Annotated in this window: 89 protein-coding genes, 1 tRNA gene and 2 riboswitches (1 of these 92 running past the window's edge); of the genes, 54 read left to right on the top strand and 36 right to left on the bottom strand. The window is 72.0% G+C overall.

Going from position 1 to position 115,055, the window contains the following annotated elements; translation table 11 throughout:
- A protein-coding gene (locus tag BLV24_RS15880; RefSeq protein ID WP_092683722.1) for a cobyric acid synthase crosses the window boundary here: on the top strand, positions 1 to 955 show its 3' portion. The gene continues 485 nt to the left of window position 1, outside the view; only the last 955 of its 1,440 coding nucleotides appear in the window; its start codon lies off the left edge, out of view; the stop codon is at positions 953 to 955.
- Between the two features lie 85 nt (positions 956 to 1,040).
- Here BLV24_RS15880 and cobD read toward each other — a convergent pair whose 3' ends face one another.
- The 4 genes from cobD to cobT all read right to left on the bottom strand — a co-directional run bounded on the left by cobD (position 1,041) and on the right by cobT (position 5,110).
- The gene (cobD, locus tag BLV24_RS15875) at positions 1,041 to 2,033 is read right to left on the bottom strand and encodes a threonine-phosphate decarboxylase CobD (RefSeq protein WP_092683557.1); all 993 of its coding nucleotides are present in this window, start codon (positions 2,031 to 2,033) and stop codon (positions 1,041 to 1,043) included.
- A gap of 11 nt (positions 2,034 to 2,044) precedes the next feature.
- Positions 2,045 to 2,986, bottom strand: a complete 942-nt coding sequence (gene cbiB / locus BLV24_RS15870) for an adenosylcobinamide-phosphate synthase CbiB (RefSeq protein ID WP_092683555.1) — start codon at positions 2,984 to 2,986, stop codon at positions 2,045 to 2,047.
- On the bottom strand, positions 2,983 to 3,975 hold the full coding sequence (locus tag BLV24_RS15865) for a propanediol utilization protein (protein WP_245710599.1): 993 nt from the start codon (positions 3,973 to 3,975) through the stop codon (positions 2,983 to 2,985). Before BLV24_RS15865 ends, cbiB begins: the two co-directional genes overlap by 4 nt.
- Positions 3,976 to 4,063: 88 nt before the next feature.
- A complete protein-coding gene (gene cobT / locus BLV24_RS15860; RefSeq protein WP_218133446.1) occupies positions 4,064 to 5,110 on the bottom strand; it encodes a nicotinate-nucleotide--dimethylbenzimidazole phosphoribosyltransferase in 1,047 nt (348 codons plus the stop codon).
- 497 nt (positions 5,111 to 5,607) lie between these two features.
- Here cobT and cobU point away from each other — a divergent pair, with 497 nt between their 5' ends.
- Positions 5,608 to 6,195 (top strand): bifunctional adenosylcobinamide kinase/adenosylcobinamide-phosphate guanylyltransferase, encoded by a 588-nt coding sequence (cobU, locus tag BLV24_RS15855; protein ID WP_092683553.1) that lies wholly within the window; start codon positions 5,608 to 5,610, stop codon positions 6,193 to 6,195.
- Here the strand turns inward: cobU and BLV24_RS15850 are convergent.
- The 4 genes from BLV24_RS15850 to BLV24_RS15835 form a co-directional block, all read right to left on the bottom strand.
- Positions 6,183 to 6,911, bottom strand: coding sequence for a class II aldolase/adducin family protein (locus BLV24_RS15850; RefSeq protein WP_092683551.1), 729 nt, complete (start codon positions 6,909 to 6,911; stop codon positions 6,183 to 6,185). The genes cobU and BLV24_RS15850 overlap by 13 nt on opposite strands.
- Positions 6,912 to 7,343: 432 nt before the next feature.
- Positions 7,344 to 8,873, bottom strand: coding sequence for a glycerol-3-phosphate dehydrogenase (glpD, locus tag BLV24_RS15845; protein WP_092683549.1), 1,530 nt, complete (start codon positions 8,871 to 8,873; stop codon positions 7,344 to 7,346).
- Positions 8,874 to 8,992: 119 nt separating this feature from the next.
- Positions 8,993 to 9,523 carry a histidine phosphatase family protein gene (locus BLV24_RS15840; protein WP_143040334.1) on the bottom strand — a complete coding sequence of 177 codons (531 nt, stop codon included), beginning with the start codon at positions 9,521 to 9,523 and terminating at the stop codon, positions 8,993 to 8,995.
- Positions 9,520 to 10,338, bottom strand: coding sequence for an adenosylcobinamide-GDP ribazoletransferase (locus BLV24_RS15835; protein WP_092683545.1), 819 nt, complete (start codon positions 10,336 to 10,338; stop codon positions 9,520 to 9,522). The genes BLV24_RS15840 and BLV24_RS15835 overlap by 4 nt, the downstream gene beginning before the upstream one ends.
- Before the next feature lie 166 nt (positions 10,339 to 10,504).
- Here BLV24_RS15835 and BLV24_RS15830 point away from each other — a divergent pair, with 166 nt between their 5' ends.
- The 4 genes from BLV24_RS15830 (at position 10,505) to BLV24_RS15815 (ending at position 14,348) form a co-directional block, all read left to right on the top strand.
- A complete protein-coding gene (locus tag BLV24_RS15830; RefSeq protein WP_092683543.1) occupies positions 10,505 to 11,413 on the top strand; it encodes a metal ABC transporter substrate-binding protein in 909 nt (302 codons plus the stop codon).
- A gap of 93 nt (positions 11,414 to 11,506) precedes the next feature.
- Positions 11,507 to 12,562: a manganese/iron ABC transporter ATP-binding protein gene (locus BLV24_RS15825; protein ID WP_092683541.1), complete on the top strand. Its 1,056-nt coding sequence runs from the start codon at positions 11,507 to 11,509 to the stop codon at positions 12,560 to 12,562.
- Positions 12,559 to 13,503: a metal ABC transporter permease gene (locus tag BLV24_RS15820; protein ID WP_092683539.1), complete on the top strand. Its 945-nt coding sequence runs from the start codon at positions 12,559 to 12,561 to the stop codon at positions 13,501 to 13,503. The genes BLV24_RS15825 and BLV24_RS15820 overlap by 4 nt, the downstream gene beginning before the upstream one ends.
- Entirely contained in the window at positions 13,500 to 14,348 is an 849-nt protein-coding gene (locus tag BLV24_RS15815; protein WP_092683536.1) for a metal ABC transporter permease, read from the top strand. Before BLV24_RS15820 ends, BLV24_RS15815 begins: the two co-directional genes overlap by 4 nt.
- 528 nt (positions 14,349 to 14,876) lie before the next feature.
- Here BLV24_RS15815 and BLV24_RS15810 read toward each other — a convergent pair.
- The 5 genes from BLV24_RS15810 to BLV24_RS15790 are packed head-to-tail and all read right to left on the bottom strand — an operon-like array spanning position 14,877 to position 20,236.
- Complete coding sequence (locus BLV24_RS15810) at positions 14,877 to 15,551, bottom strand: adenosylcobinamide amidohydrolase (RefSeq protein WP_092683718.1); 675 nt, start codon at positions 15,549 to 15,551, stop codon at positions 14,877 to 14,879.
- Positions 15,552 to 15,559: 8 nt separating this feature from the next.
- Complete coding sequence (locus BLV24_RS15805; RefSeq protein WP_092683534.1) at positions 15,560 to 16,321, bottom strand: ABC transporter ATP-binding protein; 762 nt, start codon at positions 16,319 to 16,321, stop codon at positions 15,560 to 15,562.
- Complete coding sequence (locus BLV24_RS15800) at positions 16,318 to 17,319, bottom strand: FecCD family ABC transporter permease (RefSeq protein WP_425426102.1); 1,002 nt, start codon at positions 17,317 to 17,319, stop codon at positions 16,318 to 16,320. The genes BLV24_RS15805 and BLV24_RS15800 overlap by 4 nt, the downstream gene beginning before the upstream one ends.
- A complete protein-coding gene (locus BLV24_RS15795; RefSeq protein WP_245710598.1) occupies positions 17,316 to 18,248 on the bottom strand; it encodes an ABC transporter substrate-binding protein in 933 nt (310 codons plus the stop codon). The genes BLV24_RS15800 and BLV24_RS15795 overlap by 4 nt, the downstream gene beginning before the upstream one ends.
- Positions 18,249 to 18,280: 32 nt before the next feature.
- Positions 18,281 to 20,236, bottom strand: coding sequence for a TonB-dependent receptor plug domain-containing protein (locus BLV24_RS15790; RefSeq protein WP_092683530.1), 1,956 nt, complete (start codon positions 20,234 to 20,236; stop codon positions 18,281 to 18,283).
- Between the two features lie 164 nt (positions 20,237 to 20,400).
- A riboswitch (cobalamin riboswitch) is annotated at positions 20,401 to 20,643 on the bottom strand.
- A 320-nt stretch (positions 20,644 to 20,963) separates the two neighbouring features.
- Here BLV24_RS15790 and dusA point away from each other — a divergent pair.
- The gene (dusA, locus tag BLV24_RS15785) at positions 20,964 to 21,968 is read left to right on the top strand and encodes a tRNA dihydrouridine(20/20a) synthase DusA (protein ID WP_092683528.1); all 1,005 of its coding nucleotides are present in this window, start codon (positions 20,964 to 20,966) and stop codon (positions 21,966 to 21,968) included.
- A 232-nt stretch (positions 21,969 to 22,200) separates the two neighbouring features.
- Here dusA and BLV24_RS15780 read toward each other — a convergent pair whose 3' ends face one another.
- Genes BLV24_RS15780 through ccmI form a run of 3 tightly spaced genes read right to left on the bottom strand, consistent with a single transcriptional unit; the run spans position 22,201 to position 24,253 of the window.
- On the bottom strand, positions 22,201 to 22,431 hold the full coding sequence (locus BLV24_RS15780; RefSeq protein WP_092683526.1) for a DUF1289 domain-containing protein: 231 nt from the start codon (positions 22,429 to 22,431) through the stop codon (positions 22,201 to 22,203).
- Entirely contained in the window at positions 22,428 to 22,961 is a 534-nt protein-coding gene (ruvX, locus tag BLV24_RS15775) for a Holliday junction resolvase RuvX (RefSeq protein WP_092683524.1), read from the bottom strand. The genes BLV24_RS15780 and ruvX overlap by 4 nt, the downstream gene beginning before the upstream one ends.
- Positions 22,958 to 24,253 carry a c-type cytochrome biogenesis protein CcmI gene (gene ccmI, locus BLV24_RS15770; RefSeq protein ID WP_092683522.1) on the bottom strand — a complete coding sequence of 432 codons (1,296 nt, stop codon included), beginning with the start codon at positions 24,251 to 24,253 and terminating at the stop codon, positions 22,958 to 22,960. The genes ruvX and ccmI overlap by 4 nt, the downstream gene beginning before the upstream one ends.
- 452 nt (positions 24,254 to 24,705) lie before the next feature.
- Here ccmI and BLV24_RS15765 point away from each other — a divergent pair, with 452 nt between their 5' ends.
- From BLV24_RS15765 to BLV24_RS15740, 8 genes are all read left to right on the top strand, one after another.
- Positions 24,706 to 25,950, top strand: a complete 1,245-nt coding sequence (locus tag BLV24_RS15765) for a sarcosine oxidase subunit beta family protein (protein ID WP_092683520.1) — start codon at positions 24,706 to 24,708, stop codon at positions 25,948 to 25,950.
- A gap of 121 nt (positions 25,951 to 26,071) precedes the next feature.
- Positions 26,072 to 26,248, top strand: a complete 177-nt coding sequence (locus BLV24_RS22055; protein ID WP_176954776.1) for a hypothetical protein — start codon at positions 26,072 to 26,074, stop codon at positions 26,246 to 26,248.
- Between the two features lie 171 nt (positions 26,249 to 26,419).
- Positions 26,420 to 26,779, top strand: a complete 360-nt coding sequence (locus BLV24_RS15760; RefSeq protein WP_092683518.1) for a sarcosine oxidase subunit delta — start codon at positions 26,420 to 26,422, stop codon at positions 26,777 to 26,779.
- The gene (locus BLV24_RS15755) at positions 26,779 to 29,799 is read left to right on the top strand and encodes a sarcosine oxidase subunit alpha family protein (protein ID WP_092683516.1); all 3,021 of its coding nucleotides are present in this window, start codon (positions 26,779 to 26,781) and stop codon (positions 29,797 to 29,799) included. The genes BLV24_RS15760 and BLV24_RS15755 overlap by 1 nt, the downstream gene beginning before the upstream one ends.
- Positions 29,792 to 30,352: a sarcosine oxidase subunit gamma gene (locus BLV24_RS15750; RefSeq protein ID WP_092683514.1), complete on the top strand. Its 561-nt coding sequence runs from the start codon at positions 29,792 to 29,794 to the stop codon at positions 30,350 to 30,352. The genes BLV24_RS15755 and BLV24_RS15750 overlap by 8 nt, the downstream gene beginning before the upstream one ends.
- A 421-nt stretch (positions 30,353 to 30,773) precedes the next feature.
- Entirely contained in the window at positions 30,774 to 30,923 is a 150-nt protein-coding gene (locus BLV24_RS22050; RefSeq protein ID WP_176954775.1) for an RSP_7527 family protein, read from the top strand.
- Positions 30,924 to 31,455: 532 nt separating this feature from the next.
- On the top strand, positions 31,456 to 32,940 hold the full coding sequence (locus BLV24_RS15745) for a SulP family inorganic anion transporter (protein WP_092683512.1): 1,485 nt from the start codon (positions 31,456 to 31,458) through the stop codon (positions 32,938 to 32,940).
- Positions 32,941 to 33,063: 123 nt separating this feature from the next.
- Complete coding sequence (locus tag BLV24_RS15740; protein WP_092683510.1) at positions 33,064 to 33,927, top strand: universal stress protein; 864 nt, start codon at positions 33,064 to 33,066, stop codon at positions 33,925 to 33,927.
- A gap of 106 nt (positions 33,928 to 34,033) precedes the next feature.
- On the opposite strand, the gene BLV24_RS15735 is transcribed toward BLV24_RS15740, so the two are convergent.
- The 3 genes from BLV24_RS15735 to uvrB form a co-directional block, all read right to left on the bottom strand.
- Entirely contained in the window at positions 34,034 to 34,495 is a 462-nt protein-coding gene (locus BLV24_RS15735; protein ID WP_092683508.1) for a hypothetical protein, read from the bottom strand.
- A 177-nt stretch (positions 34,496 to 34,672) separates the two neighbouring features.
- Positions 34,673 to 35,197: an anthrone oxygenase family protein gene (locus BLV24_RS15730; RefSeq protein WP_092683506.1), complete on the bottom strand. Its 525-nt coding sequence runs from the start codon at positions 35,195 to 35,197 to the stop codon at positions 34,673 to 34,675.
- Positions 35,198 to 35,620: 423 nt separating this feature from the next.
- Positions 35,621 to 37,801 carry an excinuclease ABC subunit UvrB gene (gene uvrB, locus BLV24_RS15725; protein ID WP_092683504.1) on the bottom strand — a complete coding sequence of 727 codons (2,181 nt, stop codon included), beginning with the start codon at positions 37,799 to 37,801 and terminating at the stop codon, positions 35,621 to 35,623.
- 1,824 nt (positions 37,802 to 39,625) lie between these two features.
- Between uvrB and BLV24_RS15720 the strand changes: the two genes are divergently transcribed.
- Complete coding sequence (locus BLV24_RS15720; RefSeq protein WP_092683502.1) at positions 39,626 to 39,937, top strand: ETC complex I subunit; 312 nt, start codon at positions 39,626 to 39,628, stop codon at positions 39,935 to 39,937.
- A 43-nt stretch (positions 39,938 to 39,980) separates the two neighbouring features.
- On the opposite strand, the gene mnmA is transcribed toward BLV24_RS15720, so the two are convergent.
- Entirely contained in the window at positions 39,981 to 41,159 is a 1,179-nt protein-coding gene (gene mnmA / locus BLV24_RS15715) for a tRNA 2-thiouridine(34) synthase MnmA (protein WP_092683500.1), read from the bottom strand.
- Between the two features lie 158 nt (positions 41,160 to 41,317).
- Here mnmA and sciP point away from each other — a divergent pair, with 158 nt between their 5' ends.
- From sciP to BLV24_RS15695, 4 genes are all read left to right on the top strand, one after another.
- Positions 41,318 to 41,602, top strand: a complete 285-nt coding sequence (sciP, locus tag BLV24_RS15710) for a CtrA inhibitor SciP (protein WP_092683498.1) — start codon at positions 41,318 to 41,320, stop codon at positions 41,600 to 41,602.
- Between the two features lie 96 nt (positions 41,603 to 41,698).
- Positions 41,699 to 42,409 (top strand): response regulator transcription factor CtrA, encoded by a 711-nt coding sequence (ctrA, locus tag BLV24_RS15705; protein WP_092683496.1) that lies wholly within the window; start codon positions 41,699 to 41,701, stop codon positions 42,407 to 42,409.
- Between the two features lie 69 nt (positions 42,410 to 42,478).
- Positions 42,479 to 45,043, top strand: coding sequence for an NAD-dependent DNA ligase LigA (ligA, locus tag BLV24_RS15700; RefSeq protein ID WP_092683494.1), 2,565 nt, complete (start codon positions 42,479 to 42,481; stop codon positions 45,041 to 45,043).
- A gap of 76 nt (positions 45,044 to 45,119) precedes the next feature.
- On the top strand, positions 45,120 to 46,694 hold the full coding sequence (locus BLV24_RS15695) for a CYTH and CHAD domain-containing protein (protein ID WP_092683492.1): 1,575 nt from the start codon (positions 45,120 to 45,122) through the stop codon (positions 46,692 to 46,694).
- Between the two features lie 185 nt (positions 46,695 to 46,879).
- Here the strand turns inward: BLV24_RS15695 and BLV24_RS15690 are convergent, their stop codons facing one another.
- Positions 46,880 to 47,353 (bottom strand): PaaI family thioesterase, encoded by a 474-nt coding sequence (locus BLV24_RS15690; RefSeq protein WP_092683490.1) that lies wholly within the window; start codon positions 47,351 to 47,353, stop codon positions 46,880 to 46,882.
- A gap of 200 nt (positions 47,354 to 47,553) precedes the next feature.
- Between BLV24_RS15690 and BLV24_RS15685 the strand changes: the two genes are divergently transcribed.
- Both BLV24_RS15685 and BLV24_RS15680 read left to right on the top strand, forming a co-directional pair.
- Positions 47,554 to 49,236, top strand: a complete 1,683-nt coding sequence (locus BLV24_RS15685) for a thiamine pyrophosphate-dependent enzyme (RefSeq protein WP_245710597.1) — start codon at positions 47,554 to 47,556, stop codon at positions 49,234 to 49,236.
- Positions 49,237 to 49,400: 164 nt separating this feature from the next.
- Entirely contained in the window at positions 49,401 to 51,092 is a 1,692-nt protein-coding gene (locus BLV24_RS15680; protein WP_092683488.1) for an AMP-binding protein, read from the top strand.
- Positions 51,093 to 51,095: 3 nt separating this feature from the next.
- Here the strand turns inward: BLV24_RS15680 and BLV24_RS15675 are convergent, their stop codons facing one another.
- Positions 51,096 to 52,166 (bottom strand): glycosyltransferase family 4 protein, encoded by a 1,071-nt coding sequence (locus BLV24_RS15675; RefSeq protein WP_092683486.1) that lies wholly within the window; start codon positions 52,164 to 52,166, stop codon positions 51,096 to 51,098.
- Between the two features lie 327 nt (positions 52,167 to 52,493).
- Between BLV24_RS15675 and BLV24_RS15670 the strand changes: the two genes are divergently transcribed.
- The 5 genes from BLV24_RS15670 to BLV24_RS15650 all read left to right on the top strand — a co-directional run bounded on the left by BLV24_RS15670 (position 52,494) and on the right by BLV24_RS15650 (position 61,129).
- Positions 52,494 to 53,579, top strand: coding sequence for a TRAP transporter substrate-binding protein (locus BLV24_RS15670; protein WP_092683484.1), 1,086 nt, complete (start codon positions 52,494 to 52,496; stop codon positions 53,577 to 53,579).
- 501 nt (positions 53,580 to 54,080) lie between these two features.
- A complete protein-coding gene (locus tag BLV24_RS15665) occupies positions 54,081 to 55,166 on the top strand; it encodes a TRAP transporter substrate-binding protein (RefSeq protein ID WP_092683482.1) in 1,086 nt (361 codons plus the stop codon).
- 127 nt (positions 55,167 to 55,293) lie between these two features.
- A complete protein-coding gene (locus BLV24_RS15660; protein WP_092683480.1) occupies positions 55,294 to 56,304 on the top strand; it encodes a TRAP transporter small permease subunit in 1,011 nt (336 codons plus the stop codon).
- Positions 56,305 to 56,328: 24 nt separating this feature from the next.
- The gene (locus BLV24_RS15655; protein ID WP_092683478.1) at positions 56,329 to 58,992 is read left to right on the top strand and encodes a TRAP transporter large permease; all 2,664 of its coding nucleotides are present in this window, start codon (positions 56,329 to 56,331) and stop codon (positions 58,990 to 58,992) included.
- Between the two features lie 316 nt (positions 58,993 to 59,308).
- Complete coding sequence (locus BLV24_RS15650; protein ID WP_092683476.1) at positions 59,309 to 61,129, top strand: DinB/UmuC family translesion DNA polymerase; 1,821 nt, start codon at positions 59,309 to 59,311, stop codon at positions 61,127 to 61,129.
- Between the two features lie 56 nt (positions 61,130 to 61,185).
- Here BLV24_RS15650 and BLV24_RS15645 read toward each other — a convergent pair whose 3' ends face one another.
- From BLV24_RS15645 to metZ, 6 genes are all read right to left on the bottom strand, one after another.
- A complete protein-coding gene (locus tag BLV24_RS15645; RefSeq protein ID WP_092683712.1) occupies positions 61,186 to 62,649 on the bottom strand; it encodes a TrkH family potassium uptake protein in 1,464 nt (487 codons plus the stop codon).
- A 131-nt stretch (positions 62,650 to 62,780) separates the two neighbouring features.
- Positions 62,781 to 63,998 carry an HPP family protein gene (locus tag BLV24_RS15640; RefSeq protein ID WP_245710596.1) on the bottom strand — a complete coding sequence of 406 codons (1,218 nt, stop codon included), beginning with the start codon at positions 63,996 to 63,998 and terminating at the stop codon, positions 62,781 to 62,783.
- Positions 63,999 to 64,072: 74 nt separating this feature from the next.
- Positions 64,073 to 65,230: an amidohydrolase gene (locus BLV24_RS15635; RefSeq protein ID WP_092683474.1), complete on the bottom strand. Its 1,158-nt coding sequence runs from the start codon at positions 65,228 to 65,230 to the stop codon at positions 64,073 to 64,075.
- 251 nt (positions 65,231 to 65,481) lie between these two features.
- Positions 65,482 to 66,276, bottom strand: coding sequence for an isocitrate lyase/phosphoenolpyruvate mutase family protein (locus BLV24_RS15630; protein WP_092683472.1), 795 nt, complete (start codon positions 66,274 to 66,276; stop codon positions 65,482 to 65,484).
- The gene (locus BLV24_RS22895; RefSeq protein WP_092683470.1) at positions 66,273 to 67,349 is read right to left on the bottom strand and encodes a methylated-DNA--[protein]-cysteine S-methyltransferase; all 1,077 of its coding nucleotides are present in this window, start codon (positions 67,347 to 67,349) and stop codon (positions 66,273 to 66,275) included. Before BLV24_RS22895 ends, BLV24_RS15630 begins: the two co-directional genes overlap by 4 nt.
- Positions 67,350 to 67,621: 272 nt before the next feature.
- Complete coding sequence (metZ, locus tag BLV24_RS15620; RefSeq protein WP_218133445.1) at positions 67,622 to 68,812, bottom strand: O-succinylhomoserine sulfhydrylase; 1,191 nt, start codon at positions 68,810 to 68,812, stop codon at positions 67,622 to 67,624.
- Positions 68,813 to 68,884: 72 nt separating this feature from the next.
- Positions 68,885 to 68,964, bottom strand: a riboswitch (SAM riboswitch).
- A gap of 302 nt (positions 68,965 to 69,266) precedes the next feature.
- Here metZ and BLV24_RS15615 point away from each other — a divergent pair.
- Positions 69,267 to 70,391: a hypothetical protein gene (locus BLV24_RS15615; RefSeq protein WP_092683466.1), complete on the top strand. Its 1,125-nt coding sequence runs from the start codon at positions 69,267 to 69,269 to the stop codon at positions 70,389 to 70,391.
- A 157-nt stretch (positions 70,392 to 70,548) separates the two neighbouring features.
- Positions 70,549 to 71,265 carry a glutathione S-transferase N-terminal domain-containing protein gene (locus BLV24_RS15610; RefSeq protein WP_092683464.1) on the top strand — a complete coding sequence of 239 codons (717 nt, stop codon included), beginning with the start codon at positions 70,549 to 70,551 and terminating at the stop codon, positions 71,263 to 71,265.
- A gap of 56 nt (positions 71,266 to 71,321) precedes the next feature.
- On the opposite strand, the gene BLV24_RS15605 is transcribed toward BLV24_RS15610, so the two are convergent.
- Complete coding sequence (locus BLV24_RS15605; protein ID WP_092683462.1) at positions 71,322 to 71,783, bottom strand: PaaI family thioesterase; 462 nt, start codon at positions 71,781 to 71,783, stop codon at positions 71,322 to 71,324.
- A 411-nt stretch (positions 71,784 to 72,194) separates the two neighbouring features.
- Here BLV24_RS15605 and BLV24_RS15600 point away from each other — a divergent pair, with 411 nt between their 5' ends.
- The 4 genes from BLV24_RS15600 (at position 72,195) to BLV24_RS15585 (ending at position 78,324) form a co-directional block, all read left to right on the top strand.
- Complete coding sequence (locus tag BLV24_RS15600; protein ID WP_092683707.1) at positions 72,195 to 74,021, top strand: ABC transporter ATP-binding protein; 1,827 nt, start codon at positions 72,195 to 72,197, stop codon at positions 74,019 to 74,021.
- Positions 74,018 to 75,949 (top strand): ABC transporter substrate-binding protein, encoded by a 1,932-nt coding sequence (locus BLV24_RS15595; RefSeq protein ID WP_245710595.1) that lies wholly within the window; start codon positions 74,018 to 74,020, stop codon positions 75,947 to 75,949. Before BLV24_RS15600 ends, BLV24_RS15595 begins: the two co-directional genes overlap by 4 nt.
- Before the next feature lie 141 nt (positions 75,950 to 76,090).
- Positions 76,091 to 77,113 (top strand): ABC transporter permease, encoded by a 1,023-nt coding sequence (locus BLV24_RS15590; protein ID WP_092683460.1) that lies wholly within the window; start codon positions 76,091 to 76,093, stop codon positions 77,111 to 77,113.
- A 65-nt stretch (positions 77,114 to 77,178) separates the two neighbouring features.
- Complete coding sequence (locus BLV24_RS15585) at positions 77,179 to 78,324, top strand: ABC transporter permease (RefSeq protein WP_092683703.1); 1,146 nt, start codon at positions 77,179 to 77,181, stop codon at positions 78,322 to 78,324.
- A gap of 93 nt (positions 78,325 to 78,417) precedes the next feature.
- Here the strand turns inward: BLV24_RS15585 and BLV24_RS15580 are convergent, their stop codons facing one another.
- The 5 genes from BLV24_RS15580 to BLV24_RS15560 all read right to left on the bottom strand — a co-directional run bounded on the left by BLV24_RS15580 (position 78,418) and on the right by BLV24_RS15560 (position 84,121).
- Positions 78,418 to 79,572, bottom strand: coding sequence for a glycosyltransferase family protein (locus BLV24_RS15580; RefSeq protein WP_092683458.1), 1,155 nt, complete (start codon positions 79,570 to 79,572; stop codon positions 78,418 to 78,420).
- Positions 79,569 to 80,171 (bottom strand): histidine phosphatase family protein, encoded by a 603-nt coding sequence (locus tag BLV24_RS15575; protein ID WP_092683456.1) that lies wholly within the window; start codon positions 80,169 to 80,171, stop codon positions 79,569 to 79,571. The genes BLV24_RS15580 and BLV24_RS15575 overlap by 4 nt, the downstream gene beginning before the upstream one ends.
- Entirely contained in the window at positions 80,168 to 81,304 is a 1,137-nt protein-coding gene (locus tag BLV24_RS15570) for a glycosyltransferase (protein WP_092683454.1), read from the bottom strand. The genes BLV24_RS15575 and BLV24_RS15570 overlap by 4 nt, the downstream gene beginning before the upstream one ends.
- A 178-nt stretch (positions 81,305 to 81,482) precedes the next feature.
- Entirely contained in the window at positions 81,483 to 82,820 is a 1,338-nt protein-coding gene (locus tag BLV24_RS15565) for a glycosyltransferase (RefSeq protein WP_092683452.1), read from the bottom strand.
- A 20-nt stretch (positions 82,821 to 82,840) separates the two neighbouring features.
- Entirely contained in the window at positions 82,841 to 84,121 is a 1,281-nt protein-coding gene (locus BLV24_RS15560) for a glycosyltransferase family protein (protein ID WP_143040333.1), read from the bottom strand.
- Between the two features lie 548 nt (positions 84,122 to 84,669).
- Here BLV24_RS15560 and BLV24_RS22270 point away from each other — a divergent pair.
- From BLV24_RS22270 to BLV24_RS15545, 3 genes are all read left to right on the top strand, one after another.
- Positions 84,670 to 87,507, top strand: a complete 2,838-nt coding sequence (locus BLV24_RS22270) for a mechanosensitive ion channel family protein (RefSeq protein WP_245710594.1) — start codon at positions 84,670 to 84,672, stop codon at positions 87,505 to 87,507.
- A 259-nt stretch (positions 87,508 to 87,766) separates the two neighbouring features.
- Entirely contained in the window at positions 87,767 to 88,681 is a 915-nt protein-coding gene (locus BLV24_RS15550) for a sulfite exporter TauE/SafE family protein (protein WP_092683450.1), read from the top strand.
- A gap of 14 nt (positions 88,682 to 88,695) precedes the next feature.
- Positions 88,696 to 89,682 carry a TIGR02186 family protein gene (locus BLV24_RS15545; protein WP_342707999.1) on the top strand — a complete coding sequence of 329 codons (987 nt, stop codon included), beginning with the start codon at positions 88,696 to 88,698 and terminating at the stop codon, positions 89,680 to 89,682.
- Between the two features lie 46 nt (positions 89,683 to 89,728).
- Here BLV24_RS15545 and BLV24_RS15540 read toward each other — a convergent pair whose 3' ends face one another.
- Positions 89,729 to 90,781 carry a porin gene (locus BLV24_RS15540; RefSeq protein WP_092683448.1) on the bottom strand — a complete coding sequence of 351 codons (1,053 nt, stop codon included), beginning with the start codon at positions 90,779 to 90,781 and terminating at the stop codon, positions 89,729 to 89,731.
- Between the two features lie 399 nt (positions 90,782 to 91,180).
- On the opposite strand from BLV24_RS15540, the gene thrS reads away from it, so the two are divergent.
- Positions 91,181 to 93,193 carry a threonine--tRNA ligase gene (gene thrS / locus BLV24_RS15535; protein ID WP_092683446.1) on the top strand — a complete coding sequence of 671 codons (2,013 nt, stop codon included), beginning with the start codon at positions 91,181 to 91,183 and terminating at the stop codon, positions 93,191 to 93,193.
- Positions 93,194 to 93,444: 251 nt separating this feature from the next.
- Here the strand turns inward: thrS and BLV24_RS15530 are convergent, their stop codons facing one another.
- Positions 93,445 to 94,812, bottom strand: a complete 1,368-nt coding sequence (locus BLV24_RS15530; RefSeq protein WP_092683444.1) for a calcium-binding protein — start codon at positions 94,810 to 94,812, stop codon at positions 93,445 to 93,447.
- 499 nt (positions 94,813 to 95,311) lie between these two features.
- Between BLV24_RS15530 and BLV24_RS15525 the strand changes: the two genes are divergently transcribed.
- The 17 genes from BLV24_RS15525 to BLV24_RS15445 form a co-directional block, all read left to right on the top strand.
- Entirely contained in the window at positions 95,312 to 96,505 is a 1,194-nt protein-coding gene (locus BLV24_RS15525) for an aspartate aminotransferase family protein (RefSeq protein ID WP_092683442.1), read from the top strand.
- On the top strand, positions 96,502 to 97,431 hold the full coding sequence (gene argF / locus BLV24_RS15520) for an ornithine carbamoyltransferase (protein ID WP_092683440.1): 930 nt from the start codon (positions 96,502 to 96,504) through the stop codon (positions 97,429 to 97,431). Before BLV24_RS15525 ends, argF begins: the two co-directional genes overlap by 4 nt.
- 355 nt (positions 97,432 to 97,786) lie before the next feature.
- Positions 97,787 to 98,512, top strand: a complete 726-nt coding sequence (locus BLV24_RS15515; RefSeq protein WP_092683438.1) for a VPLPA-CTERM sorting domain-containing protein — start codon at positions 97,787 to 97,789, stop codon at positions 98,510 to 98,512.
- Between the two features lie 97 nt (positions 98,513 to 98,609).
- Positions 98,610 to 98,685, top strand: a tRNA-Trp gene (locus tag BLV24_RS15510).
- A 102-nt stretch (positions 98,686 to 98,787) separates the two neighbouring features.
- Positions 98,788 to 98,985, top strand: coding sequence for a preprotein translocase subunit SecE (gene secE / locus BLV24_RS15505; protein ID WP_092683436.1), 198 nt, complete (start codon positions 98,788 to 98,790; stop codon positions 98,983 to 98,985).
- Between the two features lie 231 nt (positions 98,986 to 99,216).
- The gene (gene nusG / locus BLV24_RS15500; protein ID WP_092683434.1) at positions 99,217 to 99,750 is read left to right on the top strand and encodes a transcription termination/antitermination protein NusG; all 534 of its coding nucleotides are present in this window, start codon (positions 99,217 to 99,219) and stop codon (positions 99,748 to 99,750) included.
- A gap of 104 nt (positions 99,751 to 99,854) precedes the next feature.
- A complete protein-coding gene (gene rplK / locus BLV24_RS15495) occupies positions 99,855 to 100,283 on the top strand; it encodes a 50S ribosomal protein L11 (RefSeq protein ID WP_092683432.1) in 429 nt (142 codons plus the stop codon).
- Between the two features lie 2 nt (positions 100,284 to 100,285).
- On the top strand, positions 100,286 to 100,984 hold the full coding sequence (gene rplA, locus BLV24_RS15490) for a 50S ribosomal protein L1 (protein ID WP_092683430.1): 699 nt from the start codon (positions 100,286 to 100,288) through the stop codon (positions 100,982 to 100,984).
- Between the two features lie 270 nt (positions 100,985 to 101,254).
- Positions 101,255 to 101,770, top strand: a complete 516-nt coding sequence (gene rplJ / locus BLV24_RS15485; protein ID WP_092683428.1) for a 50S ribosomal protein L10 — start codon at positions 101,255 to 101,257, stop codon at positions 101,768 to 101,770.
- An 84-nt stretch (positions 101,771 to 101,854) separates the two neighbouring features.
- Positions 101,855 to 102,232: a 50S ribosomal protein L7/L12 gene (rplL, locus tag BLV24_RS15480; RefSeq protein WP_092683426.1), complete on the top strand. Its 378-nt coding sequence runs from the start codon at positions 101,855 to 101,857 to the stop codon at positions 102,230 to 102,232.
- A gap of 316 nt (positions 102,233 to 102,548) precedes the next feature.
- Positions 102,549 to 106,652, top strand: coding sequence for a DNA-directed RNA polymerase subunit beta (rpoB, locus tag BLV24_RS15475; RefSeq protein ID WP_092683424.1), 4,104 nt, complete (start codon positions 102,549 to 102,551; stop codon positions 106,650 to 106,652).
- 86 nt (positions 106,653 to 106,738) lie between these two features.
- Positions 106,739 to 110,986 (top strand): DNA-directed RNA polymerase subunit beta', encoded by a 4,248-nt coding sequence (gene rpoC, locus BLV24_RS15470; RefSeq protein ID WP_092683421.1) that lies wholly within the window; start codon positions 106,739 to 106,741, stop codon positions 110,984 to 110,986.
- 298 nt (positions 110,987 to 111,284) lie between these two features.
- The gene (locus BLV24_RS15465; protein WP_092683419.1) at positions 111,285 to 111,536 is read left to right on the top strand and encodes a hypothetical protein; all 252 of its coding nucleotides are present in this window, start codon (positions 111,285 to 111,287) and stop codon (positions 111,534 to 111,536) included.
- A 316-nt stretch (positions 111,537 to 111,852) separates the two neighbouring features.
- A complete protein-coding gene (rpsL, locus tag BLV24_RS15460; protein WP_092683417.1) occupies positions 111,853 to 112,224 on the top strand; it encodes a 30S ribosomal protein S12 in 372 nt (123 codons plus the stop codon).
- A gap of 11 nt (positions 112,225 to 112,235) precedes the next feature.
- Positions 112,236 to 112,706, top strand: coding sequence for a 30S ribosomal protein S7 (gene rpsG / locus BLV24_RS15455; RefSeq protein WP_092683415.1), 471 nt, complete (start codon positions 112,236 to 112,238; stop codon positions 112,704 to 112,706).
- A gap of 35 nt (positions 112,707 to 112,741) precedes the next feature.
- Entirely contained in the window at positions 112,742 to 114,883 is a 2,142-nt protein-coding gene (gene fusA, locus BLV24_RS15450) for an elongation factor G (RefSeq protein WP_092683413.1), read from the top strand.
- Positions 114,884 to 114,960: 77 nt separating this feature from the next.
- A partial coding sequence (locus tag BLV24_RS15445) for a GTP-binding protein (protein ID WP_018590913.1) occupies positions 114,961 to 115,055 on the top strand: 95 nt, incomplete at its 3' end.

Genomic DNA, 115,055 nt, shown 5'->3' with positions numbered 1-115,055 from the left:
CCGCGGCGGGGTGATCGCGCAGGTGGTGGGCACCAGGGTCGTGCTCGACCCCGCCGACGCCGCCCGCATCCGCGGCTTCGTCATCAACAAGTTCCGCGGCGACCCGGCGCTGTTCGCCGACGGCTACCGGATGATCGAGGCCCGCGCCGGCTGGCCCGGCTTCGGCGTGGTCCCGTGGTTCCCCGACGCCGCCAGACTGCCGGCGGAGGACGCGCTGGACGTGGTCTCCACCCGCCGCGAGGGGCTGAAGGTCGTCTGCCCCGTCCTGTCGCGCATCGCCAACTTCGACGACCTCGACCCGCTGAAGCTGGAGCCCGGGGTCTCGGTCGAGATGATCCCGCCGGGGACGCCGTTGCCCGGCGACGCGGGGCTGGTGATCCTGCCCGGCTCCAAGTCCACCCGCGGCGACCTCGCCTTTCTGCGCGCGCAGGGCTGGGACGTGGACCTCGCCGGCCATGTGCGGCGGGGCGGGCGGGTGCTGGGGCTCTGCGGCGGCTACCAGATGCTGGGGCGGCGGGTGATCGACGAAGGCGGCGTCGAGGGCGAGCCGGGCGAGACCCCGGGCCTCGGCCTGCTGGACGTGGACACCGCGATGGGGCCCGAAAAGCGGCTGGAGCGGGTCTCCGCCCGCCATGTCGGGACCGGGCGGACGGTGACCGGCTACGAGATGCATATCGGCCGGACCGAGGGGCCGGATCGCGCGCGCCCCTTCCTCGACATCGCGGGGCGGGCGGAGGGCGCGGTCTCCGCTGACGGGCGGATCATGGGCACCTACCTGCACGGCCTGTTCGCGGAGGACGCGTTCCGCGCGGATTTCCTGAACGGGTTCGGGGTCGCGGCTTCGGGCACGTCCTATGGCGCGGAGGTCGAGGCGGCGCTGGACGCCCTCGCCGCGCATCTGGAGGCGCATCTCGACGTGGACGGTCTTCTGCGATTGGCGGCCGAGGCGCGATAGGCGGCGGGGGGGGAGGCGGGTTCGCACCCGCCCTACGGGCCGGACGACGCGTCGTAGGGCGGGCGCCAACCCGCCGCGCTCCCGTTCAAAGCCGCTCCAGCGCCGCCTCCAGCCGCGCCCATTCCGGCTCCGGCCCCGGCAGGCCGAGCCGCAGCCAGGTCGGCGAATAGGGGAAGGCGCGGGTCCAGATGCGGGCGCGGGCCAGCGCCTCCCGCGTCGCCTCGGCGTCGGGGGTCCGATAAGTGCGGAACAGCGGCGTGCCGCCGGCAAGGCGCCAGCCGGCGGCCTCGGCCAGCCGGTCCATCCGGGCGGCGTCGCGGGCGAGCTGACCGCGCATGGCCGCCGCCCAGGCCCGATCCTCCAGCGCCCGCGCGCCGACCCACAGCGCAGGGCCCGACACCGCCCAGGGGCCGGCCATTTCGCGCAGGCGGGCGATCGTCTCCGGCATCCCCAGCGCGAAGCCCAGCCGCAGTCCGGCGAGACCGTGAAACTTGCCGAAACTGCGCAGCACCACCAGGCCGGGGCGGCCCGGGCGGTGGACCAGCGACAGGTCGGGGAGCGGATCGGCGAAGCTCTCGTCCACCACCAGCAGGGAGACGCGCTCGGCCAGCGCCTCCAGCGCCTCGGGGGCATGGGCGCGGCCGTCGGGGTTGTTGGGGTTCACCACCACCGCGGCGTCGAAGCCGGACAGGGCGGCGGGGTCGGTCGGGGTCTCGACCAGCCAGCCCTCGGCGGCGAAGGCGGCGGCGTGCTCGTTATAGGTGGGCGACAGGATCGCGGCGCGGCCGGGGGGGGCGAGGCGCGGGACCAGCTGGATCGCGGCCTGGGCGCCGGCCATGGGCAGGATCGCGGCGCCGGCATGCACCGACCAGGCGGCGCGGGCGGCGGTTTCCGCCGCCTCGAACAGTTCGGCGCCGGGCAGGGCGCGGAACACCGGCGCGGGGGGCGCGGGCATCGGCCAGGGGCGGCGGTTGATGCCGGTGGACAGGTCCAGCCAGTCCTCCGCCGCGCCGCCATGGCGCGCGGCGGCGGCGGCCAGATCGCCGCCATGGTCGCGGAGGGGCGCGCTCCCGCTCATCGCGTGTCCTTTCACCCGGCGACCGCCAGCAGCGCCAGCAGCCCGGCCCACAGCCACACCGCCCGCCGATACAGCCGCAGCCCCCGGCGCAGGTCGGCGGCGGTCGGATCGGGCGCGCGCGGATTCAGCCAGGGCTCGTCCGCCACATGCCGCCCGTAGACCCGCGGCCCGGACAGGCGCACGCCCAGCGCCGCGGCCATCGCCGCCTCCGGCCAGCCGGCATTGGGCGAGCGGTGGCGCGGCGCGTCCCGCCGCATCACCGCCATCGGCCGCCCGGGCCGGCCCGAGACCACCGCGAAGCTCGCCCCCGTCAGCCGCGCCGGGACCCAGTTCACCAGGTCGTCCAGCCGGGCCGAGAAGCGCCCGAAGGCCTCGTGCCGTTCGGTCCGGTGGCCGATCATCGAATCCAGCGTGTTGATCGCCTTGTAGGCCGCGATCCCCGGCAGCCCCGCCACCAATCCCCAGAACAGCGGCGCCGAGACCCCGTCCGAGGCGTTCTCGGCCAGGCTCTCCAGCGCGGCGCGGGCGATCCCGGCCTCGTCCAGCGCGCTCACGTCCCGGCCCACGATGCGGGCCACGGCCTCGCGCGCGGCGGGCAGGTTCCCGGCCTCCAGCGCCGCGGCGACGGGGGAGACGTGGTCGTGCAGCGAGCGCGCGGCGAGCAGCGGCCAGGCCAGCACCGCCGCCCCGAAGGCCCCGACCGGGCCGCCGGGCAGGACCATGAGCGCGAGAATGGCGAGCACGGCGGCGGTGGCGATGACGGTCAGCGCGGCGCGGACGCCGGCGCGGCGGCGGGTCTCGCGGTCATCCTCGGGGCGGTTGCGGCGCCGGTCGAGCCGGTCGATCTGCGCGCCCATCCAGATCACCGGATGGCCGATGGCGCGGGCGAAGCGGTCGGGCCAGCCGACGGCGACGTCGATCAGCAGGGCGATCAGCATGACGGCGGCGGTCATCGCGAAGCTCTCTCGTCCGAAGCGCGTGCGGCGGGAACCGCGGGGATAGCATGGCCGAGGTTACCGAATTCCGCATCCGGAATGCGAGGCGCCTCGGGCGTCGCATCGGCTTGCGGGGCCGGGGCGGCGGCGGCGAAGACCCCCACGCGGGCGAGCCCCGCCGCCTCCAGGGCGCGGGCCGCGGCGGTCGGGTCGCCCGCCCCCGGCGCGAAGATCAGCCCCCGGGCCGAGCCGGTATGCGCCGCGGCGATCCCCAGCGCGCCATGCGCGCGGGCGGCGGCGCGCAGGGGGGCGTCGTCGGGCCCGCCTCGGCGAGCCTGGTTGCGCCGGGCGCTCTGCTCCGCCAGCGCGGCGAGCGCGGCCAGGTCGCCGCGCCCGGCGGCGTCGGGCCAGGCGGCGACAAGGTCGGCCACGTCGGCGAAATCCAGGTCGCGGGCATCCGTGCGCCGGCCGGGGCCGAGGAACCCTCCGACGACGACCATCCCCGGCAGGGCCGGCAGGGGGGCGAGCGCGCGCGCCTCGCGCGGGGCCCATAGCCGCTCGGCCGGGGCGGCGAACATCAGCGGATCGGTGGCCCCCTCCTGCGCGAGGCAGAGCCGGGCGGCGGTCTCGGGCGAGGGCGCTTCGCATCCCGCGCTCCGCGCCGCGGCGGCGAGCAGCGCCAGCCGCGCCGCGGTGGAGGACCCGGCCCCGCCGCCGGGGGGCATGTCGGCGGCGATCGTCGCGCGGCCTCGGGCCGTGCGGCGGGGCGGGCCCTCGCGTTCCCCCGCCCCCTCCCGCGCCCCGGCCCCCGCCCCGGCGCGCAGCAAGGCGGCGGCATGGCGGCGCGGGATCAGCCCGGCGGGATCGCGCAGCGCCATCGGTCCGGGTGCGAGCCGGACGCGGGCGACCAGCGCCGGGCAGGGCAGGGTGATCAGCGCCAGCGGCCCGGAGGGGCCGAGCCGGCCCTGGATCAGCTCTCCGAAATGCCCGGCGACGGCGGTCTCCACCGCCTCGCCCGCGCGTCCGGTGCGGGGCGGACGCGGGCACGGACGGGGACGGGAATGGCCCGTGATGGGGCGGGCCGGGGCCATCGGCTCAGGTCTTGCCGGCGACGCCGGCGCTCTCGAAGCTGGCCATGTCGGTCATCATGGCGGCGGCGGCGCGCAGCAGGGGCCAGGCCAGCAGGGCGCCGGTGCCCTCGCCCAGCCGCAGGTTCAGGTCCAGCAGCGGGCGCGCGCCCAGATGCTCCAGCGCCGCCGCGTGGCCGGCCTCGTCCGAGCGGTGGGCGAAGACGAACGCCGCCTCGCAGCCCGGCGCGATGGCCTGCGCGGCCATGGCGGCGGCGGTGGCGATGAAGCCGTCGACGATCACCGCCCGGCGGGCCTGCGCCGCGCCGATCATGGCGCCGGCCATCATGGCGATCTCGAACCCGCCATACTCGGCCAGCGCCGCCTCGGGGGGCAGCGCGCCGGTGCGCGCCGCGGCGCGCTCCAGCACCGCGCGCTTGGCGCTCAGCCCCGCGTCGTCCAGCCCCGTGCCCCGCCCGGTCAGCGTCGCGATCGGCAAGCCGGAGAGCTTGTGGATGACCAGCGTCGCGGCGGAGGTGTTGGCGATCCCCATCTCTCCGAAGGCGCAGGCGTCGGCGTCCCCGTCGGCGCCGAGCGCGCGGCCGGAGGCCAGCGCCTCGGCCAGCGTCTCGGGGGACATGGCGGGCGCGACGGCGGAATTGGCGGTTCCGGGACCCATGCGGCGCTGGACGAGGGCGGGGTGGTCCACCGGCTCGGCCATGCCGGCGTCGACCACCCGCAGCTGCACCCCGAGCGTGCGGGCGAAGACATTGGCCGCCGCCCCGCCGGCGAGGAAGTTGAGCGCCATCTGCACGGTGACTTCCTGCGGGAAGGCCGAGACGCCCTCGGCCGCGATGCCGTGATCGGCGGCGAAGATGGTGAGCGTGCAGCGCTCCATCCGCGGGGCGGTCGTGCCCTGAAGGCGGGCGAGACGGGCGGCCAGGGTCTCGATCCGGCCGAGCGCGCCGAGCGGCTTGGTCTTGCCGTCGATCACCGCGCGGATGGCGTCGTCGAGGGCGGGGTCCGGCGTAACGGGCGCGGAAGAGGGCTCGGAGGTGGTTGCGGACAAGGTCACGTCGGGGGCGGCTCCGGGATCAGCGACGGATGGGCCGGCCGGGCGCGGCGGGCGCCGGGGCAGGCGGGGCGGGCGGGCGGGGCGGACCCTATCGGCGGCCCGGCGGGGCGGCAAGCCGCGCGGGCGGGGGGCGGCGGGCAGGGACGGGTCGACCCGCCCCCGTCCCGACCTCGCGCCTCCACCTCGCGCCGCCCCCAGGCGGGGTTTTCCACATCAGGCCGCCTGCATGGCCCGCCGGCGGCGCCGCGGCCCGGACCTTGCTTCCGCCCGCTCCGCCCGCCCCCTGGCAGCCCGCGTCCCGTCGCCGCGCGCCGCGGGCGCAACGGCGCGGCCTGGCGGGCGCGGGACGCGGCGCCTGCGTCGCCGTTTCCCTCCCGCCCCGACCCCCCCCCGCGACCCCGCCGCCCGCGCGTCGCGGTTGCCATCCGGGCGGCCCCCGGCCTAGCTGTTGCAGGCGGGGCGCGGCGGGACCCGCGGCGCAAGGGGAGACGCGGGGCATGACCGACACGCTGGCGCGGCACGCGCTGATCCTGGGCGGCGCCCGCTCGGGCAAGACCCGGGCGGCGCTCGACTGGGCCGAGTCCCTCGGCCCCAACCGCGTCTACATCGCCACCGCCGAGGCCGGCGACCCCGAGATGGCCGCGCGCATCGCCCGCCACCGGGCCGAGCGCGGCCCCGGCTGGCGCACCCTGGAGGCCGCCACCGACCTCGCCGGCGCGCTGGCGCAGGTGGGCGAGGTCTCCGACGCCGACGAACGCGCCCACGCCGCCGCCCCCGAAGGCCGGGCCGACGCGGTGATGGTGGATTGCCTGACCCTGTGGCTGTCGAACCTCTTCGGCGCCGGCCGCGATCCGGAGGCGGAGGCCGAGGCGCTGATCGCGACCCTGGCCTCGGCCCGCGTCCCCACGCTGCTGGTCTCCAACGAGATCGGCATGGGCCTGGTGCCGGACACGCCGCTGGGCCGGTCCTTCCGCGACGCCCAGGGGCGGCTCAACCAGCGCATCGCCGCGGCGGTCGGGCATGTGGTCTTCGTCGCCGCCGGCCTGCCGCTGCGCATGAAGGGCGAAGGGCGCTACTTCCCGTAACCCAGCCGGGCGATCTCGGCCTGCGTGTCGGCGATCTGGGCGGGCGTCAGCACATGCGGCGCGCCGAGCGCCAGCGCGGCGCAATACTGGCGGGCCAGCGCCTCCAGCTCCACCGCCGCGGCCATCGCCCTGGCCAGGGTCGGGCCGCAGGCGATCATGCCGTGATTGGCCAGAAGGCAGGCCGACCGTCCCTCCAGCGCCGCAAGCGCATGGTCGGACAGGGCCTGGCTGCCGAAAGTGGCGTAGGGCGCGCAGCGCACGTCGTCGCCGCCGAACAGCGCGATCATGTAATGCACCGCCGGGATCGGCCGCCGGGCGATGGCCAGCGCCGTGCAATGGGCGGGATGCGCGTGCACCACCGCTCCGAATTCGGGCCGGGCCGCGAGGATGTCCCGGTGGAACCGCCATTCCGACGAGGGCGCCTTCGGCCCCGTCGCCGCTTCCGGCCCCGCATCCAGCCGCATGGCGCAGATCGTCTCCGGCCCCATCAGGTCATAGGGCGTGGAGGAGGGCGTGATCAGCATCCCCTCCGCCACCCGCACCGAGATGTTGCCCGACGTCCCCTGGTTGAGCCCGGAGGCGTTCATGCCCCGGCAGGCGTCGACGATGGCCTGGCGCAGGGCCACGTCGCCGGCCTTGCCCAGCACGGCAGGGGCGGGGGGGGCGGAGACGGCCTTGGCGGGGCTGGCGGGCTTGCGGGGGCGGCTGGGGGACATCGCGAGGCTCCGGTCGGCGGCGCGCGGAAGGGCGCCGGGATCGGGGCCGGAGCCTCGGGCGCCCGGGGCGGCATGTCCAGCGCCCGCGGCGCGCGGCTCACGGCTGCGCGCGGCGGGGCGGGCGGCTCGCGGTGGCCCGGCGCGATGCGCAGGACGTCCGCCCCGACGCCCGGGCCGGGGGCGCAAGAGACGCGCCACGGGCCGTGTTCTCGGGGGGCGGGGTCGTGGAACCTTGCTCGGCGCCTGCGGCCGGGCGGCGCGACCGGGGGCAGGCGGGAGCGGCAGGAGACGTCGCCGCGGACCTGCTCGCCGCCAGCGCCCCGCCGAGCCCGGCGCATCGACCTGCGCCGGGCGCGTCTCGCATGGCATCGACGCGGGCGCAGCGGTCCGGCGGCCGGGGCGCCGCGCCGCGCGCCTCCGGCCTCCCGCCGCTCAGGCCGCCTTCATCCAGTCGTCCAGCGCCGCGATCTGATCCGCGGTCATCCTCAGCCCGAGCCGGGTGCGCCGCCAGACCACGTCCTCGGCCTCGCGCGCCCATTCGCGGTCCATCAGCCAGCGCACCTCGCGCGCGGTCAGCCCGGCGCCGAAGTCCCGCCCCATGTCCTCGGCCGAGGACGCGCCCTCCAGCATCTCGGCCGCCTCGGCGCCGTAGGTGCGGATCAGCCGCGCCGCCTGCCCGGGCGCGAGGAACGGATGCGCCGCCTGCAGCCGATCGGTCAGGGCCGGAACCCCGTCCACCGGGAAGTTCCCGCCGGGAAGAGGAACGCCCGCCGTCCACGGCTTGCCCATCTTCGGCAGATGCGGGGCCAGCTTCTCCAGCGCGCTTTCGGCCAGCCGGCGATAGGTGGTGATCTTGCCGCCGAAGACGTTGAGCAGCGCCGCGCCGCCCTCGGCCTCCACCTGCAGCACGTAGTCCCGCGTGGCCTGGGTCGCCGACTTGGCCCCGTCGTCGTAAAGCGGCCGGACCCCGGAATAGGTCCACACGATGTCCTCGGCCTCGATCGGCCGGGCGAAATATTCCGAGGCGACGGCGCGCAGGTAATCGGCCTCCTCCTCGGTGCAGCGGGCCTCGGACGGGTCCTCGCGGTGGTCGCGGTCGGTGGTGCCGATCAGGGTGTAGTCGCCCTCATAGGGGATGGCGAAGACGATGCGCCCGTCGGCGTTCTGGAAGATGTAGGCCCGGTCGTGGTCGAACAGCTTCCTGGTCACGATATGCGAGCCGCGGACCAGCCGGATATGCGCCGGCGCGTTCAGCCCCAGCATCGTGCGCAGCACGTCGTCCACCCAGGGGCCGGCGGCGTTGACCAGGGCGCGGGCGCGGATCTCGGAGGTCTCTCCGGTCGCCTCGTCGCGATGGGTCAGCAGCCAGGTCCCGTCCTCGCGCTTGGCGTGGATCAGCCGGGTGCGGGTGCGGATCTCGGCCCCGCGGTCGGCGGCGTCGCGGGCGTTCAGCGTCACCAGCCGGCTGTCCTGCACCCAGCAGTCGGAATATTCGAACCCGCGGGTCAGCTCGGGCTTGAGCGGCTTGCCCACCTCGGCCTCGCGCAGGTTCAGGGTGCGGGTGGCGGGCAGGATCTTCCGCCCGCCCAGGTGGTCGTAGATGAACAGGCCCAGCCGCAGCAGCCAAGCCGGGCGCAGGCCGGGCGAGTGCGGCAGCACGAAGCGCAGCGGCCAGGCGATGTGGGGCATGGCGCGCAGCAGGGTCTCACGCTCGATCAGCGCCTTTCGGACCAGGCTGAATTCGTAGAACTCCAGATAGCGCAGCCCGCCATGGAACAGCTTGGTCGAGGCCGAGGACGTGGCCTGCGCCAGGTCCTGAGCCTCGCACAGATGCACCTTCAGGCCGCGCCCGGCCGCGTCGCGCGCGATGCCGCAGCCGTTCACGCCGCCGCCGATGACGGCGAGGTCGTAGATTTCGCCAGTAGGGGTGCCGGGGGTCGCGGCGGCGGATTGCGCGGTCATCTCGGGGCTCCTCCAGGGGCTCCTCGCGGCGGGACGGTTTCAGAGGAACATGTTGCGGCGAGCCGGTAAACCAAGGCCGGGACGAAGGATCGACGCAGGGGGGCGGGTTCGCCGCGCCGTCAGGCGGCCGGATCGAGGGGGGTGAGATGGGGCGCGGGCCAGGCGAAAGCGGCCGCGAAATCCAGTCCCGCCAGCGCCATGCGCAGCGCCCGGATCGGGCCGGCATGGGCGAGAACGAGGGGCGCGGGGGCGGCCTCGGCCTCCGCCCAGGCCTCGGCCACGCGGGCGCGCAGGGCGGCGAAGGTTTCGCCCTGCGGGGGGGCGCGATGCTCGGGGTCCTCGGCCCAGGGGTCGGATTCGGCGCGCGGGATCCCGGCCCAGGGGCGCCCCTCCCAGGTCCCGAAATCCAGCTCCTGCCAGCGCGGATCGACGCGCAGCGGGATGGCCAGCGCCGCGGCCAGGCGCCGGGCGGGCAGAAGGCAGCGCGGGGCGGGAGAGGCGATGATCGACCCCCGGTCCGCAAGGCGGGGGCGCAGCGCATCCGCCGCCGCCTCCCATCCGGGCGCGAGGCCGGGGTCGCGGCGCCCGTAGCAGAGCCCCGGCGCAGCCGCCACCGCAGGGTGGCGCATGACCAGCGGCCGGGCGCTCACGGCCCGACCAGCAGGATGGCGAGCGCCAGAAGCGCCGCGATCTCGGCCGCCTGCTCCACCGCGCCCAGCCCGTCGCCGGTATAGCCGCCCAGCCGCCGCACCAGCCGGCGCAGCATCAGCGCCCCGGCCCCCAGCCCGACGCAGAGCCCGGCGAGCCCGGCGAGCCCCGCCGCCGCCGCGCAGATCGCCGCCGCGATCGCCAGCGCCGCCGCCAGCGTCCCCCGCGCCAATCCGCCGGCCACGGCCGACGCCTTGCCCTCGGTCCGCGCATAGCCCGCGAAACGCAGCGCGCCGACGATGGCGGCCCGGCCCGCGGCATGGCTGGCGACCAGCGCCGCGAACCCCTCGGCCGGCCCCAGCCCGGTCAGCGCCCCGGCCCGCAGCATCAGCGTCGCGATCAGCGCCGCCGCGCCATAGGCCCCGATGCGGCTGTCGCGCATGATCTCCAGCGCGCGTTCCCGCGTCGCCCCGCCGCCGAGCCCGTCCAGCGTGTCGGCCAGCCCGTCCTCATGCAGCGCCCCGGTCAGCGCCATGGAGACCGCGATCGCCGCCGCCGCCGCCGCCAGGGGCGCCAGGCCCAAGCCCGAAGCCCCCGCGAACACCGCGCCCGCCGCCAGCCCCACCAGCCCCCCGACCGCCGGATACCAGCGCGCGGCGCGGGCCAGCATGTCCGGCGCATGGCCGACCCAGGCCGGAACCGGGATGCGGGTGAGGAATTGCAGCGCGTAGAGCGCGAGCCCCAGTTCGCGCCGCACCGCGCCCTGCCGGGAGGCGGGCGGGTCCGGCCGGTCGGGAGGGGGGGCGGCGTCCTGCATGGGGCCAGTCTTAGGCCCGGCCGGGCGCGGGCGCCAACGGGCCGCGAGGTCGCCCCTCCGCGCCCCGCCTGCGACAATCCTGAGAACCGTTCGCAATAACCTTGACTTCCTGAGAATGATTCTCAAGGTAAAGCCCGATGACGAGGGTTGCGAGGAGATCCGACCGATGACGTCGACGACAACGCGCAGGCTCGGCGGCGCGGCGCTGGCTCTGGCGGCGCTGCTGGCGCAGCCCGGCGCGGCCGCGGCGAAGATGAAGGTCGTCACCACCTTCACCGTGCTCGCCGACATGGCGCGCAACGTGGCCGGCGACGCGGCGGAGGTGGTCTCGGTCACCAAGCCGGGCGCCGAGATCCACGGCTACCAGCCCACGCCCCGGGACATCGTGGGCGCCCATGACGCCGACCTGATCCTGTGGAACGGCCTGAACCTGGAGCTGTGGTTCGAGCAGTTCCTGGCCAATCTGGGCGACGTGCCCTCGGTCACGCTCAGCGACGGCATCGACCCGCTGCCCATCGGCGGCGGAAGCTATGCGGGCAAGCCCAACCCCCACGCCTGGATGGGGCTGGCGAACGCCCGCATCTACATTGACAACATCGCCGCCGCCTTCGCCGCGCACGATCCCGACAACGCCGCCGCCTACGAAGCCAACGCCGAGGCCTACAAGGCCGAGCTGGGCGCGGTGATCGAGCCCCTTCAGGCCCGGATCGCGCGGATCGAGGAAAGCCGCCGCTGGCTGGTCACCTGCGAGGGCGCGTTCAGCTATCTCGCCCGCGACTTCGACATGGCGGAGCTCTATCTCTGGCCGATGAACGCCGACCAGATGGGCACGCCCCAGCAGGTGCGCGCGGTGATCGACGGGGTGCGCGACCACGCCATCCCCGCGGTGTTCTGCGAAAGCACGGTGAACACCGCGCCGGCCAGGCAGGTGGCCCGCGAGACCGGCGCCCATTACGGCGGGGAGCTCTATGTGGACAGTCTGTCCGAGCCGGACGGCCCCGCGCCGACCTATCTCGACATGCTGGCGCTCACCTCGCGCACCATCGCCGAGGGGCTCGAAGCCGGAATGAACTGACGACAAGGACCCGCCCGCCGCCTCCCCGCCGCCCGGTCCTCTCCCAGCCGCCGGGCGCGCCGCCGCTCCCAGCCGCCGCAAGGACCGTTCCGAATGCCTGACGACCGCCCCGCCGCGACCCCGCCCGCCTCCGCCGCTCCGGAGGCGACCGCGGACGGCCCCGGGGCCGCGCCGGGCGCCGAAGCGGGCCTTGCCCCCGACGCCCTTGCGCCCGACGCCCGCGAACCCGACGCTTGCGAGCCGGGGGGCGGCATCCGCGCCCGGGACGTCACCGTCACCTATCGCAACGGCCACACCGCCCTGCGCCGGGCGAGCTTCGAGATCCCCCGCGGCACGATCACCGCGCTGGTCGGGGTCAACGGCGCCGGCAAATCCACCCTGTTCAAGGCGATCATGGGATTCGTCCCCGCCGCGGCCGGCGAGATCGAGCTGCTGGGGATGTCGGTGCGCGAGGCGCTCAAGCGCAACCTCGTGGCCTATGTCCCCCAGTCCGAGGAGGTCGACTGGGCCTTTCCGGTGCTGGTCGAGGACGTGGTGATGATGGGCCGCTACGGCCATATGGGCTTCCTGCGCCGGGCCTCGGCGCGGGACCGGGCGGCGGTGGCGGACGCGCTCGACCGGGTGAACATGGCCGATTTCCGCAAGCGCCAGATCGGGGAGCTTTCGGGCGGCCAGCGCAAGCGCGTGTTCCTCGCCCGGGCGCTGGCGCAGGAGGGGCGGGTGATCCTGCTGGACGAGCCCTTCACCGGCGTCGACGTGAAGACCGAGGCCCAGATCATCGGCCTGTTGCGGGAGCTGCGCGACGAGGGGCGGGTGATGCTGGTCTCCACCCACAATCTCGGCTCGGTGCCGGAGTTCTGCGACCGGACGGTGCTGGTGAAGGGCACGGTGCTGGCCTATGGGCGCACCGACGCCGTGTTCACCCGCGCCAACCTGGAGCGCGCCTTCGGCGGCGTCCTGCGCCATTTCACGCTCGGCGGCGAGGATCTGCACGACGACGACGACCCGCGCCGGGTCTCGATCCTGACCGACGACGAGCGTCCGCTGGTGCAATACGGCGACCGCACCCATCGGCACGAGGTCGAGGTCCGGGCGGCGAAGGCCGGGCCCGGGGCCGCCGCGGTTCGAAGCGGGGAGGATCCGGAATGAGCCTGCTGCTGGAACCCTTCGGCTACGCCTACATGACCAACGCCATGTGGGTCTCGGCGCTGGTGGGCGGGGTCTGCGCGTTCCTCTCGGCCTATCTGATGCTGAAGGGCTGGTCGCTGATCGGCGACGCGCTCTCGCATTCCGTGGTGCCGGGGGTGGCGGGGGCCTACATGCTGGGTCTGCCCTTCGCGCTGGGCGCCTTCATCTCGGGCGGGCTGGCGGCGGCGGCCATGCTGTTCCTCTCCGACCGCTCGGGGTTGAAGGCCGATGTGGTGATCGGGCTGATCTTCACCGCCTTCTTCGGGCTGGGGCTGTTCATGGTCTCGGTCAACCCGATGGCGGTGTCGATCCAGACCATCACCATGGGCAACATCCTCGCCATCACGCCCGAGGACACATTGCAGCTCGCGCTGATCGGCTTCGTGTCGCTCGCCGTGCTGCTGGCCAAGTGGAAGGACCTGATGGTCACCTTCTTCGACGAGAGCCACGCGCGCTCCATCGGGTTGCGGCCGGGGTTGCTGAAGGCGGTGTTCTTCACGCTGCTGTCGGCCTGCGTGGTGGCGGCGATGCAGACGGTGGGGGCGTTCCTGGTCATCGCCATGGTGGTGACGCCGGGGGCGACGGCCTATCTGCTGACCGACCGTTTCCCCCGGCTGATCGGGATCGCGGTGGCGATCGGGTCGCTGACCTCGTTCTTCGGGGCCTATCTGAGCTATTTCCTCGACGGGGCCACCGGGGGCGTGATCGTGACGCTTCAGACCGCGATCTTCCTCGCCGCCTTCGTCTGGGCGCCGCGGCACGGGCTGCTGGCGGCGAAGCGCAAGGCCGCCGGGGCGCTGGCGCGGGAGGAGGCCGCGGTCGAGGCCGAGCTTTCCGCCGCCGCCCCCGCGCCCGCCCCCGCGCCCGCCCCCGCGCCCGCCGAGCGGGAGGCCCGGACATGACCGAGACCCTGCTCCTGCCCTTCCAGTTCCCCTTCATGCAGAACGCCTTCTGGATCTGCGCCATCGTGGCCTTTCCCACGGCGCTGCTGTCCTGCTTTCTGGTGCTGAAGGGCTGGGCGCTGATGGGCGACGCGATCAGCCACGCGGTGCTTCCGGGCATCGTGCTGGCCTATATCCTCGGCCTGCCGCTGATCCTGGGCGCCTTCGCGGCGGGCATGACCACGGCGGTGGCCACCGGCTATCTCGCGCAGAACAGCCGGGTGAAGCAGGACACGGTGATGGGCGTGGTGTTCTCGGGCATGTTCGGGGTGGGGATCATCCTCTACACCTCGATCTCCTCGGACATGCACCTGGATCACGTGCTGTTCGGCAACATGCTCGGCGTGGGGACGCAGGATCTGTGGACCGCCGGGCTGATCGCGCTGGGCGTCTCCGTCGGGCTGCTCGCCAAGTGGAAGGATCTGCTGCTGCACGCCTTCGACCCGGCGCAGGCGCGGGCCTCGGGGCTGGCGGTGGGGTGGCTGCATTACGGACTGCTGACGGCGCTGTCGCTGACCATCGTGGCGACCCTGACCGCCACCGGGCTGATCCTGGCGGTGGGGCTGCTGATCGCGCCCGGCGCCATCGCCTTCCTGCTGGTGCGCAGCTTCGGGCGGATGCTGGCCGTGGCCTGCGCGGTCTGCCTGGTCTCGATGCTGGGCGGGGCCTATGCGAGCTTTTTCCTCGACAGCGCCCCGGCCCCGACGGTGATCCTGATCCTGACCGCGATCTTCATCGCGGCCTTCGCGCGGCGCATGGCGCTGACCCGCCGCGCCTCCCGCGCGCAGGGCGCCGCCGAGGCCTGACGGCCCCCGCCCGGTCTCTCCCCCGGCGCGGCGCCCCCGTGCGCGATCTGGCGACCCGAGCGCGCAGGTCTGAAAAACGCCGCGTCCTGTCGCGATCGCTGCGTTGCGGCGCCCGCGCCGCGCCAGGAGACCCGCCCCCCGGCGCGCGCGGCCGGTTCTTTCCCGCCTCCGCACCGGGCCTTCGGGCCGAGCCCATGGGCGGCCGGGTCGCCAGGCTGGTCCGCCCCTGTCGCCAGCGGACCTGTGAACCGGACGACCGTCTGCTCCGGGCCCGGGGTATGGGGCCGGACTTCGACCCGGCCGCCCATGGGCTGACGCGGGTGCATCGCCGGGCGCCGGCCGGGCGCGTCTGCATCCGCCTCGCAGACGAGGCGCCCGGTTTCGACAGCTGCGCCGCGATGGCAGAGTCCCGGCTCGCCCCTCATGACCTCTCCGCCCCCGACCTTGCCGACGCCGGGAGCGCTTCCAGCCCTCGCTCGCGGCCGAGGCCGCAGGCCCCCGACGCCGACGATTCGTTCCGGGGGGCGCTTACCCGGCGCCGCCATAGGCGCGCATCCAGACGCGGGCGCCCTCGGCGACCGCATCGTGGACGGCGCGGCCCAGCGCCTCGCCGACCGGGGTGTGCAGGCCGGCATGGCGGACGTCTCCCGGCGGCGCCGCGACCACCACGCAATCGGTGCCCGTGCCCGTGGCCGGCCCGGCGGCGGGCAGGCGCCGGCCGCTCTCCATCACCGCGCGGGTGCGGGCCTGCGCGGCGATGGACATGGCCTCGATCAAGGCGGCCTCCGACAGCGGGGCCGACACCGCCGCCACCAGGTTGATGGTCCCGATATGGGGCTTTTCGAGGGGCCTGTGCGCCTCCGCCGGTTGCCGGGCATCCCCCGCCCGCTCCGCATTCCCCAGTCCGACCGTGGCGAGGCAGGCGGCGCGGATCCCCTCGGTCTCCGCCTCCGCCAGCGTGAAGGAGGACACGTCGCGGGAGGTCAGCAGGCCCACGGCGTCCGCCATACCGCGCCCCGCCATCTGCCCGGCCAGCCAGTCATGCGCGTCGAAATCCGGGCCCAGATCCGCGTCCCGCACCTCGCGCCAGGCCACGAGGTCGGTCTCGACCAGGCCGGGACGATGCGGCGCCCAGCTCAGCGCCCGCAGGGGGCGGGGGAATTCCGCCACCAGCCATGGCCGCGCGAGCCGATGGGTCAGCAGCGGCGGGCTCACGGGCGCGACAGGGTCATGGGCTGCACGACCAGCGCCCCATCGGCGCGGGTCAGGAACGTCTCGATCCCGTAGACCTCGCGCAGGCGGTCGGCGGTCAGCACCGCGTCGGGCGCCCCGTCGGCGACCACGCGCCCGCCCGCCATCATCACCAGCCGCGTGCAGAACCGGGCCGCGAGCCCGAGGTCATGCAGCGACACCACCGCCGCCCGCCCCTCCGCCGCCAGGTCCGCGAAGGCCCCCATGCAGGCGAGCTGATGGGCCGGGTCCAGCCCCGCCGCGGGCTCGTCCGCCAGGGTCAGCGGCGCCTGCTGGGCCAGCGCCCGGGCGATGAGCACGCGGGCCTGCTCGCCCCCCGAAAGCTCGGTGGCGGGGCGGTCCGCGAAACCGGCGATGTCCATGCGCGCCATGGCCCCGGCGATGGCGGAGCGGTCCGCGCCGGACAGCGGCGCGCCGGGCGCGCGCAACGGGTGGCGGCCAAGGCCCACCAGCGTCTCCACCGTCACCGCCCAGGCGATTTCGCGCGCCTGCGGCAGCCAGGCGGCGGCGCGGGCGCGGGCGGGCGCAGGCAGCGCGGCGAGCGAGCTTTCGCCCCCCGCCCGCGCCAGCCCCAGCGCCCCCCGCATCAGCGACGACTTGCCGGCCCCGTTCGGCCCGACCAGCCCGACCAGCTCCCCCGGTCCGATCTCCAGGTCCGTGGGGTGGACCGCCACGCGGTCGCCATGGCGCACGCTCAGCCCGCGCAGGGTCAGCAGGCTCATGCCAGCCGCCTCCGGGTCGAAAGCACCAGCCGCAGGAAGAAGGGCGCCCCCACCAGCGCGGTCAGCACGCCGAGCTTCAGGTCCCGCTCCGGCGCGATCAGGCGCACGGCGATGTCGGCGGCGAGCAGCAGCGCCGCCCCCCCCAGCGCCGCCGCAGGCAGCAGGCGGGCGGGGCGCGCCCCCACCGCCCGGCGCAGCAGATGCGGCGCGACGAGGCCGACGAAGCCGATCCCCCCCGCCACCGCCGTCGCCGCCCCGACCGAGGCCGCGGCCCCCAGCACCACCGCCAGCCGCAGCCGGTCGAGCCGCACGCCCAGGCTCGCCGCCGCGTCCTCGCCCAGCGTCAGCGCGTCCAGCCCGCGCCCGGCGAAGCCCAGCGCCGCCCAGCCCGCCAGCATGAAGGGCGCCGCCAGCCCCACATGGGTCCAGGAGCGGTCGGAGAGCGAGCCCATCATCCAGAACATGATCTCGGTCGCCGCGAAGGGGTTGGGCGACAGGTTCAGCGCCAGCGCGGTCAGCGCCCCGCACAGCGCCGACAGCGCCACGCCCGCGAGGATCAGGGTCAGCGCCCCGCCCCGCGCCCCGGCCAGCCCGATCAGCAGCATCGAGGCCAGCCCCGCGCCCCCCAGCGCCATCAGCGGCAGCGCCAGCGGGAAAATCAGCGACAGCCCCGAATAGATCGCCGCCACCGCCCCCAGCGAGGCCGCGCCGGTCACGCCCAGCAGCCCCGGCTCGGCCAACGGGTTGCGCAGATAGCCCTGAAGGGCCGCGCCCGACAGACCCAGCGTCGCCCCGATCATCAGGCCCAGCACGGCGCGGGGGGCGCGGATCTCGCGCATCACCAGGGTCTCGGCCTCGCCCCGTCCGGCCAGCAGGGCGGCGAGGGAATCGAAGAACCCCAGCCCCGCCGGCCCGACCAGCAGCGACACGCAGAACAGCGCCGCGACCAGCACCCCCAGCGCGGCCAGAAGCCAGGGATAGGGCAGGGGGCGGGTCATCTCGCGACCGCGTTCGCAGCGGGGGCGGCGGGGACGAGCGCCGCGGAGCGCCCCTCCCCGGTCAGCGCCCGGCGGGCCGCGGAGAGATCCGCCACCGCCTCCGCCGTGAAGGGCGCGCCGCAGACCCAGCGGGCGTCCGACAGCGCCACCCGCCCCGCCCGCGCCTGAAGAGGGTCGAGCGCCGGGTGGCGCATCCCCTGCTCGCTCAGCGACGGCGGCGTGTAGGGGCGCGCGGCGATCAGCAGGTCCGGCGCGCCCATCACCAGCCGCTCCAGCGGCAGGCGGGCCATGCCGGTGATCCCCAGCTCCGCGCCCAGGTTGCGCAGGCCGGCGGCGGTGACGATCTCATGGGCCAGCGTGCCGGCGCCCGAGGACCAGGACGCCGCCTCCAGCAGCGCGGCCAGCGGGCGGGGGGCGTCCGGGGCGGGGCGGGCGGCCTCCAGCCTCGCGTCCATCTCCGCCGCCATCGCCTCGGCCTGCGCCTCGCGGCCCAGCAGGGCGCCCATGCGGCGGATATTGGCGCGAATCGCGTCGAAATCGGCCTCGGGGGCGAAGGTCTCCACCCGGAAGCCCAGCCGGCGCAGCATCGAGACCGTCTCCCGCGCCGTGTAGGTCCCGGCCAGCACGAGGTCCGGGCGCATCAGGAAGATCTCCTCGGCCCGCCCGTGGTTGACCGCGAACGCCCCGGCCCGGTCCCGCATCGCCGAGACATGCGGGTCGGAAGCCATGCTGGAGACCGACAGCAACTGCCCCGGCGCCGCCAGCAGCATGGCGAGCTGATCGGTGCACAGGTTCAGCGACACCACCCGGCGGGGGGCCTCGTTCTCGCCCCGGGGCGCGGGCGCGGACGCCGGCGCGCCGGGCGCCGGGTCCGTTGCGGGGACGGCCAGCGCCGCCCCCGCCAGCGCCGCCGCCCCTGCGAGGGTCATGGCGGCGGCGCGTCGCATGCCGGAGGGCAGGTTCAAAACCGGACCCGCAGACCCGCATAGGCGGCCACGCCCTGCGTCTGGTAGCCGTCCAGCTCCTCGTAGTCGGCGTCGAGCGCGTTGCTGACCCGGCCGATCACCTCGACCGTGTCGCTCACCGCGTAGGAGGCCGCCACGTTCAGCACCATGTAATCCCCCAGCTTCACCTGCGAATTGGGGACGTAGGGCGCGCGGAAATCCAGGTCCCGGTTCCCGGCCGCATAGCGCCCGTCCACCGTCACCCGCGCCCGACCGTCGAGGAAGGCGAAGGTCACGTTGGCCCCCAGCTCATGCTCGGGCCGGCGCACCTCGACCGCGCCGGTGGGATCCTCCGCATCCAGCCACGTATAGGTCAAGCCCAGCGTCACCCGGTCGGTGGCCTGAAGGGTGGAGGCGACCTCGATCCCCTGCCGCTCCGACGTGCCGGCGAGGTTCACCGGCGTGCCCACGAACGCGGCGTCGTAGACGGTCCCGATCTCGTTGGTCAGGTCCTGGCGGAAATAGGTCACGTCGATCATCGCGCGATCCGACCAGAACCGCTGCTCGATCCCGATGTCCCAGCCGAAGCTCTCCTCCGGCTCCAGGTCCGGATTGCCCTGCCACTGGCCCGGCGTGAAGCCGAACTGCTCGAACATGGTGGGGTTCTGCACGCCGGTCCCGGCCGAGCCGTGCAGCCGCGTCCCGGTCCCCGCCACGCGCCAGGAGACGCCGGCGCTCCAGGTGGTGGCGTCGTCGAAATCGTCGTTGAAGTCGTGGCGGGCGCCGAGCTGCACGTCCACCGCGTCGAGGAACGTCCCCCGATACTCCGCCGCCAGCCCGAACAGGGCGCGCGACTGCTGGTCGAGCTGGCTGGGGTCGAACACCAGCGCCGGGTCGTTGTTCACGAAGGTCTCGCGCGCGTAGTCGGCCTTGGCGGTCAGCGTGTGATCCGCCGCCTCCAGCGCCCCCGCATCGAGGCCGATGGTCGACTGCGCCGACATCTGCAGCCGGGTCGAGGTGGTGTCGGTGACATCCGCCCCGTTCAGCGTGGTCGCGTCGTCGGCGTTCAGGTAGGAGACCCGCGCCTCATGCCGGAAGCGCCCCTGCTCGGCGATGGCGAAGAGCGCGCCGAACGCCTCCTGCCGGTCGAGCGCGGAGGCGTCGTCGAAGACCAGGCTCGCGGTGTCGGGGGCCGCGAAGAAAAAGCCGTCGGTGTCCGAATGCCGGTCCACCACCCGCGCGGTGCCGCCCAGCGTCAGCCAGTCGTTGGCGAAGATCTCGCCGCGGGCGTTGAAGGTCAGGTTGCGGTCGCCGTCCTCCTCGCCGCCCGGCGTGCCGGAGATGTCGAACCCCTCCGTCTCCCGCCGGGCGAGCGAGAGCGAGAACGACCCGATCTCCCCCATCCCGCGGACCGCGCCCTGCACGGCGCCGGTCCCGTCGGTCCCGGCCTCGGCCTCGCCCGACCAGCGCAGGCCGGGGCGGGAGGCGCCCTTGGTGGTGATGGAGATCACGCCGCCCACGGCGTTGGAGCCGTAGAGCGCCGATTGCGGGCCGCGCAGCACCTCGATCCGGGCGATGTCGGCGGCGAGCAGCCCGCCGAAGTCGTATTCGCCGGTTTCGGGGGCCGAGACCTCGACCCCGTCGATCAGCACCAGCGTGTGGTTGCTTTCGGCTCCGCGCAGGCGGACCTGGGTGGTTCCGCCGAAGCCGCCGGTGCGGCTGACCGCGACGCCGGGCAGGGCGCGCAGGGCGTCCACGGCGTAGGTGATCTGGCGGTCCTCCAGCTCCTCGGCGGTGATCACCGAGTTGGCGCGGCCGTAGCGCTCCGCCGCGATGGGCGTGAGCCCGCCGGAGATCACCACGGGGGCGAGCTCCACGGCGTCGGCCGTTTCCTGCGCCTGGAGCGAGAGCGGAAGCGCCGCGAGAACGAGCGGCGGAAGCGCGGCGAAGACCGCGTGGCGTGTGCGGAACATGGGGTCCCCTTCGTGTCGGCGCGTCGCGCGGGGGGCTTGGCCCGGCGACGCAGGATCCGTGTCCGGGGACGGGGCTTCCGGGGGGAAGATCTCGACCCTTCAGACGACGACTGCGAAATCACCGCTGCGGATCGAACCGCTCCCGCGCGCGCCCCGCACGAAGGAAGGATGACGAGGCGCCGGCAGGTCTCCTGGCTCGCGGGTCAGGGCCGCGCCCTCGCCTTCCCGGCCCGGTTCCCGCGCATCGCGCGGGGGGGGGCCAGTGGCATGTCGAGGGTCGGCTCGCCGCTCACAGTTGCGGGGGCAGCCGCGGACTCGGCCCCCTTGCGGAGGCCCCACCGCGTTCCCTTTTTCGTCCGACCGGAGGGGCGAGCCCCCGGCGCGGAACCGGAACGCGGCGTAGATGCCCGGTGGGGCGGGTCAGGTCAACCGGGCGCGGGGCGCGCGGGCGGCGGTTGGCGAGGGGTGTGGCAGTTGGGCGGAGGCGTGCTAAAAGGCGCGCCGCGGCGTCGGATGCGCCCGGCGCCCGGCCAGCTGCGCCGCACCGCCGAGGGGGGGGGGCGCCGAGCGTCGTTCGCGGCGCGCCCGCGGCCCGCGGCGCGGGCGCGGACCCCACCGGCCCCCGCGCCCGCCGCCGTCGAACGGCGCGGACAAGGCGGCGCGGGCAAGGCGGCGCGGGCAAACGGCGCGGACAAGACGGCGCAGACAAGCAGGACGCGGAGCACGCATGGAAAAACCGGACCGGCGCCTCTCTGTCGCGCCCATGATGGACTGGACCGACCGGCATTGCCGGGTCCTGCACCGGCTGCTGTCGCGCCGGGCGCTGCTCTATACCGAGATGGTGGTGGCCTCGGCGATCACCCGCGGGGATGCGGCGCGCCACCTGGCGTTCTCGCCGGAGCGGGAGGGGCCGGTGGCCCTGCAGATCGGCGGCTCCGACCCCGCGACGCTGGCCGAGGCGGTGCGCATCGCCTGCGGCTGGCCCTATGTCGAGATCAACCTCAATGTCGGCTGCCCCTCGGACAAGGTGCAGACGGGCGCTTTCGGGGCCTGCCTGATGCGCGATCCGGGGCTGGTGGCCGATTGCGTGGGCGCGATGGCGGCGGCGAGCCGGGCCGAGGGCGGGCCGGAGATCACGGTGAAATGCCGGATCGGGGTCGACGACCAGGTGGCGGAGGCGGCGCTGCCGGCCTTCATCGACCGGGTGTCCGGGGCCGGCGTGAGCCATTTCGCGATCCATGCCCGCAAGGCCTGGCTGCAGGGGCTGAGCCCGAAGGAGAACCGGGACATCCCGCCGCTCGACTACCCGCTGGCGGTCGCGCAGAAGGCCCGGCGCCCGGAGCTGGAGATCGTGGTGAACGGCGGCGTCGCCTCGCTGGACGCGGCCGAGGGGTTCCTGGCGCAGGGCGTGGACGGGGTGATGATCGGGCGCGCGGCCTGGCACGATCCGGGCGCGGTGCTGGCCGCGGCGGATCGCCGGATTTTCGGGGAGCCGGGCCCGGATGCGACGCCCGACGCCGCGGCGCGGGCGATGATCGACTACGCGGAGGAGGCGATGGCCCGCGGCGAGCGCCTGCACCGGGTTCTGCGCCCGATGCTGGGCCTGTTCGCGGGACGCAAGGGCGCGCGGCGCTGGCGGCAGGTGCTGTCCTCGGCCTCGACGCGGGCCGATGCGGGACCGGAGCTGATCGAGGAGGCGCTGGCCGCCGTCGCCCCCGCCCACGCGGCTTGATCCCCGCCGCCTGAACCGGGCCGCCTGAACCGGGCCGCCTGAACCGGGCCGCCTGAACCGGGCCGCCCGATCCGTTTCGGCCCGGCGGGCCCGGCCGGCGCGACCGCGCCCGCCGCCTGCGGCGTCGAGCGACGCCCGCCCGCCCGGCCTCGTCGCCGCTCTCGCCCCCGGTTCGGCGCCGCGCGGGCGCGCCCCGCGTCAAGGGCGCGCGGGTCGTCGCGCGGCTCCGCCCTCAGCGCTCGCGGCGGCGGGAGGGGCGGTTGGCCGGGTCGCGCAGCCGCGGCGCGCGGGAGGGGAGGTCCGCCATGATCTCGCGCCGGCGCTCGGCGCTCAGGCGGGACCAGGCGGCGATCTCCTCGCCCGTGCGCAGGCAGCCGATGCAGATGCGCGCGCCCGGATGGATCTGGCAGATATTGGTGCAGGGGCTCTCGATCTCGTCGCGCCGCCAGAGGTCGTCGGTCATGCCCGCCCGCCCTCGGCCCGCACCGAGGCCAGCCGGTCCAGCGCGCCCTGAAGGATATAGGCCGCGGCGACATGGTCGATGACCTCGGCCCGGCGGCGGCGCGAGGCGTCGGCCTCCAGCAGCGCGCGCTCGGCGGCCACCGTGGACAGGCGCTCGTCCCAGAGCAGGATCGGCTCGGGCCGCAGGCGGGAGAAGTTGCGCGCGAAGGCGCGGGTCGACTGGCAGCGCGGGCCCTCGTCGCCGGACATGTTCACCGGCAGGCCCAGCACCCAGCCCGCCACGGTCCGCCCGTCCAGCATCTCGACCAGCTTCGCCACATCCGCCCCGAACTTCTTGCGGCGCACGGTGGAGAGCGGCGAGGCGATGTGGAACCCCTCGTCCGAGACCGCGACCCCGATGGTCTTGTCGCCCAGGTCCAGCCCGATCAGCTGGCCGCCCCGGACCAGTCCCGCCGCGAAATCCGCGGCCTGGGGGGATTCGAGGATCGGCGCGGGCCCGGCGGAGGCGGGCGGTTTCGGCGCGTCGGTCATTCCAGGGCCTCCGTGACGCCCGCGTCGACGGCGGCGCCGCGCAGGCGGTTCAGCGCATCCGGCGCGTCGGCGAAGGCGCGTTCGGCGTCCTTCCAGATCCGGGCCGCGTCCTCGGGCCGGTTGAGCACGCCATAGGCGGAGATCAGCCGCGCCCAGTCCTCGGGCGGGCCGCCATCCTCGGCCAGCCGGTTCTCCAGCCGGGCGACCATGCCCCGGATCATCGCGTCGCGATCCTCGGGGGAGAGGTCCTGCGCGGCCTGTACATCCTCCTCGGACGGACCGGGCGGGAGCGCCCCGGACCCGGACCCGCCGGGCGCCTCGGGGGGCAGGTCGCCGGCGGCGGCGGCGATGCGCTCCAGCTCGCCGATCTGGGCGCGGATCGGGGCGATCCAGGGCGCGTCCTGCGGCCCCTCGCGCAGCAGCGCCCGCCAGAAGCGCAGCGCCAGCCCGTAGCGGCCGGTCTGGGCCAGCGCCAGCCCCGCATAGTAGCGCGCCACCGGCTGCCCGGGCTCGGCCTGCAACGCGAGGCCCAGCTGGCGCTCCGCCTCGGGCGAGACATAGCCGCCGGCGGCGAGGATCATGGTCTCGGCCAGCGCCGCGCGGTCGGCGGGGGGGGCGGCGTCGCCCTGAAGCTCGACGGCCTCGCGCATGGCGGCCTGGGCGCCGGCGGGGTCCTCCAGCCGCAGCAGGCTGTCGGCCAGCAGGCGGCGGCCGCGCACATCGTCGGGGCGGTCCTCGAGAATGCCGCGCAGGCGGGCGACCAGGTCGCGCAGGCGTGCGGTTTCCGGGTCGTCGGCGAGGGGGGCTGCGGCGGTCGCCGGGGCTTCCGCGGCGCGCCGGTCGGCCTCCAGCCGCTCGGCTTCGGCCTGGGAGGGGCGGGGCGGCTCGGCGGCGCGGATGTCGGCCAGGCGCTGGGCGAGCGGCCGGTCGGGCAGGCCCGGCGCCCCGATCATCGCGTAGACCCCGGCGCCGCCGCCCAGCAGCAGCAGGCCCAGCGCGGCGGCCAGCAGGCGCGAGGCGCCCCGCGGCGCGGCGTCGGCGGGCGCCGCGGCCTCGGCCTCCGCCGCGGCGGCGAGCAGACGGCGGGAGATTTCGGCCCGCGCGCCCTCGGCCTCGGCCTCGGGCAGCACGCCGCGGGCCACGTCGCGCTCCACCGCGCGAAGCTGGTCGCGGAACACCTGAAGGTCATGGGCCGCGCGCGGGGCCGCGGCGGCGCGCCCGGCCAGCAGCGGACGCGCGAGCCAGGCGCCGCAGATCAGCGCGAGAAGCAGGGCGGCGAGCCAGAAGGCCATGCGGTGCGGGCTCCGAAAGGGCGGACGAGCCGCGGAACGTCTGGTCCGGACTTAACCCCGCCCCGCCGCCACGTCCACCGACGCCGCCGTGAGGCGCGAAGCCGCGGCGGGCGCGGGCCGGCGCCGGACCCGCCCCCGCCCGCGCCCGCCGACCCGCGCCCGCCGAGACGCCGCCGAGACGCCACCGAGACGCCGCCGCGATGCCGCTGCGATGCGCCTCGCGCGGGGGGGGCGGGCGCGGCCGCGGGAGGCCGCCCCGCCGCGGCCCCGCGCCGCGCCGATCTCCCCCCGACCCCGCGACCACCGCGCGCGCTGTCGCGTTCGCATGACAGGACGGCGCATTCGCGCGCCTTGTCGGAGCCGCTCCGCGCGATAGGGTCGGGACGCGCGGCCCGCTTCGCGCATCCAGACCCGAACCGCCCGCCCCGAACCGCGATCAGGAGACCCGACCCATGGCCCGCTATTCGGTCTTCGCGCTGGCCCGCAACGCGCTCAGCCACCACCAGGACTGGCAGCGCGCCTGGGCCTCGCCCGAGCCCAAGGCCGAATACGACGTCATCGTCATCGGCGGCGGCGGGCACGGGCTGGCCACCGCCTATTACCTCGCCAAAAATCACGGCGTCCGGAAGGTGGCGGTGCTGGAGAAAGGCTGGCTCGGCGGCGGCAATACCGGGCGCAACACCACCATCATCCGCTCCAACTACCTGCGCGACCCCTCGGCGAAGATCTACGAGCTGGCCCGCGGCCTCTACGAGACGCTGAGCCAGGAGTTCAACTTCAACATCATGTTCTCGCCCCGCGGCGTGCTGATGCTGGCCCAGACCGAGCACGAGAAGCGCGCCTATGAGCGCACCGCCCACGCCAACCGCGCCCAGGGGATCGAGACCGAGATGGTCGACCCCGCCCGCTGCGCCGAGATCGTGCCGATCCTCAATATCGACGGGCCGCGCTACCCGGTGCTGGGCGGGCTGTGGCAGGCCCGCGCCGGCACCGCGCGCCATGACGCGGTGGCCTGGGGCTATGCCCGCGGGGCGTCGGAGATGGGCGTGGACATCATCCAGAACTGCGAGGTCACCGGCATCGACCGCGACGCCGACGGCGTGACCGGCGTGCGGACGACCCGCGGCGCGATCCGCACGAAGAAGCTCTGCATCGTCGTCGCCGGACATTCCGGCGTGCTGGCCGAGATGGCGGGCTTCCGCCTGCCGGTGGAATCGGTGGCCCTTCAGGCGCTGGTGTCCGAGCCGATCAAGCCGGTGATCGACTGCGTGGTCATGGCCAACACCGTTCACGGCTACCTGTCCCAGTCCGACAAGGGCGAGCTGGTGATCGGCGGCGGCGCCGACGGGTTCAACAACTACACCCAGCGCGGGTCTTTCCAGCATGTGGAGGAGACGGTCCGCGCCCTGGTCGAGACCTTCCCGGTGATCTCCCGCTTGCGCATGTTGCGGCAATGGGGCGGGATCGTGGACATGACCGGCGACCGCTCGCCGATCATCGGGCCCACGCCCGTGCCCGGCATCTGGATCAACTGCGGCTGGGGCACCGGCGGGTTCAAGGCGATCCCGGGCTCGGGCTGGGCGACGGCCTCGATGCTGGCCAACGGCGCGGACCCGATCGCCGGCCCCTTCGGGATGGAGCGGTTCCGCGAGGGACGCATGATCGACGAGTCGGTCGCCGCGGCGGTGGCCCACTGATGGCCCGCCCGCTCCGCCAAAATCTCGCCGCAATGAAGGTATTCGCGCCGTATTCCTCGACGGCCGTCGCGCCGGCTCCACCTGCTTCGAGCAACGTCATCGAACGCAAGGAGACAAGGACATGGCCGGCAATCACGGCAAAGGCTCGAATTCGGCGCTGGCTTTCGTGGTCGGCGGGCTTCTCGTCGCCGTCGCTGGTCTCGGATACATGGCCTATACGGGTCAGGCGCCCTTCGGCTCCGACGAACCCTCGGTCACCATCCAACTGCCCGACGTGGACGTCAACAAGGACGGCTGAGGCCGCCCCTCTCCTGATCCGGTCCGGGCGCTTCCGGACCCGCCGGCGCGCCGCCCGCCCCTCCGGGCGCGGCGCGCCGCGCTGCGTTTCCCTCCCGACTTCGCCCTTCCCGTCCGCCTGCGCCACGCCCTCCGCGCCGCGGGCCGTATCCTCGTGGCCGAAAGCCCTGCCATGCTGCTGCTGACCTGCCCGCATTGCGGCGTCTCCGCCGAGGAGACCGAATTCCACCCCGGCGGCGAGGCGCATCTCAAGCGCTTCGGTCCCGGCGCCTCCGACGACGCCTTCGCCGGCTACATGTTCGAGCGCGCGAACCCGCGCGGCGTGCATTTCGAGCGTTGGCGCCATGTCTTCGGCTGCGGGAAGTGGTTCCATCTGGCCCGCTGCACCGCGAGCCTCGAAGTGTTCGGCGCCTATCCCGCCGACGTGACCGCGCCGCCGGAGGAGATCCTCGCGAAGATCCGCGCCCGCCGTCCCGGCTGGGAGCCGGCCCCCGCCGCCAAACCCGCCGCCAAGCCCGAGGGAGATGCCTGATGGCCCGCCGCCTTCCCGACCGCGGCCGGCTGATCGACCGCGCCCGCCCCGCCCCGTTCCGCTGGAACGGCCGCGCCCTGAGCGGGTTCGAGGGCGACACGCTCGCCTCCGCGCTGCTCGCCAATGGCGAAGTGCTGATGGGCCGGTCCTTCAAGTATCACCGCCCCCGCGGCGCCGTGGCCAGCGGCGCGGAGGAGCCCAACGCCCTCGCCGCCATCGGCGCGGGCGCGGGCGCCGTCCCCAACACCCGCGCCACCACCCAGCCCCTGCGGACCGGGCTGGAGGCGGCGAGCCAGAACCACTGGCCGTCGCTGGAAATGGACGTGGGCGAGCTGAACGCCTTCGCCGCGCCGCTGTTCCCGGCCGGCTTCTACTACAAGACCTTCATCCACCCGCGCCAGGCCTGGAAACACCTGTTCGAGCCGGTGATCCGCAACGCCGCCGGGCTGGGCCGGGCGCCGGACGGGCCGGACCCGGACCGCTACGAATATTTCTACGCGACCTATGACGTGCTGGTGGCCGGCGGGGGGACCTCGGGCCTGGCCGCGGCGCTGGCGGCGGGGGCCGCGGGCGCCCGCGTGCTGGTGGTGGAGCAGTCCGGCTGGTGGGGCGGACGCGCGGCCACGGATGGCGTGACCATCGACGGCCGCCCCGCCGCGGACTGGGCGGCGGACGCCGTCGCCCGCCTTTCCGACATGCCCAACGTGACCCTGCGGCTCAACGCCCAGGCCGCCGGCGTCTACGATCACGGCTACGCGCTGGTGGCCGAGCAGGCGCCCCGCCCCGCCGGCGCCTCGGGCCTGCGCGAGCGTCTGTGGCGGGTCCGCGCCCGGCGCATCGTCGCCGCCACCGGCGCCATCGAGCGTCCGCTGGCCTTCGCCGGCAACGACCGCCCCGGCGTGATGCTGGCCAGCGCCGTGCGCGACTATCTCGACCTCTGGGGCGTGGCCTGCGGCGAGCGCACGGTGCTGGCCGCCAATAATGACGACGGCTACCGCACCGCGCTGGCGCTCAACGCCGCGGGGCTGGAGGTTCCGGCGATCCTCGACGCCCGCGACGCGCCCGCGGGCCCGCTGGTGGAGGCCGCGCGCGCCGCCGGCATCCTGATCCGGTCCGGCATGGGCGTGATGCGGGCGCTGGGCCGCAAGCAGGTCTCGGGCGTCGAGATCGGGCGCATCGACGGGTCGGGCCGGGCCGAGGACCGGATCGCCTGCGATTGCGTCGCCATGGCCGGCGGCTGGTCGCCGGTGGTGCATCTGTGGAGCCATTGCGGCGGCAAGCTGCTCTGGGACGACGGCGAGGCGCTGTTCCGCCCCGACCCCGACCGTCCGCCGCTGTCCCATGACGGCGCCGGCTTCGTCATCGCCGCCGGGACCGCCGCGGGCCGCCTTCAGGCCCCCACGGCGATGGCCGACGCCCATGCCGCCGGTCTGCGCGCGGTGGAAGGGTTGGGCGAGCCCGTCTCCCCCTCCCCCATCCCCGCCGCCTCCCCCGTGGCCGATGCGGAGGCGGAGGGCGACCTGCGCCCGGTCTGGACCTCTCCCGCGAGGATGCCGCCGAAACTGGCCTCCAAGGCGTTTCTGGACTTCCAGAACGACGTGAAGGTCGCCGACGTGCAGCTCGCCGCCCGCGAGGGCTATGAGAGCGTCGAGCACGCCAAGCGCTACACCACGCTCGGCATGGCCACCGACCAGGGCAAGACCTCCAACATCGCCGGTCTCGCCATCCTGGCCGAGGCCCGCGGCGCCGCGATCCCGGAGGTGGGGACCACCACCTTCCGTCCGCCCTACACGCCGCTCACCCTCGGCGCCCTGGCCGGGGAGGCCCGCGGCCCCCTGTTCAAGCCCGTCCGGAAAACCCCGATGGACGCCTGGCATGACCGCCACGGCGCCCATTGGGAGCCGGTCGCCGACTGGCGGCGCCCCTACGCCTTTCTCCGCGACGGGGAGCGCGTGAAGGACGCCGTGACCCGCGAGATCGTCACTGTGCGCGAGCGGGTCGGCATGATGGACGCCTCGACGCTCGGCAAGCTGCTGGTGAAGGGACCGGATGCAGGCCGGTTCCTCGACCTGCTCTACACCAACATGATGTCCTCGCTGAAACCGGGCAAATGCCGCTACGGGCTGATGTGCACCGAGCAGGGGTTCCTGTTCGACGACGGCGTCGCCGCGCGGCTGTCGGAGGACGCGTTTCTCGTCCACACCACCACCGGCGGCGCCGACCGGGTGCATGCCTGGATGGAGGAATGGCTCCAGACCGAGTGGTGGGACCTGAAGGTCCATGTCGCCAACCTGACCGAGCAATACGCCCAGATCGCCGTCGCCGGTCCCAAGGCCCGCGCGGTGCTGGAAAAGCTCGGCGGCATGGCGCTGGACGGGGCGGCGCTGCCCTTCCTCGGCTGGGCGGAGGGGGAGCTGGCCGGCATTCCCGCGCGGGTCTACCGGATCAGTTTCTCGGGCGAGTTGAGCTTTGAGCTCGCCGTGCCCGCGGGGCGGGGCCAGGAGATGTGGGACAAGGTGGCGGAGGCGGGGGCCGAATTCGGCATCGCCCCCTATGGCACCGAGGCCATGCATGTCCTGCGCGCCGAGAAGGGCTTCATCATGATCGGCGACGAGACCGACGGCACGGTGACGCCGCTGGATCTGGGCCTCGGCTGGGCTGTGTCGAAGAAGAAGACCGACTTCATCGGCAAGCGCGGCATGGAACGGTCGGATCTCGTCCGCCCCGACCGCCTGCGCCTTGTGGGGCTGGAGACCGAGGACCCCGCGGAGGTGATCCCCGACGGGGCGCATGCGCTGGAGGACCTGCGCGAGGACGGGCGCGCGCGCACCGCGGGGCACGTGACCTCGACCTACTGGTCCCCGACGCTCGGCCGTTCCATCGCCATGGCGCTGCTGGAACGCGGGCCCGAGCGGATCGGCGAGGTGGTGCGCATGTCCAACGGCGCCGACGCGCCGATCCCGGCGAAGATCGTGTCGCCGGTGTTCTTCGATCCGGACGGGGAGCGGCAGAATGGCTGACCAGATGACGGGCGGCGCGATGCGCTGGGCGCGGGTGGCGGGGCGCGGCATGATCGGCCTGCGGCTCGACCTGGGCGACGCGGCCCTTGCGGGCGCGGTGACCGGGGCCGCCGGGGTCCCCCTCCCCGCCCCGCGACGGATCGAGACGGCGGGCGCGCGTCGGCTCGCCTGGATGAGCCCCGACGAGCTGCTGCTGTTCCTGCCCGCGGAGGAGGTTCCGGCGATGCTGGAGGCGATCCGGGCGGGTTTCGGCGACGGTTTCGCCATGGCCGTGGACCTGTCCGAAGCCCGCGCCCTGTTCCGCCTGGAGGGCCCCGGCGCCCGCGAGGCGCTGGCCAAGGCCGCGCCGGTGGACCTGCATCCCGACGCTTTCGGGCCGGGCGACTTCCGCCGCACGCGGCTGGGGCAGGTGGCGGCGGCCTTCGCGCAGGTGGGCGAGGCGCCCGAGACGTTCGAGCTGGTCTGCTTCCGCTCCCTGGCCGAGCATATGGCGACCTGGCTCGACACCGCCGGCGCGCCGGGCGCGTTCCCCGGGGTCTTCGCCCGCGCCTGAGGGCGCGGGCCGGGGCGCGATCTTCGCACCTGCACAAAAGGCGCGGGCGGCCGAGTCGCCCGACTCGGCGGCCTGCAACGGGGTCCGGGCACGGGGTGCGGGTGCGGCGCCGGATTCGGACAGGCCTGGTTACCTATCGTAAAGGGCGAAAAAGGTGCTTACGCTGCGGCGTCAGCGCCTTACCTGTTTTCAGGGCGCCGCTCAGCGCACAGTTCGGGCCCAGCCATGCACTCCGTGCAGACCGGCTTTCGAAATTGATGCACTGCACAAAACGATCAGGAAACCCGATTATATTCCCAACGGAACGAGACGAGCCGCACACGACCAGCGACCGCCGACCGGCCCGGAGCTTTCCCCGAAAGGGACCAGCCCCCCGGGACGACCGACGCGAGGCGCGGCGCGGCGCAGCAGGAGACGACAGATGACCAACGACTACCGCATCGAAATGGCCCGCATCGACCTCGAAGCCCGCCGCATGCGCGCCGAAACCCTCCGCGGCCTGTTCGCCGGCATGTCGGCCCGCATCCGCGGCCTGTTCGCCGCGGCCCCCGCCGCCGGCCGCGCCGCCTGAGCGCCGCGCCTTAACGAGCTTTCCTCGGCCCCAGGGGTCCTCCCTCCCCGCAGGGCCGCGGAATGACGGATATCGAAGGGTCCTCCCTCCCGACGATATCCGACGACCTCCGGGCAGCGCGCTCCTCCCTGGCGCTGCCGTAGGTCCGAAGGCCCCGGCCGGTCCTCCCTCCGGTCGGGGCTCCTTCGAAACGGCGGCGTCGGGTCCTCCCTCCTGACGTCGTCCGCGAGACCGCCGCGGCGCGCCTCCTCCCTGGCGCATGCGGATGGGTCCTGAACCCCGCTCGGTCCTCCCTCCGAGCGGGGTTTTTTCTTGTCCGGAGCCCGGGCCGCCGCGCCCCCCCGCCCGCATGCCGGACGTCCCCCGCGCCCCGGGCCGAAAGTCGCAATCGCGCCCGCTTCTGTTGCGTCGCAGCGGAATTTCCGCCTAAAGCACGAAGCGCAGCCCCGGTTCCCCGACGGCCGGCGCCGGCGCGCGCCCGCGCCCGCCCGTCCCCACCGCACGATCCCCGCAGCAGACCGCTGGAGGCCCCATGTTCGACCTCAACGCCTATCGCGAGGAATGGCTGCGCAATCCGCGCGGAGACCTGCTCGCCGGCCTCGTGGTGGCGCTCGCGCTGATCCCCGAGGCCATCGCCTTCTCGATCATCGCGGGCGTGGACCCCAAGGTCGGGCTCTACGCCTCCTTCTCCATCGCGGTGCTGACGGCGATCTGCGGCGGGCGTCCGGGCATGATCTCCGCGGCCACGGCGGCGACGGCGGTGCTGATGGTCACGCTGGTGCGCGATCACGGGCTGGAATATCTGCTCGCCGCCACCGTGCTGGCCGGCGTGCTCCAGATCGGCGCGGGCTACGCCCGGCTCGGCAACCTGATGCGCTTCGTCTCGCGCTCGGTGATGACCGGCTTCGTCAACGCGCTCGCCATCCTGATCTTCATGGCGCAGCTGCCCGAGCTGATCGGCGTGCCCTACCTCACTTATGTGATGGTCGCCGCCGGGCTCGGCATCATCTACCTGTTCCCCTATGTGACCAAGGCGATCCCGTCGCCGCTGGTCTGCATCCTGGTGCTGACCACGGTGTCGCTGGGCTTCGGGCTCGACATCCGCACCGTCTCCGACATGGGCGAGCTGCCCGACAGCTTCCCGGTCTTCCTGCTGCCCGACATCCCGCTGACGCTGGAGACGCTGCAGATCATCCTGCCCTATTCGGCGGCGGTGGCGGCGGTGGGCCTGCTGGAGAGCCTGATGACCGCCTCGCTGGTCGACGAGCTGACCGACACGCCCTCGGACAAGAACAAGGAATGCGTCGGGCAGGGGATCGCCAATCTGTGCACCGGCTTCATCGGCGGCATGGCGGGCTGCGCCATGATCGGCCAGTCGATGATCAACGTGAAATCCGGCGGGCGCGGGCGGCTGTCGTGCTTCTTCGCGGGCGTGTTTCTGCTGTTCATGATCGTGGTGCTGGGCGACTGGGTGGGGCGCATCCCCATGGCGGCGCTGGTCGCGATCATGATCATGGTGTCGATCGGCACCTTCTCCTGGTCCTCGCTCAAGCAGCTGAAGACGCATCCGCGCTCCTCCTCCATCGTCATGCTGGCCACCGTGATCTGCGTGGTGTGGACCCATAACCTCGCCATCGGCGTGCTGGTCGGCGTGCTGCTGTCGGGCATCTTCTTCGCCGCCAAGATCTCGCAGATCTTCGGCGTGCGCTCGGAGCTGTCGGCGGATGGGCGTCACCGCACCTATGTGGTCGAGGGGCAGGTGTTCTTCGCCTCGGCGGACGTGTTCTCCAAGGCCTTCGACTTCCGCGAGGCGCTGGACCGGGTGACCATCGACGTCAGCCGCGCGCATATCTGGGACATCTCCTCGGTGGCGGCGCTGGACATGGTGGTGCTGAAGTTCCGCCGCGAAGGGGCCGAGGTGGACATCCTCGGGCTCAACGAGGCGTCGGAGACCATCGTCGACAAGCTCGCGATGCATGACAAGCCCGGCGCCATGGACGCGCTGGGCGGGCACTGAGCCGGGGGCGCGAAGGGGGCGGGGCGTGACTATCGCCCCCCTTCGGCGCATACCTGACGCAGACACAGGCGCGGAACGACGGGCGAACCGGCGGCATGCGCAGGCAAGACGCGAGGGGAAGCGATGAGCGGCAAGTTGGTGGCCCTGGTCGACGGGTCGGACTATTCGCGCAGCGTGTGCGAGCACGCGGCCTGGCTGGCGACGCGCTCGGGCCGGTCGGTGGAGCTTCTGCATGTCATCGGGCGGCGCTCGCCGGCCGCGGCGGACCTGAGCGGGGCGCTGGCGCTGGGCGCGCGCACCGCGCTGCTGGAGGAGCTGGCCGAGCTCGACGCCCGCATGTCCAAGCTGGGACAGGCGCGGGGCCGGGCGATCCTGGAGGACGCCGAGGCGATCCTGCGCAAGGCGGGGGTGGAGCAGGTGTCGACCCGCCTGCGCATCGGCGACCTGGTCGAGGAGGTCTCCGCCGCCGTGACCGCCGAGGGCGCGGCGACCGACATGCTGGTGATCGGCAAGCGCGGCGAGGCGGCGGACTTCGCCTCCGGCCATCTCGGCTCGAACCTGGAGCGGGTGGCGCGGGTGGCGGACCGGCCGGTTTTCGTGGCCAGCCGGGCCTTTCATGAGATCGGCAAGGTGCTGGTGGCCTTCGACGGCGGCCCGAGCTGCCTGAAGGCCGTGGATCACATGTCCCGCAGCCCGACCACGCAGGGCCTGCGCTTCCGCCTGGTGCGGGCCGGCGAGGACAGCGCCGAGGCGCGCCGCGGGCTGGAGGGCGCGCGGGCGATGCTGGCCGGCGCGGGGATCGAGGCCGAGACCGACGTGATCGAGGGGGCGCCCGCCGCCGCGATCTCCGGGGAGGCCGAGCGCTGGGGCGCCGACCTGATGGTCATGGGCGCCTACGGGCATTCGCGCATCCGTTCGATGATCCTCGGTTCGGCGACCGAGGAGCTGCTGCGCGGCTGCCGGATCCCGGTCTTCCTGTTCCGTTGACCTGATCGCGCCGACTCGCGGGGCCTCACGGGGCGTCGCGGGCGGGGGGAGAGATGAGCACGGCCGCGTCCGGCAGGGCGCGGCCGTTTCGCGTCGGCCTTCCGGTTCAGGTCGGGGCCGGCGCTCGCCGCGCCCGAGAGAGGCCCGCCATGGTCAGGCCGATGATCACGCTCATGCCGACATGGGCGATGAACGAAGACTGGGTGTAGGCGCCGAAGCCCATCATGAAGCTCCGCCCCATGGCCGGGGCCAGCAAGCCCTGCGCGACGAACCAGAGCAGCACCCCCGCGATGGCGCCGGCGAGCGGCAGGCTGGTTCGGGTCGCCATGTGGACCAGCGTCACGACGGCCGAGAAGGCCACGGCGCCGATGGCGAAATGCAGCCCGAACGCGGTCCAGTAGCCGAGGTCGAGCCCGAACAGGGTCCGCGCCAGACCGACGATCAGGTTGGCGGGTTCCAGGGTCACGCCGAACAGACGCGGGGACAGCAGCCAGGCATAGGCTTCGAAGGCGATTTCGCCGGCGATGCCGCCGAGGATCAGGGTCGAAAGGGCGGGTCTGGGCGGCATGCGCATGGATATCCTGCGAGAGAGGGCGAGGCTTCGCCACCTATGCCGGGGCCGCCCACCGCGGAAGCGCCTGATCCTGCATGTGATCGCGCTTGATCGGGCGGTGAGCCCGCGCGCACGGGCCGAAGGCGGCCCGAAGGCGGTCCGAACCTCGATCCCCGGGCCTTCGTCCGCCGATCACGCGGCGCGCGGCGCGGCGCGGGCAAGGGCGGCGATCCCGGCCCCCGCCGCCAGCAGCCCGACCCCGCAGAGCGCCGCGCGGATCTGGTTCCAGAGCTGCCATCGAGGCGAATAGGCGGCCCAGATGCGCGCGGCGTCCTCGCGGGATTCCGGAACGGGCAGGGCGCCCAGCGTTTCGTTCATCGGTACGTTGACGAGGAAGGTCGCCACGCAGCCCGCCAGCACCAGCAGGGCGGCGAGCCCGAAGGCTCGGGCCGCCGCGGGCGCGCCGGCGCCCCAGGCGGCCGCGGCCGCCAGGGCGCAGGCCGGAGCGGCGCCGAAGAAGGCCGGGGCGAACACCGCGTTGCGCACCGAGGCGTTCATCGCCTGCATGGCCGCCATCGCCACCCGCGGGTCGGCCGCATCCAGCCCCCACATGGTCGAGCAGACCCAGGCGTAGAAAAAGCCGAACAGCGCGCCGGTGAGCAGCAAGGCGAGTCCGGCGGCGAAGCGCGCCGGAAGCGTGAGGCGTTGCGATTGCATGGACAATCCCCTCCCTGTCCGTTCGCGCAGGCGGCCTGCGGGCGTCGCCTGCGTTTCTCTTGGGTTTCCCCTGCGTCTCCCGCTTCAACGCGGACGCCCGCCCGGTCCGTCGCGCGGCGCCGCGCTTCCCTCGGACCCGGGCGCTCCGATCCCGCAAGCAGGATCGGGCGAGGGGCCGCCGCGTCTCCCCTCCCGCGTGCAGGCTCGGGGCGCGCCGCGGCGATCCCTTCGACGCCTCCGGTCGCCGCGCGCATACCCTCTCTGTCCCTCGGCCGCGCAGGGCCGCGCCCGGGGGTCAGGCGCGGCCCTGCGCGTCCCGCCCGAGGCGGAGCGGGACGGAGCCGAGAGACCGGGCCGCAGGCGCTGCCGGGGACGCGCCGCGCGGGCGTCCGGCCGCGATCATCGGGCCGGTCGACGCGCGGCTCAGCGCTTCTTCTGGCTCTTGCCGCGATAGGTGCGGGTTCCCGCCTTGCCGGCGCTGGAGCGGCCGGAGGCCTTGCTCGCCTCCTCCACCGCCGCGTCCACCGCCGACTGACGCGCGAGCGGGTCGTCGGCGACGGCGAGCTCCACCGCCTCCAGCCGCTTGACCTCGTCGCGCAGGCGGGCGGCCTCCTCGAATTCCAGGTTCTCCGCGGCCTTCATCATGTCCTTGCGCAGCGCCTCCAGATGCGCCTGCAGGTTGGCCCCGGCCTTCGGCCCCTTCTCCACCTGCGCGGTGATGCGGGCGGCGTCGGTGTCGCCCTTCCACACGCCTTCCAGCACGTCCTCGATGTTCTTGCGGATGGTGGTCGGCGTGATCCCGTGCGCCTCGTTATAGGCCACCTGCTTCTCGCGCCGGCGGTCGGTCTCGCGCATGGCGCGCTCCATCGAGCCGGTGATGCGGTCGGCATACATGATCACCCGGCCGTCGACATTGCGCGCCGCCCGGCCGATGGTCTGGATCAGCGAGGTCTCGGAGCGCAGGAACCCCTCCTTGTCCGCATCGAGGATCGCCACCAGCGCGCATTCGGGGATGTCGAGCCCCTCGCGCAGCAGGTTGATGCCGATCAGCACGTCGAAGGCCCCCAGACGCAGGTCGCGCAGGATCTCGATGCGCTCGATCGTGTCGATGTCCGAATGCATGTAGCGCACGCGGATGCCCTGTTCGTGCATGTATTCGGTCAGGTCTTCGGCCATGCGCTTGGTCAGCGTGGTGCACAGCACCCGGCCGCCGGCGAGCGCGACCTTGCGGACCTCGTCCAGCAGGTCGTCGACCTGGGTCTCCACCGGGCGGATCTCCACCGGCGGATCGACGAGGCCGGTGGGGCGGATCACCTGTTCGGTGAAGACGCCGCCGGACTGCTCCAGCTCCCACGCGCTCGGGGTGGCGGAGACGAAGACCGACTGCGGGCGCATCGCGTCCCATTCCTCGAACTTGAGGGGGCGGTTGTCCATGCATGACGGCAGGCGGAAGCCATGTTCGGCCAGCGTGAACTTTCGCCGGTAGTCGCCGCGATACATGCCGCCCAGCTGGGGGACGGAGACGTGGGATTCGTCGGCGAAGACGATGGCGTTGTCGGGGATGTATTCGAAGAGCGTGGGCGGCGGCTCGCCCGGGCCGCGGCCGGTGAGATAGCGGGAGTAGTTCTCGATGCCGTTGCACACGCCGGTGGCCTCGAGCATCTCGATGTCATGGTTGGTGCGCTGTTCGAGGCGCTGGGCCTCGAGCAGGCGGCCGTCGGCGATCATCCGGTCGAGGGTCTGGCGCAGCTCGGCCTTTATGCCCTTCACCGCCTGCTGCATGGTGGGGCGCGGGGTCACGTAGTGGCTGTTGGCGTAGATCCGGACCTTTTGCAGGTCGGCCATCCGCTCCCCGGTGAGGGGGTCGAATTCGGCGATCGATTCGAGTTCTTCGCCGAAGAAGGAGAATCGCCAGGCGCGGTCGTCGAGATGCGCGGGCCAGACTTCGAGAGAATCGCCCCGGACCCGGAACGCGCCGCGCGTGAAGGCGGCGTCGTTGCGTTTGTATTGCTGGGCGGTCAGCTCGCGCATGACCTGTCTCAAATCGTATTCATTTCCCGCGACCAGATCCTGGGTCATCGCGCCGTAGGTTTCGACGGCGCCGATGCCGTAGATGCAGCTCACCGAAGCGACGATGATGACGTCGTCACGCTCCAGCAGGGCCCGCGTGGCGGCGTGGCGCATCCGGTCGATCTGCTCGTTTATCTGGGATTCCTTGGCGATGTAGGTGTCCGATCGGGGGACATAGGCCTCGGGCTGATAGTAGTCGTAATACGAGACGAAATATTCGACCGCATTGTTGGGAAAGAACCGTTTGAACTCGCCATAAAGTTGTGCGGCCAGCGTCTTGTTGGGCGCGAGGATGATCGCCGGACGCTGGGTCTGTTCGATGACCTTGGCCATGGTGAACGTCTTGCCGGTGCCGGTGGCGCCGAGCAGCACCTGGTCGCGGTCGCCGGCTTCCACGCCGGCGGCGATCTCGGCGATGGCGGTCGGCTGGTCTCCGGCGGCGGTGTACTCGGTCTCCATGACCAGTCGGACACCCCCTTCGAGCTTTTCGCGCCTGCGCGGCTCAGGGATGGTGACGAGCGAATCCACAGTCATGTCTTAACCCTCTCTTCACCGTTTTACCCGAGATTGACCTTGTCGGCGGGTTAATCAAGCTCGCAGCCGAAAATCGGAGGTTCTTGAACGGAGCCACAGCGAAACACGCAAAGGTTGAGTTTCTTGTTGCCGGCTCTCCCCTGCTGGATGTAGGGTCAAGTCGGAGCAACAAGAAAGATCGCCGGCCGGGCGCGGCACCACCCACCCCACCCCTCGCTCCCAAGCGTCTGGCCGGCGGTCACCATATTCAGGCTGGAAGGTCTGATAACGACGGCGCGTAGTCGCGCCTCATCTGGCGCCACGTCGCCAAGCCGGCCCCCGGGGAACGGGGCCGGCTTTCTCTTTTTCGGGGGGGCTATGCCCGGGAAGCCCTGGGCCGTCCGGCCTCCGGGGCGCCGCGCAAAGGTCTCGCCCGTTGAGCGCGAGCGCCCGCGGCGCGCTGCGACGGCGCCGAGGATGGCCAGGTCCCGGGCTGAAGCGCGCCCCTCGAGTCCCCGACTGAGCGTCTTGGCGACGGGGGAGGGGCGGACATCGCGATGACAGGCCGCGAGCGCGAGGCGCCTGCGGGATTCGCTGTGGATCTCGTGATCTTGCGGGTGCTCCCCGTTCCCGTCATGCGGCCTTCGGCGCGGGCGGGGCGCCTGATTTCAGAACCCGGTCAATTAGTTGCGTGTGTTGCCCTGCCCTTGGGTCCATGCCTTAACGGCAAGGCGGAGGGGCATGGCGAGGGCGTGCTTCGGGTCGAGCCTGGATGGCCCGACGGCTTGGGACCTCGCGACCCGGTCCGAATGGGGGCGGGCTGAGAGCCGCGCTGCGAGGGGATGCGCCGAAGGAGCCGCGCAGTCTGGATCGCCGGATGATCTGCGCGCCTGCGGCTGGGCCTTGAGGGCGCATCGATCGGCGTTTGGCCGAGAAGGGGGGCGGGAATTCAGGCAATCGGGCGCTGGGGCGGGCACGGACATCCTCCGCGTGACGGAGACGGCCGGGCGGCGGCATCGAGGTGCGGGCGAGAGGACCGGTCTGGGCAGGGAGGCGCGGCGTCCGCGATGGGCGTCCTGTCCGCAAGCGCGACCCTGGCAGCGCGCCGCGGGCGATTGCGGGCCACCGGCGCGCCCTCGACGCGGCGCCTTGCTGCGCGGATGTCCATGAGATCGGGAGACATTCAGGAGGCCCCGGCCAGGCGCTTTGGGGGCCCCATGCCGCGTCGACCCCGCCGACACGGCCTCCGGCGCCGCAGCCCCACCCCTGGACCCGCGGCGCCGGACGGACGCGGAGCCGGACCGCCCCGTCCGGGTTGGCCCGCCGGCCGCGGACGGAGCCTCCACCCATGGGGCCTCCGATCCGTGACCTGCGCCCGCGGCGGGCGAAGCCCGGCGGTCGCGATCCGTTCCGCATCTTCCGGATTGCGCGGCGCTTCGACCGGCGTTGGGCCCGGCTCGCCGGCGTTCAGCCGGCCCATGGCCCCTTGTCCCATTCTCCGAGCAGACCGTCCGGACCCGAGCGCATCGGCCACCCCTGGCCCTTTGCGTCGCGCCGTCCGGCCCGCGGCGCGTTTCGCGCCGGGAGCCTCTCGCTCTGCCGGAGACCGAAGCCTCCGCCACCCGAGAGGGGTTATGCACCGATTCCGTTTCCGGATCGTTTCCGGGGTCGGCGATTCGCCCGATCCGCGCGCATCTAACGCCCTGTTTTCATGGCGTAATGGAACCTTTACCTAATCTGTGCCGTAATGGGGCGCGGACGGGAGCCCCGGCCCGCGACGCCCCGGCGCTTGCCAGCGCCCCGCCCGACGGTTCATATCCGGCCAACCGGCCGAGGAGACCTGCCATGTTCGCGCGAATCTACAAACCCGCGAAAACCGCCATGCAGTCGGGGACCGCCCGCACCGCCAACTGGGTGCTGGAATTCGCCCCCGAAGAAGCCAAGCGCATCGACCCGCTGATGGGGTGGACCGGCTCCGGCGACACCCAGGGCCAGGTGCGGATCGAGTTTCCGTCGAAGGACGCCGCGGTGGATTACGCCGCGCGCCACGGCATCGCCGCCCAGGTGATCGAACCGCAGGTGCGCAAGCCGAATATCCGCGCGCGCGGCTACGGCTCCAACTTCTCGCATGACCGCAAGGGCGCCTGGACCCACTGACGGGCCGCGCCAGGGAGGCGGGGTCGCCTTCGGCAGGAGAGGATCAGCTTCGGGTGATCCAGCCGCCGCCGAAAACGCGCGTGCCTTCAGGCGCATAGAAGACGCAGGCCTGGCCGGGGGCGACGCCCTGTTCGGCCGCGGCCAGCTCCACCTCCGCCCTGCCGCCGCCCAGCGGACGCACCCGCGCCGGCGCCGAGGGGCGGGTGGAGCGGACGCGGGCCTCGATCTCCCAGCCGCCCTCGGGCGCGTCCTCGAAATCGCCGTCGCCCAGCCAGTTGACCTCCGCCACCGGGATCCGGCGCAGACCCAGCGCCTCGCGCGGGCCGACGATGACGCGGCGGGTCTCGGGCTCCAGCCGGATGACGTGCAGCGGCTCGGGCGCCGAGATGCCGAGCCCCCGGCGCTGACCCACCGTGTAGCGAATCAGGCCCTGGTGCTCGCCCAGCACCCGACCGTCGAGATGCACGATCTCGCCGGGCTGACCGGCCCCGGGGCGCAGCTTCTCGATCACCGCGGCGTAGTCGCCGTTGGGCACGAAACAGATGTCCTGGCTGTCGGGTTTGTCGGCGACGCCGAGACCGAATTCCGCCGCCAGCGCGCGGGTCTCGGCCTTGGAGGCGAGGTCGCCGAGCGGGAATCGCAGGCGGGCGAGCTGCTCGCGCGTCGTGGCGAAGAGGAAATAGGACTGGTCGCGCGCGGGATCCGCGGCGCGGTGCAGCTCGGGCCCGTGCGCGCCGTCGAATCGGCGCACGTAGTGGCCGGTGGCCATCACCTGGGCGTCGAGTTCGCGCGCCGTGTCGAGCAGATCGCGGAATTTCACCCGCTCATTGCAGCGCACGCAGGGAATCGGGGTGGCGCCGGCGAGGTACGAATCGGCGAAATCGTCGATCACCGCCTCCCGGAACCGGGATTCGTAGTCGAGCACGTAGTGCGGGAAGCCCATGGTTTCGGCCACGCGGCGCGCGTCATAGATGTCGCGGCCGGCGCAGCAGGCGCCTTTCCGGGCCAGCGCCGCGCCGTGGTCGTAGAGCTGCAGGGTCACGCCGACCACGTCGTAGCCCTCGCGCGACAGCATCGCGGCGACCACGGAACTGTCCACGCCGCCGGACATGGCGGCGACCACGCGCGTCTGCGCCGGCGCCCCGGGCAGGCCCAGCGAGTTGGTCAGGGGCGATTCGTCATGCCGGTCGCCGGAGCGGTCGTCAGGTCGGTCGAGGGCCATCGCAGCCTCCATTTTCCTGCGGGTTTCATAGGCTCCGTCGGTGGCGCCAGCAAGGCGCCGAGGCGGCGCCGACCCTGAATTTCCCGCGATTCACCATCGCGAAACCCGCTGCGGATAGCGTTCTCCCCGGGTGAGTGAAACTGTGGTGGAGCGAGACTATGCGTATTGACACGACTGAGAACCCGACTTCGGTGGTCGGGCCCGATGGCGCGCGGATCACGCGCAAGGACCTGCCGTCGCCGACGACCCGTCGCTGGGTGGCGCGGCGCAAGGCGGCGGTGGTCGCCGCGGTGAAGGGCGGCCTGATCTCCGTCGAGGAAGCCTGCGAGACCTGGGATCTTTCGGCGGAGGAACTGGACGGCTGGCTGACCGCCGTGTCGTCGCACGGGATCAACGCCCTGCGCACCACGGCCCTGCAGCGCTACCGATCCACCAGAAGTTGAAAAGTGTTCTTAACTCGCGTTAAGGTGGTAGGAATTCATTTACCTTTGTGACGGAAGGTGGATCCACGCAACCGGAACCTGCACGGAGGAGCGTTCATGCGCGTCCTGTTGATCGAGGATGATCCCGCCACGTCGCAGAGCATCGAATTGATGCTCCGCAACGCCAATCTCAACGTCTACGCCACCGATCTTGGCGAGGAAGGGATCGATCTCGCCAAGCTCTACGATTACGACCTGATCCTTCTGGATCTCAACCTGCCGGACATGACCGGCTACGACGTGCTCAAGAAGCTGCGCGTGGCCAAGATCGACACGCCGATCCTGATCCTGTCGGGGCTCGACGATACCGACAACAAGATCAAGGGCTTCGGCTTCGGCGCCGATGATTACCTGACCAAGCCCTTCAACCGGGAGGAGCTGATCGCGCGCATTCACGCGATCGTCCGCCGGTCCAAGGGGCACGCCCAGTCGATCATCGAGACCGGCAAGATCAAGGTCAATCTCGACGGCAAGACCGTGGAGGTCGACGGTCATCCGGTGCACCTGACGGGGAAGGAGTACCAGATCCTGGAGCTGCTCTCCCTGCGCAAGGGCACCACGCTGACCAAGGAGATGTTCCTGAACCACCTGTACGGAGGGATGGACGAACCTGAACTGAAGATCATCGACGTGTTCATCTGCAAGCTGCGCAAGAAGCTCTCGGGCGCGACGGGCGGAGAGAACTATATCGAGACGGTCTGGGGACGCGGATATGTGCTGCGCGACCCCACGCCGATGGCCGAACCGCTGGCCGCCAGCGCCGGCTGACGCGCGCTCCGGGTTGACGGACGGATCGCCGGTCGGACATTGAGCCTCGAGCCTAGCCGCGAGGACCCCATGCCGCCCGACAACGTGCAGGATGCCGATCCATCCGCAACCGAAACCCCCGCGGGGGACGCCGCGCCCGAACCAGAGTTTCGGGACCGCGCGGCGGATGCGCAGCCGGACCTGGCCGCCGGCCCCCATGCGGGGGTCGCGGTCGAGGATCTGGACGAGGCCGGCGCGCGCGCCGAGCTCGCCCGGCTGGCCGATCTCGCGGCCCGGCTGGACGCGGCCTATCACCAGGCCGACGCGCCGCTGGTCGCGGATGCCGACTATGACGCGCTCAAGCGCCGCAATCGCGCCATCGAGGCCCGGTTTCCGGAGTTGAAGCGCGAGGACAGCCCGTCCGAACGGGTCGGCGCCGCGCCGGCCGAAGGCTTCGGGACCGTCCGCCATCGCGTGCGGATGATGTCGCTGGGCAACGCCTTCTCCGACGAGGACGTGGAGAAGTTCGTCGCCGGCCTGCGCCGGTTCCTGGGGCTGGACGCCGAGGCGGAACTGGCGCTGGTGGCCGAGCCCAAGATCGACGGCCTCTCGCTTTCGCTGCGCTACGAGCGCGGCGTGCTGGTCGAGGCCGCCACCCGCGGCGACGGCGAGACCGGAGAGAACGTCACCGCCAACGCCCGCACCGTCTCCGACATCCCCGAACGGCTGGAGAACGCGCCCGCGATCCTCGAGGTCCGCGGCGAGGTCTACATGACCCATGCGGATTTCGCGGCGCTCAACGAACGGCAGGCGGAGGCCGGCGCCAGGGCCTTCGCCAACCCGCGCAACGCCGCCGCCGGCAGTCTGCGCCAGCTCGATTCCACCATCACCGCCCAGCGCCCGCTGCGCTTCTTCGCCTATTCCTGGGGCGAGGTCTCGGCGCCCCTGGCGGAGACCCAGGCGGAGGTTCTGGCGCGCTACAAGGCGCTGGGCTTCAACGTGAATCCCCATGCCGCGCGGGTCGCCACCCCGGCCGAGGCCATCGCCCATCACCGGGAGATCGAAGCCGCGCGCGCCAGCCTCGGCTACGATATCGACGGGGTCGTCTACAAGGTCGACCGGCTGGACTACCAGGAGCGGCTGGGCTTCCGCTCCGCCACCCCGCGCTGGGCCATCGCCCACAAGTTCCCCGCCGAGACCGCGACCACCGTGCTTGAGGAAATCGAGATCCAGGTGGGCCGCACCGGCGCGCTGTCGCCGGTGGCGCGGCTGCGGCCGGTGACGGTGGGGGGCGTCGTCGTCTCCAACGCCACGCTGCATAACGAGGATTACATCGCCGGCCTGGGATCGGACGGCGAGCCTATCCGGGAGGGGCGGGACCTGCGCGCGGGCGACACGGTCACGGTCTACCGCGCCGGCGACGTGATCCCCAAGGTGCTGGACGTGGACCTGTCGCGCCGGCCCGAGGACGCCCGGCCCTGGACCCCGCCCGAGACCTGCCCGGCCTGCGGGTCGCCGGCGGTGCGCGAGCCGGGGGAGGCCGCGCGGCGCTGCACCGGCGGACTGATCTGCCCGGCCCAGCGGGTCGAGCGGCTGAAGCATTTCGTGTCCCGCAACGCGCTGGATATCGAGGGGCTGGGCGCCAAGCAGGTGGAGCTGTTCCACGCGCTGGGCTGGATCGCGGAGCCCGCCGACATCTTCGACCTCGCCGCGCGCGACCAATCCGGCGCCAAACTGCTGCGCCCGACCCGCGAGGGGCCCGATGCGGAGGGGTTCGTCGCCGGGCTGGCGGGGGAGGAGCGGCTGGCCGATCTGCTCGCCGAATATCGCGCGTTGCTGGCGCCGCTGGGTCGGACCTTGCCGGAAGACGACCCGGAAGCCGCCCGCGCGGCGCTGGTGGAGGCGCTCGCCGCGCTCTCCGCCACGCCGCTGGCGGAGATCAAGGGGTTCGGCGCGACCTCGGCCCGCAACCTTTTCGACGCCATCGACGGGCGCCGGACGGTCGAGCTGCAACGCCTGATCTTCGGGCTGGGCATCCGCCATGTGGGCGAGGTCGCGGCGCTGGATCTCGCGCGGCTCTATGGCGGCTGGGCGCCGCTGGCGAAGGCGCTGGATGCGGCCCGCCCCGGGGCGCTGGCGCATCGCAAGGCCGACGCGGCGGAGGCGGAGGAACGCGCCGCCGCGAAGGACGCGGGCCGGCGCGCGGCCATCACGAAAGCCCGCGCCGCGGCCTGGGAGGCGGCGGAGGTCCCGGCGGAGGCCGAGGCCGCATGGCGCCAGCTGGTCGACGCCGACGGCATCGGCCCGATCCTGGCGCTGTCGCTGTCCGACGGGCTGGCGGGGGCGGAGGAGCGGGGCGCCATCGACCGCCTGCTCGCCCATCTCACGCCCAGCCCGCCCCCCGCGCGCGCCGAGGGCAGCCCGGTCGCCGGCAAAACCGTCGTCTTCACCGGCACGCTGGAGAAGATGACCCGCGCCGAGGCCAAGGCCCGGGCGGAGGCGCTGGGCGCGAAGGTCTCGGGCTCGGTTTCGGCGAAGACGGATCTGGTGATCGCGGGGCCGGGCGCGGGCTCGAAGCTGAAGAAGGCGGAGGATCTCGGGGTCGAGGTGATTTCGGAGGATGACTGGATCGCTCTGGCGGCGGGCGGGGGATGAACGGCGGGTCGCGCGCAATCCCAGGTTGCGAAATATGACATTTGTCCCGCCTGCGCGGGTGTCATAATCACGTCGCATGACAGAGATCGAGTTGAAGTTCCTGCTGGACGAGGCCGGCGAGGCCGCGCTCCGCCGCGCGCCCGCCCTTCGCGCCATGGCCGAAGCCCCCGCGAAACGCAGCCGCCTGCGCTCGATCTATTTCGACACGCCGGACCAGGCGCTGCGTCGGGCGAAGATCGCGCTGCGGCTGCGCAAGGTGGGGCGCGGCTGGGTGCAGACGGTCAAGCGCGGCTCGGGGGCCGGGACGGGGCTGTTCGCGGTGCAGGAGGATGAGGCGCCGGCGCCGGGCGGTCGGCTCGATTTCGACCTGATCGCGGATGCGGATCTGCGCGCGGCGGTCGAGGACGCGATCGGCGACGCTCCGCTTTCCCCGGTGTTCGAGACGGTGATGGAGCGGACCACGCGCGACCTGGCGGCGGAGGGCGGGGCGGCGGAACTGGCCATCGACGTGGGCGAGATCGTCGCCGGCGGGGTCCGGGCGCCGCTGCGCGAGGCGGAGCTGGAGCTGACCTCCGGCGATCCGCGGGCGCTTTACGCGATGGCGGGGGCGCTGTTCGCGAAGATCCCGGCGCGGTTCTCGGGCCTGTCCAAGTCGGCGCGCGGCTATGCGCTGGCGGCGGGGGAGCCCGCGGTTCCGGCCCCCGCGCCGCGCCACGCCGCGCCCCCCGCGCTGATCCCCGGAGAGACGACGGAGGCCGCCGCGGCGCGGATGCTGCGCGATTGCCTGGCCCAGATCGACGCGAATGTCGCCTGCGTGCTGGCGGGCGACGAGATCGGCGGACCGCACCAGTTGCGGGTCGGGCTGCGGCGCTTGCGCAGCCTGTTCGCGATCTTTCGGGGGGAGCTGGACGGGCCGGCCCTGCGCGGGTTGAACGACGCGGCGCGGAGCCTTGCGGGGCAGGCCGGGCGGCTGCGCGATCTCGATGTGCTGGCCGAGGAGATGCTGCCCCGCGCCGCCCGGATGGCGGGGGCCCAGACGGCGGAGGCGCGGGATGCCGATGCCGCGGGGCTGGAGGCGCTGGCCGCCGCGATCGCGCCGCGGCGGGAGGCGGCGCGCGCCGATCTGCGCGCCGCGCTGGCGGGGCCGGAGGCGCGGCGGTTCCTGATCGAGCTTTCGGCCTTCGTGGAGCTGCGCGGCTGGCTGCGCCCGCATGACCATGGGCAGACCGCGCTGCTGGCCCGCCCGGTGGAGGCCGCCGCCGCGGAGGGGCTGAAGAAGCGCTGGAAGAAGGCGCGGCGCGGGGCGGAGGGGCTGGAGACGCTGTCGATCGACGCCCGGCACGAGCTGCGCAAGGAGCTCAAGAAGCTGCGCTACGGGGTGGATTTCTTCGCCCCGCTCTATCCGGCGGAGGTCGTGCAGCCATTCCGCAAGCCCCTGAAGAAGCTTCAGAACCTGTTCGGAGCGCTGAACGACGCGGCGATGGTGGAGGCGGTGCTGACGCTCCCCGGCGCCCCGGCCGAGGACGATCCCGCGGCGCAGCGCGCCGCCGGGCGGATGCTGGGGCGGCTGGAGGCGAAGGCCGAGCAGGACTGGGCCCGCGCGCGGGAGATGTGGGATCTGCTGTCGGAGGCGCCGCGCTTCTGGCGGTGATCCGCGGGAGGGGGAAGGGCGGCGCGACGGTGGAAAGCGCCGCGAAAGGCGGGTTGAAACCCGCCCTACGACGCCCGCCCCCGGTCAACCTGCGACCCCGGCGAAGCGCCGCGCGGGCGCCCGGGGGAAAGCGGCGCAAGGGTCGTCGCGCGGCTCCCTCCCCACTCCCCCATGCGGGCCGTCGCTCAGTGGTCGACGGGATCGCCCATCGGGTCGCCGCCATTGCCCCGCCAGCGCATCGCGGCCGAGGCGGTGGCGAGCAGCGCGCCGGTATCGTCCTCGATCTTGCCGGCGGCGAAGAAGCTGCGCCGCCCGCCGCCCGTGACCCAGCCCGTCGCGCGCATGGTGTCGCCCTTGAGCTGGCCGACGTAGTTCATGGTCAGCGACAGGGTCATCGCGCGCCGCACCCGGCCCGGATAGGGGCACCAGCAGGACGCGAAGCCGAAGGACGTGTCGAGCAGCGAGGCCAGCACGCCCCCATGCGGCAGCCCGTGGCGGTTGTAGTGCTTCGTCGCCACCGGCAGCTCGACCACCGCGTGGTTCTCCCGCCATTCGACGATCCGGAACCCGATCAGCTCCTGGTAGGGATAGGGCGGCTCGGCGGCGAGCGGGTCATAGGCGTGATCGGGCAGGGGCGGCGAGATAGTGTCCTGGGGCATGCGTCGGGAGGATCCGTTTCGTGCGGCGGCTCGGGCGCCTGGGCGCGGGGGATATCCGCGGGTTGCGCGGATGGCGGGTTGCGGCGAAATCTTCCCGGCGCGAGTATCCGGGTCAATCCGGCCTGGGGTCGCGGGGGCGCTCGGCGCTTCGGACCGCCGCTCCGAGACGCCGGCGAGAACGAGATCGGGAGGAGACCGAGATGACGGAACCGGGCGGGATGCGCGCGGCGGACCTGCTGGCGCGCTGCCTCGAGGCCCAGGGCTTCGACCGCATGTTCTGCGTGCCGGGGGAGAGCTATCTGAGCTTTCTCGACGCGCTGGAGGATTCGACCATCCAGACGGTGGTCTGCCGGCATGAGGGCGGCGCCGGGCTGATGGCCGCGGCCGACGCCAAGCTGACCGGCCGGCCCGGGCTCTGCGCCGCGTCGCGCGGGCCGGGGGCGACCAACATCTCCATCGCCGTGCACCTGGCCGAGCAGGACGGCGTGCCGCTGGTGGTGCTGCTGGGCCAGGTCGCGAAATGGGAGCGCGGGCGCGGCGCCTTCCAGGAGGTCGACTACACCCAGATGTTCGGCGGCATGGCCAAGTTCGTGCGCGAGGTGAACGACCCCTCCCAGCTTCCGGAGGTGGTCGCCCGCGCCGTGCAGGCCGCCTGTTCGCCGACCCCCGGCCCCGCGATCATCGTGCTGCCCGAGGACATGCTGGAGGAGTTCACCTCCGCCCCGGTGGTCCCGGCCATGCCGATCCCGCGGGCCGGCGTCGCATCCGCCGATATCGACCGGGCGATGGCGATGCTGGCGCGCGCCGAGCGCCCGCTGATCATCGCGGGCCATGGCGTGGGGTCGGAGGAGGGGCGCGCCGCGCTTTCCCGCGCGGCGGAGGCCCATGGCATCCCGGTGGCGCTGACCTTCAAGAACCAGCACCTGTTCGACAACGCCTCGCCGCTTTACGCGGGGCATCTGGGCTTCAAGCTGCCGCCGGCGGTGATCGAGCCGCTGAAGAAGGCCGACCTGGTGATCGCGGTGGGCACGCGGCTGGCCGACACGCCGACGCAGGGGTGGAGCTTCCCCCGGGCGCCGGTCCCGGAGCAGCCGCTGATCCATGTCCATGCGGATGCCGGGGTGATCGGGCAGGTGATCGCCGCGGAGATGGGTCTCGCGGCCGATCCGGTGGCCTTCCTGCAGGGGCTGGCCGAGCGCAATGCGGAACTTCCCGCCGGCCGCGCCGACTGGGCCGCGGGGATCAACGCCAACGCCCGCGCCATGCGCGACAAGGCGCCGGAGGCGCGGCCCGACGGGCTGGATTTCGGCCACATGATCCGGGCGCTGGCGGCGAAGGCGCCGAAGGACGCGATCCTGACCATGGATGCGGGCAACTTCTCGGGCTGGGTGCATTCGGAATGGCCCTGGGACGGGACCACGCAGGCGCTGGGCGCGGCGGGCGGCGCCATGGGGCTGGGCGTGCCGGCGGCCATCGCGGCGTCCCTGCGGTTCCCCGGCCGCAAGGTCCTGGGGTTCTGCGGCGACGGCGGGGTGCTGATGACGGGGTCCGAGCTGGCCACCGCGGCGGCGGAGGGGGCGACGCCGATCATCGTGATCTCCGACAACGGCTATTACGGCACCATCCGCCTGCACCAGGAGAAGGCCTTCCCGGGCCGGATCGCGGGCACCCGGCTGAAGAACCCCGATTTCGCGGCCTGGGGCCGGGCCTTCGGGGCGCTGGGCCTGACCGTGACCACGCCGGAGGAAGCCGCCGAGGCGGTGGACGCGGCGCTGGCCCATGACGGGCCGGTGGTGATCCATGCGAAGTCGTCGGTGGAGGCGATCTCGCCCTTCGCCACGATCTCGGGCATCCGGGCGGCGGCGACCAGGGCCGCGGAGTAAGGGCGCCCGATCAGGACGGGGGGCGGGGCCGCGCGGTCCCTGCCCCTCGTCCCCTCCCTCTCCGCAGGGGCTATTGACGCCGCGGCCTCCCTCTCCCTACCGTTGCGGTCAAACGATGACGGCCAGCCCGCGCAGACAGGGCGGCCCCCGGGAGGAAAATCAGCATGACCGACACCGCCGGCGCGCGGCCCCCTCATCCGTGGGAGGCGCATTACCCCGAAGGCGTGCGCTGGGACGTCTCCCTGACGGACGAGACCGTCCCCGACGCCTTCGCCGCCGCCGTGGCGCGCTATGCGGACAAGGTGGCGATCAGCTATCGCGGGCCGGACCTGACCTATGAGGCGCTGGGCCGCCGGGTGTGGCAGGCCGCCAACGCGCTGGCCGCGGACGGGTTCGGGCGCGGGGACACGCTGGCGCTCTACCTGCCCAACACCTTGTGGCATCCGTTCTTCTTCTACGGCGCGCTGGCGGCGGGGGGGCGGGTCGCGCATCTCAGCGCGCTCGATCCCTACCGTGTGCTGGCGCACAAGGTCACGGATTCCGGGTCGAAGACGCTGGTCACCATCAACCTGCCCGAGCTGGTGAAGATGGCGCTGCATCTGCTGGACGAGGGCGTGATCGAACGCGTGATCCTGTGCGACGAGGGGGCGTTCGGACCGTTCTCCGTCCCGCTTGCGCCTCTGCCCGAGCGGGCCGGGGTGATCGACGCCGGGGCGTTCCTTTCCGGGGCGCCGGAGACGCGGCCCGACCGCTCCTCCGACCCCGACGACGTGGCGCTGCTGCAATATACCGGGGGGACAACCGGACTGCCCAAGGGGGCGATGCTGAGCCATCGCAACCTGGTGGGCGCGGTGCGGTCCTACAACGCCTGGACCGCGCAAGACCCGGCGCTGGCCGAGGAAGGCGCGACGCTCTGCGTGCTGCCGCTGTTCCACATCTACGCGCTGGCCGTGGTGCTGATGCGGACCACGGAGACGGGGGGGCGGATCGTGCTGCGCATGCGCTTCGATCCCGACCAGGCCTTCGACGATATCGAGACCCACAAGATCACCTATTTCCCGGCCGTCCCCACCATCTGGATCGCCATGGCCGCGCATCCGGGGATGGAGACGCGCGACATCTCCTCGCTGACCAATGCCGGGTCCGGCGGGGCGCCGCTGCCGGTCGAGGTGGGGCGCAGGTTCGAGAGCAAGGCCGGGCTGCCCCTGCTGGGCGGCTGGGGGATGACCGAGACCTGCGGGGCCGGCACCTCGGTCCCCGAGGGCGCGCAGTCGGCGCGGCCGGGCACCATCGGCGTGCCGCTGCCGGGGATGGAGATGCGGGTGGTGGACCACGGCGAGCCGACCCGCGCGCTGCCGCCGGGCGAGGTCGGAGAGATCGCCATTCGCGGCGTCCCGGTCACCGCCGGCTACTGGAACCGCCACGACGCCACGGCCGCCAGCCATGTGGACGGCTGGTTCCTGACCGGCGACATGGGGCGGATGGACGAGGACGGGTTCTTCTACCTGGTGGACCGCAAGTCGGACCTGATCATCTCCAGCGGGTTCAACGTCTATCCGCAGATGATCGAGCAGGCGGTCTACGAGCATCCCGACGTGGCCGAATGCTCGGTGATCGGGGTGCCGGACGGCTACAGGGGCGAGAGCGCCAAGGCCTTCGTGACGCTGAAGGCGGGGGCGGCGCCGTTTTCGCTGGAGGCGTTGCAGGCGTTCCTGGAGGAACGGCTGGGCCGGCACGAGATGCCCCGCGCGCTGGAATTCCGCGACGCGCTGCCCCGGACGCCGGTCGGCAAGCTGTCGCGCAAGGAACTGCGCGACGAGGAGGCGGCGAAGCGCGAGGCGGCCGCGGCCGAGTAGCGCTCAGCGGGCGGGGAGCGCGGCGTAGAGCGCGGCGTAGCGGTCCGCCATCCGGCCCGCGTCGAAGCGGGCGCGGGCGTCGGTCTCCAGCCGGCCGGCCAGCGCCGCGCGGCCCGCGTCGTCGTCGAGCAGGGCGGCGAGGCGCGCGGCGAGCTGCGCGGGCTCGGCCGGGGTCAGGCAGGCGTCCGCCGCCTCGCCCAGGATCCCGCGGGTCGGGGGGATGTCGAAGCCGGTGAGCAGGGCGCCGGACATGGCGGCCTCGATCGCCACGGTCGGCAGCCCTTCCCAGCGCGATGTCATCACCACCAGCTTGGCGCGGCGCATCAGGGCCAGGGTCTCCTCGGAGGGGAGGCCGTCATGGCGGGTGAAATCGGCGAGGCCGAGCGCCGCCAGCCGCGCGTCGATCACGGGCGCGAGCTCTCCCGCGCCGATCATCACCACCCGCGGGGCGCCGGGGACGAGGGCCGCGGTCTCCACGAAGGCCTCGGGCCATTTCTGGTAGACCAGCCGCCCGACGAAGAGCAGGTCGACGTCGCGGGCCGCGTCGGGGTCGGCGGCGGGGATGGTCATGCCGTTCTCGATCACCTGCGCGGGGCCGCGATGGCGCAGGCCGTGTTCGCGGGCGAGCGCCGCGTCGGCCTCGGACACGAAGGCGGTGGCGTCGACCCGGCGGGCGAGCAGGTGCTCGATCTTCGCGCGCAGGCCGAGCGGGCCGGGCTGGGCGAGCCCGTGGAAGCCGTGGACCGTGTAGACCACGCGCAGGTCGCGCCGGACCGCGGCGGCGAGCGCCGCGGCCATGGCGGCGCGGGAGCCGTGGGCGTGGATGACGTCGCCCTTCGCGGCGCCGGCGGCGATGGCCCTGGCCATCTTCACCAGCGAGCCGCGGCCGGGAAAGGCGCCGAAGCGGTGGGGCAGGTCCCTGAACAGGTCGCGCTGCCGGGGCTCGGTGTTCTCGGGCAGCACGACCATGTGTCCCGCGGCCTCGCCCCGCGCGGCGAAGGCGCCGACGAGGCGGGCGATCATCACCCCGCCGCCGCCGAGCTCGTGATCGGGCATGATGTGGTGAACCGTCATCCGTGCTTCCCCGCGGCGGCCGAAATGGAGGGCTCAGGGTTAGCACCGCCGGCCCCGCGCGCGCCAAGGACGCGACGCCGCGGGGGTCGAGCGGGTCCGGGGCGCGCGAACGGCTCGGGTCGGGACGACGTTAGGGCACATTCGGCACTGTCGGACACAATCCGCATCGAATTGCCGACAACAGGACGACATACTCGCAAGTATGCGCGTCGCGCCCTGAAAAAGCGGCGAAAATGCGATTGTGGGAACCAGCCGCGTCTGGTTTATTCGCCCCAGTCGTCTTGTCGGGGGGGAGCCCGGCACGACCCGATCCACAGGGAGGGACTCATGGAAAGACGCCAATTTCTGACTGGCGCCGCGCTCGGCGGCGTCGCCGCGGCCGGTCTGGCCGCCCCCGCCATCGCGCAGAGCCGCAAGGAGATGATCATCGTCTCCACCTGGGGCCGGGACTTCCCGGGTCTGGGCACCTCGGCTCAGCGGCTGGCCGCGCGCATCACCGAGCTGACCGAAGGTCGGATCGTCACCCAGTATTTCGCCGCCGGCGAGCGGGTCGGCGCCTTCGACAGCTTCGACGAGGTGGCGTCGGGCAACGCGCAGGCCTATATCGCCGCGGATTACTACTGGATCGGCAAGCACCCGGCCTGGGGTTACTTCACCTCGGTGCCGTTCGGCATGACCAACTCCGAGTGGAACGCCTGGATCAAGTTCAAGAACGGCCAGGCCCTGTGGGACGAGCTGGCCGGCGAGTTCGGCCTGAAATGCCTGCCCTGCGGCGCCACCGGCACCCAGGCCGGCGGCTGGTTCAACAAGCTGATCGAGACCCCGGACGACCTCAAGGGCCTCAAGATGCGCATTCCGGGCCTCGGCGGCTCGGTGATGTCGAAGCTGGGCGTGTCCACCGTGTCGCTGCCCGGCGGCCAGATCTACGAGAACCTGGTGTCGGGCGCCATCGAGGCGACCGAGTGGGTGGGGCCGTACAACGACTACTTCATGAAGCTCTATGAAGCGGCCAAGTACTACTACACCGCCGGCATGCACGAGCCGGGCGGCGGGCTGTCCTTCGGGATGAACGCCTCCTGGTGGGGCTCGCTCACCGAGTGGGAGCAGGCCATGCTGACCGCCGCCTGCTACGAAGAGCTCGCCAACCAGGCCGAAGAGGCGATCGCCAACAACGGCGTCTACCTCGGCAAGCTGGTCAACGAGCACGGCGTGCAGGTCGAGAACTTCTCGGACGAGGTCTGGGACGCGTTCGGCGAGGCCTCGGCCGAGGTCTTCGAGGAGACGGCGGATCACTCCGCGCTCGCGTCGAAGATCAACGACGATTTCCAGGCGAGCCTGAAGGAGATCGGCGGCTTCATGAAGAACTTCGAGATCGGCTTCGTGAACCAGCGCAACCGGGTGCTCGGCCTCTGAGCCGCGCCCGAACGGCCGGCGTCCTCGCGGCGCCGGCCACCGCTGACAGATCCGGGGGGACGGCGTCGGGCCGTCCGCCTTTTCGTTTCAAGGGAAGGGCGCCCCGCGCCCGCGCATCCCGGTTCCCGCCCGTCGCGCGCGCGTCCCGCGCCGCCGGCGCCCGGGGATCCGTGGCGCGGCGAAACGGGGCGTGGACGCAGCCGCCCATGCGCGACACCGACGCCCGTTCCGGACCGTCCGACGCCGAGGCCCGCCGCCTCCGGCGGGGCGATTCGGCGCGCCCGGGCGCGGAGGGGGCGCCGCAGCGGCAACTCAACGCTCTGACCCCACGGCATTTTTCGGCGACCCATGGATGTTGTCCGAAAATTGCGCGGAATACTATGGGTTCCTTCGGATTCTCTCGGGCGGCGCATTGTGACGCCGCGACGGCTCGGCTAGGTCCGCTTCCGTCCGAGGGGCGGGCGTCCGGCCCGGCCTCATCCGCTTCCGAGGGAGTTCGACATGGAACGCCGCCAGTTTCTGAGGGGCGCCGCGCTGGGCGGCGCCGCCGCCGCCACGCTCGCCGCGCCGGCCGTCGCGCAGGCGCGCCGCGAGATGATCATCGTCTCGACCTGGCCCCGGGACTTTCCCGGCGTGGGCATGTCGGCGCAGCGTCTGGCCGACCGCATCACCGCCCTGTCGGGCGGCGCGATCGTGACCCAGTATTTCGCGGCCGGCGAGCGGGTCGGGGCGTTCGACGCCTTCGACGAGGTGGCCTCGGGCAACGCCCAGGCCTATTCGGCGGCGGAATACTACTGGGCCGGCAAGCACCCGGCGTTCAGCTATTTCTCCTCCGTGCCGTTCGGCATGACGCACCCGGAATACTCGGCCTGGCTGAAGTTCCGCGGCGGCCAGCAGCTCTGGGACGAGCTGTCGGGCGAATTCGGCGTCAAGGCGCTGCCGGCGGGGTCGACCGGCGCGCAGGCCGGCGGCTGGTTCAACAAGGAGATCGAGTCGGTGGACGATCTCCGCGGGCTCAAAATGCGCATCCCGGGCCTCGGCGGCACGGTGATGTCGAAGCTGGGCGTCTCGGTGGTGTCGCTGCCCGGCGGCCAGATCTACGAGTCGCTGGTGTCCGGCGCGATCGAGGCGACGGAGTGGGTCGGTCCCTACAACGACTACTTCATGAAATTCTTCGACGCGGCCAAGCACTACTACACCGGCGGCATGCACGAGCCGGCCGGCGGCATGGCGCTGGGCATGAACGCGGAATGGTGGGCCGGCCTCTCGGACTTCGAGAAGGCGGTGATCAACGCGGCGACCGAGCAGGAATTCGCCTATTCCTACGACGAGTCCAACGCGCTGAACGGCCAGTACCTGCAGCGCATGGTCGAGGAGAACGGCGTCGAGCTGCGCAACTTCTCCGAGGACACGTGGGACGCCTTCGGCGAAGCGGCGGAGGAGGTCTTCGAGGAGACCGCCGCCCATTCGGATCTGGCCGAGCGCATCAACGCCTCGTTCCAGTCGAACCTGCGCGAACTGGCCGGCTACATGAAGGGCTTCGAGACGTCCTTCGTCAACGAGCGGAACCGCGTGCTGGGGGTCTGACCGCAGGTCTGTCCCGCCCGCATCGCCCGGCGCCTTATGGGCGCCGGGACGCCGGTCTCCGCTTGACTTCGGATGCGGGCGGGGGTTTTCCCCGCTCCGCCAAACGTTTTCAGGGGTGGAGGATCGGATGACCGCGGCCACGGATCCCATCCGGCGCATCGGACGCGCCGGCGGCAATGACGGTGTGGACCGGCTGTTCCGGTTCGTCGCCTGGGCGAACCTGTTCTGCCTCGGCGTTTTCGTGTTCGAGACCTGGCTGACGCTGATCGTCGGCGTGCCCGGCCCGGGCGAGGCGCTGGCCGGCGGCGGCGACATCCGCGCCTGGCTGCTGCTGCTGCTTTATCCGGCCGGGATCGCGGCGGCGGCGGCCTTCGTGTTCCGCACGCCGGTCATCGGCCTGCGCGAGGATGCGGACCGCATCACAGACTTCAACGCCTGGGTGATCCGGGGCGCCTTCTTCGCGGTGCTCTATGTCGGGCTGGTCGACGCCGTGATCTCCTTCCTGCGGGTCGAGGAGATCCTGCCGGTGCTGGTCGGCGAGACGCTGGCCAACGACCTGGCCCGTCCGCTGTTCCGCGGCCCGACGGTGCATATCCCGCTGCTGGTCCTGGGCTTCGTCACCGCCTTCTTCACCCGCACCCTGGGCTTCACCTGGCTGGCGCTGCTGATCGTGGCGGCGGAGCTGATGATCGTGCTCAGCCGCTTCATCTTCGCCTATGAGCAGGCGTTCATGGGCGACCTGGTGCGGTTCTGGTACGCGGCGCTGTTCCTGTTCGCCTCCGCCTACACGCTGCTGGAGGAAGGGCATGTGCGGGTCGACGTGTTCTACGCGGGCTTCTCCAGCAGGACCAAGGGGCTGGTGAACGCGATCGGCGCGCTGATCCTGGGGATCGTGCTGTGCTGGACGATCATGATGCTGGGGATGACCTCGCGCACGTCGATCATCATGGCGCCGCTGCTGAATTTCGAGGTCACGCAGACCGGCTTCGGGATGTACGTCAAGTACCTCATGGCCGGGTTCCTGGCGATCTTCGCCATGACCATGCTGATCCAGTTCTGCGCCATGCTGCTCGATGCCGTCGCCGATCGCCGTGGCGATCCGGGCGCGCGCGAGCATGACGGCGCTTCGGTGTCCTGAGCCGGCCAAGGGATAGGGTAGAACATGGAAGTCGTCTTCATCTTCGTGCTGATCGCGCTGATGGCCCTGGCGCTGGGCTCCGGGTTTCCGGTGGCCTTCGCGCTGCCGGGCTCGGCGATCATCGCCATCGCGGCCGCCGCGCTCACCGGCTATGTGCTCGAGGGCACGACCGACGCCTATTTCGCGGTGGGAGGGCCGGCGCAGTGGCTGTCGGCCGGCGTCACCAACCTGCGAGGGGTCTACTGGGAGGTCGAACGGGACACGCTGATCGCGATTCCGCTCTTCATCTTCATGGGCATCATGCTGCAGCGGTCCAAGATCGCCGAGGACCTGCTGGTCGCCATGGCCCAGCTCTTCGGCCCGATCCCGGGGGGGCTGGGCATCGCGGTGGTGTTCGTGGGCGCGCTGCTGGCGGCGACCACCGGCATCGTCGGCGCGACCGTGGTGGCGATGGGCCTGATCTCGCTGCCCGCGATGATGCGCAACGGCTATTCCAAGCCGCTGGCGACGGGGACCATCGCGGCCTCGGGCACGCTGGGGCAGATCATTCCGCCCTCGATCGTGCTGATCATCCTGGCCGACCAGCTGGCCTCGGCCACCGACCAGGCGTCGAACGCGCGCAAGGCGCTGCACAAGGCGGCGACGGGCGAGATCTCCATGCCCTCCGAGCTCGACGTGTCCGGCACCTCGGCGGGCGAGATGTTCCTGGGCGCCTTCGTGCCGGGGATGCTGCTGGTGGGGCTCTACATGGCCTTCATCCTCGGCTTCGCCATCCTGCGGCCCAAGCTGGCCCCCGCCGTGCCCTTCGAGGGCGAGCGCAACGCGCGTTTCTGGGGCCGCACCATCCTGATCCTGGTGCCGCCGCTGGCGCTGATCTTCCTGGTGCTGGGATCGATCATCGCGGGCGTGGCGACGGTGAACCAGGCCGGCGCCATCGGCGCGGCGGGCGCGCTGATCATGGCGGGCTACCGCCTGCGCGAGGACGCGCCGGGCGCCTACACGCCGGCGATCATCGCGGTGGTGTCGCTGATCGCGCTCTACGTGATCGGGGAGAACTGGTCCCTGAACATCAAGGCGCTGGGGCCGGAGGACGACCAGACCGGGCTGTATCTGGCGCTGGCCGCCACCGCGGCGCTGCTGGCGTCGCTGGTCTGGTCCGGCATCCGGGTGATGAACATCGAGCAGACGCTGCAGGGCGTGATGCTGGAGACGGCCAAGACCACGAGCCTGGTGTTCATCATCCTGCTGGGCGCGGCGGTGCTGACCGCGGCCTTCCGCGCCTTCGGCGGCGAGGAGATCGTGCGCCACTTCCTGCAGGGGCTGCCCGGCGGGTTCTGGACCCAGTTCGTCATCGTCATGGCGGTGATCTTCGTGCTGGGGTTCTTCCTCGACTTCATCGAGATCGCGGTGGTCGTGGTGCCGATCGTGGCGCCGATCCTGCTGGCCGACCCGACCGCGAACATCACCGCGGTCTGGCTGGGGGTGATGATCGGGCTCAACATCCAGACCTCGTTCCTGACGCCGCCCTTCGGCTTCGCGCTGTTCTACCTGCGCGGGGTGGCGCCGGCCGCGGTGAAGACCACCGACATCTACAAGGGGGTGATCGCCTTCATCTCCCTGCAGCTGATCGGGCTGATGGTGGTCGGGCTCTATCCGCCGCTGGTGAACTATCTGCCCAACCGGGTCGGGCTGACGGCCGAGACCGCGCCGCCGCCCCGCAACCCGCGTCTGCAGATGTGCCTGGAGGAGGACGCGCTGGCGCGGATCGAGGACAATGGCGGGGCGATCCGCTCGGCCATCTCGGACGCGCGGCGGCTGGATCTGTCCTACCTGCCGGAGCGGACCGCGAAGGCCCTGTCGGAGAGCTTCGACAGCGCCGAGGAGGCCCTGCGCCTGCTGCCCGAGGCGGGGCAGGCGGCGGACCGGGTGCAGACGGCGGCGGTGGAGTATCGTCCGCTGCATGACCGGGTGCGCCTGCTGGAGCGGGACATCGGCCGGGCCGAGACCGAGGCCAAGGAGCTTCAGACCTCGATCAACCGCACCATCGGCGAGGGGCCGCGCATCGAGGCCGAGAAGGCCGAGAAGGCCGCCCGCATCGAGACCCTGATGCTGGAGGCCGAGGAGCTGCGCGGCCGGATCCCGGCTGAGTGGGACGCGGCCTACAAGACCTTCGCCGAGATCAACCGCGAGGAGCAGAACCTGCGCCGCCAGTATCGTCGGGCCGGCGAGGACGCCGCGTCGCCGGCGCTGGAGACGCTGACGCTGATCCGGGCGGTCGACGCGCTGCGCGACATCCGGCCGGCGCTGGAGGCGTTCCGCGACCGCATCGGCCAGGCGGCGCCCGCCGACCTGGTGGACCCTGTGTCGGAGCTGCGCTCGGCGGTGGGGGAGATCGACGGCGCCTCGGACGTGCGCTCGGCGGTCAACGACGCGCGCAAGACCCTGCGCTCGGACGACCCGGACGAGGATCTGGCCCGCGCCGCGCTGGATGAGGCGATCGCGGAGCTGGACGCCGAGCTGGCCTGGCGGAGCCGGGCGGAGCAGGAGCTGGCGCCGGGGCTGCAGGCCTATGTCGGCGGCATCGGCAGCTCCATCGGCGTGCGGGCGCTGGACCGGATGCCCAACGACGTGGCGCTGGCGGTGGCGGCCTGCGAGGCCTCGCACCGGAACCTGTCGCTCAACTTCTGAGCCGGAACGCCGGGTCGCCTGACGGCGGAACACGGGCCGCCCCCCTTGCCGGGGGGCGGCCTTTTTCGCGGCCGGGGGCGCGCCGGCGCGCCGCCCGACCGTCCGCGCCCCACCCGCCCGCCCGCGCGGACGCCCGGCCGTCGCGCCGGCGCGCGGCGCCCGGAAGCGGTCCGCCTGGCAGGGGCGTCGAGGGGCGGGGCGCGGTTCCGGCTGGCGGAGAGGGGCGGGGCCGGGGGCGGCTCGACTCCGGGATGCGGGGGGCGCAAAATGAGAACATATCAAGAACGTTCTCGCCTGAGTCGCTCCGAGACCCTGCATGTCCCGACGCCGCATCCTCTGCCTCTGGTTGCCGCTCCTGGCCGCGGAGCGTGAGCTGCGCCGTCCGGGCATGGCCCATCACGGGTTGGCGGAGGAGGCGGACGGCGCGGCCGGAGACGGAGACGGGGCCGGGGACGGGGACGGGGGGAGCGGGCGCAGGGACGGGGGCTGGGCGCCTTTCGCGGTGGCCGAGGACCTCGCCTTGGGCCTGCGGCTGATCTCGGTCAACCGGGCGGCGCTGGCGGCGGGCCTCGCGCCCGGCATGGCGCTGGCCGACGCGCGGGCGATGCTGCCCGACCTCTCCACCCGGATGCGGGACCGCGGCGCGGAGCTGCGGTTCCGCGCCGGCCTGTTGCGCTGGGCGCAGCGGTTCTCGCCCTGGGCGGCGGCGGAGGCGTGGGAGGACACGCCCGAGCGCGGCGGCGAGGGGGGGCTGGCGCTGGACATCACCGGCTGCGCGCACCTGTTCGGCGGAGAGGCGGAGATGGCGGCGCGCATGGTGCGCGAACTGGCGGATTTCGGGCTGAGCGCGCGGGCCGGGATCGCCGACAGCCGCGGCGGCGCCTGGGCGCTGGCCCGCCATGGGGGCGAGACGCCGGGCCCGTCGCGCGACGCCGCCGGCGACGCCATCCGCCAGGACGCCCATGCGACGCGGGTGCGCGCGCCGTCCCGCGGGACGCAGCGGCGGGGCGGCTGGGCGCGCGCCCGGCGCGGCGGGGATGCGGAGGCCGGGGGCGAGGCGCCGCCCGTGGCCATCGCCCCCCCCGGCGGGTCGCGGGCCGCGCTCGCGCCCTTGCCGGTGGCCTGCCTGCGCCTGCCGCCGGCCACCGTCGCGGCGCTGATGCGGCTGGGCCTGCGGGCCGTGGGAGACCTTTACGGGATGCCCCGCGCGGCGCTCGCCCGCCGCTTCGGGGCGGAGCTTCCGGCGCGGCTCGATCAGGCGCTGGCGGCGGCGCCCGAACCCGTCTCTCCCGCCCCGCCGCCGCGCATCCACGCCGCCCGCCTGACCCTGCCCGAGCCCATCGGCCTGCGCGCCGACCTGGAGGCCGCGCTGGCCCGGCTGCTGGAGCGGCTCTGCGCCCGGCTGGAGGCGGAGGCGCTGGGCGCGCGCCGCCTGCGGCTGGCCATCCGCCGGGTGGACGGGGGGGAGCAGGCGCAGGAGGTGGGGCTGGCGCGGCCGGGGCGCGATCCGGCCCGGCTGGCGGGACTGTTCGAGCGGGCGCTGGACGCCTTCGACGCGGGGTTCGGGGTCGACGCGGTGCGGCTGGAGGCGGTGCAGGTCGAGCCCCTGTCGGACCGCCGGATGCGCGGGCATTTCGAGGCGAGGGCCGAGGCGCAGGCCCGCATGGCCCCGGGCGGGGGGGCGGATTTCTCCGACCTGCTCGGCCGGATGGGCGCGCGGATCGGGCTGGAGCGTCTGACCCGTCTGCAACCGGGCGACAGTTACCTGCCGGAGAAATGCGCCCATCTCGCCGCCGCCGCCTGGTCGGGGCCGCCTTCGACGGGATGGCGCCCCGTGGCCCCGCCCGGCGCCCGGCCGCTGGCGCTGTTCGATCCCGAGCCGATCCGCCTGACCCGTCCCGCCCGCCCGCCGGAGGCCTTCGTGTGGCGCCGGGGCGAACGGCGGGTGCGCGATGCGCTGGGCCCCGAGCGGATCGCGCCGGAATGGTGGCTGGACGACCCCGCCTGGCGCGGCGGGCCGCGGGATTACTGGCGGATCGAGACCGAGACCGGCGAGCGGCTGTGGATCTTCGAGGAACGCGGCGGCGCGGCGCCGGGCGGGCTCGGGGCGTGGTTCCTGCACGGGGTCTTCGCCTGAACGCGGCTCGTCCCGGTCGCCGTCGCCGGGCGCCCTCGCCGTCGCCGAGCGCCGCCTCAGCCCCGCCAGAAGGACAGGGTGAGCAGCACGTAGACGCCCATCAGCTCCAGCCGCCCGAGCAGCATGCCCAGCGCCAGCAGCCATTTGGCGGCGTCGGAGAGCGGCGCGAAATTCCCCGCCGGCCCGATGATGTCGCCCAGCCCCGGCCCGATATTGCCCAGCGCCGTCGCCGCCCCCGAGATCGCCGTCACCGTGTCGTAGCCCAGCATCCCCATGGCCACCGACAGCACCGCCAGCGTCAGGAAGAACATGAACAGGAACCCCATGACCGAGGAGATCACGTCCTCGTCCACCGCGTGCCCGGCGAAGCGCGGCGCGAAGACCCCGTGGGGGGAGTGGATGCGCTGGATCTGGCTCCAGACCGCCGCGGCGACGATCTGATAGCGGAAGATCTTCACCGAACAGCAGGTCGACCCCGCGCAGCCCCCCACCAGCCCCATCAGGAAGAAGGCCGCCGCGGGGAAGGAGCCCCAGGAGACGTAGTTCTCGGATGCGTAGCCGGTGCCGGTGATGATCGAGACGGTGTTGAACAGCGTCTCGCGCAGGTGCTGTTCGAACCCGGCCGCGTGGGGGACGGGATCGGTGACCATGCGAAAGGCGAGGATGGCCAGGGCGAAGGCGAAGATGGCGAGCAGGAAGGCGCGCACCTGCTCGTCGCGAAAGATCGGCCGGGCCTCTCCGGAGGCGAGCTGCACCAGCCGCACGAAGGGCAGCGAGGCGAGCAGCATGAACACCGAGGAGACGTATTCGACCTGGGGCGGGAAATGCCCCAGCGAGGCGTCGTAATTGGCGAAACCGCCGGTGGAGATCGAGGTCATGGCATGGACCACGGCGTCGAACAGCGACATGCCGCAGGCGGCGTAGGCGAGGATGCAGGTCAGCGTCAGCCCGGCGTAGACCCAGGAGATGGAGATCGCGATCTCGCCCGCCCGGGGCAGGATCTTGCCGAAGGTGTCGAAAGCCTCGGAGCGGAACACCTGCATGCCGCCGACGCGCAGGGCGGGCAGGAAGGCCATGGCCACGACGACGATGCCGACCCCGCCGAACCATTGCAGCATGCCGCGCCAGAGCAGCGTGCCGCGGGGCATGTGGTCGAGCCCGGAGAACACGGTGGAGCCGGTGGTGGTGAGGCCGGACATGGCCTCGAAGAAGGCGTCGGTGACGGTGGCGCCGGGGGCGCCGAACATGAAGGGCAGGGCGCCGAAGACCGGCAGCAGCAGCCAGCACAGCGAGGTGAGCAGGAAGGTCTCCTGGATCGACAGGCCGCGGGCGCCGCGCGGGGTCTTGCTGGCCGCCGCGATCAGCCCGCCGGTGACGGCGCAGAGGAAGGCGGACACGCCGAAGCCGCGCCAGTTGGCGTCGCCGTCGATCAGGTCGGCGGCCATCGGCGCCAGCATCGACAGCCCGAGGGCCGCGACCAGCAGGCCGATGAGGTGAATGGCGGAGCGCAGGTCGGGCATGTCGACCAGATGCATCGCCCGCCCCGGCGTCGCCTGTCAACGCGAAGCGTCGCGCGGGGGCGCGCCGGGCGCGCGATGGGGGCGGGGTGATGCCGCCGGGCCGGACTGGCGCGCGGCGCCTGGGGGCGGCGTCAGCCCTTCGGCGGTCCCGCCTCCCGCCCGGGCGCCGCGTCGGGCGCGCGCAGGCTGCCATGGGCCAGCGCCGCCACCAGGTCGGTGCGGGTGACGATGCCCAGGATGCGGCCATGGGCGAGCACCGGGATCGCCTCGACATCGCCATCGGCCATCAGCGGCAGCAGGGCCGCGATCGGAGTGACCAGCGTGGCGCGAGGGCCGGCGACGGACATGATCTCGGCCGCGCGGGGGGGCTTCTCGCGCCGGGGATCGACCAGCCGGGCCATGGCCGCGCCGAAGCCGCGGTCCAGGCGCAGCGCGTCGTTGCGCGCCCGCGCGATCAGGTGGATCTGGAAGATCACGCCGAGGAACCGGCCCTGTCCGTCGACCACGGGCAGGGAGGCGAAGCGGCGGCGGCGGAACAGGTCGGCGATCTCGCCCAGCGGCGCCTCGGGCCGCACGGTCACCAGATCGCGGGACATGATGTCGGCGGCGGTCAGGGGGCCGGCGCGCTGGCCGGCGGCCTGCAATTCGGCGGCGCCGATCAGACGGGCCAGGTCCTCGACCCCGAGATTGAGGCTCTGGCGGTAGCGGTCGAGGATCCCGGTCAGCTCGGCCTCTCCCAGGCCCAGCCGGGCGATGGGCGAGGGCGGCTCGGCGGCGGCGTCGAAGGGGCGGCGCGGATAGCGTCGTCCGGTCAGCCGGGCCCAGGCCATGGCGGCGAGCACCAGCAGCGCCGTGCCGGTCGCGACGGGGGCGAGCGCGAAGGCGAAGCCCTGATCGGCGATGGCGTCCGGGTTCAGGGCGGCGGTCATCGCCACCGCCCCCGCCGGCGGGTGCACGGCGCGGCACAGCAGGGTCGCGGCCACCGCCAGCCCGACCGCGAGCGCCACGCGCAGGATGGGCTCGGGGACCGTGAGGCAGACCGCGACGCCGACCAGCGCGGCGATCGTGTTGCCCACCACAGCCGGCCAGGGCTGGGCCAGCGGACTGTTGGGCACGGCGAAGAGCAGCACGGCGCTGGCGCCGAACGGCGCGATCAGGTGCAGGCCGAGCCGCCCGTCCAGCCAGGGCGCGCCGGCGGCGGTTTCCCACATCGCCAGGCCCGCCATCGCCAGCCCGACCAGCGCAAGCCCGACCAGCGCCCCCGAACCGGCGCGGAGCACCTCTTTCGTTGGCGCCGCGGACACCGCGGGTCCGAGCGCGCCGAGGCGGCTGAAGGGGGAATTCGGCAAGGCGGGGTCTCCCGGCGAAACGCGGCGGCGGAGCCGTCCTCGCAGGTCGGCGCGTCCTGGACAACCAGGTGGGCTCATCCGGCGGCGCAGGCCCGTCGGGCCAGCGCGGCCCACCAGCGGACCCCGGCGGGGATCGCGGCGTCGTTGAAGTCGTAGCCGGGATTGTGGAGCGAGGCGCCGTGCGGCCCCTCGGTCCCGTTGCCGAGAAAGGCCATGGCGCCGGGGCGGTGGGCGAGCATCTCCGCGAAATCCTCGGCGCCGCCGATGCGGCCGTAGTCGGGATGGGTCGGGGCGCCCGCGTCCGCGGCGGCGGCGAGGCAGCGGGCGGCGTGCTCGGGCGGGTTGACCAGCGGGGCGAAGGACTGGGCGGCGGTCATCTCCGCCCGCGCGCCCAGGGCCGCCGCCGCGCCTTCGGCCGCCTGCCGCATCCGGGCGCGCAGCAGGTCCCGGGTCGCGAGCGAATAGCCCCGGCAGTCGCCGGTGATGAGGACGTTGGAGGCGAGCACGTTGCGGGCGCCGTCGGTCTCGAACCCGGTGACGGAGACCACGGCGAAGTCATCCGGGTCCACGCCCCGCGCGACCACGGTCTGCAGGGCGCCGACCACCGCGGCGCCGGCGACGATGGCGTCCACCGCAAGATGCGGGGCCGAGGCGTGGCCGCCCGCGCCCCGCACCCGGATCTCGAAATTGTCCTCGAAGGCCATGGCCGGGCCGCTCTGGATGGCGAGGGTTCCGACGGGCAGACCCGGCATGTTGTGCAGGCCGTAGACCGCGTCCATGGGGAAGCGGTGGAACAGCCCGTCCGCGATCATGGCGCGGGCGCCGGCGCCGTTCTCCTCGTCCGGCTGGAAGATGAAATGGACGGTTCCGGCGAATTCCGGGTCGGCGGCGAGGGCGAGCGCGGCGCCCAGCAGCATCGTCGAGTGCCCGTCATGGCCGCAGCCGTGGAAGGCGCCGGGACGCATCGAGGCGTGGGGCAGGCCGGTCGCCTCGGCGATGGGCAGGGCGTCCATGTCGGCGCGCAGCCCCACGGCGCCGCCGGTTCCGCGGGTCAGCGTCGCCACCACCCCATGCCCGCCGACGCCGCGCGTGACCGCGAGGCCCGCGGCCTCCAGCCGGTCGGCGATGCGGGCGGCGGTGCGAGGGGTGTCGGCGCCGGGCTCGGGGTGGCGGTGGAGGTCGCGGCGGAAGGCGGTGAGCTCCGTGGCGAGGTCGTTGGGAAGCGCGGTCATCGGGGGGCTCCGGCGCGGGGGGGGGGGGGGGGGGCGACGCTCGCGGGCGCGGGGCGAGGCGTCAACCCCGCGGCGAAGGCGGGGACAGGGGCGACGTGGCGGGGACGGGAGGGCGGCAGGCGGCGCGGCGAGGGGCGCGAGGTGGCGGGCGCGACGTGGCGGGCGGAGGGCGAGGACGCCCCGGCGACGCGCAGGGCGCACGACGCAGGGCGCGACGCAGGGCGTCGGGTGAAGCGCGGGCGGGGCGGGGGTCAGCGCGGGGCGGCGGCGGTCAGCTCGCGCGCCTGCGCCTCGGCCCAGGCCATCGCGGCGCGCCAGGGGCCGGGGCCGAAGCTGATCCGGGCGACGCCGAGGGCGGCCATCGTCTCGACCTCCGCCCGTCCGCCGCGGACCAGGATGTTGACCGGCAGCGGCGAGCCTTCGACCACCTGCGCGACCAGGCCCGGGTCCGACAGGCCGATGGGGTAGAAGCAGCCGGCCCCGGCCTCGGCCCATTCACGGGCGCGGGCCAGCGCCTCGGGGACCAGAGCGGCGTGGCGGGCGGCGTCTTTCTCCTGCAGGAACAGGTCGGTGCGGGCGTTGACCAGGAGCGGGGTTCCCGCCGCCTCCGCGCCGGCGAGGAAGGCGGCGATGCGGGCGGCCTGCTCGGCGGCGGGGCGGGTTCCGCCCTCGGGCAGACCGTCCTCGAGGTTCGCGCCCACGGCCCCGGTCGCGGCCAGCGCGGCGGCGGCGGCGGCGAGAGCCTGGGCCGGGGCCGGCGCGTCGGCCGCATAGCCCCGCTCGAAATCCACGCTGAGGGGGACGGCGACCGAGGCGGCGATCCGTTCCGCCAGCGTCAGGAGCAGGGAGAGCGGGATCGCCTCGCCGTCCGGATAGCCCTGGGCGCCGGCGATCGACAGGCTGCCGGTGGCGACGGCGGAGGCCCCGGCGGCCTCGGCGGCGCGGGCGGTTCCGGCGTCCCATATGTTCCACAGGATCAGCGGGTCGCCCGCCCGGTGCAGGGCGGCGAACGCGGCCAGGCGGGCGGCGTGGTCGGCGGCGGTCATGGCGCGTCTCCGGTCGGCATGGCCCCCTCGGGCGAGGCGGCGGGGGCGTGGCGGGCCTCGTGCTCCAGCAGCCAGGTCTTGCGCCAGAGCAGTCCGCCATAGCCGGTCAGGGAGCCGTCGGCGCCGATCACCCGGTGGCAGGGCACCACGACGGCCATCGGGTTGGCCCCGTTGGCCTGGGCGACGGCGCGGGTGGCGGCGGGATTGCCGATGGCCTCGGCCAGGCCGAGATAGCTGAGCGTCCGCCCCGGCGGGATCCGGCGCAGCGCGTCCCAGACCGACTGCCGGAAGGGCGTGCCGCTGCGCGCCACGGGAACGTCGAGGGCCAGGTCCCGCCCCTCGAAATAGGCGGCGAGGGCGGCGCGGGTCGCTTCCAGCGCCGGGGTGGTTCCGCGGCCGATGGGTAGGTTGGCGGCGGCGCGCAGCGCGCGGATCTCGCCGGGCAGGGCGGCGCGTTCGGCGAATTCCAGGACGTGGAGCGCATGGGCGTCGGCGATGGCCAGCATCGGGCCGATGGGCGTCGCGATCCAGTCGGCATGGAGCGCGACGGCCGCGGGGGCGTCGTCGGGCGCTCCGGCCTCGTCCAGCAGGCGTTCGAGCTCCGCCATCACCTCGGGGGCTGCGGCGGCCGCGGGGTCGGGGGGCGGCTCGGGCCGGCTGGCGCGGGGCGAGGGGGCGAGCGCCCGGGCCAGTTGCAGGAACCCGAGCCCCAGCCGCCGCCGGAACCGCTTGCGCAGGTCGGCGGGGTCGAGGCCGAGCGCGGTGACGTCAGCCTCGCGCCAGCGCCGGCCGGGCTCGGCCTCCAGCGCCGCGACCATGCGGGCGACCAGCGGGTCGGGCGCGGCGGCGGTGGCGAGCGGGCGGCAGGCGGGGCAGGGCGCGAAGCCGGCGTCGAGGCAGGCGGAGAGGCTGTCGCGGAAGGCGCGGTCCGCGCGCGCGGGGGGGATGCGCGCGCAGGCGAAACGGTGGAACAGCCCGGCGGCGGGGTCGAGCGCCCAGGCATGGCCTTCGAAGGCGAGGTCGCCGGCATCGAGCGCGTCGTGCAGGGCGTCAGGGGGCGGCAGTGTCAGCATGGCCCCGACAGGGATAGCCGATTCCCCGCGCCTGTTCTCTGCGAATCCGCCGAAGCGGCCCCGGCCGACGTCTTGGCCGAACCGCCGCCTTCCCGCGCCCGTCTCCGCCCGCGCCGACATGTCAGCGCGCCGCGGGCGCCCGGACCCGGCCCGCGCGACCGATGCGCGGCGCCTGCGCGCCCTCTCCACCGGGAGGAACGCGGAAGGGGCGCCCGACCCGCGCCGGACGCCCCTTTTCCCTCGCCCAAGTTCGCTTGGGCCGGGCGACCGGCTCAGTTGGCTTCGAGCGCCTGCACCAGGTCGTCGATCAGGTCCGCCGGATCCTCCAGCCCGCAGCTCAGCCGCATCAACCCGCCGGTGATGCCGAGGCCGAGCCGCTGCTCCTCCGACAGGCGCTGATGGGTCGTCGTGGTCGGGTGGGTCACGATGCTCTTGGAATCGCCGAGATTATTGGAGATCAGGATGACCTTCAGCGCGTTCATGACGTGGAACGCGGCCTCCTTCCCGCCCTCGATCTCGAAGGCCACCATGGGGCCGCCGGTCTCCATCTGCCTTTTGGCCAGCGCGTGCTGGGGATGATCCTCGCGGCCCGGATAGATCACCTTCTTCACCCGCGGATGGCCGGCCAGCGCGTCGGCCACCAGCGCGGCGGAGGTGGTCTGGGCGCGGCAGCGCAGCTCCAGCGTCTCCATCCCCTTGAGCATCACCCAGGCGTTGAACGGGCTGATCGCCGCGCCGGTATGTTTCATGTAGGGGTCGAACTCGCCGCGGATGAAGTCCTCCGTCCCCAGCACGATGCCGCCGAGGCAGCGGCCCTGGCCGTCGATATGCTTGGTCGCGGAATAGAGGACGATGTCCGCCCCCAGCTCCAGCGGCCGCTGGAAGATCGGGGTGGCGAAGACATTGTCCACGATCAGCCGGGCGCCGACCGCGTGCACGATCTCGGCCACCGCGGCGATGTCGATCATCTCCAGCGTCGGGTTCGAGGGGCTCTCGATCAGCGCGCAGCGGGTCTCGGGCCGGACCGCGGCGCGCCAGGCGTCGAGATCGGCGCCCTCGACGAAGGTGCACTCGACCCCGAAGCGGGGCAGCAGCGTCTCCAGGATATAGAGGCAGGAGCCGAACAGCGCCTTGGCCGCCACCACGTGATCCCCGGCCTTGAGCTGGCAGAACAGCGCGGCGTTGACCGCGGCCATGCCGGAGGCCGTGGCGAAGGCGTCCTCGGCGCCTTCCAGCGCCATCATCCGCTCTTCGAACATGCGCACGGTCGGGTTGCCGTAACGGGCGTAGATGAAGCCCGGCGCCTCGCCGAGGAACCGGGCCTCGGCGGCCTCGGCGCTCTCATAGGCGAAGCCCTGGGTGAGGTAGAGCGCCTCCGACATCTCGCCGTGATGCGAGCGGGCCGTGCCGGCGTGAACCAGGCGCGTGCGGGGGCGGAGGGTCTTGGTATGGGTGTCGGTCATTCGTTGCATCCGGGGTCGGGCCCCGGCTCCTCGACGAAATCCGACCGGTCTCAAGAAGGATGGATCGCGGGGCATGGCCCGCGCCCGACCTCTTTAGCGGAATGTTTCACGTGGCCCGCAAGCCGGTCTGCCAAATCGCCACGTCTTTCCGGGTAGGACGAAACGCCGGGACGGTCAAGCGCAGGGCGGGGGCGACGAAACCGCCTGATTTCACGAAAAATGTCGGAGAATCCGCCCGCCGTCGCGCTTTGGTCACCGAATGGCAACTCCCATGTTGCAAACTTGCGCTATCGGACCGGGGACGCGGCAGCGAGACCGCGACGGGACCGAGCAGGACATCACCATGGCGCTGTTGCACGTCACGGCGAGGGCAGGGGGTCTCCTCGTTCGGAATGCGTGCGGCGAGGCGGCGGACCTCGGGCGGGCGCTGGCGCGGGTCCCGCGGGGAGCGCCTGTGGCGATCCTGCTGCATGGCTACCGCTACCGCCCCGGCGACCCGGCGCGCGACCCCCATATCCAGCTTTACGGCGGCATCGGACCGGACCCGGAGGCGCGGGCCAGGGGCGCGTTGGCGGACTGGCCGGCGGCGCTGGGATTCTCCGCGGATCTGCGGGGCGACGGGCTGTGCCTGGGCTTCGGCTGGGACGCCTGCGAACCCCATGGCGCCAGCCTGGCGCGGGAGGCGCGCAACGGCTTCGCCTCGGTCTACGCCCGCGCAGCGGGGGCGGGGGAGGCGCTGGCGGCGCTGATCGCCTGCATCGGGGCGGCGCGGCCGGACCTGCGGGTGGACCTGTTCGCGCATTCGCTGGGGGCGCGGGTGGCGCTGGCGGCCATCGCCTCGCCGGCCGTGCGCGGGCGGGTGGGGCGCGCGATCCTGCTCGGAGCCGCGGAGGATGCCGGGGTCGCCGCGGCGGCGATGGCGGCGGCGGAGCGGGCGGGACGGGGGCGGGGGCTTGCCGTCTACCACTTCGCGGCCCGGCACAACGACGCTTTCGACCTGTTGTTCGAGGCCGCGGCGCCACGGGTGGAGGGGCGCCGGCCGCAGGCGCTGGGCCGGGCCGGGCCCGCTTCCGGACCGGGGATGCGCAACGGCATGGGACCGGGCCGCGGCGGCGGCATGGTCGCGGGGATGGAGGCCGCGCCGGCGCGGCGGGCGGACTGGATCGACCTGCAACTGGACGCGCCGGCCTTCCAGGCCTGGGCGGAGAGGCGGGGGGCGCCGCTGGCCCCCGTCGCCCGCCGGGTCTGCCACTGGAGTTTCTACACCCGCCCCGGCGCCATGGAGCTATACCGCGCCATCCTGCGCGACCGCGGGGCGTGGTCGATCCCGGCGATGCGGGCGGCGGGCGCGCCGGAAGGGTTCGAGGCGCGCTGGTCCCGCCTCGCGCCCCTGCGCGCGCCCCGTCCGGAGGCCCGCCCCGAAATTCGGCCCGAAATTCGGCCCGAAACCCGCCCCGAGGTCCGGGCCGAAACCCGCGCCCCGGCGCAGGGGCGGCGCTGGTTGCCGGCGGCGCTGCGGGCGCTGGCCCGCCCGGTCCGTCCGGCTCGTCCCGGGCCGGGAGACGGCGCGGCGGCCTGATCCTTCGTCCGCACGCGCTCCGGTCCGTCGCGGGCGCCGTCGCCGTTCCCATTCCCGTGCGCGGCCGCCGAGGCGGCTTGTAGGCCGCGTCACGCGCCCTCTACTGTCGGCGACGACCCGGCCCGTTCCCAAGGCCGCCCCAGGGGAGAGCTTCGCCATGTCCGCGCCCATCGAGCTTTATTACTGGCCCACGCCCAATGGCTGGAAAATCTCCATCGCGCTGGAGGAGATGGGGCTGCCCTACAATCTCAACCTGGTGAATATCGGTAAGGGCGAGCAGTTCGCCCCGGATTTCCTCAAGCTCTCGCCCAACAACCGGATGCCCGCCATCGTCGATCCCGACGGGCCGGACGGGGCGCCGGTCTCGATCTTCGAGAGCGGGGCGATCCTGCAATATCTCGCGCGCAAGACCGGGCGTTTCCACGGCGAGACCGAGCGCGACCGGATCGAGGTCGACCAATGGCTGATGTGGCAGATGGGCGGGGTCGGGCCGATGGCCGGGCAGGCGCACCATTTCCTCGCCTACGCCCCGACGCTGGAGCCGCCGCAGGTGCTGCCCTACGCCCAGAACCGCTATCGCAACGAGGTCGAGCGGCTCTATGGCGTGCTGGAGGCGCGGCTGGCGGACCGGCCCTTCGTGGCGGGGGATTTCTACTCCATCGCCGACATGGCGATCTTCCCCTGGGCGAGCCTGTGGGAGAAGCAAGAGCAGGACCTGTCGAAGACCCCGCGCATGGCCGAATGGCTGGAGCGGCTGGCGGCGCGGCCCGCGGTGGACAAGGGCCGCAACCTGGCGATCGAGCTGCGCGCGGCGCGGGCGCCGGGCGCGGACAAGGTGCTGTTCGGCCAGCGGCGGCGCGACGGGACGGGCTGAGCGCGGGCCGGGCCGAGCGGGAGCCGGGCTGAGCGGGAGCCGGGCGGGGCCGGCCGTCAGCTTTGCGGGGCCGGTTCGGAGGGCGCGGCGGCCAGCGGCTGCGGGTTCGGGCGCGGGTCTTTCTCGGGCACGAAGAAGCTGGCGGTGCAGCGCAGGCAGAGCTTGCCCCCGGCGTCCATCAAGTCGCCTTCGAGAAACACCACCGAGCGCCCGCGGCGCAGGATCCGGGCCTCGGTCGTGATGGGGCCGGGAAGGACCGGGCGCAGGAATTGCGTGGTCAGGTCCACGGTGACCCCGAACTTGCCCAGGGTCGCGCCGACCAGCGGGCCGAAGGTGTCGTCGACCATCGCCGACAGGATGCCGCCCTGGATGACGCCGGCGGGGTTGCGGAACTCCGGCTTGCCGTCGAAGGCCAGGCGCAGGACCATCGCCTCGCGGTCATAGGACACGAAGGTCCAGCCCAGCATCCGGGAAGCGGGCGAGGGGATGCGGGTCTTGAACGGGTTTTCGTCGGACATGGAGGTTCCTGCGCAGGCGGCTTCGTCGTCGCAACGAGGCGGCTGAAGCGGCTCGGGGTCAACCGGCGCCCTTGTCGCGGATGCGGCGGCGGGAGGAAGGCGGGGGGGAGTGCTGTCGGACGGACGCTCGGCCTCGCGGCCGTCGCCCCGCACGCCATCCCTCCCCGCCGCCTTCCCTCCGCCCGCCGGTTTTGGGGACGGTTTCGCGCTCGCGTCCGCATGAAGCTTTGCTGAATGCGCCGAAAGCGGTTGCCCTCCCGCGTCCGTCGCGACATGCTCCCGATCTCGCGCAACGCTGCATGCCGGCCCGCGTCCCGAACGGGGCGTCCGGGCGCACGGACAGCGGCGGGGCGCGCCGGATCGAGGGGAGAACGGCTTGGGGGCGGGACGGTGATGGCGTCCGACCGCGCGATGCGGACCGAAACGCGCGCTTCCGGGCGCGCGGAGGACGGGGCGTCGACCCCGCTGCTCGACGTCCGGGGCCTCGGCGTGCGCTTCGGCGACCGGCGCACGGGCATGGAGGTCGTCTCCGGGGTCGATTTCCACCTGATGCGCGGCGAGACGCTGGCCATCGTCGGCGAGAGCGGCTCGGGCAAGACGGTTTCCGGCAAGGCGCTGCTGCGCATCCTGCCCAAGGGGGCCTCGGTCTCGGCCGGGACGGCGATGTTCGCGGGGCGCGACGGGCGCCCGCCGCGGGACCTTCTGGCGCTGAGCCGGTCCGACATGCGGGCGGTGCGCGGCGGCAGCATCTCGATGATCTTCCAGGAGCCGATGAGCTCCCTCTCCCCGCTGCACACCATCGGCGACCAGACGGCGGAGGCGGTGCGCCTGCATACCGACCTGCGCGGCGCGGCGGTGCGGGACCGCTGCCTGGAGGTCTTCGACCAGGTCGGCTTCCCCGACCCGGCGCGGGCCTATGACGCCTATCCGTTCGAGCTGTCGGGCGGCCTGCGCCAGCGCGCGATGATCGCCATGGCGCTGGTCTGCGGCCCCGATCTGATGATCGCGGACGAGCCGACGACGGCGCTGGACGTGACCACGCAGGCGCAGGTGCTCGACCTCATCAAGCGGCTTCAGAAGGACATGGGGCTGGCGGTGATCCTGGTGACCCATGACCTGGGCGTGGTGGCCAACATGGCCGACCGGGTCGTGGTCATGCGCAAGGGGCGGGTGGTGGAGACCGGGACCACCGAGGACATCCTGGAGCGTCCCGGCCACGGCTACACCCGCGCCCTGATCGCCGCGGCGCCGGAACTGCCGGTGGGCAAGCCGGTGCATCACGGCGGCGTGCCGGACCCGATCTTCTGGGCGCGCAACCTGTCCAAGACCTATGCCGGGCGCCGCTCGGGCATCGGGGCGGCGGCGCCGGAGATCAAGGCGGTGCGGAATGTCGAGCTGGCCGTCGGCCGGGGCGAGACCATGGCCGTGGTCGGCGAGAGCGGGTCGGGCAAGTCCACCATCGCCAAGCTGATGCTGCGCGCCGAGGAGCCCGACGCCGGCGCCGAAGTCGGCTTCAAGGGCGCGGATGGCGAGGTGCTGGACGTGACCGCGCTTTCGGGCGCCGCGCTGAAGGCTTTCCGGGCGCGGGTGCAGATCGTCTTCCAGGACCCCTATGCGAGCCTCAGCCCGCGCATGGCCGTCATGGACATCCTGACCGAGCCCCTGCGCGTCCACGGCAAGGGCGGCGACCGCGAACGCCGCGAGCGCGCCGCCGAGATGATGCGCAAGGTGGGGCTGAGCCCCGAGCACCTGTCGCGCTTTCCGCACGCCTTCTCGGGCGGGCAGCGGCAGCGCATCTCCATCGCCCGCGCGCTGATGCTGGAGCCCGAGCTGCTGGTCTGCGATGAGCCGACCTCGGCGCTCGACGTGTCGGTGCAGGCGCAGGTGCTGGCGCTGCTCAAGGAGCTGCGCGACGAGATGGGGCTGAGCTACCTGTTCATCTCCCACGACCTGACGGTGGTGGCCGACCTCGCCGACCGGGTGGCGGTGATGCGCCGCGGCCGGATCGTGGAGGAGGGGCCGGCGACATTGCTGTTCGAGAACCCGCAACATCCCTACACCCGCGCGCTGATCGCCGCGTCGCCGGAGCCCGACCTCAGCCGGCGGCTCGATCTGGCGGCGGTGGCGCGGGGGGCGGGCGAGCCCGAGACCTGGCCCGAGCCCTTCGCCTATTCGGGCGATCAGGCGCCGGGATTGGTGGAAGTCGCCCCCGGACATTTCGTAAGGTGCGCCGCATGACGATGATTTTCCGCCCCCTGAGTCTCGCGCGCCGGTTCGCCGTCGTCGCGATGGCCTGCGCGGCCGCCTCCGCCGCCGCGCCCGTCCGGGCCCAGGTCCCGGTGCAGGAGAGCCCGTTCCTCGCCAAGGCGGTGTCGGAGGGCGCGCTGCCCGCCGCCGCGGGCCGGCTTCCGTCCGAGCCGCTGGTCGTGGACCTGCCCGACAAGGGCCGCGAATTCGGCGTGCAGGGCGGCACCATCCGCACCATCTTCACCCGGTCGCGGGACATCCGCTACATGGTGGTCTACGGCTACGCCCGGCTGGTGGGCTGGACCGGAGACTACGAACTGGCCGCCGACATCCTGCGCGAGGTCGAGGTCGAGGACGACCGGATCTTCACCTTCCACCTGCGCAAGGGGCACAAGTGGTCGGACGGCGCGCCCTTCACCACCGAAGATTTCCGCTACTACTGGGAGGACGTCGCCAACAATCCCGAGCTCGCGCCCTCCGGTCCGCCGGAGCTGATGATCGTGGACGGCCAGCCCGCGAAGGTCACGGTGCTGTCGGAGACCGCGATCCGCTACGAATGGGCGGCGCCGAACCCGCGTTTCCTGCCGTCGCTGGCCGATGCGCGGCCGCCGTTCATCTACCGGCCGGCGCATTACATGAAGACCTACCACGCCAAATACGCCGACGTGGAGAAGCTGGCCGAGACCATGCGCAAGACCAAGTCGCGCAACTGGGCGCAGCTCCATAACAAGATGGACAACATGTACAACTTCGACAATCCGGAGCTGCCGACGTTGCAGCCCTGGGTGAACCGGTCGGAGTCCAACGGTCAGCGTTACATTCTGACCCGCAACCCGTTCTATCACCGCGTCGATGCGCAGGGCGTGCAGCTGCCCTATGCCGACCGGGTGGAGACGGAGATCGCCGCCGGCGGGCTCGTCGCCTCCAAGGTCACGCTGGGCGAGAGCGACCTTCAGGTGCGCTCGCTGACCTTCTCGGACGCGCCGGTGCTTAAAAAGGGCGAGCCGACGGGGAACTACGCGACCTATCTGTGGTCGAACGGGGCGGGGTCGGAGATCGCGCTCTATCCCAACATGAATTACGAGGACGCGGCGTTCCGGGAGCTGTTCCGCAACGCCGATTTCCGCCGCGCCCTGTCGCTGGCGGTGGACCGCAAGGCGATCAACAAGTCGCTCTATTACGGGCTGGCGAAGGAGCGCGCGGTGGCGCCGTTGCAGCGCAGCCCGTTCTACAGCGACGCCCGCGCCCATGCCTGGGCGAACTACGATCCCGAGAAGGCCGGGGCGATGCTGGACGCGCTGGGGCTGGAGGCGCGGGACGGCGACGGCACGCGGCTGCTGCCCGACGGGCGGCGGCTGGAGATCGTGGTGGAGAGCGCGGGCGAGCGCAACGCGGAGTCCGATGCGCTGGAGCTGGTGGCCGAAAGCTGGCGGGAGGTCGGCGTCAAGCTGATCTACCGGCCGCTGGACCGGGACATCCTGCGCAACTCGGCCTATCAGGGGTCGGCGATGATGCCGGTCTGGTATGGCTGGAACAACGGCATCCCGACGCCCGAGACGCCGCCGGACGATCTGGCCCCGGTGGACCAGGCGAATTTCTCCTGGCCCATGTGGGGGCAGCATTTCCAGACCCGCGGCAAGGCCGGCGAGCCGCCGGCGATCGCGCCCGCGCAGCGGCTGCTGGAACTGCACCACGCCTGGATGGAGGCGCGCGACGAGGAAGGCCGGGAAGCCGCCTGGAACGAGATGCTGGACATTCACGCCGATCAGGTCTTCGCCATCGGGCTGATCTCGGCGGCGCCGCAGCCGATCATCGTCAACAACCGGCTGAAGAACGTGCCCAAGCAGGCGATCTGGACCTGGGATCCCGGCGCCCATATGGGCGTTCACCGGATGGACGAGTTCTTTTTCCAGCCGTGACCCGCTTCCGCCTCCTCCTTCTTGACCTGGCGGGGCGCGCCGGGACGGGCGCTCGGCCTGCGGCCGTCGCCCCGCCCGCCGTCCCCGTGATCGCCCCTCCGGCGGTCCGCCGGGCCCCCATGCGCGGGAGGCGCTGAGACCATGGCCGCCTACGCGCTCCGCCGTTTCTGGACCATGCTGTGGACCCTTCTGCTGGTCTCCATGCTGATCTTCTGGATCGTCAACCTGCCGCCGGGCGATGTGCTGACCAACCAGATCCAGCAGCTCCAGGCCTCGGGCGAGGCGGCGTCGGTGTCGAAGGCCCGGTTCCTCATGCAGGAATACGCGCTGGATAAGCCGATGTGGGAGCAATACCTGATCTGGATGGGGTTCTGGCCGGGGCCGCACGGGTTCTCGGGCATCCTTCAGGGGGATCTGGGCTGGTCCTTCGAGCTCGACAAGCCGGTGGGCGAAGTGGTGGGCGAGGCGCTGTGGATGACCATCGCGCTGAACGCCTTCGCCATCGTCTTCGTCTATCTGGTGGCGCTGCCGCTGGGGGCGATCGCGGCGGTGAAGGCCAACACCTGGGTCGACTATCTCGCGACCTTCGTGGGCTATATCGGGCTGGCGACGCCGAACTTCCTGCTGGCGCTGATCCTCTACCACAAGGGCGCGCAATGGTTCGGCCTGCCGGTGGGCGGGCTGATGGACAAGCAATACGCCGACCAGCCGATGAGCTTCGCCAAGCTGGGCGACATCCTGGTGCACATGATCGTGCCGATCATCGTCATCGGCACCTCGGGCATGGCCGCGATGGTGCGCCGCCTGCGGGCCAACCTGCTGGATGAACTCGGCAAGCCCTATGTGACCACGGCGCGGGCCAAGGGCGTGAGCCGGGTGAACACGGTGGTGAAATACCCGCTGCGCATGGCGCTGAACCCGTTCGTGGCCGATATCGGGAACCTGCTGCCGAGCCTCGTCTCCGGCTCGGTGCTGGTCAGCCTGGTCATGGGGCTTCAGACCATCGGGCCGATCCTGCTGTCGGCGCTGCGGTCCCAGGACTATTTCCTGTCGGGCTTCATCCTGCTGTTCGTGTCGGTGCTGACGCTGGCGGGGATGCTGGTCTCCGACCTGCTGCTGGCGGTGCTGGATCCGCGCATCCGTTTCTCGGGGAGGCGTCGATGACCGGCGGCGACGACAGCGACCGCCAGGCCGGCGACCCGCATGCGCTGGGCGGCGGCGGCGGCGATCTGGGCCGCCGGCCGGGGCACTGGATCTCGGACGAGCCCTGGGACGCGGAGACAGACCTTCAGGCGCTGGACCGCAAGGACCTGGACGCCTCGACCACCACGCTGATCTGGCGGCGGTTCAAGCGCAACAAGCTGGCGGTGCTGTCGGGGCTGTTCCTGCTGATCATGTATCTGATGCTGCCGGTGGCGGGGTTCTTCGCGCCCTATCACCCGCAGGCGCGCAACACCGACGCCATCTACGCGCCCCCTCAGGAGATCGACATCTTCACCGCCGGGCATTTCCTGGTGACCTATCCGACGGTCTCCGAGATCGACATGGCGACGTTCCAGCCCAAGTTCACCGCGGATTACGACGACCCCAGGCCGCTGCGCTGGCTGACCTCCTGCGGGGATCCATGGAGCTTCCTCGGCCTGGGGGAGACCGCGTTCCGGCTGATCTGTCCGCCTGAGGGCTCGGACCTGTACCTGATCGGGGCGGACCGGCTGGGGCGGGACATCTTCTCGCGCCTGCTGCACGGGGCGCAGCTGTCGCTGACCGTGGGGCTGATCGGGGTGACCATCAGCTTCGGGATCGGCATGGTCCTGGGCGGCTTCGCGGGCTATTTCGGCGGCTGGCTGGACGCGGCGGTGCAGCGGTCGATCGAGATCATCCGCTCCATGCCCGAACTGCCGATCTGGCTGGCGCTGTCGGCCGCGATCCCGGCCAACTGGGGGCCGGTGGCGGTGTTCTTCATGATCTCGGTGATCCTGGGGCTGCTGGACTGGCCGGGGCTGGCGCGGGCCGTGCGCTCCAAGTTCCTGAGCCTGCGCGAAGAGGACTACGTGCGCGCGGCGGAGCTTATGGGCGCGTCGACCACCCGCATCGTGGGCAGCCACATGATGCCGAATTTCATGAGCCACCTGGTGGCCTCGGCCACGCTGTCGATCCCGACGATGATCCTGGGCGAGACGGCGCTGTCCCTGCTGGGGCTTGGGTTGCGGCCGCCGGCGGTGTCGTGGGGGCTGATGCTGAACGACGCGCTGGATCTGACGGCGGTCGAGATCTATCCGTGGCTGCTGGCCCCGATGATCCCGGTGATCCTGGTGGTGCTGGCCTTCAACTTCCTCGGCGACGGGCTGCGGGACGCGCTGGACCCCTATTCCTGAGGCCGTCCCGGTTTCGGCGGAGGGAGCCGCGCGTCGACCCGGACGAGGGCGGCGCCGTCGCGCCCGCGCGACGTCGCGCCGGGGGCGCCTGGCTCAAAGGTCTCCCAGGATGATCCGGGCGCTTTCGGCGGCGCCGTCGGCGCGCAGCGGGGCGGCGATGCGCGGCGCGTGGGCGAGGGCGTCAACCCGCTCGGCCAGCGTCTCGGGCGTCAGCGCGCCGATGCGGGCGGCGGCGAGGCCGGGGAGGTTCGAGAACGCCTCGGCCCGGATCAGCTGCTCGCGCTCGCCGCCCTCCTCCATCGGGACCAGCAGGGCGGGGGTGGGCGACAGCGCGGCCTCGACGGCGGTGTTGTAGCCCGCGAGGCTGACCGAGACGGCGGCCCGCGCCATCATTTCCCGATAGTCCGCCCGAGCGGGCTCCGCCATCGCCGGGCCGAGCGCCGAGAGCCGCGCCGCCTCCGCCGTCGCATCGGCGCCGCCGACCAGCAGGCGCCATGGCAGGGGGGAACGGGTCGCGGCATGGGCGGCCATCTCCAGAAGCGCCCGGCCGATGGCGCCGCCGCCGGTGGCGACCAGCACCTCGCCCCGGCCCGGGCCGTCCGGCGCGGCGGCGGGCGGGGGCGCGCAGACATAGCCGGTGTAGCTCAGGGGGCGGCCGAGGCCCGCGGGCGGCGGGGGGCCGGCGTCGGGGCCGGGCCAGCTCGCTTCCAGCGGGATCGCGGCGGCGTCGCCATGGACCAGCACCGCGCGGAACGGGGCCAGCGCCTCCAGCGTGCGGGCCACGCGCTTGGGCTTGGAGGGCGGCTCCAGCACGTCGCGGATCGAGACCCAGGCGGGGGCGGCGCCTGCGGCTTCCAGCGCCGTTTCGAACTCGGCGGCGAGGCTGCGACGGCCGAAAGGGTGCAGTTCGCAGACCAGCGCGTCGGGGGCGGCGTCGCGCAGGATCGCGGCGATGCGGGCGCGGCGGTCGGCGTAGTCCTCGGGGCCGGCGGGCGTCCCATCCGCGCGCAGCAGGTTGCGATAGTCGAGCCCGTCCGACATCAGCGGCGGCAGTTGGCGCAGGTCCACGCCCGTCGCGTCCACATGGGCCAGGGGCCTGCCGCCGGAGATCACCAGCGCCTCCGCCCCCGCCTGCGCCGCCGCGCGGGCCAGCGCCAGGGTCCGCACCAGGTGGCCGGAGCCCATCAGATGCGTGACCAGATAGGCGATCCGGGGCCGGGCGCGGGGCTGGCGCAGGGGCGGGGTCATCGCGGGACCAGCCGCTCGAATTTCGCGGCGCCGTCGGGGCGGCCGCCGCGCATCGTCACCGGGTGGACCGAGGCGCGCTTGATCCGGAACGTCTCCGGCCCGCGGTAGTTCCAGCCGGTGGCCCGCGCCAGCAGGGCGCGCATCACGCCGCGATGGCAGACGATCAGGGCCGGGCCGGAGAGCTCCGCCAGCACGGCGCCGGCGCGGTCGGCGACCTGGGCCGGGGTCTCGCCGCCCGGCGGCTGGAAGTCCCAGCCCCAGTCCTCGACCGGGCGGTAGGCGCAGTCCGGGTCGGCCAGCAGGTCCGCGCCGATGCGGCCCTCCCAGTCGCCCATATGCATTTCCACCAGCCGGTCGTCGAGGCGGATCGGGGCCCCCGCCGCCAGCGCTTCGGCCGTCTCCACCGCGCGGCCGAGCGGCGAGCAGATCACCGGCAGGCCCCGCCAGCGCGGCGGCAGGGCGAGAGTGGCGAGGGCGGCGCGCGAAGCGGGGGCGAGCGGGATGTCGGTGCGCCCCTGCAGACGGCCTTCCTCGTTCCACAGGGTCGGGAAATGGCGCAGGAGGCCGATTTCGAACGGGGCGGGCTCGGTCACGGTCATCGCGGGGCGCCTTCGATGAGGGGGAGGAGGAGGGCCCGGAGGCGGGCGGCGGCGGCGTCGATCCCGTGGCGGGCGAGGATATGGGCGCGGGCCGCGGCCCCGGCGCGGACGAGCCGCTCGGGCGAGGCGAGCGCGGCGGCGAGGCCGGCCGCGTAGGCGCCGGGCGCCGCCGGGTCGGTCAGGGGCAGGCCGCCCGCGGCCTCGGGGACGAGGACATGGGCCGGGCCGGGGCGGTTCTCGGCCAGGCAGGGGAGGCCGGCGGCCTGCGCCTCCAGGTAGACCATGCCGAAGCCCTCGCCGACGCCGGGCCAGGGGAGGAGGTCGGCGGTCTCCATCGCGGCGCGGGTCTCGGCGGGGTCGGACACCGCGCCGCGGAAGCGCACGCGGGGGGCGAGGGGGGCGAACATCGCCTCGACCTCGGCCCGAGCGGGGCCGTCGCCGAGAATGTCGAGCCGCCAGTCGGGAGCGGCGGCGGGCAGCGCGGCCAGTCCCGCCGCGAGCCGGGCGTAGGAGGCCGCCTTGTCGCCGGGCCGCATCATCGCCGCGACCAGCAGGCGCAGCGGCGCCCCCCGCCCCCCGGACGTCTGGCGCGCGCGGGGGGCGGGAGGCGGCCCGGGATCGACGAAGGGGGGCAGTTCGGCCAGCCGGTCATGGCCGAGGAAATCCAGCCCCGGCCGGTCGCGGGGCGTGGACCACAGCAACAGGTCCGCGGCGCGCATCCCCGCCTCCGCCGCCGCCGCGAAGCCCGCCCAGGGGCCGGCGCGGCGGCGGCGGGAGAGGATGGGCTCGGTCACCACATAGGGAATGCCCAGCCCGCGCGCGACCTTGGGGCCGAGCAGGTCCGGGGCCTTCCAGTAGCTGTGATAGGTGAGCCAGAGCGCGGGGGGATCGGCGCGCAGGGTTCCCACGAGCCGGGCGGCCTCGTCGCGGGCGCGGTGTTCGAGCGCGGCCTGGCGGAGGGGGGCGCCGGCCATGTCGAGGGTGCGCAGCTCGGAGGCCACGAAGGGCGCGAAGCCGGCGCGCTCCAGCGCCTGCAGGGTCAGCCGGGCGATGCGCCGGTCGCCCGAAGGCGTCGGGTGCGAGGCTGGTTTCATCGGCGCGTGGAAGGCGATGCGGAGGGGCGGAGAGGCCATGGCGCGTGGGGTCAGGCGCGGCGCGCCGGCGGGGCGGCGCGGCGTCGGCCGGAGAGGGGACGGCGCGGCGGAAGGGGCGGAACGCGACGCCGGGCGCAAGCGGGCCCGCTGCGCCCCGGCGCGACCCGCACGGTCGCCGTCGGCCGCCGCGAAGCGCCGCCCGCGGCGGCGCGGCGGGTCATCGGGCGGCCCGCGACGGAGAGGCGGGCGCAGGGCTCGCGGACGCCGCGAGCGGAGGCGCCGCGTCGCCGAGGGCGGCGCGCAGGCGGGTGTCGAGCGCGTCTATCCCGGCCTCCATCCCGAACTCCGCGACGAGACGGGCGCGGGCGGCGCGGGCCTGGGCCTCGGCGGCCTCGGGGGCCGCGGCGATGGCCTCGATCCGGGCGGCGAGCGCGGCGGGGTCGCCGGGCGGGACGAGGGCGCCATGGACCCCGTCCTGGATGAATTCCGGGATGGCGGAGACGGCGGTGGTCAGGATCGGCAGAGCCTGGCTCGCGGCCTCCATCAGCACGTTGGGCAGCCCGTCGCGATCCCCGTCCCCGGCGATCTTGGAGGGCAGGACGAACAGGTCCGCCCCGCGCATTTCGGCGATCACCTCGGTCTGGTCGCGTTTGCCGAGCCACGCGATGCGGTCCGCGATCCCCGCGGCCTCTGCTCGGGCGGAAAGCGCGTCCTTCAGCGCGCCGCCCCCCACATGGCGAAACCGCCAGTCGAGCCCGGGGGGAAGGGCGGCCAGCGCCTCGATCAGGTCGTCATAGCCCTTCTTGGCCACCAGCCGCCCGACCGAGAGCAGGACCAGCGGCGCGCCCTCGGCCCGGGGCGCGCGCGCGGGCGGGTCGGGAAAGCGCGTCAGGTCGAGACCGTGATAGACCAGCCCCACCCGCGCGGGGTCCGGCGCCAGCCCCCGCAGATGCTCGGCGCCCGAGCCGGTGCAGGTCACCAGGAACCGCGCGTCGGCCAGTTTCTCGCGCTTCTCCCAGTCCGGGATGGTCCAGATGTCCTTGGCATGGGCGGAGATCCCCCACTCCACCCCCCGCATCGCCGCGGCGTAGCGGGCGACGGAGCCGGGCGTGTGCAGGAAATGCGCGTAGAGGAACCGCGTCCCCTCCGGCAGTTCCGCGGCCAGAACGCAGGCCTGGCCGAAGCGGCGCACGCGGTTGGCGGTGCGGTCGCGCCCGAGGTCGCGCAGCCATTGCCGCGCGGTCGCGCCGAAGCCCGGCATCCGGACCGCCCGAGCGACCCCGCGCAGAACCCGCAGCGGCTCCTGATACAGGTATTCGGGCAGGTAGCGGGGCCGCGCCCGGATGCGGTCATGCAGCGGGTGAGTGCGGTCGTCATAGGGGTGGCGCAGGGACCAGATCTCGAACGCATGGCCGCGGGCCTCCAGCGCCAGCAGCTCCTGGGCCACGAAGGTTTCGGACAGGCGGGGATAGCCTTTCACCACGACCGCGAGCGGGGGGGCGGAAGGGGGCTCCGCCGGAACGGGCGGGGCGGAAGCGCGGGTCTGGGAGGTCATGGCGTCGTCCGGAAGCGGGCTCAGGCGCGGCGGGCCTGCGGGCGCGCGGCGCTGTCGAAGGCCGCGGCGGCGCGCTCCGCCACCCGGTCAAGCCCGTCGAGCAGGCCGGGGATGGAGATCTCGGAAGGCCGCGGCTGGGTGGCCAGTCCGCGGATGGCGGCGATCATCGCCTCGGGCCCGTAGCCGTCGCGGGGCGCGTGCAGCATGCGCGCGAGGCCCAGCCGCTCCGCCGCCTCGGCGCGGATATACTGCTCCAGCCGCGGCCGGATACGGGGGGAGATCACGGCCGGCTTGTCGAGGCTCAGGATCTCGCAGAACGTGTTGTAGCCGCCCATGGCGATGATGCCGGAGGCCTCGGACAACAGCCGCTCGATCCGCGAATCGAAGCTCATGACGCTGACCCGGCCCTTCAGCGCATGGGCGCGGCGGTCGAATTCGGCCCGGCGCTCGGCATGCAGGAAGGGGCCGTAGACGATCACCGCATGGGGGCCGAGCGTCGGGTCGGTCTCATAGGCCTGCAGGGTCCAGTCGATCAGCCCCTCGCCGTCGCCGCCGCCGCCGGTGGTGACCAGGACATAGGGCTCGTCCGGGGGAGCGAGGCCCACATCCGCGGGCCAGTCCGGAGCCTCGCGGCGCAGGTAGCCGGTGTAGATCACCCGGTCGAGCACCTCGTCCGGCAGGCCCAGCCCGTCGAGCGGGCGGCAGATCTCGGGCAGGCCGTAGACCCAGATCTCGTCGAAATAGCGCCGGATCGCGTCGGCGTGGTCCTTGCGCTTCCACTCCGCGGCCAGCGAGGGCAGGTCGTCGAGCACGTCGCGCACGCCCAGCACCACCCGTGTGCCCCGGGCGCTGGCGGCGGCGAGCGCGTCGCCCATCTCGTTGCGAAAGCCCCAGGCCTCCTTGTCCACCAGCAGCAGGCCGGGGGCGAAGGCGGCGTCGGTGGCGGCGATGATCGAGGCGCGCAGGTCCACCGTGTCCTCGATCGAGATGCCGAGATTGTGCGAGGCGTAGTCGCCGTCCGCCAGCTTCACCACGCCGGGCAGGCGCACATGGTCGACCCGGTCGGGGAAGTCGAAGCGCCCGGCGATGGGCGAGCCGGTGAGGATCAGCGCGGCGACGCCGGGGTCGCGCTCGGTCAGGGCCGAGGCGATGGTGCGGGCGCGGCGCAGGTGGCCGAGGCCGAAGGTGTCATGGCTGTAGAGCAGGGCGCGGCGGCGCACATCCGACGGGGCGTCGTCGCGGTCGCGGCGGCGCGGCTTGGCGGCGTGAATCGAGACGCCGTTGTCCCTGGGGGCCGTCATCCGGTGAGTCCGCCCTCGTCTGCTCGCCCTGCGGGTCGTCCATGATCGCGTGCCGGCCGGGCGGAGCGTGGATGTCTCATGCCGCTCCCCCCAAAGGCCGCTGCGCGTTTCATCGGCGTCCCCTCGACGCTATCCGGAAACGCTGCGCTGCGAAAGCGGCGAAACCGGCGCGCGGCGGATGCGGCATGCGGGCGGGCGGGGCGGCGCGCCGGTCGGGGCGGAAAAGACTTGTGTTGCGAGGCGCTTGATATCATGTGCGGCGCGGACCTCGGGCCGGGTGCGCGGCGTGCGGCCGCGGCGTCCTGCGGGGCGCGGCGCATGGCGGGCGCCGCTTCGAAGGCCAAGGAGGCGGGATTCCCCCACGTCAAAGGGGCGCGGCCGCGACGGTCGAAGCCCGGGTTTCTTGCACGCGGCGGGCGTGATCGGCATATGCTGTCGCGAGTTGACGGAAGGGCGGACAGAACATGATGCGAAACGCGCCGGAGATCTCCCGGACGTTCCGGCGATCCGAGGCCGCGGCGCAGTCCCGCCGAGCCGGGGCGAGCCGGATGGCGGGTTGGGTTCGGGCGCTGGCGCTGGTCGCGCTGGCCGCGATCCTGTGCGCGGCGCCCTGGCCGTCGTCCGACCGGGACCGGGACCGGGACCGGGGCGCGGCGCATGGATGGGGCGGCGCGCAGGCGCAGGTGATCGACTACGGCCGCCTGTTCGGCGCCCCCGCCGGAAAGTCGGAGGAGGACGCGCCCGCCCCTCAGATGTCGCGCCCCGCGACCGAGCCCGGCGCCGTGACGCGGCCGCCGGATCTCGCGACCTACGGCCTGATCGCCGACGCGGCCCGCGCGCAGGAGCAGCCCAGCATGCTGCGTCGCTCCACCCGCAATGTCAGCGTGTTCCGCCAGCGGCTGGAGCGGATGCTGAGCGAGGCGCGCGACGGGCTGACCCGCATGGGCACGCGGCTCGACGCCGCCAGCCCCGACGGGCATCGGGGCTATTTCGCGGGCGTGGCGCTGGTCACCGCCATCCTGATCCTGATCGGGCGGGCGGTCACGGGGCTTTACGGCATCTACCTGGCCCGGCCGCTGATGATCACCGCCCAGCGGCGGTTCCGGACCAACGACCTGTCGGGCAAGATTCCGGTGCTGGCGCTGCGCTTCGCAATGACCCTGGTGGCGGTGCTGATCATCACCGCCATTTCGCTCGGCCTCGGCATCTTCCTGTTCGAGGAGCACGCGCCGACCCAGGCCACCGCCGGCCTGATCGTGCTGTGCTACGTGACCTTCATCGCCGCCGACACCGCCTGGCGGATGACGTTGAGCCCCTATCTGCCCGAATACCGCGTGCCGAGGATGAGCGACGCCGATGCGCGCCGACTTTATCTCTGGCTGTCGGGGCTGACCGCCTTCGGGGTGACGTCGGGCGGGTACACCTATTGGCTCAACGAGATGGGCGTGGGCACGGAGCTGGTGCGCCTGAACGCCATCGTGCTGGGTTTCGTCAGTTTCGTCGCCGCGGTGACGCTGGTCTGGGTGAACCGGGCGGCGGTGTCGGGCGCCATCCTGCGGGGCCGCAGCCCGTATGAGAGCACGTGGATCTCGGCGCTGGGCGCGAAGATCTGGGCGCCGCTGATCACCGTCTATCTCCTCGCCGCCTGGGTGGAGGAGGCGCTGCGCAACGTCATGGGGCTGGACAAGGTGGTGCCGCTGCTGGCGGGCGCCTTCCTGACCCTGCTGCTGGCGCTGCTGTCGCAGGCCGCGGGGCTCTACGCGGTGGAGCAGCTTTTCCATCGCTCCCGCACCGCGCGGCGGATGCAGGAGGAGGCCGACGCCGCGCGGGCCGCGGATGCGGCGCGGGTCTCGCCCGGCGGGGACGGGGCGCCGCCGCTGGACGGCCAGCCGCCGGCTTCGGGGGACGCCGCGACGGCGCCCGGGGATGGACTTGAGGACGGCCATCGGACGCATCCGCGGGTCGAGATCCCGCCGCTGGACGCGCGCTCCGACCCGACTTCGGATGCGCCCGCGGACCCCGGCGCCGATGCCGGCCCGGCCGCGGCCGGGCCGGACCCGCTGCGCCGGGCCGAGCCTGCTCCCGGCCCCGCCCCCGATGGCCCCGCCCCCGATGGCCCCGCCCCTGATGGCTCCGCCCCCGATGGCCCCGCCCGCGATGGCGCCGTCCCGGCCGCCGGCCGGATGGACGTGGGCGACATGGACGGCGACGGCGACGACGAGGGCGGCGGCCCGGTCAGCGTGCCGCCCCGGCCCGGCGCGGAACGCCCGCCCGCGCCCGCGCCCGAGCCCGCCTCCCGCACCTATCGCCCCACGCGGACGATGCGCAGCTTCGAGGACCTGGCCCGCCGGGTGGTCAGCCTGTTCTCGCTCGGCGCCGGGGCCTATGCGCTGATCCGGGTCTGGGGCGGCTCCGGCATCTTCGCCGACGGCTCGTTCTTCGACCGCTCGCAGGACGTGATCGACACCCTGTTCCTCGGCTACATCGCCTATCACGCCATGCGCATCTGGCTCGATCAGCGCATCGAGGCGGAGGGCGGGGACGACATCGTCGGCGAGCCGGGGGACGAGGGCGGCGGCGCCTCCGCGGCCTCGCGGCTGGGCACGCTGCTGCCGCTGTTCCGCTCGGCGATCCTGGTGACCATCGGCATTTCGGTGGCGGTGATCGTGGCGACGGAGCTGGGGGTCAACGTGGCGCCGCTGTTCGCGGGCGCCGGCATCGTCGGCATCGCGGTGGGCTTCGGCGCGCAGACGCTGGTGCGGGACATCCTGTCGGGCATGTTCTTCCTGCTCGACGACGCCTTCCGCAAGGGGGAGTATATCGACGTCGGCTCGGTCAAGGGGACGGTGGAGAAGATCTCCCTGCGCTCGTTCCAGCTGCGCCACCACCTGGGCGCGCTGCATACGATCCCCTTCGGCGAGATCGCGCATCTGACCAATTTCTCGCGCGACTGGGTGATGATGAAGCTGCCGCTGCGGCTGACCTACGACACCGATGTCGACAAGGTGCGCAAGCTGGTCAAGAAGCTGGGCGAGCGGCTGAAGGAGCACCCGATCGAGGGTCCGAAATTCGTGCAGCCCCTGAAATCGCAGGGCGTCTACATGATGGAGGACTCGGCGATGATCATCCGGATCAAGTACATGACGCGGCCGGGCGACCAGTGGACCACGCGCAAGCTGGTCTACCAGGAGATCCGGGAGCTGTTCGAGAAGGAGGGCATCCACTTCGCCCATCGCGAGGTGACGGTGCGCATCCCCAACATGCCCGACCGCCCGCTGAACCACGACGAGAAGGCGGCCGTCGGCGCCGCCGCCCGCCGCGCGGTGGAGGACGAGAAGCCGGGCGCCGACCACGCCTCGGCGATGGCGGCGGCGGAGGCGCGGTGACCCCGTCAGGCCCCGTCACGCGCGACGCCTGACGGGGCCGGGACCGGTCGCGGCCCCGCGCGCCGGCCCCCCCCGCGACCCGGCGGCGCGGAGGCGGCGCGCGGCGGGGGGAGAAGGCGGGGGGGGGCGGCCCCGCGCCGTCGCGATCCGGGGTGCGCGGGACGAAGAAGCACACCCGGCGCACGGAGTTTTTCCCCGAGCGCGCTTGCCAAGCGGCCTGCCCGCGGGCTGTAATCCGGGCCTGACATCGGGAGCCTTCATGCTCATCTACCTGCCCATCGCCGAGGTTTCGGTGAACGCCTTCGTCCTGCTGGGACTGGGCGGGCTGATCGGCCTCCTGTCCGGCCTGTTCGGCGTCGGCGGCGGCTTCCTGATGACGCCCCTCCTGATGCTCGTCGGCATTCCCCCGGCGGTCGCCGTGGCCACCGGGGCCAACCAGATCTGCGCGGCCTCCTTCTCCGGCGTGCTGGCGCATTGGCGGCGCGGCGCGGTGGATTTCCGCATGGGCGGGGTGCTGCTGGCGGGCGGCGTCGCGGGCTCCTTCGTCGGGGTCGAGATCTTCGAGCTGCTGACCGCGCTGGGCCAGGTCGAGCTGATGGTCTCGCTGACCTATGTGCTGTTCCTCGGCGTGGTCGGGGGGCTGATGCTGATCGAGAGCCTCGGCGCGATGATCCGCGCCCGCAGGGGGACCGCGCCGAAGCGGCGCCAGCGGCGGCGGGGCTGGGCCCACAAGCTGCCGCTGAAGATGCGGTTCCGGGCCTCGAACCTATATATCTCGGTGATCCCGCCGTTCCTGATCGGGGCGCTGGTGGGGCTTCTGTCGGCGATCATGGGGGTCGGCGGCGGCTTCATCATGGTGCCGGCGATGATCTACATGCTGGGGATGCCGACGGCGGTGGTGGTGGGCACGTCGCTGTTCCAGATCATGTTCGTGACCGGCGTCACCACGCTGCTGCACGCCACCCAGACCTTCACCGTGGACATCGCGCTGGCGCTGCTGCTGCTGGTGGGCGGCGTGACCGGCGCGCAGGTCGGCGCGCGGTTCGGCATGAAGCTGAAGGCCGAGCAGCTGCGCATCGGGCTGGCGCTGATGGTGCTGGCGGTGTGCCTGAAGATCGCCTTCGACCTGGTGGCGACGCCGGCCGAGCTCTACAGCCTGGCGGCCGCGCCATGAGGCGGGGGCGCGCCGTGATCGCCGCCGGCCTGTGCGCGCTGCTGGCGCTGGGGGCCTCGTGGGCCGTCGCCCCCGCGGCGCTGGGCCAGGGCGCGGCCGATGACGCGACCCCGCCGGCCCCCTCCGGCTCCGGCGCCCCGCGCACGATGCAGGGCGAAGCGCCCTCCGCCCCGCCGGGCGCCCCCGCCGGCGGGCGGGAGACGCCGGGCGCCACGGTCGCGCCCGGCGGAGGCGAGGTGCTGGTGCTGCCCGAGGGGCGGGGCGCTCCCGGCGAAGACGCCCGGTCCGATCCGGACCGCGAGCGGGTGGTGGCCGCGCTCAGCCACAACCAGGTGTCGATCACCACGACCTATGCGGGCTCCGAGATCTTCGTGTTCGGGGCGATCAAGCGCAACGCGCCGGCGCGGACCGGCGAGCCGGACGTGATCGTCACCATCTCCGGCCCCTCGGCGCCGGTGACGGTGCGGCGCAAGGCGCGGATGTTCGGGGTCTGGGCCAACAACGCCTCGACCGTGGTGGACGCGGCGCCGAGCTTTTACGCGGTGGCGTCCACCGGGCCGCTTCGGGACGTGCTGAGCGCCACCGAGAACCTGCGCCACCGCATCGCGCTGGACAGCCAGGTGCGGACCATCGGCGCGGCCTCGGACGTGGCCGACCCGGATGCGTTCCGCGAGGCGGTGATCCGGCTGCGGCGGGCGCAGGGGCTGTATGTCGAGGCGCCGATCGAGGTGGAGGTGATCGAGTCCACCCTGTTCACCACGCATGTCGCGCTTCCCGCCAACATCGTCGAGGGCGACTACGTGGCGCGGGTGTTCCTGGTGCATGACCGACAGGTGATCGACCTGCACGAGACCGTCGTCGGCGTGCGCAAGGTGGGGCTGGAGCGCTGGCTGTTCGCCCTGTCGCGCGAGGCGCCGCTGCAATACGGCCTGCTGGCGCTGATCGTGGCGCTGGCCATGGGCTGGGGCGCCTCGGAAGTGTTCCGCCTGATGCGCCGCTGAGCGGCCGGGCGGGGGCCGAGGGGGGCGCCCCCGGCCGCCCGCGCGATCAGAAGCGGATGTTGAGCGAGGTCAGCACCGCGTAGCCCTCGCCCACCAGGCTCAGGTCCGCCTCGCCGTATTCCACCGCCGCGCTGACGTCGACGCCCGGGGCCAGCAGGTAGGTCCCGCCGAAGGTGGCGTGCAACGCGTCCGCCGTGCCGTTGGCCGTCATCACGCCGCCGCCGATCTTCCACGCGTCGAACTGGTACATGGCGCCGAGCCCCACATGGTCGGTGCGCCCGCGCCCGTCGCGGCGGTTCCAGAAGCCGGCGAGGGTCACGAGGTCCTCGCCGGTGGTATAGGTGATCTCGGCGCCGGCATGCATCATCTCGGTCCCGGCCGGGCCGTCCGAGTTCAGGTAGCCGCCGCCCACCGACAGGCCGAAGCCGTGATAGGGCGTCGGGCTTCTCCAGCTGGCGCCCACCGCCACCTGGTGATCGGCCCGCAGCGGTCCGGCGCCCGCCCGGGGCAGCGACCGCGCGGTGTCGCCGAGCCCGTCGGCGGTGGCGTCGGGCTGGTAGCTGACGCCGGCGCGGATCCCGTAGCGGTTCTCCGGCAGGCCGTAGCGGATCGACAGCGCGTCGTCCTTGCCGACCATGCCCACCCCGCCGGGGGCCACGAAGATGTCGGCGTCGTAATAGTTGTAGGGGCCGGTGGCGAACACGATCCCGACCTGGCCGTATTCGTTGAGCGCGGTGTCGGCGCCGCCGACCCAGACCTCGCCGAAGGCGCCGTCGACGCGGGCCCAGTTCTCGTCGATCTGGTCGAGCGCCGAGGTGAACGCCTCCACCTCCACCTGCACCGCGAAGTTGAGGCCGGAATCGCTGGAGCCCCGGGCCTTGAGGTGGATCTCGCCGTCGCGGATCAGGACCAGCTCGGTGTCGCCGGAGATCGAGGCGTCGGTCACGCCGGCCCCGATATACATGTAGCCGCCGACCGAACCCGTGATCCGCTCCGCCCCCGAAGCGGCGCCGGCGGAGACCAGCGCGGCCCCGCTCGCCAGCGCCGAAAGGCGAAAGAGACCGGGGCGGCGGCGCGGGGAGATCCGGGCAGGGGACATGTCAGGCTCCGTTGAGTGGGACGGTCCGTGGCGGGGCCGACCGGGCAGGGCGTCCGGAGCAGGCGTCCGGGGCGACGTCACGGGGCGCGCCGCGGGGCGAGGCGCCTGCAAGCCGCTCTCGCCGGGGGACGACCGGAAATGGGCCGGCGGCGTCGAGCGGTCTGCAAGATGCTGTCGCGCGGAGGCGGGGTCAATACGGCTGCGACGCGCCCGGGGGCGACGGGGCCGGGGCGCCCCCCGCCGCGTCCCCCGCCGCCGGCTTTCCTTGACAGGCCGGCCCCCCCTCATATGGTGCGCGCCACGACGCTGGGGCGGCGCGAACCGCCCGGCGCCGGCACGCAACCAGACCGAAGCCCCGTTCGAGACCCGAGCGGGGACGCACCCATTGGAGTGAACCCCATGTCCGACGCGCACGCCGCCCGTCCCGAGAACCGCTCGGTCGAGGCCCGGCAGGTCACCGTGACCCTGCCGGACGGCGCGACGCGGACTATGCCGGCGGGGGCTTCCTCCGCCGACCTCGCCGCCGACATCTCCAAGTCGCTCGCCAAGGCCGCCATCGCGGCGAAGGTCGACGGCAGGCTCGTCGACCTGACCGCGCCGCTGGAAGACGGCGCGCAGGTGGCGCTGGTGACGATGAAGGACGAGGCCGAGGCGCTGGAGCTGGTGCGCCACGACTGCGCGCATATCATGGCCCGCGCGGTGCAGGAGCTGTGGCCCGACGTGAAGGTCACCATCGGCCCGGTGATCGACAACGGCTGGTTCTACGATTTCGACCGGGAGGAGCCGTTCTCCACCGACGATCTCGCGGCGATCGAGAAGAAGATGCGGGAGATCATCGCCAAGCGCGATCCGGTCCGCACCGAAGTGTGGGAGCGCGACGCCGCGGTGGCCTTCTACGAAGCCAACGGCGAACCCTACAAGGTGGAGCTGGTCGGCGCGATCCCCGAGGGCGAGAAGATCCGCATGTACTGGCACGGCGACTGGCAGGACCTCTGCCGGGGCCCGCATCTGGTCCATACGGGGCAGGTGCCGCCGGACGCCTTCAAGCTGATGAAGGTGGCCGGCGCCTACTGGCGCGGCGATCATCGCAACAAGATGCTCCAGCGCATCTACGGCGTGGCGTTCCGGTCGCGCAAGGATCTCGAAGCCCATCTCCACCAGCTGGAGGAGGCCGAGCGCCGCGACCATCGCCGCATCGGCCGGGAGATGGACCTGTTCCACCTCCAGGACGAGGCGCCGGGCATGGTGTTCTGGCACCCGGACGGCTGGACCGTCTACCGGGCGCTGGAGGATTACATGCGCCGCCGGCTGACGCTGGCCGGCTACAAGGAGATCAAGACCCCGCAGGTGGTGGACCGCAAGCTGTGGGAGGCTTCCGGTCACTGGGAGAACTACCACGAGAACATGTTCATCACCGAGGTTGACGAGGGGTCGGAGGCCGGCGCGCATGCGAACGCCAAGCGGACCAACGCGCTCAAGCCGATGAACTGCCCGTGCCATGTCCAGGTCTACAACCAGGGGCTCAAGTCCTATCGCGACCTGCCGCTGCGGCTGGCGGAGTTCGGGTCCTGCCACCGCTACGAGTCCTCGGGCTCCATGCACGGGCTGATGCGGGTGCGCGGCTTCACCCAGGACGACGCGCATATCTTCTGCACCGAGGACCAGATCGAGGCGGAATGCGCGGATTTCATCCGGCTGCTGTCGACGGTCTACACGGATCTCGGGTTCGAGGATTTCGACATCAAGCTGTCGACCCGGCCGGAGACGCGGGTGGGCTCGGACGCGGTCTGGGACAAGGCCGAGACCGCGCTGGAGAAGGCGATCCAGGCGCTGGGCCTGCCCTATGAGGTGGATCCGGGCGAGGGCGCCTTCTACGGCCCGAAGCTGGACTTCAAGCTGACCGACGCCATCGGGCGGGAATGGCAGTGCGGCACCTTCCAGGCCGATTTCAACCTGCCCGACCGGCTGGACGCGGAATATGTCAACGACCAGGACGAGCGCGTGCGCCCGGTGATGCTGCACCGGGCGATCCTGGGGTCGTTCGAGCGGTTCCTCGGCATCCTGATCGAGAACCATGCCGGGCGTTTCCCGCTGTGGCTGGCCCCGAAACAGGTGGTGGTGGCGACGATCACCTCGGACGCGGACGGCTACGCCGCGGAGGTCGTCGCGGCCCTGCGCGCCGCCGGCATCCGGGCCGAGGCCGACACCCGCAACGAGAAGATCAACTACAAGGTCCGCGAGCACAGCCTCGCCAAGGTCCCGGCGATCCTAGCCGTGGGGCGGCAGGAGGTCGAGAACCGCTCGGTCGCCGTGCGGCGGCTGGGGGCCCAGGGCTCGAAGGTCCTGGGGCTGGAGGAGGCGCTGGAGGCCTTCGTGGCCGAGGCGACCCCGCCGGACCTGCGCAAGGCCTGATCGCCGCCCTTCGGGGCGTCGGAAACATGAAGGGCGCGGTTGGCCGAGGGGCCGGCCGCGCCCTTTTTCGTGCCGCGGTTCGAGGGGGCGGGCCGCGCGCCGCCCCCGGCCGCGCCTCCCGCCCGCCCACCCCGGCGCGACCGGGGGCGGCGCGCTCCGGGCGATTCGGCGCGTGCCGCGACGGGCGGGGCGCGACGAAAAAGGCGGCCCGCGTTGGGCCGCCCTCGGGATGTGCCGTCGAAGGGGGGGGATCAGCCGAAGTCGAAGTCGTCGGCGCCGATCTCGGCCGCGCTCCGCCCGGCGAGGATCACCGTCGTCCCCTCCCAGCGGATCGCGGCGCCGGCGCGGACGTCGCGGATCTCCAGGTCCTCGAGGCCGCTGGCGTTGTAGCTGGTGATCTGGATGAGATCGACGCCGTCCTCCCAATCCTTGATCGTGTTGCGGCCGTAGTCGTTGAAGAACCAGAACCAGTCCGCGCCGGCCCCGCCCTTGAGCACGTCGCGCCCGGCGCCCGGGTCCAGCAGGTCGTCGCCGCGGCCGCCGATCAGCGTGTCGCGCCGGCCGGCGCCGTAGAGCAGGTCGTCACCGCCGCCGCCGACCAGCTTGTCATCGCCGCGGCCGCCCTCCAGCACGTCGTTTCCGCGGCCGCCCTTGAGCGTGTCCTTGCCGCCGTCGCCTGCGATCAGGTCATCGCCGCCGCCGCCGATCAGCGTGTCCCGGCCGGCGCCGCCGCGCAGCTCGTCGTCGCCACCGAAGCCCTTGAGCACGTCGCGCCCGCCATAGCCCCAGATCCAGTCATTTCCCGCGTCGCCGGCGATCCGGTCCGCGCCGCGGGCGCCGTAGTGGAATTCCACCGCCGCCGCGTCGCCGCCGCCGCCGCCGGAGGTCCCGTCATCCGAGCCGCCCGAGGTCTCGCCCTCGCCTAGGCCGCCGTCCCCGTCCCCGCCCCCGTCCGCGCCCTCGTCCGCGTCGTCGACCAGCAGGGCGTCGGCGTAATCCACATAGGTGAGGTCGAGCCCGAACGTGAGGCCGGACAGCAGGTCGCCGTCCTCGCCGGTCGACCAGTCGTACCAGGGGTTCTCCAGCAGGCCGTCGATGGAGATGGTCTGCACCGTCTCGACGGTCGAGCCGTTGCCGTGGATGAAGCCGTGGTCGTTAGTGTAGCGGCTCTCGGCGCCGGTCTCGATCCGGATGCCCTGGCGCGAGGCGCCGTTGTTGCGGAAGTTGTCGGCGAATTCCGCCGTCCACACGCCGCCGACATTCTCGACATCGGTCCAGAAATTGTAGGCCGCGCGCACGCCCCGTTCCACGTCGTCGGAGTCGAAGCCGGAGATGCGCAGGTGGCCGGCCTCGTCGTCGCCCAGGCCGAAGCCGCGGATCTCGCCGCTGTTCTCGTTGTAGATGGCGATCCAGGCCGAGAGGTGGTCGCCCTCGTAAACCGTCGTGGTGACGTCGGGCGCGTTCTCGTACTGGATCAGGTAGCCGGCGGAATCCGCGCCCGCGACCGCGCCGTAGGTGTCGAGATTGTAGCCGGCGCGCTGCACGCGGATCACCGTGGCGTAGTATTCGCCCTCGTCCAGCATCGTGTGGAGCGGGTGCTGTTGCAGACCTGCGGCCATGGCGGTTCCCCTTGCGTTGCGGCGCGCCCCACGCGCTCCGCTTCGAGTCATCCCCGTGAACGTCGCTAGACCTGACCGTTGAGAAATTCAACGGCGCGGGCGATTGCGCCCCCTTGCCAATGTGTTGGGGATGAATGCGCGCAGTTGGGTGTTGCCGGGGCGCATCGTTTCGCCAGGGCGGCGCGGTCGCGGGGGCTGCGAAGGACGCCGCCATGGGCGAATTTCAGACCCGAGCGCCCGACCCCGGTGACCATGCCCGCGTTCCGCCCGCGCCCGGCCTCGGCGCCGCGCGGGCGTCCGGGCGCCGCCGGCGGGCGGGTCGTCGCGCGGCTCCCTCGCCGGCCGCCGGCGCTGACGGGGCCGGTTTCGCCCGCCCGGACACGCCTTTCATTTGACATTTCGGACGCGATCCCCGACCAATCCGCCTCCGCTCCGCACGGTCCGGCCGCCGCGCGGGGCGTTTTCGATTCATTCCGGCCGGTTCCGAAGGAGTTCAGAGGTGATCACGCCCGTCCTGCCGACCTACGCTCGGGCGCCCCTCGCATTCGTCGAGGGACAGGGCCCATGGCTGATTGACGAGAAAGGCGACCGTTACTTCGATCTCGGCGCCGGCATCGCGGTGAACGTGCTCGGGCACGCCAATCCGACGCTCGTCTCGGCGCTGGAGGACCAGGCGCGACGACTCTGGCACACCTCGAACCTGTACCGGATCCCCAACCAGGAGAAGCTCGCCGAGCTGCTGGTCGAGCATACTTTCGCCGACACCATGTTCTTCACGAACTCGGGCGCCGAGGCGATGGAATGCGCGATCAAGATGGCGCGGAAGTTCCACTCCCATGCGGGGAACCCCGAGCGGTTCCGGGTGATCACCTTCGAAGGGTCGTTCCACGGGCGGACGCTGGCCACCATCTCGGCCGCGGGCGGGGAGAAGCTGACCAAGGGCTTCGGCCCGCTGCTGCCGGGCTTCGACCACGCGGTCTACGGAGACCTGGAGTCGGTCAAGGCGCTGATCGGACCCGAAACCGCCGCCATCGCCATCGAGCCGATCCTGGGCGAGGGCGGGATCATCCAGCCCGAGCGCGCCTTCCTGAAGGCGCTGCGCGAGATCTGCGACGCCGAGGGCCTGCTGCTGATCATGGACGAGATCCAGACCGGCGTCGGGCGCACCGGCAAGCTCTTCGCCCATGAATGGGCCGGGGTGACGCCGGACATCATGGCCATCGCCAAGGGCATCGGCGGCGGCTTCCCGCTGGGCGCCTGCCTGGCGACGGAGCGCGCCGCGGCGGGCATGACCGCGGGCACCCACGGGTCCACCTATGGCGGCAACCCGCTGGGCTGCGCCGTGGGCGTGGCGGTGATGGAGACCGTGACCGGGCCGGGTTTCCTCGAGGAGGTCAACCGCCTCGCCGGGGCGCTGCGCCAGAAGCTGGAGGGGCTGATCTCCGCCCATCCCACCGTGCTGGAAAGCGTTCGCGGCGAGGGGCTGATGATCGGCATCCGCTGCAAGGCGGCCAACATGGACGTGGTCAACGCCGGCTATGACGCAAGGCTGCTGGTGGTGCCGGCGGCGGACAACGCCATCCGCCTGCTGCCGCCGCTGAACATCACCGACGCGGAGATCGACGAGGCCATGGCGCGCCTCGACGCCGCCTGCGTCGCGGTGGAGGCGGCGCAGCGGGAGGCGGCGGGATGACGCGGCACTTCCTCGACCTCGACCAGGTCCCCGCCGAGACGCTCAAGGGCATCATCGCCGACGCCCGCGCGGTCAAGGACGCGCGGGCGGGGCGGCCCAAGGGCATGCGCGACGACGACCTGCCGCTGAAGGGGCGGGTGGTGGCGCTGATCTTCGAAAAGCCCTCGACCCGCACCCGCGTCTCCTTCGATGTGGGCGTGCGCCAGATGGGCGGCGAGACCATGGTGCTGACCGGCTCCGAGATGCAGCTGGGGCAGGGCGAGACGGTGGCCGACACCGCCCGCGTGCTGTCGCGCTATGTCGACGCCATCATGATCCGGACCTTCGAGCGTTCGACCCTGATCGAGATGGCCGAGCACGCCACGGTCCCGGTGATCAACGGGCTCACCAACCACTCGCATCCCTGCCAGATCATGGCCGACATGATGACGTGGGAAGAGCATCGCGGTCCGGTCGCCGGCAAGCGCGTGCTGTGGGCGGGGGATGGCAACAATGTCTGCGCCTCCTTCCTGCACGCGGCCGGGCGCTTCGGCTTCGACATGACCTTCGCCGGACCCCAGACGCTGGACCCGGACCCGGAGATCGTGGCCTGGGCGCGGGCGCAGGGCTCTGACGTGCGGATCGAGCGCGATGCGCTCAAGGCCGCCGAGGGCGTGGACCTGGTGGTCACCGACACCTGGCTGTCGATGCATGACGACGAGGGCGCCCGCGACCGCCGCCACAACCAGCTGCGTCCCTACCAGGTGAACGGGGCGCTGATGGCCAAGGCGGCGCCGGACGCGCTGTTCATGCATTGCCTGCCCGCGCATCGGGAGGAGGAGGCGACCTCCGAGATCATGGACGGTCCCCACTCGGTCATCTTCGACGAGGCCGAGAACCGTCTGCACGCGCAGAAGGCGGTCCTGCGCTGGTGCTTCGCCGGCTGAGCCTTCGCCGGCTTGCGCGGCGGCGAGAACGATCGGGCCGGTCCGTCGGAATGACGGGCCGGCCCGTTGCGTTTCCGGGGCGCGCAAACCGGGCGGGGGGTGTCCTGAGCTGAATACGCTGCGCACCGTTGCGAAATGCGCTTGAGTTCTTCTGAACAAATTCCTGAACGGCCGCTAATTTTCCTGACAGCAATATGTTATTACGCAAAGTAAACGCGCGATTATATCGGGCGTCGCCACAATTTCGGCGCCGTATACTGTGAGCGTAAGGGCGTTAGTGGGATTCCCTGGTCGTGTTTCGGGGATTCCGGCGAAGATCGCGCGTATTTGCGAGAAAAATCGGACGAGACCACCCATGATATCTTTCGACCGCAATCGGACCGCGACGCTCGCGGCCGCCACGGCGCTCTGCGTCGCCGCGACGGGGCCGGCCGACGCCCTGTCCATCCGCATGCTCGATTCGGCCGGCCAGGTCGACGTCGCCGACAATGGCGTCGGCGACACCGACCCGACCGTCGGGGCCATCGACTTCGACAGTTCCGCGCCCGGCTCCCCGGCCCTGTCCGAATGGGGGCTGACCTCCGCGCAGGTCAGCGGCTGCGCCTCCGGCTGCCCGACCCCGGACCTGGCCCTGTCGCTGGAGGGCAACAGCCTGGCCGACGACGGCACGCTGACCTTCATGGCCACCCAGACGGGCCTGACCCTCGGGTCCGACGAATGGCTCGGTCAGCACTCGCTGGGCGGCTTCGCGGCGGACGAGGTCACGGTCCAGGCCTTCTGGGACCCGTCCAACGCCGCCTACGGCATGGCGGAGGAGATCGGGGACGCCTTCGCCTTCTCCGCGTCCGGCGCCGCCTTCGACTCGTTCTCGCAGGACTATTTCGAGGACATCGACGGAAGCTCGCCGTTCTCGATGACCACGGTGGTGACGTTCAACCACGCCGAGGGCGACACCCAGAGCTTCGTCACCTCCAAGGCCGAGGTCTCGGCGGTGCCGCTGCCCGCGGCGCTTCCGATGCTGGGCGCGGGGCTCGTCGGCATGGGGGTCGTCGCCCGCAAGCGTCGCCGCGACGCCGCCTGACGCTGCGTTCGGCGGCCCTGCGGCCCTTGAGCGGCTCCGTCTTGCGCGGGGCCGCTTGACCTCCCATCTGGGAGCCGGTAGAGCCTGCCTCCGCTGGAGGGGTGTAGCTCAGTTGGTAGAGCATCGGTCTCCAAAACCGAGGGTCGTGGGTTCGAGTCCCCCCGCCCCTGCCAGCGAAATTCGAGGCGCGTCTCCGGCCCGGACCGGACGCGCGCCCGGGCGGCGCCGCCGAATTCCGGCGGGCGCCCCCACGGACCCGCTGAGGAGATCCCGACATGGCCGGCGCCAACCCGCTCCAGTTCGTCCAGCAGGTCCGCGCCGAGGCGGCGAAGGTCGTCTGGCCGACCCGCAAGGAGACGATCGTCACCACCATCATGGTGTTCGTGATGGCCACCCTGGCCGCGATCCTCTTCTTCACCGTCGACCAGATCATCGCGCTCGGCATCGATCAGATCTTCCGCCTCGGGCTCTGAGCCCCCGGCCCGACGCAGGCGCCGCCGGCCCGTTCGGGGGTTCCGGCGGCGTTGTCGCGCCGGCACTTCGCCCTTGCCTTCGGGCGGACGCGAGGATAGTCGGGGCGCTCCCATCACGCATCATGGCGCGCAGCGATTCGGGACGTCCGGTCCCGCAGGCCGCGCGCTTGGTGTTTTGAGGCAAAGGCGGCCCGGTTCAAGGGTCCCCGAAGCGAGGTCGAGACAGGCGGTATGGCCAAGCGCTGGTACACGGTCCACGTGCTCTCCAATTTCGAAAAGAAGGTGGCCGAGGCCATCAAGGAGGGCGCGCGCCAGAACGATCTGGAAGACCAGATCGAAGAGGTTCTGGTGCCGACCGAAGAGGTCGTGGAGCTTCGCCGCGGCAAGAAGGTCCAGACCGAACGACGATTCATGCCCGGCTACGTGCTGGTCAAGATGCAGATGTCCGACGAGGCTTATCACCTCGTCATGGACACCAACCGGGTGACCGGGTTCCTCGGCCCGATGGGCCGTCCGACCCCGCTGCGCGATTCGGAAGTGGAGCGGCTGATCTCCCAGGTCGCCGAAGGCGTGGAGCGTCCGCGCCCCGCCATCACCTTCGAGATCGGCGAGCAGGTGAAGGTCACCGACGGCCCGTTCGAAAGCTTCACCGGCATGGTGGAGGAAGTCGACGAGGTCAGCGCCCGCCTGAAGGTGGCGGTGTCGATCTTCGGCCGGTCCACCCCGGTCGAGCTGGAATACGCCCAGGTCCAGAAGACGGGCTGAGGCGTCAGGCGCGGGAGGCCGGGGCGACGCGTCGCCGAAGCCGTACCGCTAACCGTGAAGCGCGACGGGACGCGACCCGAAGCGCGGGATGAAGGAGAGGCCAGATGGCCAAGAAGATCATCGGCAGCCTGAAGCTGCAGGTGCCTGCGGGCAAGGCGAACCCCTCGCCGCCCATCGGCCCCGCGCTGGGTCAGCGCGGCCTGAACATCATGATGTTCTGCAAGGAATTCAACGCGGCGTCCCAGGGGATGGAGCCGGGCGCGCCGTGCCCGACGATCATCACCTACTACCAGGACAAGTCTTTCACCTTCGTGATCAAGACTCCGCCGGCGTCCTTCCTGCTGAAGAAGGCCGCGAAGCTGAAGTCGGGATCGCAGAAGCCGGGCCGCGACGTGGCCGGCTCGGTCTCCGTCAAGCAGGTGCGCGAGATCGCCGAGGCCAAGATGGTCGATCTCAACGCCAACACCATCGAAGCGGCGATGCAGATCGTCCTGGGCTCCGCCCGGTCGATGGGCATCGAGGTGAAGGGCTGATCATGGCTAAGCTGAGCAAGCGCGCGAAGTCCAACCGCGCCGCCGTCGAAGGCAAGGAATTCCTGCCGCTCGACGAGGCCGTGTCCCTGGTGAAGTCCAACGCCACCTCCAAGTTCGACGAGTCGATCGAGATCTCGATGAACCTGGGCGTCGACCCCCGTCACGCGGACCAGATGGTCCGCGGCGTGGTGACCCTGCCCAACGGCACCGGCAAGACGGTGCGCGTGGCGGTGTTCGCCCGCGGCCCGAAGGCCGATGAGGCCACCGCCGCCGGCGCCGACATCGTGGGCGCCGAGGACCTGATGGAGACCATCCAGTCCGGCAAGATCGAGTTCGATCGCTGCATCGCCACGCCGGACATGATGCCGATCGTCGGTCGTCTGGGCAAGGTGCTGGGCCCCCGCGGCCTGATGCCGAACCCCAAGGTCGGCACGGTGACCATGGACGTGGCCCAGGCGGTCAAGAACGCCAAGGGCGGCGAAGTGCAGTTCCGCGTCGAGAAGGCCGGGATCGTGCATGGCGGCGTCGGCAAGGCGTCCTTCGACGCCGCGCAGATCGCCGAGAACATCCGCGCCTTCGTCGGCGCGGTGTCCCGCGCCAAGCCGACCGGCGCCAAGGGCGTGTACCTGAAGAAGATTTCGCTCAGCTCCACCATGGGGCCGGGCGTGTCGGTCGACGTGGCCTCCACGTCCGCCGAGTGAGATCCGGATCGGTTCCGTCCCCTCGGGGGCGGGACCGGGCCGGTGTGAAGGGGTTTTCGGAGCGATCCGGACGCCCCTCTCGTCCGAGACGGCGGGCGAGGGCCCTCGGGTCCTCTTAATCTCCCGCCATAGACGGGGAACGAGTTCCAATTCGCCGCGTGCGGCGACCTTGGCTCGGGACCCGGACGGGACCTGAACCGTCGGCGGGGATTCACCCCGGCGGCGCTTGGAGCCGGGAGGCGCGAGCCTCCCATGAACTTGGAGCGAACCATGGACAGAGCGCAGAAGTCCGCCGTTGTCGAAGAGCTCGACAAGGCCTTCGCCGAGTCCGGGTCGGTCGTGGTGTGTCACTACGCCGGTCTCACGGTCGCGCAGATGTCGGATCTCCGCATCAAGATGCGGGCTGCCGGTGGGCATGTCCGCGTCGCCAAGAACACGCTCGCCAAGATCGCCCTTGAGGGCAAACCCTGCGAGGGGCTGAAAGCCCATCTCACGGGGCAGACCGTTCTCGCCTATGCCGAAGATCCCGTGGCGCCCGCCAAGGTGATCGAGGAATACGCCAAGAAGAATGACAAGCTTGTCATCATTGGCGGCGCCATGGGCGCGACGGTCCTGGATGCGGAAGGCGTCATGGCTCTGGCCAAGATGCCGTCCCGCGAGGAAGTGCTGGCGTCCATCGTCGGCTCGCTGCTCGCCCCCGCGTCCAACCTCATCAACGCGATCACGGCCCCCGCGACCAACATCGCGGGCGTCCTCAAGACCATCACGGAAAAAGAGGACGCGTGATCAAGGCGTGCTGCGCACCCTGAGGCCTCCCGCGTGACCGCGACGATGGCCTGAACGCAAACATACTGGAACTGGAAGAGAACAATGGCTGATCTCAAGTCCCTCGCCGAGCAGCTGGTCGCCCTGACCCTGCTGGAAGCCAACGAGCTGAAGAACATCCTCAAGGACGATTACGGCATCGAGCCCGCCGCCGGCGGCGCCGTGATGATGGCCGGTCCGGCCGGCGAAGCCGCCGCCGCCGAAGAGGAAAAGACCGAGTTCGACGTGATCCTCGTCTCCGCCGGCGAGAAGAAGATCAACGTGATCAAGGAAGTCCGCGCCATCACCGGCCTGGGCCTCAAGGAAGCCAAGGACCTGGTCGAGGCCGGCGGCAAGGCCGTCAAGGAGCAGGCTTCCAAGGAAGAAGCCGAAGAGATGAAGAAGAAGCTCGAAGAGGCCGGCGCCAAGGTCGAGCTGAAGTGATCTTGCGCATGGCGTCAGCCATGCCATGAATAGAGCGTCCGGCCCTGCGACTTCGCGGGGCCGGGCGACGCGTTTCAGGACCGCCCGGCGAAAAGGGGGGGGACTGGAGCGGTCCGAGCGTCGTCTCGGGCGCCCTCGAAGAGCCCCGCCGCGCAGGTCTGCGCCCCGGTCCGGCTTTTCCAGGACGCCCCGGAGGACGCGCGGGATCCGGGTCGCGGGCCGTGGGACGCTCGCGTGGAATAGGATCCGCGCCCATTGCGGACGCGTCGCGGCCGGTCGCCCCGCCGGCTGACGACGCTGAAGGCAGAGGTTGAGCATGGCCCAGACGCATTCCGTTCGCAAACGCATTCGCCGCAGCTACGGTCGCATCCGCGAAGTCGCGCAGATGCCGAACCTGATCGAGGTCCAGAAGTCGTCTTACGACCTGTTCCTCAACAGCGGCGACGGCGTGGAGCCGACCGACGGGGAGGGCCTGCAGGGCGTCTTCCAGTCGGTGTTCCCGATCAAGGATTTCAACGAGACCGCGGTGCTGGAGTTCGTTCGTTACGAGCTCGAGCCCCCCAAATACGACGTGGAGGAGTGCCAGCAGCGCGACATGACCTATGCCGCGCCGCTGAAGGTCACCCTGCGCCTGATCGTCTTCGAGGTGGACCCGGACACCGAGGCGAAGTCCGTCAAGGACATCAAGGAGCAGGACGTCTACATGGGCGACATGCCCCTGATGACGAAGCACGGCACCTTCGTCGTGAACGGGACCGAGCGCGTCATCGTCTCCCAGATGCACCGGTCGCCCGGCGTGTTCTTCGACCACGACAAGGGCAAGACCCATTCCTCGGGCAAGCTGCTGTTCGCCAGCCGCGTGATCCCCTATCGCGGCTCCTGGCTGGACTTCGAGTTCGACGCCAAGGACGTGGTGTTCGCGCGCATCGACCGCCGCCGCAAGCTGCCCGTCACCTCCCTGCTCTACGCCCTGGGCCTGACCCAGGACCAGATCATGGAGGAGTTCTACGACACGGTCCCCTATCGCCGCGTCAAGGACGGCTGGGCGACCCCGTTCCGCGGCGAGCGTCTGAAGGCCACCAAGCCCGACCATGACGTGATCGACGCCGCGTCCGGCGAGGTCCTGTTCGAGGCCGGCAAGAAGATCACCCCGCGCCGGATCAACCAGATCCTGGAGCGTGGCGACATCTCCGAGACGCTGGCCCCGTTCGAGACGATCTACAACCGCTACGTGGCCTGCGACCTGATCAACGAGGAAACCGGCGCGATCTATATCGAGGCCGGCTCCGAGCTGATCGAAGACAACGTGCAGGAGCTGCTCGACGCCGGTTTCGACGAGATCCCGACGCTCGACATCGACCTGTCGATCGGCCCGTGGATGCGCAAGACCATGGACGTCGACAAGAACATGAACCGGGAGCAGGCGCTTCTGGACATCTACCGCGTCATGCGCCCCGGCGAGCCGCCGACGGTCGACGCCGCGGAGACCATGTTCAACTCGCTGTTCTTCGATTCCGAGCGCTACGACCTGTCCGCGGTCGGCCGCGTGAAGATGAACATGCGCATGCAGCTGGACGCCGATCCGTCCCAGCGCACGCTGCGCCGCGAAGACATCATCGCGGTGATCAAGGCGCTGGTCGAACTGCGCGACGGCCGCGGCGAGATCGACGACATCGACCATCTCGGCAACCGGCGCGTGCGCTCGGTCGGCGAGCTGATGGAGAACCAGTACCGCGTCGGCCTGCTTCGCATGGAGCGCGCGATCAAGGAGCGGATGTCCTCGGTCGATATCGACACGGTGATGCCGCAGGACCTGATCAACGCCAAGCCGGCGGCGGCCGCGGTGCGCGAGTTCTTCGGCTCGTCCCAGCTGTCGCAGTTCATGGACCAGACCAACCCGCTGTCGGAAGTGACCCACAAGCGGCGTCTCTCGGCCCTCGGGCCGGGCGGTCTGACCCGTGAGCGCGCGGGCTTCGAGGTGCGCGACGTTCACCCGACCCATTACGGCCGGATGTGCCCGATCGAAACGCCGGAAGGCCCGAACATCGGTCTGATCAACAGCCTCGCGTCCTTCGCTCGCGTGAACCGCTACGGCTTCATCGAGACCCCCTACCGGAAGGTCATCGAGGGGCAGGTCTCCGACGAGGTGATCTACATCTCGGCGACGGAGGAGATGCGCTACACGGTCGCCCAGGCCAACGCGCAGCTCACCGACGAGGGGCGGTTCGAGAACGACCTGGTGTCCACCCGCAAGGGCGGCGAGTTCATGCTCTCCCCGCGCGAGAACATCAACCTGATCGACGTGTCGCCCAAGCAGCTCGTCTCGGTCGCGGCCTCGCTGATCCCGTTCCTTGAGAACGACGACGCCAACCGCGCGCTGATGGGCTCGAACATGCAGCGTCAGGCGGTGCCGCTTCTGAAGGCCGAGGCCCCCTATGTGGGCACCGGCATCGAGGAAGTGGTGGCGCGGGATTCCGGCGCGGCGATCACCGCGCGGCGCGGCGGCATCATCGACCAGGTCGATGCGGTCCGCATCGTCGTGCGCGTCACCGACGACATGGACCCGGGCGATCCGGGCGTGGACATCTACCGTCTGCGCAAGTTCCAGCGCTCCAACCAGAACACCTGCATCAACCAGCGTCCGCTGGTGAAGGTGGGCGACCGGGTCGGCGCCAACGACGTCATCGCCGACGGTCCCTCGACCGACCTGGGCGAGCTGGCGCTCGGCAAGAACGTGCTCGTCGCGTTCATGCCGTGGAACGGCTACAACTACGAGGACTCCATCCTCATCTCCGAGCGGATCGTGAAGGACGACGTGTTCACGTCGATCCATATCGACGAGTTCGAGGTGATGGCCCGCGACACCAAGCTCGGGCCGGAGGAGATCACCCGCGACATTCCCAACGTGGGTGAAGAAGCCCTGCGGAATCTCGACGAAGCGGGCATCGTCTATATCGGCGCCGAAGTCGGGCCGGCGGACATCCTCGTCGGCAAGATCACGCCGAAGGGCGAAAGCCCGATGACGCCGGAGGAGAAGCTGCTCCGCGCCATCTTCGGCGAAAAGGCCTCGGACGTGCGCGACACCTCGCTGCGCCTGCCGCCGGGCGATCACGGCACCATCGTCGAGGTGCGCGTGTTCAACCGGCACGGCGTCGAGAAGGACGAGCGCGCCCTGCAGATCGAGCGCGAGGAGATCGACCGTCTGGCCCGTGACCGGGACGACGAGATCGTCATCCTGGAGCGCAACATCTACGCGCGTCTCAAGGACCTGATCCTCGGCAAGACCGCGGTGAAGGGCCCCAAGGGCGTGCGGGCCGGCGCCGAGATCACCGAGGAGCTGCTGGGCACGCTCAGCCGCGGCCAGTGGTGGCAGCTGGCGCTTGCCGAAGAGGCCGAGGCCTCGGAGCTGGAGGCGCTGAACAAGCAGTTCGACGCCCAGAAGCGCGTGCTGACCAGCCGTTTCGACGACAAGGTCGAGAAGGTGCGTCGGGGCGACGACCTGCCGCCGGGCGTGATGAAGATGGTCAAGGTGTTCGTGGCGGTGAAGCGCAAGCTGCAGCCGGGCGACAAGATGGCCGGCCGTCACGGCAACAAGGGCGTCATCTCCCGCGTGGTGCCGGAGGAGGACATGCCGTTCCTCGCCGACGGGACCCCGGTGGACTTCGTGCTGAACCCCCTGGGCGTGCCGTCGCGCATGAACGTGGGGCAGATCCTCGAAACCCATATGGGCTGGGCCGCGCGCGGCCTCGGCGCCCAGATCGGCGAGGCGATCGACGCCTATCGCCGTTCGGGCGACATGGAGCCGGTTCGCGATCAGATGCGTCACGCCTATGGCGATGAGGTGTTCGACGCGGAGACCGAGCACATGACCGCCGAGGAGTTCCTCGAAGCGGCCGAGAACGTGCGCCGCGGCGTGCCGATCGCCACCCCGGTCTTCGACGGCGCCAAGGAGCCGGACGTGAACAACGCGCTGGAGCGCGCGGGGTTCCATGTCTCGGGTCAGTCGGAGCTGTTCGACGGCCGGACCGGCGAGCAGTTCGCCCGCAACGTCACCGTCGGGGTCAAGTATCTGCTGAAGCTGCATCACCTGGTGGACGACAAGATCCACGCGCGCTCGACCGGGCCCTACAGCCTCGTCACCCAGCAGCCGCTGGGCGGCAAGGCCCAGTTCGGCGGCCAGCGCTTCGGCGAGATGGAGGTCTGGGCCCTGGAGGCTTACGGCGCCGCCTACACGCTGCAGGAGATGCTCACGGTCAAGTCGGATGACGTGGCCGGGCGCACCAAGGTCTACGAGTCGATCGTCAAGGGCGAAGACGACTTCGAGGCCGGCGTGCCCGAGAGCTTCAACGTGCTCGTGAAGGAGATCCGGTCCCTGGGTCTCAACATGGAGCTGCTGGACAGCGACTCCGAGAGCGAATGAGCGTCCCGATGACGACGCGCCGCGGATCCCCCTCCGCGGCGCGCCCGGGACGTCCCCTCTTTCGGGCCCTTTGACGGAGCACCGTTATGAACCAGGAAATCAGCAACGTCTTCGCGCCGGTCGCCGCGCCGCGCACGTTCGACGAGATCAAGATCACTCTGGCCTCGCCGGAGCGGATCCTGTCGTGGTCCTTCGGCGAGATCAAGAAGCCGGAGACGATCAACTACCGGACCTTCAAGCCGGAGCGGGACGGTCTGTTCTGCGCCCGGATCTTCGGGCCGATCAAGGACTACGAGTGCCTGTGCGGCAAGTACAAGCGCATGAAGTATCGCGGGATCACCTGCGAGAAATGCGGCGTCGAGGTCACGCTCCAGAAGGTGCGTCGCGAGCGCATGGGCCATATCGAGCTGGCCGCGCCCGTCGCCCATATCTGGTTCCTCAAGTCGCTGCCCTCCCGCATCGGCCTGATGCTGGACATGACGCTGCGCGACCTTGAGCGCATCCTCTACTTCGAGAACTACGTGGTGATCGAGCCGGGTCTGACCGACCTGAAGCACGGTCAGCTGCTGTCGGAAGAGGATTACCTCGACGCGCAGGACCAGTATGGCGAGGACGCCTTCCGGGCCGGCATCGGCGCCGAGGCGATCCGCGAGATGCTGTCCGAGATCGACCTGGACTCCACCGCCGAGCAGCTGCGCATCGACCTGAGCGAAGCCACCGGCGAGCTGAAGCCCAAGAAGATCATCAAGCGGCTGAAGCTGGTCGAGCACTTCCTCGAGTCCCAGAACCGGCCCGAGTGGATGATCATGACGGTCGTCCCGGTGATCCCGCCCGAGCTGCGCCCGCTGGTGCCGCTGGACGGCGGCCGCTTCGCGACCTCGGACCTCAACGACCTGTATCGCCGGGTCATCAACCGCAACAACCGTCTGAAGCGGCTGATCGAGCTGCGGGCGCCGGACATCATCATCCGCAACGAAAAGCGGATGCTGCAGGAATCCGTCGACGCGCTGTTCGACAACGGCCGCCGCGGCCGGGTCATCACCGGCGCCAACAAGCGCCCGCTGAAGTCGCTCGCCGACATGCTCAAGGGCAAGCAGGGCCGGTTCCGCCAGAACCTGCTCGGCAAGCGCGTCGACTTCTCGGGCCGGTCGGTCATCGTGACCGGGCCGGAGCTGAAGCTGCACCAGTGCGGCTTGCCCAAGAAGATGGCGCTGGAGCTGTTCAAGCCCTTCATCTATTCGCGCCTCGACGCCAAGGGCCTGTCTTCGACGGTCAAGCAGGCGAAGAAGCTGGTGGAGAAGGAGCGTCCGGAAGTCTGGGACATCCTCGACGAGGTGATCCGCGAGCATCCGGTGCTGCTGAACCGCGCGCCGACCCTGCACCGTCTGGGCATCCAGGCCTTCGAGCCGGTGCTGATCGAAGGCAAGGCGATCCAGCTTCACCCGCTGGTCTGCTCGGCCTTCAACGCGGATTTCGACGGCGACCAGATGGCCGTGCACGTCCCGCTGAGCCTTGAGGCCCAGCTGGAAGCGCGCGTCCTGATGATGTCGACGAACAACGTGCTGTCGCCCGCCAACGGCAAGCCGATCATCGTGCCGTCGCAGGACATGATCCTCGGGCTCTACTACATCTCCATCGCCCGTGACGGCCTGCCCGGCGAGGGCATGGTCTTCGGCTCGATGGACGAGGTGGAGCACGCCCTGCAGGGCGGCCTCGTGCACATGCACTCCAAGATCCAGGCGCGGGTTCGCCAGATCGACGCCGACACCGGCGAGGAGGTCATCAAGCGCTTCGAGACCACTCCGGGCCGCATGCGGCTGGGGCAGCTGCTGCCGCTGAACGCCAAGACCCCCTTCGACCTTGTGAACCGCCTGCTCCGCAAGAAGGAGGTCGGCGAGGTCATCGACACCGTCTACCGCCACTGCGGTCAGAAGGAGTCGGTGATCTTCTGCGACCGGATCATGTCGCTGGGCTTCACCGAGGCGTTCAAGGCCGGCATCTCGTTCGGCAAGGACGACATGGTCATCCCCGACACCAAGTGGCCGATCGTCAACGAGACGCGCGAGCTGGTGAAGGAGTTCGAGCAGCAGTATCTCGACGGCCTGATCACCCAGGGCGAGAAGTACAACAAGGTCGTCGACACCTGGGCCAAGTGCACCGACAAGGTGGCGGCCGAGATGATGGTCGAGATCTCCTCGGTCAAGCGGGACGACGCGGGCCGGGAGCTCGAGCCCAACTCGATCTACATGATGTCCCATTCGGGCGCCCGCGGCTCGCCGACCCAGATGCGCCAGCTGGCCGCCATGCGCGGCCTGATGGCCAAGCCGTCGGGCGAGATCATCGAGACGCCGATCACGTCGAACTTCAAGGAAGGCCTGACCGTGCTGGAGTACTTCAACTCCACCCACGGCGCCCGGAAGGGTCTGGCCGACACCGCGCTGAAGACGGCGAACTCGGGCTACCTGACCCGTCGTCTGGTGGACGTCGCCCAGGACTGCATCGTGCGTCAGCATGATTGCGGCACCGACAAGGGCATCCAGGCCTCCGCCGTCATCGACGGCGGCGAGGTGGTGGCGTCGCTGGGCGAGCGCATCCTCGGCCGCGCGCCGCTGGAGGACGTGATCAACCCGATCACCGGGGAGGTCATCCACCCCGAGGGCATGATCATCGAGGAGCATCACGTCGACGCCATCGAGGAAGCGGGGGTGCTCAACATCCACGTCCGCTCGCCCCTGACCTGCGAGCTGCAGGACGGCGTCTGCGTGATGTGCTACGGGCGCGACCTGGCCCGCGGCACCATCGTCAACGAAGGCGAGGCGGTGGGCATCATCGCGGCGCAGTCGATCGGCGAGCCGGGCACCCAGCTGACCATGCGCACCTTCCACATCGGCGGCGCGGCCAACGTCACCGACAACTCGTTCATGGAAGCGAGCCAGGAGGGCGTGCTGGAGATCCGCAACCGCAACCTGATCACCGATCAGGACGGCGCGGAGATCGTGCTGGGCCGCAACGTGACGCTGGCCATCATGGATCGCCGCGGCGCCATCCCGGTGGAGCGGGCGACCCACAAGCTGCCCTACGGCGCGCGTCTGCTGGTGAACGAGGGCGACCAGATCTCCCGCGGGCAGAAGCTGGCGGAATGGGACCCCTACACCCTGCCGATCATCGCCGAGAAGGCGGGCCGGGCGAAGTTCGTCGACCTCAACCAGGGCATCTCGGTGCGCGAGGAGACCGACGACGCGACGGGCATCGCCCAGCGCATCGTCATCGACTGGCGCTCGGCCCCCAAGGGGAACGAGCTGAAGCCCGAGATCATCGTGATGGACCCGGAGACGGGCGAGCCGGTGCGTCTGGGCAACGGCAACCCGGCGCATTACCCGATGTCGGTCGACGCCATTCTGTCGATCGAGGACGGGCAGGACATCCGGGTCGGCGACGTGCTGGCGCGTATCCCGCGCGAAGGCGCCAAGACCAAGGACATCACCGGCGGTCTGCCGCGGGTGGCGGAGCTGTTCGAGGCGCGGCGTCCCAAGGACCATGCGATCATCGCCGAGATCGACGGCATCGTGAAGTTCGGGCGCGACTACAAGAACAAGCGCCGGATCACCATCGAGCCGCTCGACGAAACCATGGACCCGGTCGAGTACCTGGTGCCCAAGGGCAAGCACATCGCGGTGCAGGAAGGCGACCAGATCCAGAAGGGCGAGTACCTGATGGACGGCCACCCGGCGCCGCATGACATTCTGCGCATCATGGGGATCGAGGCGCTGGCCGACTTCCTCATCAACGAGGTGCAGGACGTCTACCGACTGCAGGGCGTGAAGATCAACGACAAGCACATCGAGGTGATCGTGCGGCAGATGCTGCAGAAGATCGAGATCACCGACATGGGCGAGACGACCTTCCTGGCCGGCGAGCAGGTGGACCGCGTCGAGTTCGACGAGGTCAACGAGAAGGCCATCGCGGCGGGCCGCAAGCCCTCGCAGGGTCAGCCGGTGCTGCTCGGCATCACCAAGGCGTCGCTGTCGACCCGGTCCTTCATCTCGGCCGCCTCCTTCCAGGAGACGACCCGGGTGCTGACCGAGGCGGCGGTGCAGGGCAAGCGTGACAAGCTCGTGGGCCTGAAGGAGAACGTGATCGTCGGCCGTCTGATCCCGGCGGGCACCGGCGGCGCGACCTCCCGCGTCAAGAAGGTGGCCTCGGATCGCGACGCGAAGATCATCGCGGCGCAGGAAGCGGAGGCCGCGGCCGCCGCCGCCGAGGCCGCCGCGATGGCGCCCGAGCCCGAGCCGATCCCGGCCCCCGCCTCCGACGCCGGCTTCGGCGAGGAATAAGCCGTCGCCCTGGCCCGGGTCCGACCCGGGGCAGGGCCTGCCGCAGGCGCCGATCCAGCACGCGCCCGGACCGTTTTCGCGGTTCGGGCGCGATGCGTTTCGAGGTTCAAGTCATTTTTTGTTCACGAAATCGACTCCGAAAAACAATTTTCCCGAGCGGAAGTTTCCGTTTTCGGGTCAACTAGTTGGAATACTTCCGGAGCAGAAATCGCCTGTTGCGCGACTACTCCATGGATGTATCCTTGAGAGACAACGCACACTGGAACGGGCCGCTGCCCGGCGCGGCGGGGACAATAGCATGGCGTATTTCACGATGCCCTCGACAGGGGGGGGCGATTCCTTCACGGCGGCAGACGCTCCGGGATTGAAAGAGTTCGAGCGGGAATTGGCCCGCACGCTCGACGGGATCGCGGCCCTGAGCCGGCTTTCCCTCACCGATGACGCGGCCCAGGCCACGGAGATCGCCCGCGCCTTTTCGGAGATCGACGAGGCGCTTGCCGATGCCGTTCGGCAACTATATGAAAACGTTGAGGATTTTGACGGGGCCTGACGCGCGCCGCATAGCCGCCATGCCGCTGTCGCGAAGCCGTAAAGCGCCTGTTGACAGCTACCCGGACCCTGCGTAGGTTCCGCCCACTCCGGTCGCAGCGAGTCGTGTCTGCGGCCTGACCAGAATGCCGACGATTGGCGGTCAAGATCCGGGCCTCGCGCCTCGATCCTCTGGATTTCGCCGCAGGGCCCCGGCCACGGGGTCATGCGGTCATTCGTGCTTCGCCCAAAGCGGAGCGCGCAACGTCGTTTTTGGCGCCGCGGCCAGAGGGTCGAGACCGGCGCGATCAGGGAAGCAGCGAAAGGGTCAGGGCCCGATGCCGACCATCCAGCAGCTGATCCGGAATCCCCGGCAGCCCAAACCGAAGCGCCAGAAGGCCCAGCATCTGCAGGCCTGCCCCCAGAAGCGGGGCGTGTGCACGCGCGTTTACACCACGACTCCGAAGAAGCCGAACTCCGCGCTCCGCAAGGTCGCGAAGGTTCGTCTGACCAACGGGTTCGAGGTGATCTCCTACATCCCCGGCGAGGGTCACAACCTTCAGGAGCACTCCGTGGTCCTGATCCGTGGCGGCCGCGTCAAGGACCTTCCCGGCGTGCGCTATCACATCCTCCGCGGCGTGCTCGACACCCAGGGCGTGAAGGATCGGAAGCAGCGCCGTTCCAAGTACGGCGCCAAGCGGCCCAAGTGAGGATCTGAGACATGTCGCGACGTCACCGCGCCGAGAAGCGTGAGATCCTGCCGGACGCCAAGTATGGCGACCGCATTCTCACGAAGTTCATGAACAACCTGATGTACGACGGCAAGAAGTCCGCCGCCGAAAGCATCGTCTACGGCGCGCTCACCCGCGTCGAGGACCGGCTTCGCCGCCAGCCCGTGGAAGCGTTCCACGAGGCGCTGGACAACGTGAAGCCGTCCGTCGAGGTCCGTTCCCGCCGCGTTGGCGGCGCGACCTACCAGGTCCCCGTGGAAGTCCGCCCCGAGCGGCGCGAGGCCCTGGCGATCCGCTGGCTGATCGATTCCAGCCGCAAGCGGAACGAGAACACCATGGAAGAGCGGCTCGCCAACGAGCTGCTGGACGCGGTCAACGGCCGCGGCACCGCCGTCAAGAAGCGGGAAGACACGCACAAGATGGCGGAGGCCAACAAGGCCTTCAGCCACTACCGCTGGTAATCCTGCCTTAAACCTTCGGAACCAGGACGAGACCGATGGCCCGCGAATACTCGCTCGAGCGCTACCGTAACTTCGGTATCATGGCGCATATCGATGCTGGCAAGACCACGACGACCGAGCGCATCCTCTACTACACCGGCAAGTCCCATAAGATCGGCGAAGTCCATGACGGCGCCGCGACGATGGACTGGATGGAGCAGGAGCAGGAGCGCGGCATCACGATCACGTCGGCCGCGACCACCACGTTCTGGTTCCGCACCGAAGACGGCGTGAACCCGACCGGCATCTACGGCGACACGCCCGATGAGGCTCGGTTCCGGTTCAACATCATCGACACCCCCGGCCACGTCGACTTCACCATCGAAGTCGAGCGTTCGCTGGCGGTGCTCGACGGCGCGGTCTGCGTGCTGGACGCCAACGCCGGCGTCGAGCCCCAGACCGAGACCGTCTGGCGTCAGGCCGACCGCTACAAGGTCCCGCGGATCGTGTTCGTCAACAAGATGGACAAGATCGGCGCCGACTTCTTCAACTGCGTGAAGATGATCAAGGATCGCACCGGGGCCACCCCGCTGCCGATCCAGTGCCCGATCGGCTCGGAGGCCGAGCTGGAAGGTCACGTCGATCTGATCACCATGAAGGAGTGGGCCTGGAAGGGCGAAGATCTGGGCGCCTCCTGGGTGGTTCAGGACATTCGTCCCGAGCTCGCCGAGAAGGCCGCCGAGATGCGCGCCGAGATGATCGAGATCGCCGTCGACATGGACGACGAGGTGATGGAGAAGTACCTGGAGGGCGAAGAGCCCGACATGGCGACTCTCCGTCGTCTGATCCGCAAGGGCACGCTGGAAATGGCGTTCGTCCCCGTGATCTGCGGCTCGGCCTTCAAGAACAAGGGCGTGCAGCCGATGCTGAACGCCGTGATCGACTTCCTGCCCGGCCCGCTCGACGTGCCGCCCTACATGGGCTTCTCGCCGGACGACGAGACCGAGACCCGCAACATCGAGCGTCGTCCCGATGACAGCGCGCCGTTCTCGGGCCTGGCCTTCAAGATCATGAACGACCCGTTCGTCGGTTCGCTCACCTTCACCCGCATCTATTCGGGCATCATCTCCAAGGGCGACTCCGTGCTCAATTCGACCAAGGGTCGGAAAGAGCGCATCGGCCGCATGATGATGATGCACTCGAACAATCGCGAAGAGAGCGATTGGGCGGGCTCGGGCGACATCATCGCGCTGGCCGGTCTCAAGGAGACCACCACCGGCGACACCCTGTGCGATCCGGCCAAGCCGGTGGTCATGGAGACGATGACCTTCCCCGATCCGGTGATCGAGCTGGCCATCGAGCCGAAGACCAAGGCCGACCAGGAGAAGATGTCCCAGGGTCTGCAGCGGCTCGCCGCCGAGGACCCGTCCTTCCGCGTCTCCACCGACATCGAGTCGGGCCAGACCATCATGAAGGGCATGGGCGAGCTTCACCTCGACATCCTGGTCGATCGTCTGAAGCGCGAGTTCAAGGTCGAAGCGAATATCGGCGCCCCGCAGGTCGCCTATCGCGAGACCATCTCGCACGAGGCCGAGATCGACTACACCCACAAGAAGCAGTCGGGCGGCTCCGGCCAGTTCGCGCGGGTGAAAATGGTCATCATGCCGGTGGAAGCGGGCGAGGGTTACTCCTTCGAGTCCAAGATCGTCGGCGGCTCGATCCCCAAGGAGTACATCCCGGGCGTCGAGAAGGGCGTGAAGTCGGTGATGGACTCCGGTCCGCTGGCCGGTTTCCCGGTGATCGACTTCAAGGTCGAGCTGATCGACGGCGCCTTCCACGACGTCGACTCCTCGGTTCTGGCCTTCGAGATCGCCTCCCGGGCCGCGATGCGCGAGGGCCTTCGCAAGGCCGGCGCGAAGCTGCTCGAGCCGGTGATGAAGGTCGAGGTGATCACGCCGGAGGAATACACCGGCGGCATCATCGGCGACCTGACCTCGCGTCGGGGCCAGGTGACCGGACAGGACGCCCGCGGCAATGCGGTGGCGATCAACGCCTTCGTGCCGCTGGCCAACATGTTCGGCTACATCAACAACCTGCGCTCGATGTCGTCGGGCCGGGCCCAGTTCACCATGCTGTTCGACCACTACGAAGCGGTGCCCTCGAACATCAGCCAGGAAATCCAGGCGAAATACGCCTGATCCACGGATGACGGCTCGCGGGCGCGCTTCAGGGAAGCGCGCCCCGGCGGAGCCCCCAGAGACGACGGAGATACCCAATGGCCAAGGCGAAATTCGAGCGCAACAAGCCGCACGTGAACATCGGCACGATCGGTCACGTCGACCACGGCAAGACGACGCTGACGGCGGCGAT

The sequence above is a fragment of the Albimonas donghaensis genome (assembly GCF_900106695.1).
GTDB lineage: Bacteria > Pseudomonadota > Alphaproteobacteria > Rhodobacterales > Rhodobacteraceae > Albimonas > Albimonas donghaensis.
This window is presented reverse-complemented; position numbering and strand designations above follow the sequence as displayed.

What these genes read in the sequence shown, in the direction of transcription:
- BLV24_RS15630 (WP_092683472.1), bottom strand. Translation starts at nt 66,276, where the DNA reads ATGACCGCCGCCGACCACGCCGCCCGCCTGGCCGCGTTCGCCGCCCTG.
- BLV24_RS15740 (WP_092683510.1), top strand. Translation starts at nt 33,064, where the DNA reads ATGAGCGGCAAGTTGGTGGCCCTGGTCGACGGGTCGGACTATTCGCGC.
- BLV24_RS15530 (WP_092683444.1), bottom strand. Translation starts at nt 94,812, where the DNA reads ATGGCCGCAGGTCTGCAACAGCACCCGCTCCACACGATGCTGGACGAG.
- BLV24_RS15635 (WP_092683474.1), bottom strand. Translation starts at nt 65,230, where the DNA reads ATGACCGCGCTTCCCAACGACCTCGCCACGGAGCTCACCGCCTTCCGC.
- argF (WP_092683440.1), top strand. Translation starts at nt 96,502, where the DNA reads ATGACGCGGCACTTCCTCGACCTCGACCAGGTCCCCGCCGAGACGCTC.
- BLV24_RS22895 (WP_092683470.1), bottom strand. Translation starts at nt 67,349, where the DNA reads ATGCTGACACTGCCGCCCCCTGACGCCCTGCACGACGCGCTCGATGCC.
- BLV24_RS15670 (WP_092683484.1), top strand. Translation starts at nt 52,494, where the DNA reads ATGGAAAGACGCCAATTTCTGACTGGCGCCGCGCTCGGCGGCGTCGCC.
- BLV24_RS15805 (WP_092683534.1), bottom strand. Translation starts at nt 16,321, where the DNA reads ATGAGCCTGCTGACCCTGCGCGGGCTGAGCGTGCGCCATGGCGACCGC.
- BLV24_RS15795 (WP_245710598.1), bottom strand. Translation starts at nt 18,248, where the DNA reads ATGACCCTCGCAGGGGCGGCGGCGCTGGCGGGGGCGGCGCTGGCCGTC.
- BLV24_RS15780 (WP_092683526.1), bottom strand. Translation starts at nt 22,431, where the DNA reads ATGACCGACGACCTCTGGCGGCGCGACGAGATCGAGAGCCCCTGCACC.
- secE (WP_092683436.1), top strand. Translation starts at nt 98,788, where the DNA reads ATGGCCGGCGCCAACCCGCTCCAGTTCGTCCAGCAGGTCCGCGCCGAG.
- BLV24_RS15600 (WP_092683707.1), top strand. Translation starts at nt 72,195, where the DNA reads ATGCGGACCGAAACGCGCGCTTCCGGGCGCGCGGAGGACGGGGCGTCG.
- BLV24_RS15735 (WP_092683508.1), bottom strand. Translation starts at nt 34,495, where the DNA reads ATGCCGCCCAGACCCGCCCTTTCGACCCTGATCCTCGGCGGCATCGCC.
- BLV24_RS15650 (WP_092683476.1), top strand. Translation starts at nt 59,309, where the DNA reads ATGTCCCGACGCCGCATCCTCTGCCTCTGGTTGCCGCTCCTGGCCGCG.
- BLV24_RS15660 (WP_092683480.1), top strand. Translation starts at nt 55,294, where the DNA reads ATGACCGCGGCCACGGATCCCATCCGGCGCATCGGACGCGCCGGCGGC.
- BLV24_RS15745 (WP_092683512.1), top strand. Translation starts at nt 31,456, where the DNA reads ATGTTCGACCTCAACGCCTATCGCGAGGAATGGCTGCGCAATCCGCGC.
- uvrB (WP_092683504.1), bottom strand. Translation starts at nt 37,801, where the DNA reads ATGACTGTGGATTCGCTCGTCACCATCCCTGAGCCGCGCAGGCGCGAA.
- BLV24_RS15790 (WP_092683530.1), bottom strand. Translation starts at nt 20,236, where the DNA reads ATGTTCCGCACACGCCACGCGGTCTTCGCCGCGCTTCCGCCGCTCGTT.
- rpoC (WP_092683421.1), top strand. Translation starts at nt 106,739, where the DNA reads ATGAACCAGGAAATCAGCAACGTCTTCGCGCCGGTCGCCGCGCCGCGC.
- rplA (WP_092683430.1), top strand. Translation starts at nt 100,286, where the DNA reads ATGGCTAAGCTGAGCAAGCGCGCGAAGTCCAACCGCGCCGCCGTCGAA.
- rplK (WP_092683432.1), top strand. Translation starts at nt 99,855, where the DNA reads ATGGCCAAGAAGATCATCGGCAGCCTGAAGCTGCAGGTGCCTGCGGGC.
- BLV24_RS15540 (WP_092683448.1), bottom strand. Translation starts at nt 90,781, where the DNA reads ATGTCCCCTGCCCGGATCTCCCCGCGCCGCCGCCCCGGTCTCTTTCGC.
- fusA (WP_092683413.1), top strand. Translation starts at nt 112,742, where the DNA reads ATGGCCCGCGAATACTCGCTCGAGCGCTACCGTAACTTCGGTATCATG.
- BLV24_RS15610 (WP_092683464.1), top strand. Translation starts at nt 70,549, where the DNA reads ATGTCCGCGCCCATCGAGCTTTATTACTGGCCCACGCCCAATGGCTGG.
- BLV24_RS15830 (WP_092683543.1), top strand. Translation starts at nt 10,505, where the DNA reads ATGACGTCGACGACAACGCGCAGGCTCGGCGGCGCGGCGCTGGCTCTG.
- BLV24_RS15815 (WP_092683536.1), top strand. Translation starts at nt 13,500, where the DNA reads ATGACCGAGACCCTGCTCCTGCCCTTCCAGTTCCCCTTCATGCAGAAC.
- BLV24_RS22055 (WP_176954776.1), top strand. Translation starts at nt 26,072, where the DNA reads ATGGCCGGCAATCACGGCAAAGGCTCGAATTCGGCGCTGGCTTTCGTG.
- BLV24_RS15550 (WP_092683450.1), top strand. Translation starts at nt 87,767, where the DNA reads ATGCTCATCTACCTGCCCATCGCCGAGGTTTCGGTGAACGCCTTCGTC.
- BLV24_RS15580 (WP_092683458.1), bottom strand. Translation starts at nt 79,572, where the DNA reads ATGACCCCGCCCCTGCGCCAGCCCCGCGCCCGGCCCCGGATCGCCTAT.
- BLV24_RS15565 (WP_092683452.1), bottom strand. Translation starts at nt 82,820, where the DNA reads ATGACCTCCCAGACCCGCGCTTCCGCCCCGCCCGTTCCGGCGGAGCCC.
- BLV24_RS15465 (WP_092683419.1), top strand. Translation starts at nt 111,285, where the DNA reads ATGGCGTATTTCACGATGCCCTCGACAGGGGGGGGCGATTCCTTCACG.
- sciP (WP_092683498.1), top strand. Translation starts at nt 41,318, where the DNA reads ATGCGTATTGACACGACTGAGAACCCGACTTCGGTGGTCGGGCCCGAT.
- rpoB (WP_092683424.1), top strand. Translation starts at nt 102,549, where the DNA reads ATGGCCCAGACGCATTCCGTTCGCAAACGCATTCGCCGCAGCTACGGT.
- dusA (WP_092683528.1), top strand. Translation starts at nt 20,964, where the DNA reads ATGGAAAAACCGGACCGGCGCCTCTCTGTCGCGCCCATGATGGACTGG.
- BLV24_RS15690 (WP_092683490.1), bottom strand. Translation starts at nt 47,353, where the DNA reads ATGCCCCAGGACACTATCTCGCCGCCCCTGCCCGATCACGCCTATGAC.
- BLV24_RS15800 (WP_425426102.1), bottom strand. Translation starts at nt 17,319, where the DNA reads ATGACCCGCCCCCTGCCCTATCCCTGGCTTCTGGCCGCGCTGGGGGTG.
- BLV24_RS15720 (WP_092683502.1), top strand. Translation starts at nt 39,626, where the DNA reads ATGTTCGCGCGAATCTACAAACCCGCGAAAACCGCCATGCAGTCGGGG.
- rpsG (WP_092683415.1), top strand. Translation starts at nt 112,236, where the DNA reads ATGTCGCGACGTCACCGCGCCGAGAAGCGTGAGATCCTGCCGGACGCC.
- BLV24_RS15595 (WP_245710595.1), top strand. Translation starts at nt 74,018, where the DNA reads ATGACGATGATTTTCCGCCCCCTGAGTCTCGCGCGCCGGTTCGCCGTC.
- BLV24_RS15590 (WP_092683460.1), top strand. Translation starts at nt 76,091, where the DNA reads ATGGCCGCCTACGCGCTCCGCCGTTTCTGGACCATGCTGTGGACCCTT.
- metZ (WP_218133445.1), bottom strand. Translation starts at nt 68,812, where the DNA reads ATGACCGACACCCATACCAAGACCCTCCGCCCCCGCACGCGCCTGGTT.
- BLV24_RS15665 (WP_092683482.1), top strand. Translation starts at nt 54,081, where the DNA reads ATGGAACGCCGCCAGTTTCTGAGGGGCGCCGCGCTGGGCGGCGCCGCC.
- BLV24_RS15730 (WP_092683506.1), bottom strand. Translation starts at nt 35,197, where the DNA reads ATGCAATCGCAACGCCTCACGCTTCCGGCGCGCTTCGCCGCCGGACTC.
- BLV24_RS15655 (WP_092683478.1), top strand. Translation starts at nt 56,329, where the DNA reads ATGGAAGTCGTCTTCATCTTCGTGCTGATCGCGCTGATGGCCCTGGCG.
- BLV24_RS22270 (WP_245710594.1), top strand. Translation starts at nt 84,670, where the DNA reads ATGGCGGGTTGGGTTCGGGCGCTGGCGCTGGTCGCGCTGGCCGCGATC.
- BLV24_RS15760 (WP_092683518.1), top strand. Translation starts at nt 26,420, where the DNA reads ATGCTGCTGCTGACCTGCCCGCATTGCGGCGTCTCCGCCGAGGAGACC.
- BLV24_RS15570 (WP_092683454.1), bottom strand. Translation starts at nt 81,304, where the DNA reads ATGGCCTCTCCGCCCCTCCGCATCGCCTTCCACGCGCCGATGAAACCA.
- BLV24_RS15835 (WP_092683545.1), bottom strand. Translation starts at nt 10,338, where the DNA reads ATGCAGGACGCCGCCCCCCCTCCCGACCGGCCGGACCCGCCCGCCTCC.
- BLV24_RS15680 (WP_092683488.1), top strand. Translation starts at nt 49,401, where the DNA reads ATGACCGACACCGCCGGCGCGCGGCCCCCTCATCCGTGGGAGGCGCAT.
- BLV24_RS15850 (WP_092683551.1), bottom strand. Translation starts at nt 6,911, where the DNA reads ATGTCCCCCAGCCGCCCCCGCAAGCCCGCCAGCCCCGCCAAGGCCGTC.
- BLV24_RS15765 (WP_092683520.1), top strand. Translation starts at nt 24,706, where the DNA reads ATGGCCCGCTATTCGGTCTTCGCGCTGGCCCGCAACGCGCTCAGCCAC.
- BLV24_RS15560 (WP_143040333.1), bottom strand. Translation starts at nt 84,121, where the DNA reads ATGACGGCCCCCAGGGACAACGGCGTCTCGATTCACGCCGCCAAGCCG.
- BLV24_RS15575 (WP_092683456.1), bottom strand. Translation starts at nt 80,171, where the DNA reads ATGACCGTGACCGAGCCCGCCCCGTTCGAAATCGGCCTCCTGCGCCAT.
- BLV24_RS15605 (WP_092683462.1), bottom strand. Translation starts at nt 71,783, where the DNA reads ATGTCCGACGAAAACCCGTTCAAGACCCGCATCCCCTCGCCCGCTTCC.
- cbiB (WP_092683555.1), bottom strand. Translation starts at nt 2,986, where the DNA reads ATGACCGCCGCCGTCATGCTGATCGCCCTGCTGATCGACGTCGCCGTC.
- glpD (WP_092683549.1), bottom strand. Translation starts at nt 8,873, where the DNA reads ATGACCGCGCAATCCGCCGCCGCGACCCCCGGCACCCCTACTGGCGAA.
- BLV24_RS15515 (WP_092683438.1), top strand. Translation starts at nt 97,787, where the DNA reads ATGATATCTTTCGACCGCAATCGGACCGCGACGCTCGCGGCCGCCACG.
- cobU (WP_092683553.1), top strand. Translation starts at nt 5,608, where the DNA reads ATGACCGACACGCTGGCGCGGCACGCGCTGATCCTGGGCGGCGCCCGC.
- BLV24_RS15755 (WP_092683516.1), top strand. Translation starts at nt 26,779, where the DNA reads ATGGCCCGCCGCCTTCCCGACCGCGGCCGGCTGATCGACCGCGCCCGC.
- ligA (WP_092683494.1), top strand. Translation starts at nt 42,479, where the DNA reads ATGCCGCCCGACAACGTGCAGGATGCCGATCCATCCGCAACCGAAACC.
- BLV24_RS15685 (WP_245710597.1), top strand. Translation starts at nt 47,554, where the DNA reads ATGACGGAACCGGGCGGGATGCGCGCGGCGGACCTGCTGGCGCGCTGC.
- thrS (WP_092683446.1), top strand. Translation starts at nt 91,181, where the DNA reads ATGTCCGACGCGCACGCCGCCCGTCCCGAGAACCGCTCGGTCGAGGCC.
- rpsL (WP_092683417.1), top strand. Translation starts at nt 111,853, where the DNA reads ATGCCGACCATCCAGCAGCTGATCCGGAATCCCCGGCAGCCCAAACCG.
- ruvX (WP_092683524.1), bottom strand. Translation starts at nt 22,961, where the DNA reads ATGACCGACGCGCCGAAACCGCCCGCCTCCGCCGGGCCCGCGCCGATC.
- BLV24_RS15825 (WP_092683541.1), top strand. Translation starts at nt 11,507, where the DNA reads ATGCCTGACGACCGCCCCGCCGCGACCCCGCCCGCCTCCGCCGCTCCG.
- cobD (WP_092683557.1), bottom strand. Translation starts at nt 2,033, where the DNA reads ATGAGCGGGAGCGCGCCCCTCCGCGACCATGGCGGCGATCTGGCCGCC.
- BLV24_RS15675 (WP_092683486.1), bottom strand. Translation starts at nt 52,166, where the DNA reads ATGACGGTTCACCACATCATGCCCGATCACGAGCTCGGCGGCGGCGGG.
- BLV24_RS22050 (WP_176954775.1), top strand. Translation starts at nt 30,774, where the DNA reads ATGACCAACGACTACCGCATCGAAATGGCCCGCATCGACCTCGAAGCC.
- nusG (WP_092683434.1), top strand. Translation starts at nt 99,217, where the DNA reads ATGGCCAAGCGCTGGTACACGGTCCACGTGCTCTCCAATTTCGAAAAG.
- ccmI (WP_092683522.1), bottom strand. Translation starts at nt 24,253, where the DNA reads ATGGCCTTCTGGCTCGCCGCCCTGCTTCTCGCGCTGATCTGCGGCGCC.
- rplJ (WP_092683428.1), top strand. Translation starts at nt 101,255, where the DNA reads ATGGACAGAGCGCAGAAGTCCGCCGTTGTCGAAGAGCTCGACAAGGCC.
- BLV24_RS15820 (WP_092683539.1), top strand. Translation starts at nt 12,559, where the DNA reads ATGAGCCTGCTGCTGGAACCCTTCGGCTACGCCTACATGACCAACGCC.
- mnmA (WP_092683500.1), bottom strand. Translation starts at nt 41,159, where the DNA reads ATGGCCCTCGACCGACCTGACGACCGCTCCGGCGACCGGCATGACGAA.
- rplL (WP_092683426.1), top strand. Translation starts at nt 101,855, where the DNA reads ATGGCTGATCTCAAGTCCCTCGCCGAGCAGCTGGTCGCCCTGACCCTG.
- BLV24_RS15645 (WP_092683712.1), bottom strand. Translation starts at nt 62,649, where the DNA reads ATGCCCGACCTGCGCTCCGCCATTCACCTCATCGGCCTGCTGGTCGCG.
- BLV24_RS15750 (WP_092683514.1), top strand. Translation starts at nt 29,792, where the DNA reads ATGGCTGACCAGATGACGGGCGGCGCGATGCGCTGGGCGCGGGTGGCG.
- ctrA (WP_092683496.1), top strand. Translation starts at nt 41,699, where the DNA reads ATGCGCGTCCTGTTGATCGAGGATGATCCCGCCACGTCGCAGAGCATC.
- BLV24_RS15695 (WP_092683492.1), top strand. Translation starts at nt 45,120, where the DNA reads ATGACAGAGATCGAGTTGAAGTTCCTGCTGGACGAGGCCGGCGAGGCC.